The organism is Cupriavidus sp. 96C5-1 (assembly GCF_057798855.1).
The window spans coordinates 1-109,240 of sequence record NZ_JBYOJU010000035.1; the positions used below are offsets into that span (position 1 = coordinate 1).

General features: G+C 64.5%; 96 protein-coding genes, 4 tRNA genes and 1 pseudogene. 44 read left to right on the top strand and 57 right to left on the bottom strand.

Going from position 1 to position 109,240, the window contains the following annotated elements; translation table 11 throughout:
* Positions 1-49: 49 nt before the first annotated feature.
* The 3 genes from AC3FOF_RS30510 to AC3FOF_RS30520 form a co-directional block, all read right to left on the bottom strand.
* Positions 50-1,287, bottom strand: a protein-coding gene (locus AC3FOF_RS30510; protein WP_488725926.1) for an IS3 family transposase whose coding sequence is annotated in 2 segments (ribosomal slippage) — positions 50-936 and positions 936-1,287 — 1,239 coding nt in all. Because the reading frame shifts where the segments join, the coding sequence is not laid out codon by codon here.
* A gap of 106 nt (positions 1,288-1,393) precedes the next feature.
* Positions 1,394-1,469: transfer RNA gene (locus AC3FOF_RS30515), tRNA-Lys, on the bottom strand.
* Positions 1,470-1,634: 165 nt separating this feature from the next.
* A tRNA-Lys gene (locus AC3FOF_RS30520) sits at positions 1,635-1,710 on the bottom strand.
* Positions 1,711-1,903: 193 nt separating this feature from the next.
* On the opposite strand from AC3FOF_RS30520, the gene AC3FOF_RS30525 reads away from it, so the two are divergent.
* Both AC3FOF_RS30525 and AC3FOF_RS30530 read left to right on the top strand, forming a co-directional pair.
* On the top strand, positions 1,904-2,812 hold the full coding sequence (locus AC3FOF_RS30525) for a LysR substrate-binding domain-containing protein (RefSeq protein WP_017226560.1): 909 nt from the start codon (positions 1,904-1,906) through the stop codon (positions 2,810-2,812).
* A 204-nt stretch (positions 2,813-3,016) separates the two neighbouring features.
* Complete coding sequence (locus AC3FOF_RS30530) at positions 3,017-4,402, top strand: 8-oxoguanine deaminase (protein WP_488728723.1); 1,386 nt, start codon at positions 3,017-3,019, stop codon at positions 4,400-4,402.
* 231 nt (positions 4,403-4,633) lie between these two features.
* On the opposite strand, the gene AC3FOF_RS30535 is transcribed toward AC3FOF_RS30530, so the two are convergent.
* A tRNA-Lys gene (locus AC3FOF_RS30535) sits at positions 4,634-4,709 on the bottom strand.
* 283 nt (positions 4,710-4,992) lie between these two features.
* On the opposite strand from AC3FOF_RS30535, the gene AC3FOF_RS30540 reads away from it, so the two are divergent.
* Positions 4,993-5,256, top strand: coding sequence for a DUF1488 family protein (locus AC3FOF_RS30540; protein WP_006159541.1), 264 nt, complete (start codon positions 4,993-4,995; stop codon positions 5,254-5,256).
* A 187-nt stretch (positions 5,257-5,443) separates the two neighbouring features.
* Here AC3FOF_RS30540 and AC3FOF_RS30545 read toward each other — a convergent pair whose 3' ends face one another.
* From AC3FOF_RS30545 to hutC, 4 genes are all read right to left on the bottom strand, one after another.
* Positions 5,444-7,249, bottom strand: coding sequence for a SulP family inorganic anion transporter (locus AC3FOF_RS30545; protein WP_017226558.1), 1,806 nt, complete (start codon positions 7,247-7,249; stop codon positions 5,444-5,446).
* The gene (gene hpaR, locus AC3FOF_RS30550; RefSeq protein ID WP_488728724.1) at positions 7,246-7,695 is read right to left on the bottom strand and encodes a homoprotocatechuate degradation operon regulator HpaR; all 450 of its coding nucleotides are present in this window, start codon (positions 7,693-7,695) and stop codon (positions 7,246-7,248) included. Before hpaR ends, AC3FOF_RS30545 begins: the two co-directional genes overlap by 4 nt.
* 128 nt (positions 7,696-7,823) lie before the next feature.
* On the bottom strand, positions 7,824-8,624 hold the full coding sequence (gene xth / locus AC3FOF_RS30555) for an exodeoxyribonuclease III (RefSeq protein ID WP_017226556.1): 801 nt from the start codon (positions 8,622-8,624) through the stop codon (positions 7,824-7,826).
* A 480-nt stretch (positions 8,625-9,104) separates the two neighbouring features.
* The gene (gene hutC, locus AC3FOF_RS30560; protein ID WP_017226555.1) at positions 9,105-9,818 is read right to left on the bottom strand and encodes a histidine utilization transcriptional repressor HutC; all 714 of its coding nucleotides are present in this window, start codon (positions 9,816-9,818) and stop codon (positions 9,105-9,107) included.
* Positions 9,819-10,087: 269 nt separating this feature from the next.
* Between hutC and AC3FOF_RS30565 the strand changes: the two genes are divergently transcribed.
* On the top strand, positions 10,088-11,311 hold the full coding sequence (locus AC3FOF_RS30565; protein WP_488728725.1) for an MFS transporter: 1,224 nt from the start codon (positions 10,088-10,090) through the stop codon (positions 11,309-11,311).
* A gap of 109 nt (positions 11,312-11,420) precedes the next feature.
* Here the strand turns inward: AC3FOF_RS30565 and AC3FOF_RS30570 are convergent, their stop codons facing one another.
* A complete protein-coding gene (locus AC3FOF_RS30570) occupies positions 11,421-13,517 on the bottom strand; it encodes a M3 family metallopeptidase (RefSeq protein ID WP_488728726.1) in 2,097 nt (698 codons plus the stop codon).
* A gap of 130 nt (positions 13,518-13,647) precedes the next feature.
* Positions 13,648-14,499, bottom strand: a complete 852-nt coding sequence (folD, locus tag AC3FOF_RS30575; protein WP_017224950.1) for a bifunctional methylenetetrahydrofolate dehydrogenase/methenyltetrahydrofolate cyclohydrolase FolD — start codon at positions 14,497-14,499, stop codon at positions 13,648-13,650.
* A gap of 153 nt (positions 14,500-14,652) precedes the next feature.
* Here folD and AC3FOF_RS30580 point away from each other — a divergent pair, with 153 nt between their 5' ends.
* Positions 14,653-15,294 carry a hypothetical protein gene (locus AC3FOF_RS30580; protein WP_488728769.1) on the top strand — a complete coding sequence of 214 codons (642 nt, stop codon included), beginning with the start codon at positions 14,653-14,655 and terminating at the stop codon, positions 15,292-15,294.
* A gap of 65 nt (positions 15,295-15,359) precedes the next feature.
* On the opposite strand, the gene AC3FOF_RS30585 is transcribed toward AC3FOF_RS30580, so the two are convergent.
* Together AC3FOF_RS30585 and AC3FOF_RS30590 are read right to left on the bottom strand one after the other, a co-directional pair.
* Complete coding sequence (locus AC3FOF_RS30585) at positions 15,360-15,992, bottom strand: response regulator transcription factor (RefSeq protein WP_017224948.1); 633 nt, start codon at positions 15,990-15,992, stop codon at positions 15,360-15,362.
* A 179-nt stretch (positions 15,993-16,171) separates the two neighbouring features.
* Entirely contained in the window at positions 16,172-18,760 is a 2,589-nt protein-coding gene (locus tag AC3FOF_RS30590) for a PAS domain S-box protein (RefSeq protein WP_276264572.1), read from the bottom strand.
* Between the two features lie 432 nt (positions 18,761-19,192).
* Here AC3FOF_RS30590 and aceE point away from each other — a divergent pair, with 432 nt between their 5' ends.
* From aceE to lpdA, 4 genes are all read left to right on the top strand, one after another.
* On the top strand, positions 19,193-21,880 hold the full coding sequence (gene aceE / locus AC3FOF_RS30595; RefSeq protein WP_488728727.1) for a pyruvate dehydrogenase (acetyl-transferring), homodimeric type: 2,688 nt from the start codon (positions 19,193-19,195) through the stop codon (positions 21,878-21,880).
* Positions 21,881-22,044: 164 nt separating this feature from the next.
* Complete coding sequence (aceF, locus tag AC3FOF_RS30600) at positions 22,045-23,709, top strand: dihydrolipoyllysine-residue acetyltransferase (RefSeq protein WP_488728728.1); 1,665 nt, start codon at positions 22,045-22,047, stop codon at positions 23,707-23,709.
* A 106-nt stretch (positions 23,710-23,815) separates the two neighbouring features.
* Positions 23,816-24,433: an Ntn hydrolase family protein gene (locus AC3FOF_RS30605; protein WP_017231078.1), complete on the top strand. Its 618-nt coding sequence runs from the start codon at positions 23,816-23,818 to the stop codon at positions 24,431-24,433.
* Between the two features lie 28 nt (positions 24,434-24,461).
* Positions 24,462-26,240 carry a dihydrolipoyl dehydrogenase gene (gene lpdA, locus AC3FOF_RS30610; protein WP_488728729.1) on the top strand — a complete coding sequence of 593 codons (1,779 nt, stop codon included), beginning with the start codon at positions 24,462-24,464 and terminating at the stop codon, positions 26,238-26,240.
* 436 nt (positions 26,241-26,676) lie between these two features.
* Here the strand turns inward: lpdA and phaP1 are convergent, their stop codons facing one another.
* Positions 26,677-27,255 carry a TIGR01841 family phasin PhaP1 gene (gene phaP1, locus AC3FOF_RS30615; protein ID WP_017231080.1) on the bottom strand — a complete coding sequence of 193 codons (579 nt, stop codon included), beginning with the start codon at positions 27,253-27,255 and terminating at the stop codon, positions 26,677-26,679.
* Between phaP1 and AC3FOF_RS30620 the strand changes: the two genes are divergently transcribed.
* The 6 genes from AC3FOF_RS30620 to pbpG all read left to right on the top strand — a co-directional run bounded on the left by AC3FOF_RS30620 (position 27,254) and on the right by pbpG (position 32,270).
* The gene (locus AC3FOF_RS30620; RefSeq protein ID WP_488728730.1) at positions 27,254-27,517 is read left to right on the top strand and encodes a hypothetical protein; all 264 of its coding nucleotides are present in this window, start codon (positions 27,254-27,256) and stop codon (positions 27,515-27,517) included. The genes phaP1 and AC3FOF_RS30620 overlap by 2 nt on opposite strands.
* Before the next feature lie 184 nt (positions 27,518-27,701).
* Positions 27,702-28,655: a histone deacetylase family protein gene (locus tag AC3FOF_RS30625; protein WP_276264567.1), complete on the top strand. Its 954-nt coding sequence runs from the start codon at positions 27,702-27,704 to the stop codon at positions 28,653-28,655.
* A complete protein-coding gene (locus AC3FOF_RS30630) occupies positions 28,652-29,557 on the top strand; it encodes a DMT family transporter (RefSeq protein WP_488728731.1) in 906 nt (301 codons plus the stop codon). Before AC3FOF_RS30625 ends, AC3FOF_RS30630 begins: the two co-directional genes overlap by 4 nt.
* A gap of 20 nt (positions 29,558-29,577) precedes the next feature.
* The gene (locus tag AC3FOF_RS30635; protein ID WP_035818717.1) at positions 29,578-30,030 is read left to right on the top strand and encodes an acyl-CoA thioesterase; all 453 of its coding nucleotides are present in this window, start codon (positions 29,578-29,580) and stop codon (positions 30,028-30,030) included.
* Positions 30,031-30,058: 28 nt separating this feature from the next.
* Entirely contained in the window at positions 30,059-30,760 is a 702-nt protein-coding gene (locus AC3FOF_RS30640) for a nitroreductase (protein WP_017231084.1), read from the top strand.
* Positions 30,761-31,046: 286 nt separating this feature from the next.
* On the top strand, positions 31,047-32,270 hold the full coding sequence (pbpG, locus tag AC3FOF_RS30645) for a D-alanyl-D-alanine endopeptidase (RefSeq protein ID WP_488728732.1): 1,224 nt from the start codon (positions 31,047-31,049) through the stop codon (positions 32,268-32,270).
* 95 nt (positions 32,271-32,365) lie between these two features.
* Here the strand turns inward: pbpG and AC3FOF_RS30650 are convergent, their stop codons facing one another.
* From AC3FOF_RS30650 to AC3FOF_RS30660, 3 genes are all read right to left on the bottom strand, one after another.
* On the bottom strand, positions 32,366-33,778 hold the full coding sequence (locus tag AC3FOF_RS30650; RefSeq protein ID WP_017231086.1) for an FAD-binding oxidoreductase: 1,413 nt from the start codon (positions 33,776-33,778) through the stop codon (positions 32,366-32,368).
* 46 nt (positions 33,779-33,824) lie between these two features.
* Complete coding sequence (locus AC3FOF_RS30655; protein ID WP_035818751.1) at positions 33,825-34,568, bottom strand: FadR/GntR family transcriptional regulator; 744 nt, start codon at positions 34,566-34,568, stop codon at positions 33,825-33,827.
* Positions 34,569-34,743: 175 nt separating this feature from the next.
* Entirely contained in the window at positions 34,744-35,529 is a 786-nt protein-coding gene (locus AC3FOF_RS30660; RefSeq protein WP_017231088.1) for an IclR family transcriptional regulator, read from the bottom strand.
* Between the two features lie 238 nt (positions 35,530-35,767).
* Between AC3FOF_RS30660 and AC3FOF_RS30665 the strand changes: the two genes are divergently transcribed.
* Genes AC3FOF_RS30665 through AC3FOF_RS30675 form a run of 3 tightly spaced genes read left to right on the top strand, consistent with a single transcriptional unit; the run spans position 35,768 to position 38,220 of the window.
* On the top strand, positions 35,768-36,493 hold the full coding sequence (locus AC3FOF_RS30665) for a (Fe-S)-binding protein (RefSeq protein ID WP_017231089.1): 726 nt from the start codon (positions 35,768-35,770) through the stop codon (positions 36,491-36,493).
* A gap of 42 nt (positions 36,494-36,535) precedes the next feature.
* Positions 36,536-37,945: a LutB/LldF family L-lactate oxidation iron-sulfur protein gene (locus AC3FOF_RS30670; RefSeq protein WP_035818720.1), complete on the top strand. Its 1,410-nt coding sequence runs from the start codon at positions 36,536-36,538 to the stop codon at positions 37,943-37,945.
* Complete coding sequence (locus AC3FOF_RS30675; protein ID WP_276264563.1) at positions 37,945-38,220, top strand: hypothetical protein; 276 nt, start codon at positions 37,945-37,947, stop codon at positions 38,218-38,220. Before AC3FOF_RS30670 ends, AC3FOF_RS30675 begins: the two co-directional genes overlap by 1 nt.
* Positions 38,221-38,312: 92 nt before the next feature.
* On the opposite strand, the gene AC3FOF_RS30680 is transcribed toward AC3FOF_RS30675, so the two are convergent.
* The 17 genes and pseudogenes from AC3FOF_RS30680 to AC3FOF_RS30760 all read right to left on the bottom strand — a co-directional run bounded on the left by AC3FOF_RS30680 (position 38,313) and on the right by AC3FOF_RS30760 (position 53,100).
* Positions 38,313-39,107 (bottom strand): ABC transporter ATP-binding protein, encoded by a 795-nt coding sequence (locus AC3FOF_RS30680; protein WP_017231092.1) that lies wholly within the window; start codon positions 39,105-39,107, stop codon positions 38,313-38,315.
* 1 nt (position 39,108) lies between these two features.
* Positions 39,109-40,005 carry an ABC transporter permease gene (locus AC3FOF_RS30685; RefSeq protein WP_017231093.1) on the bottom strand — a complete coding sequence of 299 codons (897 nt, stop codon included), beginning with the start codon at positions 40,003-40,005 and terminating at the stop codon, positions 39,109-39,111.
* A 154-nt stretch (positions 40,006-40,159) separates the two neighbouring features.
* Complete coding sequence (locus AC3FOF_RS30690) at positions 40,160-41,131, bottom strand: ABC transporter substrate-binding protein (RefSeq protein WP_276264698.1); 972 nt, start codon at positions 41,129-41,131, stop codon at positions 40,160-40,162.
* A 311-nt stretch (positions 41,132-41,442) separates the two neighbouring features.
* Positions 41,443-42,501: an aldo/keto reductase gene (locus AC3FOF_RS30695; protein WP_488728733.1), complete on the bottom strand. Its 1,059-nt coding sequence runs from the start codon at positions 42,499-42,501 to the stop codon at positions 41,443-41,445.
* A 73-nt stretch (positions 42,502-42,574) separates the two neighbouring features.
* A complete protein-coding gene (locus tag AC3FOF_RS30700) occupies positions 42,575-43,609 on the bottom strand; it encodes a quinone-dependent dihydroorotate dehydrogenase (RefSeq protein ID WP_017231096.1) in 1,035 nt (344 codons plus the stop codon).
* Between the two features lie 100 nt (positions 43,610-43,709).
* Positions 43,710-44,537 carry an arginyltransferase gene (locus AC3FOF_RS30705; RefSeq protein ID WP_276264697.1) on the bottom strand — a complete coding sequence of 276 codons (828 nt, stop codon included), beginning with the start codon at positions 44,535-44,537 and terminating at the stop codon, positions 43,710-43,712.
* 129 nt (positions 44,538-44,666) lie between these two features.
* Complete coding sequence (aat, locus tag AC3FOF_RS30710; protein WP_017231098.1) at positions 44,667-45,434, bottom strand: leucyl/phenylalanyl-tRNA--protein transferase; 768 nt, start codon at positions 45,432-45,434, stop codon at positions 44,667-44,669.
* Between the two features lie 27 nt (positions 45,435-45,461).
* Positions 45,462-46,046, bottom strand: a complete 585-nt coding sequence (locus AC3FOF_RS30715) for an NUDIX hydrolase (RefSeq protein ID WP_017231099.1) — start codon at positions 46,044-46,046, stop codon at positions 45,462-45,464.
* 489 nt (positions 46,047-46,535) lie between these two features.
* Entirely contained in the window at positions 46,536-47,087 is a 552-nt protein-coding gene (locus AC3FOF_RS30720) for a hypothetical protein (RefSeq protein WP_488728734.1), read from the bottom strand.
* Complete coding sequence (locus AC3FOF_RS30725; protein WP_488728735.1) at positions 47,084-47,701, bottom strand: hypothetical protein; 618 nt, start codon at positions 47,699-47,701, stop codon at positions 47,084-47,086. Before AC3FOF_RS30725 ends, AC3FOF_RS30720 begins: the two co-directional genes overlap by 4 nt.
* Positions 47,698-48,081, bottom strand: a complete 384-nt coding sequence (locus AC3FOF_RS30730; protein WP_017231102.1) for a hypothetical protein — start codon at positions 48,079-48,081, stop codon at positions 47,698-47,700. Before AC3FOF_RS30730 ends, AC3FOF_RS30725 begins: the two co-directional genes overlap by 4 nt.
* 15 nt (positions 48,082-48,096) lie before the next feature.
* Positions 48,097-48,270: pseudogene (locus tag AC3FOF_RS30735) on the bottom strand (PAAR domain-containing protein); the annotation flags it as partial.
* Positions 48,271-48,755: 485 nt separating this feature from the next.
* Positions 48,756-48,831, bottom strand: a tRNA-Met gene (locus AC3FOF_RS30740).
* Positions 48,832-48,954: 123 nt separating this feature from the next.
* On the bottom strand, positions 48,955-49,707 hold the full coding sequence (locus tag AC3FOF_RS30745; protein WP_488728736.1) for an RES family NAD+ phosphorylase: 753 nt from the start codon (positions 49,705-49,707) through the stop codon (positions 48,955-48,957).
* Positions 49,667-50,056, bottom strand: coding sequence for an MbcA/ParS/Xre antitoxin family protein (locus AC3FOF_RS30750; protein WP_017231104.1), 390 nt, complete (start codon positions 50,054-50,056; stop codon positions 49,667-49,669). The genes AC3FOF_RS30745 and AC3FOF_RS30750 overlap by 41 nt, the downstream gene beginning before the upstream one ends.
* Before the next feature lie 322 nt (positions 50,057-50,378).
* Positions 50,379-52,061 carry a 2,3-epoxybenzoyl-CoA dihydrolase gene (boxC, locus tag AC3FOF_RS30755; protein WP_488728737.1) on the bottom strand — a complete coding sequence of 561 codons (1,683 nt, stop codon included), beginning with the start codon at positions 52,059-52,061 and terminating at the stop codon, positions 50,379-50,381.
* A 100-nt stretch (positions 52,062-52,161) separates the two neighbouring features.
* The gene (locus AC3FOF_RS30760) at positions 52,162-53,100 is read right to left on the bottom strand and encodes a helix-turn-helix transcriptional regulator (RefSeq protein ID WP_488728738.1); all 939 of its coding nucleotides are present in this window, start codon (positions 53,098-53,100) and stop codon (positions 52,162-52,164) included.
* A gap of 240 nt (positions 53,101-53,340) precedes the next feature.
* Here AC3FOF_RS30760 and AC3FOF_RS30765 point away from each other — a divergent pair, with 240 nt between their 5' ends.
* The 8 genes from AC3FOF_RS30765 to AC3FOF_RS30800 all read left to right on the top strand — a co-directional run bounded on the left by AC3FOF_RS30765 (position 53,341) and on the right by AC3FOF_RS30800 (position 62,964).
* Positions 53,341-55,041, top strand: a complete 1,701-nt coding sequence (locus tag AC3FOF_RS30765; protein WP_488728739.1) for a benzoate-CoA ligase family protein — start codon at positions 53,341-53,343, stop codon at positions 55,039-55,041.
* A 29-nt stretch (positions 55,042-55,070) separates the two neighbouring features.
* The gene (locus AC3FOF_RS30770) at positions 55,071-55,886 is read left to right on the top strand and encodes an alpha/beta fold hydrolase (protein WP_488728740.1); all 816 of its coding nucleotides are present in this window, start codon (positions 55,071-55,073) and stop codon (positions 55,884-55,886) included.
* Positions 55,887-56,031: 145 nt separating this feature from the next.
* Positions 56,032-57,213 carry an ABC transporter substrate-binding protein gene (locus AC3FOF_RS30775; protein ID WP_017231107.1) on the top strand — a complete coding sequence of 394 codons (1,182 nt, stop codon included), beginning with the start codon at positions 56,032-56,034 and terminating at the stop codon, positions 57,211-57,213.
* Positions 57,214-57,335: 122 nt separating this feature from the next.
* Positions 57,336-58,202, top strand: a complete 867-nt coding sequence (locus AC3FOF_RS30780; RefSeq protein WP_017231108.1) for a branched-chain amino acid ABC transporter permease — start codon at positions 57,336-57,338, stop codon at positions 58,200-58,202.
* A gap of 4 nt (positions 58,203-58,206) precedes the next feature.
* A complete protein-coding gene (locus AC3FOF_RS30785; protein ID WP_488728741.1) occupies positions 58,207-59,232 on the top strand; it encodes a branched-chain amino acid ABC transporter permease in 1,026 nt (341 codons plus the stop codon).
* The gene (locus AC3FOF_RS30790) at positions 59,229-60,050 is read left to right on the top strand and encodes an ABC transporter ATP-binding protein (RefSeq protein ID WP_017224800.1); all 822 of its coding nucleotides are present in this window, start codon (positions 59,229-59,231) and stop codon (positions 60,048-60,050) included. The genes AC3FOF_RS30785 and AC3FOF_RS30790 overlap by 4 nt, the downstream gene beginning before the upstream one ends.
* Positions 60,050-60,763 (top strand): ABC transporter ATP-binding protein, encoded by a 714-nt coding sequence (locus AC3FOF_RS30795; RefSeq protein WP_488728770.1) that lies wholly within the window; start codon positions 60,050-60,052, stop codon positions 60,761-60,763. The genes AC3FOF_RS30790 and AC3FOF_RS30795 overlap by 1 nt, the downstream gene beginning before the upstream one ends.
* A 302-nt stretch (positions 60,764-61,065) precedes the next feature.
* On the top strand, positions 61,066-62,964 hold the full coding sequence (locus tag AC3FOF_RS30800) for a potassium transporter Kup (protein WP_276264040.1): 1,899 nt from the start codon (positions 61,066-61,068) through the stop codon (positions 62,962-62,964).
* 297 nt (positions 62,965-63,261) lie between these two features.
* Here the strand turns inward: AC3FOF_RS30800 and AC3FOF_RS30805 are convergent, their stop codons facing one another.
* Complete coding sequence (locus tag AC3FOF_RS30805) at positions 63,262-65,631, bottom strand: Tex family protein (protein WP_488728742.1); 2,370 nt, start codon at positions 65,629-65,631, stop codon at positions 63,262-63,264.
* Between the two features lie 178 nt (positions 65,632-65,809).
* Between AC3FOF_RS30805 and AC3FOF_RS30810 the strand changes: the two genes are divergently transcribed.
* From AC3FOF_RS30810 to yoaA, 3 genes are all read left to right on the top strand, one after another.
* The gene (locus AC3FOF_RS30810; protein WP_017225936.1) at positions 65,810-66,640 is read left to right on the top strand and encodes a hypothetical protein; all 831 of its coding nucleotides are present in this window, start codon (positions 65,810-65,812) and stop codon (positions 66,638-66,640) included.
* Positions 66,641-66,780: 140 nt separating this feature from the next.
* Positions 66,781-66,984 (top strand): DUF465 domain-containing protein, encoded by a 204-nt coding sequence (locus AC3FOF_RS30815; protein ID WP_017225935.1) that lies wholly within the window; start codon positions 66,781-66,783, stop codon positions 66,982-66,984.
* A gap of 80 nt (positions 66,985-67,064) precedes the next feature.
* Complete coding sequence (yoaA, locus tag AC3FOF_RS30820) at positions 67,065-69,221, top strand: DNA repair helicase YoaA (RefSeq protein WP_488728771.1); 2,157 nt, start codon at positions 67,065-67,067, stop codon at positions 69,219-69,221.
* A 96-nt stretch (positions 69,222-69,317) separates the two neighbouring features.
* Here the strand turns inward: yoaA and AC3FOF_RS30825 are convergent, their stop codons facing one another.
* Positions 69,318-70,148 carry an outer membrane protein assembly factor BamD gene (locus AC3FOF_RS30825; RefSeq protein WP_035809678.1) on the bottom strand — a complete coding sequence of 277 codons (831 nt, stop codon included), beginning with the start codon at positions 70,146-70,148 and terminating at the stop codon, positions 69,318-69,320.
* Between the two features lie 16 nt (positions 70,149-70,164).
* On the opposite strand from AC3FOF_RS30825, the gene AC3FOF_RS30830 reads away from it, so the two are divergent.
* Both AC3FOF_RS30830 and pgeF read left to right on the top strand, forming a co-directional pair.
* Positions 70,165-71,382, top strand: a complete 1,218-nt coding sequence (locus tag AC3FOF_RS30830) for an RluA family pseudouridine synthase (protein WP_276264334.1) — start codon at positions 70,165-70,167, stop codon at positions 71,380-71,382.
* On the top strand, positions 71,372-72,166 hold the full coding sequence (gene pgeF, locus AC3FOF_RS30835; RefSeq protein WP_488728743.1) for a peptidoglycan editing factor PgeF: 795 nt from the start codon (positions 71,372-71,374) through the stop codon (positions 72,164-72,166). Before AC3FOF_RS30830 ends, pgeF begins: the two co-directional genes overlap by 11 nt.
* 13 nt (positions 72,167-72,179) lie before the next feature.
* Here the strand turns inward: pgeF and AC3FOF_RS30840 are convergent, their stop codons facing one another.
* Entirely contained in the window at positions 72,180-72,452 is a 273-nt protein-coding gene (locus tag AC3FOF_RS30840) for a hypothetical protein (RefSeq protein WP_051078593.1), read from the bottom strand.
* 370 nt (positions 72,453-72,822) lie between these two features.
* On the opposite strand from AC3FOF_RS30840, the gene phaC reads away from it, so the two are divergent.
* The 7 genes from phaC to AC3FOF_RS30875 all read left to right on the top strand — a co-directional run bounded on the left by phaC (position 72,823) and on the right by AC3FOF_RS30875 (position 79,922).
* A complete protein-coding gene (gene phaC, locus AC3FOF_RS30845) occupies positions 72,823-74,616 on the top strand; it encodes a class I poly(R)-hydroxyalkanoic acid synthase (RefSeq protein WP_488728744.1) in 1,794 nt (597 codons plus the stop codon).
* 79 nt (positions 74,617-74,695) lie between these two features.
* Complete coding sequence (locus AC3FOF_RS30850; RefSeq protein WP_017229829.1) at positions 74,696-75,877, top strand: acetyl-CoA C-acetyltransferase; 1,182 nt, start codon at positions 74,696-74,698, stop codon at positions 75,875-75,877.
* 120 nt (positions 75,878-75,997) lie between these two features.
* A complete protein-coding gene (locus AC3FOF_RS30855) occupies positions 75,998-76,738 on the top strand; it encodes a 3-ketoacyl-ACP reductase (RefSeq protein WP_017229830.1) in 741 nt (246 codons plus the stop codon).
* A gap of 492 nt (positions 76,739-77,230) precedes the next feature.
* Entirely contained in the window at positions 77,231-77,782 is a 552-nt protein-coding gene (gene phaR, locus AC3FOF_RS30860) for a polyhydroxyalkanoate synthesis repressor PhaR (RefSeq protein WP_017229831.1), read from the top strand.
* Between the two features lie 263 nt (positions 77,783-78,045).
* Positions 78,046-78,348, top strand: a complete 303-nt coding sequence (locus AC3FOF_RS30865; protein ID WP_017229832.1) for a type II toxin-antitoxin system HigB family toxin — start codon at positions 78,046-78,048, stop codon at positions 78,346-78,348.
* A 3-nt stretch (positions 78,349-78,351) separates the two neighbouring features.
* Positions 78,352-78,708, top strand: coding sequence for a helix-turn-helix domain-containing protein (locus AC3FOF_RS30870; protein ID WP_017229833.1), 357 nt, complete (start codon positions 78,352-78,354; stop codon positions 78,706-78,708).
* Between the two features lie 230 nt (positions 78,709-78,938).
* Positions 78,939-79,922 (top strand): tRNA-dihydrouridine synthase, encoded by a 984-nt coding sequence (locus tag AC3FOF_RS30875; RefSeq protein WP_017229834.1) that lies wholly within the window; start codon positions 78,939-78,941, stop codon positions 79,920-79,922.
* On the opposite strand, the gene AC3FOF_RS30880 is transcribed toward AC3FOF_RS30875, so the two are convergent.
* The 5 genes from AC3FOF_RS30880 to AC3FOF_RS30900 form a co-directional block, all read right to left on the bottom strand.
* Positions 79,859-80,227: a 6,7-dimethyl-8-ribityllumazine synthase gene (locus tag AC3FOF_RS30880; RefSeq protein WP_488728745.1), complete on the bottom strand. Its 369-nt coding sequence runs from the start codon at positions 80,225-80,227 to the stop codon at positions 79,859-79,861. The two genes, AC3FOF_RS30875 and AC3FOF_RS30880, sit on opposite strands and share 64 nt — an antisense overlap.
* Before the next feature lie 125 nt (positions 80,228-80,352).
* Positions 80,353-81,780 carry an amino acid permease gene (locus AC3FOF_RS30885; protein WP_488728746.1) on the bottom strand — a complete coding sequence of 476 codons (1,428 nt, stop codon included), beginning with the start codon at positions 81,778-81,780 and terminating at the stop codon, positions 80,353-80,355.
* A gap of 53 nt (positions 81,781-81,833) precedes the next feature.
* A complete protein-coding gene (locus AC3FOF_RS30890; protein WP_488728747.1) occupies positions 81,834-82,892 on the bottom strand; it encodes an aminotransferase class V-fold PLP-dependent enzyme in 1,059 nt (352 codons plus the stop codon).
* A gap of 116 nt (positions 82,893-83,008) precedes the next feature.
* Positions 83,009-84,079 carry a porin gene (locus AC3FOF_RS30895; RefSeq protein ID WP_488728748.1) on the bottom strand — a complete coding sequence of 357 codons (1,071 nt, stop codon included), beginning with the start codon at positions 84,077-84,079 and terminating at the stop codon, positions 83,009-83,011.
* Positions 84,080-84,309: 230 nt separating this feature from the next.
* Entirely contained in the window at positions 84,310-85,434 is a 1,125-nt protein-coding gene (locus AC3FOF_RS30900) for a cupin domain-containing protein (protein ID WP_488728749.1), read from the bottom strand.
* Positions 85,435-85,664: 230 nt separating this feature from the next.
* Here AC3FOF_RS30900 and AC3FOF_RS30905 point away from each other — a divergent pair, with 230 nt between their 5' ends.
* The 3 genes from AC3FOF_RS30905 (at position 85,665) to AC3FOF_RS30915 (ending at position 87,544) form a co-directional block, all read left to right on the top strand.
* Positions 85,665-86,159, top strand: coding sequence for an Lrp/AsnC family transcriptional regulator (locus AC3FOF_RS30905; protein WP_035816124.1), 495 nt, complete (start codon positions 85,665-85,667; stop codon positions 86,157-86,159).
* A 644-nt stretch (positions 86,160-86,803) separates the two neighbouring features.
* Positions 86,804-86,965 carry a hypothetical protein gene (locus AC3FOF_RS30910; protein WP_488728750.1) on the top strand — a complete coding sequence of 54 codons (162 nt, stop codon included), beginning with the start codon at positions 86,804-86,806 and terminating at the stop codon, positions 86,963-86,965.
* 135 nt (positions 86,966-87,100) lie between these two features.
* Complete coding sequence (locus AC3FOF_RS30915; protein ID WP_488728751.1) at positions 87,101-87,544, top strand: type II toxin-antitoxin system VapC family toxin; 444 nt, start codon at positions 87,101-87,103, stop codon at positions 87,542-87,544.
* 66 nt (positions 87,545-87,610) lie between these two features.
* Here the strand turns inward: AC3FOF_RS30915 and AC3FOF_RS30920 are convergent, their stop codons facing one another.
* From AC3FOF_RS30920 to AC3FOF_RS30930, 3 genes are all read right to left on the bottom strand, one after another.
* Entirely contained in the window at positions 87,611-88,096 is a 486-nt protein-coding gene (locus AC3FOF_RS30920; RefSeq protein WP_488728752.1) for a hypothetical protein, read from the bottom strand.
* Positions 88,097-88,254: 158 nt separating this feature from the next.
* Entirely contained in the window at positions 88,255-88,401 is a 147-nt protein-coding gene (locus tag AC3FOF_RS30925; RefSeq protein WP_488728753.1) for a hypothetical protein, read from the bottom strand.
* A gap of 112 nt (positions 88,402-88,513) precedes the next feature.
* Entirely contained in the window at positions 88,514-89,278 is a 765-nt protein-coding gene (locus tag AC3FOF_RS30930) for an SDR family oxidoreductase (RefSeq protein WP_488728754.1), read from the bottom strand.
* 194 nt (positions 89,279-89,472) lie between these two features.
* Here AC3FOF_RS30930 and AC3FOF_RS30935 point away from each other — a divergent pair, with 194 nt between their 5' ends.
* The gene (locus AC3FOF_RS30935; RefSeq protein WP_017229843.1) at positions 89,473-90,390 is read left to right on the top strand and encodes a LysR family transcriptional regulator; all 918 of its coding nucleotides are present in this window, start codon (positions 89,473-89,475) and stop codon (positions 90,388-90,390) included.
* A 181-nt stretch (positions 90,391-90,571) separates the two neighbouring features.
* Here the strand turns inward: AC3FOF_RS30935 and AC3FOF_RS30940 are convergent, their stop codons facing one another.
* Together AC3FOF_RS30940 and pxpB are read right to left on the bottom strand one after the other, a co-directional pair.
* Positions 90,572-92,290 (bottom strand): acetyl/propionyl/methylcrotonyl-CoA carboxylase subunit alpha, encoded by a 1,719-nt coding sequence (locus AC3FOF_RS30940; RefSeq protein WP_488728755.1) that lies wholly within the window; start codon positions 92,288-92,290, stop codon positions 90,572-90,574.
* Between the two features lie 19 nt (positions 92,291-92,309).
* Positions 92,310-93,962: a 5-oxoprolinase subunit PxpB gene (gene pxpB / locus AC3FOF_RS30945; protein WP_488728756.1), complete on the bottom strand. Its 1,653-nt coding sequence runs from the start codon at positions 93,960-93,962 to the stop codon at positions 92,310-92,312.
* 465 nt (positions 93,963-94,427) lie between these two features.
* Here pxpB and AC3FOF_RS30950 point away from each other — a divergent pair, with 465 nt between their 5' ends.
* A complete protein-coding gene (locus AC3FOF_RS30950; protein WP_488728757.1) occupies positions 94,428-95,096 on the top strand; it encodes a GntR family transcriptional regulator in 669 nt (222 codons plus the stop codon).
* 104 nt (positions 95,097-95,200) lie between these two features.
* Here the strand turns inward: AC3FOF_RS30950 and AC3FOF_RS30955 are convergent, their stop codons facing one another.
* Both AC3FOF_RS30955 and AC3FOF_RS30960 read right to left on the bottom strand, forming a co-directional pair.
* On the bottom strand, positions 95,201-96,514 hold the full coding sequence (locus AC3FOF_RS30955) for an MFS transporter (RefSeq protein WP_017224853.1): 1,314 nt from the start codon (positions 96,512-96,514) through the stop codon (positions 95,201-95,203).
* A gap of 202 nt (positions 96,515-96,716) precedes the next feature.
* Positions 96,717-97,502 carry a putative hydro-lyase gene (locus tag AC3FOF_RS30960; protein ID WP_488728758.1) on the bottom strand — a complete coding sequence of 262 codons (786 nt, stop codon included), beginning with the start codon at positions 97,500-97,502 and terminating at the stop codon, positions 96,717-96,719.
* A 226-nt stretch (positions 97,503-97,728) separates the two neighbouring features.
* Between AC3FOF_RS30960 and AC3FOF_RS30965 the strand changes: the two genes are divergently transcribed.
* Positions 97,729-98,661, top strand: a complete 933-nt coding sequence (locus AC3FOF_RS30965) for a LysR family transcriptional regulator (protein WP_488728759.1) — start codon at positions 97,729-97,731, stop codon at positions 98,659-98,661.
* A 313-nt stretch (positions 98,662-98,974) separates the two neighbouring features.
* Here the strand turns inward: AC3FOF_RS30965 and AC3FOF_RS30970 are convergent, their stop codons facing one another.
* The 9 genes from AC3FOF_RS30970 to AC3FOF_RS31010 all read right to left on the bottom strand — a co-directional run.
* Complete coding sequence (locus tag AC3FOF_RS30970) at positions 98,975-99,754, bottom strand: hypothetical protein (RefSeq protein WP_488728760.1); 780 nt, start codon at positions 99,752-99,754, stop codon at positions 98,975-98,977.
* Between the two features lie 55 nt (positions 99,755-99,809).
* On the bottom strand, positions 99,810-101,288 hold the full coding sequence (locus AC3FOF_RS30975; RefSeq protein ID WP_488728761.1) for a hypothetical protein: 1,479 nt from the start codon (positions 101,286-101,288) through the stop codon (positions 99,810-99,812).
* Between the two features lie 284 nt (positions 101,289-101,572).
* On the bottom strand, positions 101,573-102,112 hold the full coding sequence (locus AC3FOF_RS30980) for a hypothetical protein (RefSeq protein WP_488728762.1): 540 nt from the start codon (positions 102,110-102,112) through the stop codon (positions 101,573-101,575).
* Complete coding sequence (locus AC3FOF_RS30985; RefSeq protein WP_488728763.1) at positions 102,109-103,245, bottom strand: PoNe immunity protein domain-containing protein; 1,137 nt, start codon at positions 103,243-103,245, stop codon at positions 102,109-102,111. The genes AC3FOF_RS30980 and AC3FOF_RS30985 overlap by 4 nt, the downstream gene beginning before the upstream one ends.
* Before the next feature lie 5 nt (positions 103,246-103,250).
* Positions 103,251-104,243: a PoNe immunity protein domain-containing protein gene (locus AC3FOF_RS30990; protein WP_488728764.1), complete on the bottom strand. Its 993-nt coding sequence runs from the start codon at positions 104,241-104,243 to the stop codon at positions 103,251-103,253.
* Positions 104,244-104,261: 18 nt separating this feature from the next.
* On the bottom strand, positions 104,262-105,236 hold the full coding sequence (locus tag AC3FOF_RS30995; protein ID WP_488728765.1) for a PoNe immunity protein domain-containing protein: 975 nt from the start codon (positions 105,234-105,236) through the stop codon (positions 104,262-104,264).
* Positions 105,237-105,474: 238 nt separating this feature from the next.
* The gene (locus AC3FOF_RS31000) at positions 105,475-106,677 is read right to left on the bottom strand and encodes a type VI immunity family protein (RefSeq protein ID WP_488728766.1); all 1,203 of its coding nucleotides are present in this window, start codon (positions 106,675-106,677) and stop codon (positions 105,475-105,477) included.
* Positions 106,674-108,029, bottom strand: a complete 1,356-nt coding sequence (locus tag AC3FOF_RS31005; RefSeq protein ID WP_488728767.1) for a VRR-NUC domain-containing protein — start codon at positions 108,027-108,029, stop codon at positions 106,674-106,676. The genes AC3FOF_RS31000 and AC3FOF_RS31005 overlap by 4 nt, the downstream gene beginning before the upstream one ends.
* A 3-nt stretch (positions 108,030-108,032) precedes the next feature.
* On the bottom strand, positions 108,033-109,240 hold a 1,208-nt coding region (locus AC3FOF_RS31010), incomplete at its 5' end, for a DUF2345 domain-containing protein (protein ID WP_488728768.1).

A 109,240-nucleotide genomic window follows, 5' to 3' on the forward strand; every position in this document is an offset into this window, starting at 1 on the left:
TGTCAAGTCCTGACATAGGTTGACACCCCGCTGCACGCGGTTTGCTCGTTCAAGTTGTAGCAAGAGACGCCCGATGAACCTCATTGGGCGTTTTGTATTTCAGCGACTGATGCGGTCGCTCGCGGTTGTAGATACGGATGGACTGTTCGACCATGCGAGCGGCCTGCTTCAGGTCGGCAGGCCGCTGCAGCAAGAACTCGCTTTTGAGAATGCCGTTGACGCGTTCTGCCATGGCATTCTGGTAACAATCGTAGCCATCGGTCATGGAGCAAATCAGCCCATGGCGCTGATGGATCTCCTGGTAGTAGGTCAAGCAGTACTGGATCCCGCGATCCGAGTGGTGAACCAGCGGCTGGCGCGTGCTGCGGCCCCGCAGCGCCATCCTCAGCGCCTGGCTCACCTGCTCGGTCTGCAGGCTGTCATGCACGTGGTAGCCGACGATCTTGCGAGAGTAGGCGTCGGTCACCAGGCTTAGGTAGACGAAGCGCTGGGCGGTCGGCAAGTACGTGATGTCAGCCACCCAGACCTGTTCCGGACCCGTTGGAACAACCTTCTGGGGCCCATCCTTGAGCAGGTTGGGATGTCGCCGGAAGCGATGATGGCTATGCGTGGTCTTGTGATAAGCCCGCTGCGGCGCCACCAGCAAGCGAGCCGCACGCAGTATGTCGAACAAGCGGTCACGGCCGATCTGGATACCGGCCTGAGCCAAGGGTGAGCGCAAGATGTGCTGAAGCTTGCGCGTGCCCAAGCGCGGCTGGCGCAGGCGAGTGTAGGTCACCATGGCGCAAACCTTGGCGTCTCGCTCAAGCCGCAGGCGCTCACTGTGCTGGCGTTTGTAGTATGCCTGTCGGCTGATGCCGACATAGCGGCAGGCCCTGCTGACGCTCAGCCCTTGGACGAGCTTTTGCGCGAGGACCTGCCCGAGGGCTTTTTTACGATGCGAACCCCGTGCTCCTTCTGGATCACGTCGATCACGGCCTCAAACAAGCGAGCCTTCTCGTTCGCCTCCTTCAGCTGTACTTCCAATTCCTTGATCCGCTGCTCCGGCGTCAGTGGCTTGTCGGTTTCGTTTCCCATGGCGGTGCTGGCAGCTCTACGCGACGACGAGCCGCTCCAGTCCTGTAGTCCGTGCTTGCGTAACCATACCAGCACTGTCGAGCGCCCCTGGATCCCGTACCGCTGTTGGGCCTGCTTGTAGGTCAATTCGCCTTTTTCGACCTGCTCCACCACCGCTAGTTTAAAAGCCAGGCTGTAGTCCCGCTGAGTTCGCTTTTCGACCGCTTCCAATTGACTCTCCTTCCTGTCTGGGGGGAAAGTGTCAACCTTAGTCAGGACGGGTCACGCCAATGAAAAAAGCCGGGAGCATTGCTGCTCCCGGCTTTTTTGGATTCGTTGGTGGGGCGTGAGTGACTCGAACACTCGACCTACGGATTAAGAGTCCGCTGCTCTACCAACTGAGCTAACGCCCCAACGAGCCGAAAATCATAGCAAACTCATCGCGGGAATGCAACACCTATCGTGATGTTGGTTTGAATCCGGGTTTGCTGCGCGGGGAAATGGGCGGGCCATCGGCACATTCCGATGCGCCAATGAAAAAGCCGGAAGCACTGCTGCTTCCGGCTTTTTGGATTCGTTGGTGGGGCGTGAGTGACTCGAACACTCGACCTACGGATTAAGAGTCCGCTGCTCTACCAACTGAGCTAACGCCCCAACGAGCCGAGGATCATAGCAAGCCAATTGTGACAATGCAACACCTTTTGTTGCGTTGGTTTGAATTTCGCAGTGAGCTCGCTTGCGGCAAGTGGCCGGGATCGTTTTATCGCATTGGCTACAATGCGCTCGTCCTCCTCGGCAGCGGCGTCCGGTGCCGCGCCGAACCAATCCCCTCAATGCGGAGCCCGCCATGCACGCCAGAGTCCTGCGCTACCTCGACGAGGTGGTGACCCGCGGGTCGATCCGCCAGGCCGCGCAGCATCTGCACGTGGCACCGAGCGCGATCAACCGGCAGATCCTGGATCTGGAGACGGAACTCGGTGCGCCGATCTTCGAGCGCATCAACAAACGCCTTCGGCTGACGCCGCTGGGCGAGATGGTGCTGGCGCACGTGCGTCACACGCTGCGAGAGCACGCGCTGTTGCGCAGCCGTATCGAGGCCGTCAAGGGGGTGCGCCAGGGCGAGGTGACCGTCGTCACCACCGCGGGGCTGGCCGGTTCGCTGATGCCTGCGCTGGTGCATGAATTCCGCCAGCAATACCCGGGCATCCTGGTGCGGCTGGTCGACCTGCCGGTGGCGGAAATCGTCAGCGCCGTCGAGCGCGGCGATGCCGACCTTGGCCTCGGCTACGAGTTGCCCGACATGGCCGCCTTTTCCACTCTTGCCAGCAACGACTGGCATATAGGCGCAGTGGTTGCGCCCGGACATGCGCTGGCCGGGCAGCCATCGACGCTGCTAAGCGAGTGCCTGGCCTATCCGCTGATCCTGCCCGCGCCCTCGATGTCGATCCGCGCCATCCTGGACGAGGCTTTCGCCCGCGCCATGATCGACGTCTCGCCGGTGACCGAGACCACCTCGACTTCCCTGATGCGGCGCCTGGTGATGCTGGGCACCGGCATTGCTTTCCTGAATCCCCTCGACGTGCTGGAGGAGCGGGCGCGCGGTGCGCTGGTCTGGGTACCCCTGCGTGACGGCAGGCTGCCCTGTCAGACGCTGCGGCTCGTGGCACGCGCACGCAACCCGCTGAGCGCCGCGGCTGCGCTGATGGCCGACAGGATTGGCGCAGGGCTGGCGGCGCTGTTTGCCGGCGCGCGCTAGCGGCCGGCGGCGCGCGTCTCTGGTGGCTGGCCAGGCATTGTGCTTTTTTTGCGCACACCGTCGCCGGAATTCGATGCTTTGCCAGGCGCCGCCGCCGTCCTAGACTGTCGGGGCCGGTCCGCCCGAAGCGCCGGCGCGAAGACGCGCCCCGGCCACGGCGCCGCGTTTCCTTTCCGTTCACGTTCCTGACCCGAAGATCCCGCCATGACCCTCATCCTCATCAATGCAGACATCCTGGTGACCATGGATGCGCAACGCCGCGAAATTGCGGGGGGTGCGCTGGTTGCGCAGGGCCCGGCGATCGAATGGGTTGGCGCCAGCGCCGAGTTGCCGCCTCGATACCGCCGGCTGATCGAGGAAGGGGGTGCCGAGGTGCTCGACATGACGGGGCAGGTGGTGATCCCCGGCCTCGTGAATACACACCATCACATGTACCAGAGCCTGACCCGCTCCGTGCCCGCGGCGCAGGACGCCGAGCTGTTCTCCTGGCTGAGTAATCTGTATATGTTGTGGTCGCACCTGACGCCGGAGATGATCGATGTATCGACCCGGACCGCGATGGCCGAGCTGATGCTGTCTGGCTGCACCACCACGAGCGACCATCTCTATCTCTATCCCAATGGCGCGCGGCTGGATGATTCCATCGCCGCGGCGGCCGATATGGGCATGCGCTTCCACGCCGCGCGCGGCTCGATGAGCGTGGGCCGCAGCAAGGGCGGCTTGCCGCCCGATTCGGTGGTGGAGGAAGAGCAGGCCATCCTCAAGGACAGTCAGAGGCTGATCGAGCAGTACCACGATGCCTCGCGCCACGCGATGCTGCGCGTGGTGGTGGCGCCGTGCTCGCCGTTCTCGGTATCGCGCGACCTGATGCGTGAGTCGGCGTTGCTGGCGCGCAGTTACGGGGTGTCGATGCACACCCATCTCGCCGAGAACGACAACGACATTGCCTATTCGCGCGAGAAGTTCGGGCTGACGCCCGCGCAGTATGCGCAGGAGCTCGGCTGGGTGGGCCCCGACGTATGGCATGCGCATTGCGTCAAGCTCGACGACGAGGGCATCGCACTGTTCGCCCGCACCGGCACCGGGGTGGCGCATTGCCCTTGCTCCAACATGCGGCTGGCGTCGGGCATTGCGCCCGTGCGCGCGATGCGCGATGCCGGCGTGCCGGTCGGGCTCGGGGTGGATGGCAGCGCCTCGAACGATGGCGCCCATATGCTCGGGGAAATGCGCCAGGCGATGCTGTTGCAGCGGGTGGGATACGGGCCCGCTGCCATGAGTGCGCGCGAAGCGCTGGAGATCGCCACGCTGGGCGGCGCGCGGGTGCTGGGCCGCGACGATATCGGCGCGCTGGCGCCCGGCATGTCGGCCGATTTCGTATCCTTCGACATGGGGCAGGTGGGTTACGCCGGCGCTGGCCACGATCCGGTGGCGGCGCTCGTTTTCTGCACGCCGGGCAACGTGGTCACCAGCGTGATCAATGGTCGTGTGGTGGTGCGCGACGGCGAGTTGCTCACGGTGGAGCTGCCGCGGATCCTGGTGCGGCACCGCGATCTCGCGCGCGCCTTGTTCGAGCGCGCAGGCGATATCTGAATGCGGCGCGTGCGCGACCCCACTCGAGTGGGGCTGCGCCATATCTGCTATGTATTCAGACTTGTTGCCGGGACGTTCCCTGAACGCCCCTGACCCTTCTCAGGCCCGCTTGATCGCGGGCTTTTTTTTGTGGGATTTTTGTAGGCTGCGTGGGGCAGTAGCGCTGGCATGCGCGTCGCGCCAATGAAAAAAGCCGGAAGCATTGCTGCTCCCGGCTTTTTCGAAATGCGCTGGTGGGGCGTGAGTGACTCGAACACTCGACCTACGGATTAAGAGTCCGCTGCTCTACCAACTGAGCTAACGCCCCAACGAAGAACGAGATTCTATCATCGTTTTTGAATTTGTCAAAGGGCCGGTGAAGTTTTTCTTGCGCGCGCCGTGCTTGCGCATGTGGCGTGCGCTTGCCTATCGTTCTTCCGGCGATGGGTGATACCCGACGGCTTGATCGTGTTCTCCGGGCAGGCGCCGAGGGCACGGGAACTCGCGCGTGGCTTCGGCGGTCTGTGGGCGAGCGAGGTGTAGGCCTTTGCGGACGAGTCGGGCCGAGCCATGTTAGGATGAATCTTCACTTGCAATGGAGGGCTTTACCGATGGATATCAAGTTCCAAGAGCAAGAGCGTTACGATATCAACAATGAAGGCTTGCTATTTCACGCCGTTGTCGACGGCCAACCGGTTACCTGTGTGGTGACCCGCGAAGCGCTGTGGGAAGGCTTCAGTGCCGACCAGGTGCTGTCGCTTGAAGAGGCATTCCGCGCGGGACGCGAAACGATCGAGCGTGCCGCGGTGGTGCTGATCGAGCAGGGCGCAGCCCAGCCCGTGGTAGTCAAGCGCGCCCATGTGGCGCCGCTCTGAAGCCAGTCTCAGTCCGGGCCGGTCATCGGTCCGATCCCGGGCGACCGCTTCATGTTATCGCGGCTTCTCGCCGCCCCGCGCCGGTTATACGCCGGCGTTTTTCTTTGTGACCTCACCCGTTTTCAATGCATTCGCCCAGGCGTGATCGTGCTTCCGCCTGATGCAGCCCGGCGCGGTGGTGCCGCCGTCAGGCTGGCTGCGCTTGATACAGCGCTCCGCCCGGACGGCCTGCGCATTCCTCGAAGATACGAGCCTGGCATCCCGCGCACACGCCGGCATCGAGATGGGCAATGATGGTGTGCAGCGCCTGCCGCTTGGTCGAGAAGATGTGTCCCTCGCCCAGCTTCGAGGCGAAGCCGGTCTGATCCCAGCATTGCAGAACCTGCGTGCGCGGGCGGTGGAAATACAGGTCGCCGCCGGTGGCACGGCGTTCCGCGAGTTCGCTTTCCCACATCTCGGCACCCGCCAGGTCGATGAAATTCATGCTCTTGGTCATGGCCAGCAGATGGATCTGGCCGGGATGGGCACGGCGCGCCTCGTGCAGGCGGTCGGTGACGTACTGGACGGCGCCGAAGTAGATCGCGCCTTCCATGCGCAGCAGCTTGAGCTGGGGGCATTCCGGCTGTGGCCGGTGCAGTTCGTCCAGCGGTGTGAAGCGCCGGCCGGGGTCATCCGCATCCGGTACCAGGCTGCGCACGGCCGGCCGCGAGGTGCGGTAGAGATGGGCGACCAGCGACAGGATGGTACCGAGCAGGACCGCCATCTCCAGGCGGATGGCCAGCGTAGCGGCATAGGTGCTGACGGCGATGACGAATTCGGTGCGGCTCAGGCTGGCGATGCGCCGCAGGCGGGCCAGATCGAACAGGCCCCAGGCCACCAGCAGGAGCATGGCGGAGATGGCCGCGAGCGGAATCTGCGCCAGCAGCGGGGCGCTGGCCGTGACCAGCACGACCAGGAGCAAGGCGGAGAAGATGCTGGCCAGCGGCGTCTTCGCGCCGGCTTCGTAATTCGGCATCGAGCGGTTTAGCGAGCCGCAGGAGATATAGGCGGAGAACAGGCCACCCGCGATATTCGACAGGCCCTGGCCGATGAACTCGCGGTTCGCGTCGATGTGCTGGCCCGAGCGCAGCGCCACCGCCTTGGCGATCGAGATCGACTGGCCGAGCGCAACGATGGTGAGTGCCGCGGCGATACCCAGCAGGTCGGGGATGGCCTGCCAGGAGATTTCGGGAAGATGGAAGGGCGGAATGGCAGAGGGAATCGGGCCGACCACATTGACATGGCGCGCGCCTGCGCTCCAGCCTGGTGCATTGAGCAGCAGCGCGACGCCATAGCCGGCCAGCAGACCGATCAGCATGAACGGCAGGCGGCGGGAGATGCGTTTGGCGGCGACCGTCACCGCCAGCGTGACCGCGGCCACGGTGAATGCGCTCCAGTTGACGGTGGCAGCATTGCCGAGCAGGAAGCGCACTACGCCGAATGCGCTGGTGCCGGTGGGCACCGACAGGCCAAACAGGTCCTTGAGCGCATAGAGTCCGATCAGCGTGGCTGCGCCGCAGGTGAAGCCGAGCAGCACCGACGGCGAGATGAAATTGGCCAGCGAGCCGAGGCGCAGGGTGCCCACGGCGAGTTGCAGCAAGCCGACCATGATGGTGACGGCCAGCGCCAGGTTGATGTACTCGGGACTGCCGGCGAAGGCAACCGGGCTCAGCATGGCGAATAACGCCAGGGAGTTGGCGTTGGTCGGGCCGGACATCACATGCCAGCTTGAGCCAAACAAGGCAGCCACGATGCAGGGAATGACCGCCGCGTAGATGCCGTACTGCGGCGGCAAACCGGCCAGGGTGGCGAACGCCACGCCCTGCGGCAGCACCAGCACGGCGCCGAGCAGGCCGGCCACCAGATCCGCGCGCAAGCTGGCCGGACCGACGCGGTGGCGCCATGCCGGCAGCAGGCGCTCCAGCATGCTACCCGCGGCGGCGGGGATGTTCATGCGCACCGGTCTTGTTCGTTGAAGCTATCCAGCAGTTCGTCGAGCGCGCCGTAGACCTTGACCAGGCGTTCGGCGCCGATCATCTGCTCCAGTTCCTCGTAGCGGCGGTCGATCAGCGGTTCCATCTCCGCGATCATGTCGCGGCATTTGTCGGTCAGCGAGATCAGCTGGCGGCGCTGGTCGGTAGTGGAGCGGGAGCGCAGGATCAGGCCCGCCTCCGCCATGCTGGAGAGCATGCGCGTCAGGCTGGGGCTCAGGATCAGGCAGGCATCGGCCAGCTGGTTGGGCTCCATTTCGCCCTGCTCGTTGAGGGTACGCACCACGCGCCATTGCTGCTCGGTCATGCCGTGCTGGCGCAGGATGGGCCGAAAGCCCGCCATCAGCGTTTCGCGTGCTTGCAGCAGCAGGTGGGGAAGGTTGCGATGGCGGAAGGTAGCCGGTTTCATGCCCGCAAGTGTAGCCGCGCGGCTGCCCGGACGCGAGCCGGTGGCTACCCGGATAGCCTGAACGTGGTCTTCGGCTTAGCGCTTCGGCCCGCCATTCCAGGCCATCCGCACCCCTCGCGGCCTATTCGCTATGCGCCGGTGGCGAGCGTGGCCACCACCGGCGTGTGGTCCGACGGCTGCTCCCAGGTGCGCGGCACGCGATCGATCACGCAGGCGTGGCACACGTCGCGCAAGGCCGGAGACAGCAGGATGTGGTCGATGCGCAGGCCGGCGTTGCGGCGGAAGGCGAACATGCGGTAATCCCACCAGGAGAAACTCTTCTCGGGCTGTTCGAACAGGCGGAACGCATCGGCCAGGCCGAGCGCTTGCAGCGCCTTGAAAGCGTCCCGTTCCGGCGGCGACACCAGGTTCTGGCCTTCCCATTTCTTGGGGTCGTGCACATCGCGGTCTTCCGGCGCGATATTGAAATCGCCCAGCAGCGCGAGCTTCGGGTACTTCGCCATCTCCGCCTGCAGCCATGCCGTCATCGCCTGCAGCCAGCCCAGCTTATAGGTGAACTTGTCGGAATCCGGCGCCTGGCCATTGGGGAAATAGGCGCACACCAGGCGCACGTCGCCATAGGTGGCCGCCACCACGCGCTGTTGGGGGTCGTCGTAGCCGGGAATGTTGCGCACCACGTCGGCGGGCGTGGCCATGGTCGCGTTGCGCGCCAGGATGGCTACGCCGTTATAGGTCTTCTGGCCGGTGAACACGCTGTGAAAGCCCGCGCTTTCCAGTTCGGCCAGCGGGTACTTGTCGTCCGGCATCTTCAGCTCCTGCAGGCACAGGGCATCGATCGGGGTTTCGGCTTTTTCCTGCTCCAGCAGCCAGTCCAGCACCTGCGGCAGCCGGACCTTGAGCGAGTTGACGTTCCAGGTGGCGATTCTCATGGTTGGGCTATCCATCCTTATTGCTAGCATTGTTGATGATTCAGAGGAGCCCGGCTGCAAATGCCTGCAAAGCCGGCAGGCCTCCCCGGTCAATGTGCGAGTTCTTGGCGTTCAGGCTAGATTGTCGCGTGAGCCGGCCCGATTGTGGGGATGCGTGGTGCGCTTGTCCGGTTCTCGGGCGTGGGTGAGCCTGGAATGCCGTTTGCGGCATGTTTACCGCTCACGCTTCCATGGCAGCCGGACGGTATCGCCGCAGCATGCGGAAACCGGAGAAAACGGCGCCAGGCACCACGCATCCGGCGCCCAGCCGGCAATCAGCCAGGCCCGGCCCTCGGTCAGCCTGGCCGGTGGCACCAGTGGATCGTGCGGCAGGACGCCCGCGCCGTGCTGGGCGGCAGGCCTCGCAGCAGCATTGCATTGCCTCCACGAGCCGCTTGCTGGAGGCGCTGATGCGGACGGGCGTATCGACGAAGACCACGCTCAGGGTTTGAACGAGCCTTCGATGGTATAGCGCGACCCCGGATGCACCAGCCGTGCCAGCGTGATCGGTGAGCCCTGGCTCTCCGTGCGGCGGACCACGATCAGGCAGGGCTCCGACGGCTTGACGCCCAGCAACTGTGCTTCTTCCGCGGTGGGCAGCTGGGCCTCGATCGAATACTGCGCCTCCCATAGCGGCGCCACGGTCAGCAGGTAGTTGGTCGGCGTGGTCCTGGTGAAATCCACGCTGAGGTAGTCGGGCGCGCGGGCGGGGTTGACGTAGCGGTCCTCGCAGAGCAGGGGCACGCCGTTCTCGCTGTGCACGATCAAGGTGTGGAAGACCTCGCTGCCCGCCGGCAGGCCCATGCGCTGCGCGAGCGCCTCGCTGACCGCTTCCGCGCGCGCCAGGTGCACCTCGGAGCGGTGCCGGTGGCCCCGCTCCGTGATCTCGTCGTGCAAGTCGCGGATGGTCAGGGTGGACGACGCCCGGTAGGGCTGGGTGGCGAATGTGCCGACACCCTGCACGCGCTCCACCAGTCCTTCCGCCTGCAGTTCGCGCACCGCGCGGTTGGCGGTCATGCGGCTGACGCTGAACTGGGTGACCAGCTCGGATTCCGACGGCATCAGGGTGCCGGGCGGCCAGCGGCCGGCGCTGAGCCCCTCCTTCAGGTAGTTCTTGATATGCGCGTAGGCGGCGGCGGGAGGCAGATAGGTCATGGCACGCATATTACTTGACGGGGCTTGTCTAGCCAATTGGCGCAGCCGCTGGTTTGACCGGCGCAGCGGGGCCTCTCCACGCCTGGCCGGAAGCGCAATCGAACGTGGCGGCCCCTGGCTGCGATTTATTAATCCATCTTGTATAGACAAGAATAGTCATTTATAGTCATTTTGCACAATGTGGCGTGAACTGCGTGGCGAAACAACAGAGACCGGGACACCGGGAGACATGAAGCGGCACCAAAGCCGCCATTGGAGGGGATATGGCAATGACAACAACGGGAGCAAGAACGGGAATCTTCCCGGGCTGGTATGTCGTGGGCGCGGCGCACGTGCTGCTGGCGCTGATCTTCGGCGCCGCGTATTCGTTCGGTGCCTTCTTCGCAAGCATCCAGGAAGGCTTCCAGGCAGGGAGTTCGTCCACGGCGTCGGTGTTCTCGTTCACCGCGCTGATCTACTACGTGGTTGGCGTGTTCGCGGGATCCCTGGCCGATCGCAGTTCAACGCGCCTGGTAGTCGGCATGGGGGTTGTGCTGCTGGCGCTGGGCTTCGGCATTGCCAGCACCGTCACGGCGTCGCTGGCCAGCTTCCTGATGGCCTTCTGCTCACTGGTCGGCCTGGGCGTAGGCCTGGTCTACGTGCCGGCGGTGACGGCGGTCCAGCGCTGGTTCGTCAGGCATCGCAGCAGGGCGTCGGGCCTGGCGCTGGCAGGCACCGGGCTTGGCACCTTCGTCGGGCCGGTGATGGCCGGCTTGCTGATGGAGCATATGTCCTGGCAGGCGACGATGCGCTGTTTCGCGCTGGCCATCGCCGTGACCGGCCTGGCGATGGCATGGCTGGTGAGGGGTAGCCCGCAGGAGGCTGGCCAGTATCCCGATGGAGACCCGCCCGCGCCCGGCAGGGCCACGGGCAGCCAGCAGTCAGGGATGCGCCTGTCGCAGGCGGCGCGCGGCGGGCGATTCTGGTGGATGTTCGCGGCGATCCTGCTGGGCTCCGTCGGTCTGTTCGCGGCGCTGGTCCACATTCACCCTTATGCGCGGCAGCACGGCATTTCCGCCGCGGGAGGCAACCTGCTGATCGGCCTGGTGGGCGTTGGCAATATCCTGGGCCGCCTCTTGCTGGGCGGACTGGGCGACCGCCTTGGTCCCGGCCGCCTGCTGGTGTGGCTGACCCTGATGCTGGCCGCACTCAACGGCGTGTGGTTCGGCGCGGCGAGCTTTCCGGCGCTGGCGGTGTTTGCCGTGCTGTTCGGCGCGGCGAACGGTGGCTGCATTTCTCTGTATCCCGCACTCGCCGCGGCGTGGTTCGGCACGGCGAACCTTGGCGCGATCCTGGGTGCGCTGTACATCGCTGTTGGGATAGCCGCGATGGCCGGCGGCAGTTTCGCGGGCTGGCTCTTCGATGCCTATGGCAACTACTCCGCCGCGATCGCAGCCAGCGGCTTGTGCGCGCTGGTGTCGGCCGCATGCATCGCGCGCGCCAGCCGCCAATAAAGAAGAAAGGCAGCCCGATGTGAGCTGCCTTCGTTGTCCGCTTCCGTTGCCTGTTCCACCACGGCGAGGGTTGGGAAGAGGGCCTGCGTGATGCCGCCAGCCCCCCTTCTTACGCCACGGCCATGCCGCCGTGGCGCAGCAGTGCGTCGATCTGCGGCGCGCGGCCGCGGAATGCCGTGAAGGATTCCATCGCCGGGCGGCTGCCGCCGACCGAGAGGATCTCGCGGCGGTAGCGCGCCCCGGTCTCGGCGTCCAGCACCGTGCCCGAAAGCCGGGCGGCTTCCTCGAACGCCGCATACACGTCGGCGGACAGCACCTCAGCCCACTTGTAGCTGTAGTAGCCGGCGGCATAGCCGCCCGCGAACACATGGCTGAAGGTATTCGGCCAGCGCGAGAGCGGATGCTGCGGCACCACGTGCGCCCGGTCGTTGATCTCCCGGGACAGCGCCAGCACCGATTTCTCGCCGGCCGGGTCGAAGTCGGTGTGCAGGTGCATGTCGAAGGACGAGAACACGATCTGGCGCAGCGTCATCATGCCGTTCTGGAAGTTCTTGGCGGCCAGCATGCGCTCGAACAGCGTGCGCGGCAGCGGCTGGCCGCTGTCGACGTGCGAGGTCATGTCGGCCAGCACTTCGTATTCCCAGCAGAAGTTCTCCATGAATTGCGAGGGCAGTTCGACTGCATCCCACTCCACGCCGTTGATGCCCGACACGCCCAGTTCGCCCACCTGGGTCAGCATATGGTGCAGCCCGTGGCCGAACTCATGGAACAGCGTGATCACTTCATCGTGGGTGAACAGCGCAGGCTTGCCACCCACCGGCGCCGTGAAGTTGCAGGTCAGGTAGGCCACCGGGGTCTGCACGCGGCCGCCGTCGAGCAGCTTGCGGCCGCGCGCGTCGTCCATCCACGCGCCGCCGCGCTTGCCTTCGCGGGCGTACAGGTCGATGTAGAACTGCGCCAGCAGTTCTCCCTCGGGCGATACCACACGGAAGAAGCGCGCGTCCTCATGCCAGGTCTGGGCCTGGTCCGCCTCGATGCGCACCGAGAACAGCTTTTCCACTACGCCGAACAGGCCTTTGAGCACCTGGGGCTCGGGGAAGTATTGCTTGACCTCCTGCTCCGAGAAGGCATAGCGCTGCTGGCGCAGCCTTTCCGAAGCGTAGGCGATGTCCCAGGGCGCCAGTTCGGCCAGCCCAAGTTCGGCGGCCGCGAAGGCCTTGAGTTCGGTCCAGTCCTGCTCGGCGAACGGACGGGCCTTGGCGGCCAGTTCGTCCAGGAAGCGCAGCACTTCCGCCGGGGATTCCGCCATCTTGGGCACCAGCGAGACCTCGCCGAAGGAGGCGTAGCCGAGCAGCAGGGCTTCCTCCCGGCGCAGCGCCAACTGCTCGCGCATGTTTTCGGTGTTGTCCCACTCGGCCTTGCCCTGGCTGTACTGCGGGCCGAGGTCCGAGGCGCGGGTGACGCTGGCTTCGTACATGGTCTGGCGCAGCGTGCGGTCGTCCGCGTATTGCAGCACGGGGAAGTAGGACGGGAAGTGCAGGGTGAATTTCCAGCCCGGCTTGCCGTCTTTCTCGGCGGCGTGGCGCGCGGCTTCCAGTGCATCTTCAGGCACGCCGCTCAAGCGGCTTTCGTCCTCGATCAGCAGCGCATAGGCATTGGTGGCATCGAGCACGTGGTCGGAGAAGGCCTTGGACAACTGGGCCTGCTGTTCCTGGATCGCGGCGAAGCGGGGCTTCTTGTCTTCGGGCAGCTCGGCGCCGCCCAGGCGGAAGCCGCGCAGCTCGTTTTCCATCAGCTGGCGGCGGGCCGCGCTCATGGTGGCGAATGCCGGGCCGGCGGCGATGGCCTTGTATTTGTCGTAGAGCGCGAGGCTCTGGCCCAGCGAGGACCAGAATTCGGTCATGCGCGGCAGGTTGTCGGCATGCGCCTGGCGCAACGCCGGCGTATCCGCCACGGCGCTCAGGTGGCCGACCACGCCCCAGGCCCGGCCGAGCGGCTCGGTGGCGGCTTCCAGCGCTTCCACGGCATTGGCCCAGGTGGCTTCGGTGGCGGGTTCCTCGGCGCGGTCGACGGCGGCCTGCGCGGTGGCCAGCAGTGTATCCAGCGCCGGCCCGATATGTTCAGGGCGGATCTCGGAGAAACGCGGCAGGTCGGAGAAATCCAGCAGCGGGTTGGCGGCGTTGGCTTGATTGGCGGCTTGGTCCATGACGTCTCTCTTGGCAGGGCCGGTAAAGGCAATACCCCGCACATTGGGGCGGGGCGGCAGGTTTTCCAGTGCCGGGCGGCTCGTGCGCGCATGGCGCGGGCGCCGCCTGGTCCGGGCCGCGGGGGCGGCCTCAGCCGGCGGCGCGCTCGGCGGCTTCCAGCGTGTTGATCAGCAGCATCGTAATGGTCATCGGGCCCACGCCACCCGGTACCGGGGTGATGTAGCCGGCCACTTCCTTCACGCCGTTGAAATCGACGTCGCCGCACAGCTTGCCGTTGTCGTCGCGGTTCATGCCCACGTCGATCACGGCCGCACCGGGCTTCACCATGTCGGCGGTGATGATATTGCGCCGGCCCACGGCGGCCACGATGACGTCGGCATCGCGGGTGTGGGCGGCCAGGTCGCGCGTCTTGCTATTGCAGATGGTGACGGTGGCGCCGGCCTGCAGCAGCAGCATCGCCATCGGCTTGCCGACGATATTCGATGCGCCGACCACCACGGCACGGGCGCCGCGCAGCGGGAACTGGACCGATTCCAGCATCTTCATGCAGCCATATGGCGTGCACGGGCGGAACAGCGGCGCGCCGGTCATCAGGGCGCCGGCATTGGCCACGTGGAAACCGTCCACGTCCTTTTCCGGGGCGATGGCTTCGAGCACCTTGTGGCTGTCGATATGCTTGGGTAGCGGCAACTGCACCAGGATGCCGTGGATGTTCGGGTCGCGGTTCAGGGCGTCGATGCGGGCCAGCAGGTCGGCCTCGGACAGGTCGGCCGGATAGCGGTCGAGCGAGGAATGGAAGCCGTTGTCGTCGCAGGCCTTCACCTTGTTGCGCACATAGACCTGGCTAGCCTGGTCATCGCCTACCAGGACCACGGCCAGACCGGGCCGGTGGCCGCGTTCGGTGAGACGGGCGGCACGCTGGGCGGCTTCGGTGCGGAGTTGCTTGGCAAGGGCGTTGCCGTCGATGAGGTGGGCTGGCATGGAGATGGGCGCTGGAGGTGGTCAAAGCGGAATTATAAAGGTTGACGCGACCCGGGGCGAAGTGGGGCGGCGCGCTGGTAGCATGTCCGGATGCACGCCCTGACCTCTCTCCTTGCGTTGACCGCACAGCCCGGCCGTGCCGAGCAAGCGGTGATGATCGCCCTGTGCCTGGCCGGGCTGGCCTGGGCGCTGAGCCGGCGTCCCTGGCACTGGCTCCGGCGCGACGCCTTGCAGCATGGCTGGCTGGGCGGGCTGGTGCTGCTGGCGCTGCTATGGACGGTCAGGGCGACGCTGCCGGGCGGGCTGGTGATCCAGTTGTTCGGCGCCACCCTGATGGTGACCCTGTTCGGGCTGCCGCTGGCATTGCTGTCGCTGTTCGTGGTGGACCTGGTGTCCTGGCTGGGGCTCGGCTACCTGGCGGGACAGGGCTGGGCCCAGCTGGACTGGGCGTTGCTCTGGCCGCGCTATGTCTGGATGGGGCTGCTGCCGGCCTTGCTGTCGGCGGCGCTGCAGGGCGCGATGCGCCGGCTGTTGCCGCGCCATCCCTTTGTCTTCATCCTGGGGCACGGCTATTTCACCGCCGGGCTGGCCGCGCTGGGGGCCGGCGCGGCCAGGGCGCTGTGGCGCAGCTACAGTGCGGGCGGCAGCGTGTTGTCCTTGCCTGACACGCTGATCGCGGTACTGATCCTGGCTTTTGGCGAGGCCTTCCTGACGGGCATGCTGGTGGCGGTGTTCGTGGTCTACAAACCGGAATGGGTCGTGACCTTCCGGGATGAGGAGTACCTCGGGAACTGAGCCGGCAGCCGGTCCCGCCGGAGAGGGGGGTGGCTGCCTTGCGGCGCGTGTCCAGGTGGCTCGTCTCAGGTGTTCTTGGACAGGGCCAGTCGCAGCAGGTCGGCCACGGTGTTGACGTTGAGCTTTTCCATGATGTTGGCGCGATGCGCTTCCACGGTCTTGATGGAAATGCCCAGATCGTCGGCGATCTGCTTGTTCAGGCGTCCGGCCACGATGCGTTCCAGCACCTGCTGCTCGCGCGTGGTGAGCTTGCCCAGCAGGTCCTTGGCGGCGCGCTGCTCGCGGGCGGCGGAATGGTCGGTACGGGCTTTCTGCAGCATGCGCTCCACCAGCGAGCGCAGTTCGGATTCGTCGAAGGGTTTCTCGATGAAGTCGATCGCGCCCTTTTTCATGGTGGAGACCGCCATCGGCACGTCGCCGTGGCCGGTGATGAAGACGATCGGGATATTGATGTTTTCCGCGATCATGCGTTCCTGCAGCTCGGGCCCGCTCATGCCCGGCATCCGCACGTCGAGGATCAGGCAGGAGACCTGGCCTGCGTCGTAGGCGGAAAGGAACTGTTCGGCGCTGGTAAAGCTGCGAACCTGGTAGCCATTGCCCTCCAGCAGCCAGGTCAGCGAGTCGCGCATGGCTTCATCGTCGTCGACGATGAAGACGGTCTCGCCGCGGTGGGAGGTGGGGTTTGGCGTTACGGTCATGAAGTCTCCTGGACGTCAAAGTCATTTGCCGCCAAGTGTAACCGGGCCGGGCGGCAAGCAACAGGGGCCGTTTGCGGCGCCCGCGATCGTGAGGGGGCGGTGCGCCAGGCAGGCGCCCCGCCGGTGCGGGGAGCGCGGCCGGGCTCCCGTGGACTACGGTTTTGGCGCCATGGCCATGGCTACTGGTCGATCACCGCCGGATGCAGCGGCAGCATGATCTTGAAGGTGCAGCCGATGCCGTCGGCATTGTTCTCCACCCACAGCCGGCCCTGGTGGGATTCGATGATGGAGCGGCAGATATTCAGTCCCATCCCCATGCCGTCGGACTTGGTGCTGAAGAAGGGCTCGAACAGCCGTTCCTTGGTGGCTTCGTCGACGCCGGGACCCTGGTCGATCACATCGATGCGCATGTTCTGCCCGAACTCGCCCGGCTCTACCCGCGCGTGCAGGCGCACCACGCCGGTGGCGCGCATCGCCGGCAGCCCGGCCATGGCCTCGACGGCGTTCTTGAGCAGGTTGACCAGCACTTGCTCGATCAGCACCGGATCGACGAACAGCAGCACCGGCGGCGCGGGCAGGCGGGTCAGGATGGTGACGCGCCGCCGGGTGGCTTCCAGGTCCGCCAGCCCGACCGCATCGGCCACGATGTCGTGCAGCGCGGCTTCGCGCCGCTGGGGCTGGCTGCGCTTCACGAAGCCACGGATGCGGCTGATGATGGTGCCGGCGCGGACCGCCTGTGCCGAGGTCTTTTCCAGGATGGGGATCAGGTCCTCGGCGGTGCTCCGCCCGGAGTTCAGCCGCGCCACCGCGCCCATGCAATAGTTGTTGATGGCCGCCAGCGGCTGGTTCAGCTCGTGCGCCAGCGATGACGCCATTTCGCCCATGGTGGTCAGGCGGCTGGTGAACTGCAGGCGCTCCTCATGCTGGCGCGTCATTTCCTCGGCGGCCTTGCGCACCGTGATGTCGGTGGCGATCTGCATCTGTGCCAGGTGGCCGTCCACCCACTGGATATAGCGGCGGCGCACTTCGAACCATTTCTGCATATCCGGCACGAAGACTTCGCGCGCATCCGACGAGTAGGGCATCAGCTCCGAGGCCGGCAGGCCGGCATAGGCGTCGACGAAGTCGGTGGCGTCGCTGGAGACCTGCTCCTTGTCGACTTCGCCGCCCGCCAGCTTCAGGTGGCCTTCGGCTTCCCAGCCGAACAGCTGGCGGTAGTAGCGGTTGGCGAACAGCAGTTCGGGCTTGTCGGTGGCCAGCACGGACACCGCGGCGTCCAGGCTCTCCAGCACCGTGGTGAAGCGGTCGTGGGCGGCGGCGAGTTCTTCGCGGGCGCGCTTGGGCTCGGTGATATCGGTCATCGAGCTCATCCAGCCGGTGTGGCGGCCGCGGCTGTCCACCAGCGGCGACACATACATGCGGGCGTAGAAGCTGCTGCCGTCACGGCGCATCACGCGCATTTCATAGCCGCCGGCGGGCGACTTGCCCTGCAGCGTCAGGTCGATCTGCTTCTGCATTTCCTGCTGGTCGTTGGGCGGCCAGTAGGGAAAGGGCGGCACGCGGCCGACCAGGTCGGCATCCTGCCAGCCGGTCATGCGGCAGAAGGCGGGATTGACGTAAGTGATGCGGCCGTTCAGGTCGAGCGCGCGCAGCCCGATCAGCATGGAGTTTTCCATTGCCCGCCGGAACGAGGTCTCGGCCAGCAGCGCGCGCTGCGCCTCCGAGCGCCGGCTGGTATGCCGCCACATGCTCCACAGGCTCCACAGCAGGAAGCAGGACAGCCCGACCACCAGCCACAGCAGCATATTGTTGGGCAGGTTGGAGGCGGGCGGATAGGCATCGGCGCGCAGCGACAGCGAATGCCCGGGCGGGTCGAGCAGCACCTCGTAGGACAGCGCGTTGCCCGGCACCGGCCGCAGCGACGTGCTGGCGCGGATCTGGTTGTTCTTGTCGATCAGCGAAAAGCGGTAGCGCTCGGTCAGCTCCGGCGGCAGCAGGTGGGTCAGGATGCCGTTGACCGAGTAGAGCGCGCCGAGCGTGCCCAGGAACTCGTTGTCCCGCACGATCGGCACTTCCATCAGCATGAAGCTGTCGCCGCGGTCGTTGACCAGCGGGCGCGAGTACACCACGCGCTGGGTTTCGCGGGCGGCGTCGAAGGTGTCGAGCACCTCGGGCTCCAGCGGCTGGTCCTGCGTTTCGCGCAGGCGGCCGGCAAACTCGGAGGTGGAGGGCAGCGACCAGCGCCCGCGCCGGGTGGCGTCCAGCCAGTTGACGAAGACGATCTCGGGGTTTTCACGCAGGATTTCCTGCGCGGCGGTGCGGTAGGCGCCCTGGTCCAGTTGCGCCGCGGCGATATCGCGCGCCAGCGAAGCCAACTGGTCCTGGTTGCTCAGCAGCGACAGGCGTACCCGCTGCTGGGCCCAGGCGGCGTCGCGGTAGAGCGCGTCGCGTTGCTGCTGGCGCTCGGTTTCATGCAGCGACCACAGGATCACCCCCATCGCCACCGTGAACAGCACGATGGCGATCAGCGGGATGAACATGAACCAGCTGGTCGCCACCAGGTTGCGCCAGCGCAGCCACCACAGTCCGCGCGGCGGTCCGTTGACGGCAGCGGGTTCGTCCGTGTGGCCGAGCGGATCGAGGGGTGTCAGCGGGCTGGATGGGGCGACCAGCGCGGGGTCGCTACCGCTCGCCTTGGCGGTGCCGGAGGCGGTGGGGGGGACGACAGCAGCGCGGAGGTGGGAAAAGAAATCTTTGAGGGACGGCATGGCGGGATTGACGACTGACCGACCAGTGTAGCGGGATTGCAGCTGCGCGTCGCTTGGGGTAAGCGCCAATGCGGCAGTGCGGCATGGCAGCCGTAGGCGGGCGCGGCGGATCGCGTTTGGGAGCAAGGGCTGGCGCGGATTTGTGGTGCGCTGCCGCAATATTTCGTATTATGAGAAACAATATCGCAATTTGAAAATCGGACTTGTCTTGCCCGGTGCGCTTCCATAGAATCGGTCCGACCGAAAAGTGCGGACGGCACTGCTGTGTCCGGCTCTGCCAGTTCGCCTGGCAAGGCGGGCGTGGCGTTCACGGGATCATGCGAAGAGGTTCGCCGCCCGTTTGCCGTACCGCAAGTCATACCGTCAGGCCGGGGCCCTCACGACAACGATCCGGAGGGGGCGCCGAGGCAAGGAATTCACCAGGAGACAGTCATGTCAGCTGTACCAGAGCAGATCCTCGGCGCCAGCAGCGCCAACGACGCCGATCCGCAGGAAACCCACGAGTGGCTCGATGCCCTGCAGGGCGTGATCGCCGCTGAAGGCACCGATCGTGCCGCCTTCCTGATCGAAAAGCAGATCGAATACGCACGCGTGAACGGCGTCACCCAGCCGTTCCACGCCGAAACGCAGTACATCAACACCATCCCGGTGGAGGGCCAGGCCCGCATTCCCGGCGACCAGGACATCGAGCACCGCATCCGCTCGTACACCCGCTGGAACGCCATGGCGATGGTGCTGCGCGCCAACAAGCACACCAATGTTGGCGGCCATATCTCCTCGTTTGCCTCCGCCGCCACGCTGTATGACGTCGGCTACAACCACTTCTGGCATGCCCCGTCCGACCAGCACGGCGGCGACCTGGTGTTCGTGCAGGGCCACTCGGCTCCGGGCGTGTATTCGCGCGCCTTCCTGCTCGGCCGCCTGAGCACCGAGCAACTCGACAGCTTCCGCCAGGAAGTCGATGGCAAGGGCATCTCGTCCTACCCGCACCCGTGGCTGATGCCGGATTTCTGGCAGTTCCCGACGGTGTCGATGGGCCTGGGCCCGATCATGGCCATCTACCAGGCCCGTTTCATGAAGTACCTGCACAGCCGCGGCCTGGTGCAGACCGAAGGCCGCAAGGTCTGGGCATTCCTGGGCGATGGCGAAACCGATGAGCCGGAATCGCTGGGCGCCATCGGCATGGCCGGACGCGAGAAGCTCGACAACCTGGTGTTCGTGATCAACTGCAACCTGCAGCGCCTGGACGGTCCGGTGCGCGGCAACGGCAAGATCATCCAGGAACTGGAATCCGAATTCCGCGGCGCCGGCTGGAACGTGATCAAGGTGGTGTGGGGCAGCCGCTGGGACCAGCTGCTGGCACGCGACAAGAAGGGCCTGCTGATGAAGCGCATGATGGATTGCGTGGACGGCGAGTACCAGACCTTCAAGGCCAAGGACGGCGCCTATGTGCGCGAGCATTTCTTCAACACGCCCGAACTCAAGGCGATGGTGGCCGACTGGTCCGACGAGGACATCTGGCGCCTGAACCGCGGCGGCCACGATCCGCACAAGATCTACGCCGCCTATAGCGCCGCCAACGAGCACAAGGGCCAGCCCACGCTGATCCTGGCCAAGACCATCAAGGGCTATGGCATGGGCGACGCCGGCCAGGCCATGAACATCAGCCACCAGCAGAAGAAGATGCCGGTGGATGCGATCCGCAAGTTCCGCGACCAGTTCAATATCCCGGTCGCCGACGACAAGATCGAGGAAGTGCCGTACGTCACCTTCGAGGAAGGCTCGAAGGAACTGGAATACATGCGCGCCCGCCGCATGGACCTGGGCGGCTACCTGCCGGCCCGCCGCCAGAAGGCCGAGCCCCTGAAGGTGCCCGAGCTGACCGCTTTCGAGGCGCTGCTCAAGGCCACGGGCGAAGGCCGCGAGGTCTCCACCACGATGGCCTTCGTGCGGATCCTGAACACCCTGCTGAAGGACAAGCAGGTCGGCAAGCACGTGGTGCCCATCGTGCCGGACGAGTCGCGCACCTTCGGCATGGAAGGCCTGTTCCGCCAGATCGGCATCTGGAACCAGCAAGGCCAGAAGTACGTGCCGGAAGACCATGACCAGCTGATGTTCTACAAGGAATCGCAGACTGGCCAGGTACTGCAGGAAGGCATCAACGAAGCCGGCGCCATGTGCGACTGGATCGCCGCCGCCACGTCGTACTCGACGCACGGCGTGCAGATGATCCCCTTCTACATCTATTACTCGATGTTCGGCATCCAGCGTATCGGCGACCTGTGCTGGGCCGCTGCCGACATGCGCTCGCGCGGCTTCCTGCTGGGCGGCACCTCGGGCCGCACCACGCTGAACGGCGAAGGCCTGCAGCACGAGGATGGCCATTCGCACGTGTTCCACGCCGCCATCCCGAACTGCATCTCGTATGACCCGACCTTCCAGTACGAGCTGGCGGTGATCATGCAGGACGGCCTGCGCCGCATGTACGCCGAACAGGAAGACGTGTACTACTACCTGACGGTGATGAACGAGAACTACGAGCATCCGGAAATGCCGGCTGGCGTGGAAGGCGACATCGTCAAGGGCATGTACCAGTTCCGCAAGGGCGTCGAGAACAGCAATGCGCCGCGCGTGCAACTGCTGGGTTCGGGCACGATCTTCCGCGAGGTGATCGCCGCGGCCGAACTGCTCAAGAAGGACTGGGGCGTCGAATCCGACCTGTGGGGCTGCCCGAGCTTTACCGAACTGGCCCGCGAAGGCCACGACGTGGAGCGCTGGAACCTGCTGCACCCGACCGAGACGCAGCGCGAATCGCATGTGGCGAAGAGCCTGAAGTCGGTGCGCGGCCCGGTGATCGCCTCGACCGACTACGTGCGTGCGTTCGCCGACCAGATCCGTCCGTTCGTGCCGCGCCGCTTCGTGGTGCTGGGCACCGACGGTTTCGGCCGCTCGGATACCCGCGAAAAGCTGCGCCACTTCTTCGAGGTGGATCGCCACTGGGTGACGCTGGCTGCGCTGAAGGCGCTGGCCGACGAGGGCGCCATCGGCCGCGACAAGGTGGCGGAAGCCATCAAGAAGTACAACCTCGACCCCAACAAGCCGAACCCGATGTCGGTCTAAGCCGACTGACTGCACGAACCCCCGCAGGAGCAGCAACGCCGCGCCGGTGGGCGCCGGGCCGAAACCCGGCGCCTTGCGGCGCGGCGGCGTGACAGATGTGGGCGGTGAGGGTAACCTCGCCGCTTGGATTTGCCGCGTGCGCCGTCCTGCCCAGGAGACACTGAATGAGTCAAGCGATTGAAATCAAGGTGCCGGATATCGGCGATTACGACGCCGTTCCCGTCATCGAAGTGCATGTGAAACCGGGCGATACCATCAACGCGGAAGACGCGCTGGTGACCCTGGAATCGGACAAGGCCACGATGGACGTGCCTTCGCCCCAGGGCGGCACCGTCAAGGAAGTCAAGATCAAGATCGGCGACAACGTGGCCGAAGGCGCCGTGCTGATCATGCTGGAGCCTGCGGGCCAGGCTGCCGCCGCGGCACCCGCCCCGGCCGCTGCACCGGCTCCGGCTCCCGTGGCCGCAGCCCCGGCCGCTGCTCCCGCCGCAGCGCCGGCTGCCGCTGCTGCTCCCGCCGCGGCCGCAGGCCCGATCGAGGTCAAGGTGCCGGATATCGGCGACTACGACGCGGTGCCGATCATCGAGATCCACGTCAAGCCGGGCGATACCATCAACGCGGAAGACGCGCTGATCACGCTGGAGTCCGACAAGGCCACCATGGACGTGCCGTCGCCCGCCGCAGGCGTGGTGAAGGAAGTCCGGGTCAAGGTCGGTGACAATGTCGCGGAAGGTACGCTGATCCTGATTCTCGAAGGTGCCGCGGGCGCAGCCGCCCCGGTCCCCGCTGCGGCTCCTGCCGCCGCGCCGGCCGCTGCCCCGGCAGCCGCTCCCGCGCCGGCCGTTGCCAGCGCACCCGCGCCCGCAATCGCCGCTCCGGCTGCTCCGTCCGTTGGCGTGACCGGCAGCGCTGCCCATGCCAGCCCCTCGGTGCGCAAGTTCGCGCGCGAGCTCGGCGTGGACGTCTCGCGCGTGCCAGGCACCGGTCCCAAGGGCCGCATTACCCAGGACGACGTGCAGCGCTTCGTCAAGGGCGTGATGAGCGGCCAGACTGCGGCTCCGGTACAAGCCGCGGCTGCCCCGGCCGGTGGCGGCGAACTGAACCTGCTGCCGTGGCCGAAGGTGGATTTCACCCGCTTTGGCGAGGTCGAAAGCAAGGCGTTGTCGCGCATCAAGAAGATCTCCGGCGCGAACCTGCACCGCAACTGGGTGCTGATTCCCCACGTCACCAATCATGACGAGGCGGATATCACCGAGCTGGAAGCCTTCCGCGTGCAGCTCAACAAGGAATACGAGAAGCAGGGCGTCAAGGTCACCATGCTGGCCTTCATGATCAAGGCTGCCGTGGCGGCCCTGAAGAAATTCCCCAATTTCAACGCCTCGCTCGACGGCGACAACCTGGTGCTGAAGAAGTACTTCAACATCGGCTTCGCCGCCGATACGCCGAACGGCCTGGTGGTCCCCGTCATCAAGAACGCCGACAAGAAGGGCGTGATCGAGATCGGCCAGGAAATGAACGAGCTGGCCAAGCTGGCGCGCGACGGCAAGCTGAAACCCGACCAGATGCAAGGCGGCTGCTTCTCGATCTCCTCGCTGGGCGGGATCGGCGGCACGTATTTCACGCCGATCATCAACGCGCCCGAAGTGTCCATCATGGGCGTGTGCAAGTCGTACCAGAAGCCGGTCTGGGATGGTAAGCAATTCGTGCCGCGCCTGACGCTGCCGCTGTCGCTGTCGTGGGATCACCGCGTCATCGACGGTGCGGAGGCGGCCCGTTTCAATACCTACTTCGGACAGCTGCTGGCCGATTTCCGCCGCATCCTGCTGTAAGCCGGGCAGGGCGCGCATGGCTTTGCGGCCGTGCGCGCCCTTTGTCAGCAACCGCCTGCGAACAGTTTGCCGATCGCCTGCCAACAGGAAAACAGGAAGCGAGTCCATGACTACCTGCGTTGTCGTCAAGAAGGCCGGCGAGGTGGCGATTGCCGCCGATGCGCTGGTGACGTTCGGCGACACCCGGCTCACGCGTGCCTACGAGCGCAACCAGAAGGTGTTCCCGGTGGGCGACAGCTTCGTGGCGCTGGCGGGGACCACCGCGCACTTTCCGGTGATGCGCAGCCTGCTGGCCGGGCTGGGCGAGGACTGCCGCCTGGCGTCGCGCGACGATGTCTTCCGGACCTTCCTCAAGGTGCATGAAAAGCTCAAGAACGAGTATTTCATCAACACCAAGGAAGACGAGGACGATCCTTACGAGTCTTCGCAGATCGTGTGCCTGATTGCCAATCCAGCGGGTATTTTCGGCGTCTATTCGTACCGCGAAGTCTTCTCGTTCGATCGCTTCTGGGGCATTGGCTCGGGCCGCAACTACGCACTTGGCGCCATGCATGCGGTCTACGACCAGCCGGCGCTGAGTGCCGGGGAGATTGCACGGATCGGGGTGGACGCAGGCGTGGAGTTCGACAAGAGTTCGGCGGGCCCGGTCGAGGTGCAGGTGGTGCAGCTGCGCGCCGCGGCGGGCGACGGGGCAACCAATAACGATGGCGCGGCCTGCATCTGAGGCGGGACGCGTTTTTGAGGAGCAAAGCATGAGTGTGATCGAAGTCCAGGTGCCGGATATCGGCGATTTCGACGCGGTGGAAGTGATCGAAGTGCTGGTCAAGGCCGGCGATACGGTCGAGCAGGAGCAGTCGCTGATCGTGCTCGAGTCGGACAAGGCCAGCATGGATGTGCCGTCTTCGGCCGCCGGCAAGGTGGTTGACGTCCGCGTCAAGGTTGGCGACAAGGTAGCCAAGGGCGTGGTGATCTGCACGCTGGAGAGCGAGGCTGTGGCCAAGCCGGCCGCGCCTGCTTCGGCACCGGCCCCGGCTCCGGTGCCCGCTGCGGCCGTCCCGGCCGCGGCACCCGTGGCGGCTTCGCATTCGGGCAGTGCCGATATCACCTGCGACATGCTGGTGCTGGGTGCCGGCCCCGGCGGCTACTCCGCCGCCTTCCGCAGCGCCGACCTTGGCATGAACACCGTGCTGGTCGAGCGCTACGGCACGCTCGGCGGCGTCTGCCTGAACGTGGGCTGCATTCCGTCCAAGGCGCTGCTGCATAACGCTGCCGTGATCGACGAGGCCAAGGCGCTGGCTGCCCACGGCATCCTGTTCGGCGAAGCCAAGATCGACCTGGATGGCCTGCGCCACTACAAGGACACCGTGGTCGGCAAGCTGACCGGCGGCCTGTCCGGCATGGCCAGGGCACGCAAGGTGCAGGTCGTGCGCGGCGTCGGCACCTTCCTTGATCCGCATCACCTCGAGGTGCAGGAAACCGAAGGCGACGCCAAGCAGACCACCGGCAAGAAGACGGTGATCCGTTTCGAGAAGGCCGTTATCGCCGCTGGCAGCCAGGCAGTCAAGCTGCCGTTCATCCCCGAGGATCCGCGCATCGTCGACTCCACCGGCGCGCTGGAACTGCCCGAGGTGCCGAACAGGATGCTGGTGATCGGCGGCGGCATCATCGGGCTGGAAATGGCCACGGTGTACAGCACGCTGGGCGCCAATATCGACGTGGTGGAAATGCTCGATGGCCTGATGCAGGGCGCCGACCGCGACCTGGTCAAGGTCTGGGAGAAGATGAACAAGCTGCGCTTCGGCAAGGTCATGCTCAAGACCAGGACGGTAGGCGTGGAAGCGAAGCCGGACGGCATCTACGTCAAGTTCGAAGGCGAGCAGGCTCCCGCCGAGCCGCAGCGCTATGACCTGGTGCTGGTGTCGGTGGGCCGCGCGCCCAACGGCAAACGCATCGGCGCCGAGAAAGCAGGCGTGGCGGTGACGGATCGCGGCTTTATCGACGTCGACAAGCAGATGCGCACCAATGTGCCGCATATCTTCGCCATCGGCGACATCGTCGGCCAGCCCATGCTGGCGCACAAGGCGGTTCATGAGGCGCACGTGGCGGCGGAAGCCGCGCACGGCGAGAAGGCCTACTTCGATGCCAAGCAGATTCCGTCGGTGGCCTTCACCGACCCGGAAGTGGCGTGGGCCGGCCTGACCGAGGAACAGTGCAAGGCGGAGGGCATCAAGTACAGCAAGAGCGTGTTCCCGTGGGCGGCTTCCGGCCGTGCCATTGCCAACGGCCGCGACGAGGGCTTTACCAAGCTGATCTTCGACGAGGAAACCCACCGCATCATCGGCGGCGGCATTGTCGGCACCCATGCCGGCGACCTGATCAGCGAAGTTTGCCTGGCCGTCGAGATGGGCGCCGACGCGGTGGATATCGGCAAGACCATCCATCCTCACCCGACGCTGGGCGAGTCGATCGGCATGGCTGCGGAGATCTACGAAGGCGTTTGCACCGACGTGCCGCCGCCGCGCAAGCGCTAAGCGCCGGCGCCACATCGAGGCCCGCCTTTCGGCGGGCCTTTTTACTGGCAGATTCGCAATTAACCGCCAGCATTTGGTGGCAACCTGCAAGGCGGCTCTCCGCCGCTCAAACCCCGTCTTCAGGGGAGGAAACAGCCAGAGAGAGGCGCGGATCCGTGTAGCAGCGGGGCAGGGATGGGCGCCGGTCTGGCGCGAGCAACGGGGCTTGGCAGATGGCGGCATCTCCGCCCTGGCGCGCGGACAAAAAAATCCCGGCATTGGGCCGGGATCGAATCGGTACTGGAATACAAGGAGACCGGATACCGAGGAGACGCTGTCAGAGGGCAGGGCGGCTTGCTTGCCATCCTTGCTGCCTTCGTTGGCAAAATGCACCGGGTTTGCCGGATGCGCTTTGCCAACGAACCGGCCGAAGCCGGTCCGTTCACTACTGGGCCGATCAGGCGGCGGTAGTTGCCTTCTTGGTCGCGGTGCGAGCCGTGGCGCTGGCTTGCTGGGCGGCCTTGGTGGCGGCGCTGGCGGCTGCCTGGAAGTTGCTTTCGGCGATTTCAACAGCCTGCTTGGTGGCCTTTTGGACCGATTCGTAGGCGTTGTTGGCGGCGCTGATCGCGGACTTCACGATGGCAACGGTCGACTCGGAGCCGGCCGGGGCGTTCTTGGCGAGGTTCTCGACCAGGGCTTGCACCTTCTTCGAGTTGTCAGCCAGTTGGGCTTCGGCAACCTTGGTGAATTCCGACTGGGTTTCCGAGGTGATTTCGTACACGTGGCGGCTGTAAGCCAGGGCCTTTTCGGCAATCGGCTGAACCAGCGAAGCCTGGATGGCCAGCAGTTCCTGCGCATCCTTCGCCGACAGGGCCTTCTTGGCGTTGTCCACGTTTTCGGCGAACGTGGCCTTGACCACTTGCAGGTTCAGTTCGACCAGCTTTTCAACGCCTTCAAAGGCCTTGGTGGTCAGGCCGAACAGGGTTTCGAGGTTGGCTTTTTGCGCTGCGGCGAATTGTTCCGGGGTGAAGCTCATGCTGGTCTCCAATGATGAAGTTCAAGGTCAAGCAAAATTAGGCCGCCCAGATGTCAAAGCCATGACGAAGACATCATTTCTCGTCAGCCAGCCCCAGGCGTTGGGGGTTGGCGGCACATTCGTCTGCTCTGCAAAACGGATGGTGCGCCGCAACAATTCCAATTGTAGGGGAAAGAAATGCCCTGTCAAGTGGTTCTTGTGCAATGCACAAATAAGTTCGATTGAAGTCAGTTGGATATCTGCTATTCATCACCTGATCTGAGCGTTTGCAACCCTCGTCCAAGGCAGGGGCGAAGGGGGTTGCGTACCCTGGCGCCGCCACAGTGCTACCATCGCGGTCTGCCCGAAAGGGTGCCGCCCCGGGGCGGCCCGGCGGCCGATACGCTGCGCTCCCGTCGTCCGGGCCAGCCATGGGCGGCCGGCATGCCTGTTCCACGTTCGCCTTCATGCTCGCTTTCTACGCCGATCATTTTGTTCTGCCCCTGCCCGAGGGCCACCGTTTTCCGATGCGCAAGTACAGCATGCTGCGGGAGGCGGTCGCGCGCGAGGTGGAGGGCCTGATGATGGTCGAGGCGCCACGGGCAGGTGACGATGCCTTGCTGCTCGCCCACACGCCCGAGTACGTCGCCAGGGTTTCGCGAGGCGAGTTGGACCCGGCCCGTCAGAGGGAGATCGGTTTTCCCTGGTCGGCGGCCATGGTGGAGCGCTCGCGCCGCTCGGCGGGCGCCACCATCGAGGCCTGCCGTGCGGCGCTGCGGGAGGGGATCGCCGTCAATCTGGCCGGTGGCACCCATCATGCCTATGCCGACAAAGGGGGCGGCTTTTGCGTGTTCAACGATGCGGCGATCGCGGCGCGCCAGTTGCGCCGTGACGGCCACGTGGAGCGCGTGGCGGTGGTGGACCTCGATGTGCATCAGGGCAATGGCACCGCCGCCATCCTGCGCGACGATCCGTTCGTCTTTACGCTTTCCCTGCATGGAGAGAAAAACTATCCCTTCCGCAAGGAGGCCAGCGATCTCGACGTAGGGCTGCCCGATGGTTGTACCGACCAGGCCTACGCCGAAGCATTGCAAGGCGCGCTCGATGCGCTGTTCGCGCGCTTTTCTCCCGACCTGATCATCTACCTGGCTGGCGCCGATCCCCATGAGGGCGACCGGCTCGGCCGTCTTAAGCTCACGCTGGCGGGCCTGGCGCATCGCGACCATCTGGTATTCGGGGCGGCCCTGGAGCGGGGCCTGCCGATTGCAGTGGCCATGGCCGGCGGCTACGGTAACCGGATCGAGGATACCGTCGCGGTGCACGCACAAACGATCGGGCTGGCTGCGCAGTATCACCGGCGCTATGCAAGGCAGGCAGGCCTGGCCACGCATGCCGCAGAGGCAACGGTGGCGCCTCGATGAGCGCAACCAGTCAAGGCAGCGCAGTGCGCGGCACGCTGTGGATGGCCGCCATGCCCTGGCTGTTCGTGGTGATCTGGAGTACCGGCTTTATCGTCGCCAAGTATGGCATGCCGCATGCCGAGCCCATGACCTTCCTGTTCCTGCGCTTTGTCGGCGTGCTGGTGCTGATGGTGCCCTTTGTGATCCTGGCGCGGGTGCCGCTGCCGCAGCGCGCCGGCGCCATTGACTGGCGCATGGTCGGGCACATCGCGCTGGCGGGACTGTTCCTGCAGGCCGGCTATCTTGGCGGCGTTTGGGCCGCCGTCAAGCTTGGCATGCCGGCGGGGGTCTCGGCCCTGATCGTCGGGATGCAGCCGATCCTGACTGCGCTGGCGGCTGCGCGCATGGGCGAAGCCATCGGCCGGCGCCAGTGGATGGGCCTGCTGCTCGGCATCGCGGGCGTCGGGCTGGTGGTGGCCAACAAGCTGTCGGCCAGCGGGCTGTCCGCGCCGAGCCTGCTGCTGGCTGTTGGCGCTTTGTTCTCGATCACCTTCGGCACGCTCTACCAGAAGCGCCATTGCGCGGTGTTCGACCTGCGCATGGGTTCGGTCATCCAGTTTGCCGCGGCGGCGCTGGCTTGCCTGCCGTTCATGTTCCTGACTGAAGCGCGCCATGTCGCGTGGAATGCCGAGATGTTCGGCGCGCTGGCCTGGTCTGTGGTGGCGTTGTCGATCGGTGCCATCTCGCTGTTATTCCTGCTGATTCGCGAAGGCGCGGCCACCAAGGTGTCCAGCCTGATGTATCTCACCCCGCCAACCACCGCGGTCATGGCATGGCTGCTGTTTGGCGAGCGTTTTCCGCCGCTGGCTGCGCTGGGCATGGCCCTGGCAGCCAGTGGCGTGGCCCTGGTGATTCGCCGCTGATCTTCCTATCCGTCCTGCCAATGAAACCGACCGCCGATACCCGGAGCGCCTACCGTCACTTCCAGCCTATCACGACACGCTGGATGGACAACGACGTCTATGGCCACGTCAACAACGTCATCTACTACAGTTATTTCGATACGGTGGTGAACACCTACCTGATCCGGCAGGGTGTGCTCGATATCGAGGCTGGCGACACCATCGGGCTGGTGATCGAGACGCAGTGCAATTACTTCAGCGCACTGAGCTTCCCCGATACCGTGGTGGCGGGGCTGCGCGTGGCGCGCCTGGGAAACTCCAGCGTGCGCTACGAAGTTGGCCTGTTCCGCAACGACGAGGACGTTGCCGCCGCGCAGGGGCATTTCGTGCATGTCTATGTGGATCGCGCCACGCGCCGTCCGGTGCCGCTGCCGGCCGCGCTGCGCCATGCCTTGCAGGCGCTGGTGAACGAGCCCGCGGACGCCGGCGCCTGAGCCGGCCGGCGCAAAGGAGTTGAGATTCATGGATTCACAGCAGAAGCGGGATACCGCCGTGGTCGACCAGGCCATCGTCACGCGCCGCTCGGTGCGCGCTTTCCTGGATACACCGGTGCCGCGCGAGGTGGTCAACGAGATCCTGGCGGTGGCCAGCCGGGCCCCTTCCGGAACCAATGCCCAGCCGTGGCGCGTCTATGTGCTGACGGGCGAGGCCAAGCTGAAACTGTCCGCCGACGTGCTGTCCGCCTACGACGATCCCCAGCGCGACAGCAAGTATCGGGAAGAGTACCCCTACTATCCGCGCGCGTGGGTCACGCCCTATGTCGACCGCCGCCGCAAGGTTGGCTGGGACTTGTACAGCCTGCTGCAGATCAGCCGCGAGGACAAGGCGCGCATGCATGCGCAGCATTCGCGCAATTTCACTTTCTTCGATGCCCCGGTGGGCATGATCTTCACCATCGACCGCATCCTGGAGCAGGGCAGCTGGCTGGACTATGGCATGTTCCTCCAGAGCATCATGGTGGCGGCGCGTGCACGTGGGCTGGACACCTGCCCGCAGGCTGCGTTTACCCAGTTCCATGCGGTCATCAGCAACCACTTGCGGTTGCCGGGTGATGAAATGGTGGTTTGCGGCATGGCGCTGGGCTATGCCGATCCGGCCGCCATAGAGAATACCCTTAGTACCGAACGTGAACCGGTGAGCGGGTTCGCGCGTTTCTTGTCATGAGATAGCTCGCCGCTTGTGCGGGTGAGCGGACTTTTTCTTGTGGGCGCGCCGGGCAGCCGGTGCGCCCGCAGTGCTTGATGGGGCGGGGCAACGACGACGGGCTGCTGTCGGCATCGCGCTCGGTATCGGCCTTGCTGCACGTGCAATGTGATGCGTGCCCCGCATTTTTTGCAATGTGGAATTGTTTGCAAATCGAACTTTAAAGAGCCTTCGTAAGTCTTTAATCTTGCTAACAATTTCTTTTTTTCCTAAACTGGCGCAATCCAAGTTGCGCGCTGAATGAATCATGTTCCGGTCTGATTCCCCCCTATTGTTTCGATTCTTCGGCTCTACCCCTCTTACTTCGGTTGCGGCTTCCGTGCTGTTGACCGTTTCCATGCTGGCCACCCCTACGGTTGACGCCGCGACGCAGTCGCCGGATTCGACAAAAGCCAGCAAAAAGTCGGCAAAAGTCTCCAAGTCCGAGAAAAAATCGGTATCTTCATCCAAATCCGCAAAACCCAGGCAGGTTGCCGGTGCCGCCAAGGCTGAGCGCGTCACCACGCGCAAGGTAGTCGTGCTGAAAAACGGCAAGCGGCATGTGGTGGCGCAGCGCCAGGCCGTGCCGGTGCGGGCAGCCTTTACGCCGGCCAAGCCCTCGCTGGGCGAGGCGCTCGGGCTGCGCGAGACCGAGGATGCGCTCTCCCTGCGCTCCAGCGTTGCGCTGGTGATGGATCAGAACACCAATGAGGTGCTGTTCCAGAAGAACGCCGCCGCGGTGTTGCCGATCGCCTCGATCACCAAGCTGATGACCGCCCTGGTGGTGATGGACGCGCACCAGCCGATGGACGAGCTTCTCACCATCAACGAGGAGGACCGCGACAACGAGAAGCACAGCAGTTCGCGCCTGCGCTTCGGCACGCAGCTGACCCGCCAGGAGGCGCTGCTGCTGGCGCTGATGTCCTCGGAGAACCGTGCGGCATCCGTGCTGGGACGCAGTTATCCGGGCGGCTTGCCGACGTTTGTGCAGGCCATGAACCGCAAGGCGCGCGAACTCGGCATGAACGATAGCCACTTCGTCGATTCGAACGGCCTGTCGAGCAGCAATGTATCGAGTGCGATGGACCTGGTGCGCATGGTCAACGCCGCGTATCGCAACCCCACCATCCGCGAGTTTTCGACGCAGACCGAGCATGAGGTCAATGTGCTTGGACGTACCCAGCACTACGTCAGCACCAACCGCCTGGTGCGCGGCGGCAACTGGGATATCGGCCTGCAGAAGACCGGTTTCATCTCCGAGGCAGGGCAGTGCCTGGTGATGCAGGCACGTGTCAACGGCCGCAATGTGGTGATGGTCTTCCTCGACTCGGTCGGCAAGCTGTCCCGCTTTGCCGATGCGACCCGCGTCCGGGACTGGCTGGAGCACGTGCAGTCCGGTCCTGGCCGTCCGTTCCCCACGTCGCCGAACCTGACCCAGGGCCCAACTTCCCCCCAGGCAATCCTTACCGCGCAGCAGCCCCGGGGCATCTGATGGCGGCGCCGGGATGAGCCGGCACGCCGCTGTATGAAAAACGCGCCGGCAACGGCGCGTTTTTCATTTGGGCCGGGCCTAGATTTGGGCCGGGCCTAGAGCAGTTTGCCGGGATTCATGATGCCGGCCGGATCGAGCAATTGCTTGATGCCGTGCATCAGGCGCAATTCCAGCGGATCCTTCAGGCGCAGGAAGTCATCGCGCTTAAGCTGGCCGATGCCATGCTCGGCGCTGATGCTGCCGCCGTAGCGCGCCACCTCGTCCAGCACCTCGGCGGTCAGCGCCTTGCCATGCTGCGCGGTCCAGTCGCGTTCCGCACCCGCGGGGCGCGACAGGTTGTAGTGCAGGTTGCCGTCGCCGAAATGGCCGAAGATGAAAGGGCGGATGCTGGGGCTGATTGCCTTCAGGCGCGTTTCCATCGATGCCATGAACGCCGGGATCTGCTCGATCGGCAGCGATACATCGTGCTTCAGGTGGGGGCCATCGGCGCGCTGTGCCTCCGAGATTTCCTCGCGCAGCTTCCACAGGCTCTGCAACTGCGCCAGCGAGGCGGAGACCGCCGCATCCAGGCACAGCTCGCGCTCCAGCGCCTCTCCGATGACACGTTCGAGCAGGGCGTTCAGGGCGTCTTCATCGGTGGTGTCGGCCAATTCCACCAGGACATAGGCCGGATGGCGACGGTCGAAGGGTTCCTGCACGCCTTCCGCGTGCTTCAGCACCAGGCCGACGCAGTCGCCGGTGAAGAATTCGAAGGCTTGCAGGCGGGCGCCGCACTGCTCGAACAGCAGTTCGAACAACGCCAGTGCCTGCTGCGGCGAGCCGACCGCGGCCAGCACCACGGAGCGTGCATCGGTGCGCGGGAACAGGCGCAGCGCCGCAGCGGTGATGACGCCAAGCGTGCCTTCGGAGCCGATCAGCAATTGCTTGAGGTCATAGCCGGTATTGTCCTTGCGCAGCGCGCGCAGGCCGTGAAAGATCTCGCCGTTGGGCAGCACGGCTTCCACGCCCAGCACCAGTTCGCGCGTCATGCCGTAGCGCACCACATTCACGCCGCCTGCATTGGTCGCGAGATTGCCGCCGATCTGGCAAGAGTCCTCTGCTGCCAGGCTGAGCGGCAGCAGGCGATGCGCGTCCTGTGCCGCGCGCCGCAGGTTGCCGAGGATGCAGCCGGCTTCGGCCACCAGTGTATTGGCGATGGTATCGATCGAGCGGATCGCATTCATGCGGTCCATGCTCAGCACCACGTTGGCTGGACTGCCGTCGGGCGCGGCGCCGCCGCACAAGCCCGTATTGCCGCCACGCGGCACCACCGGCACCGCGGCCTGCTGGCACAGCGCCAGGCAGCGGGCTACCTCGTCGACCGAGCGCGGCCTGACCACGGCCTGCGCATTGCCGCGGTAGAGCCCGCGCCAGTCGGCGAGCCAGGGCGCGACCTGGTCGGGCTCGGTGGCAACCACATCGGGGCCCAGCGCTTCGATCAGGCGGGGCAGGAAAGCTGAATTTTGCATGGTGGTTCGGTTCGGTTTCGGTTCGATCTGGGGGGGGCGATGCGGCTCATGCCGCCGGATGGGTTGATTCCTGGCTGCCTGGGGGGATGGCGCGTGCGCTCAGTTGCAGCCCAAGGCGCGCCGCCGCGCCTTGCAGATGCGACACCGCAGCCGTGCGTGCCTGCTCGGCGTCGCCGGCACGGATCGCATGGAAGATGGCCAGGTGTTCCTGGTGGACCTGCTCCGACAGGCCGGCCTGCCGCTGCGTATTCAGCCGTGCCGCGTGCACGGCCTGGTGCAATTGCAGGTTCAGGTACTGCAGCAGCTGCAGGTAGTACGGGTTATGGGTGGCGGCGGCAATTGCGACGTGAAACGCCGTGTCGGCCTCGGTGCTGCGGTCGGGGTCGTGCAATTGGGCCCCGAGCCGATCCAGCAGCGCCTGCATCTGCGCGACTTCCTGACCGGTACGCCGTAGCGCGGCCAGCGCGGCGGCGGCACTTTCGAGATCCAGCCGCAGTTCGTAGATGCTGGCGAGTTCACCGCGATCGATACCGATTTCCTGCGGCACCCGGAAGCCCGCGTTGCCCACGCGCGAGCGCACCGTGCTGCCAAGCCCCTGGCGGCTTTCCACCAGGCCTTGCGAGCGCAGGTGCTCGGTCACCTCGCGGATCACCGCCGGGCTGACGCCATAGTGCTCGGCGAGCTGCTTGCCGGATGGAAGCCGGGCGCCGACGGGGTACTTGCCGTCCGCGATCTCGGCGCACAGTTGCTGGGTCACCTGTTCGGTGAGGGTGATGGCTTTGGTACGCATGCCAGGCATGGTACAGCTATCAGGTTATCTGAAAACTAATGGTAAACCCTGGGCTGTGGGAAGGCTGGACGTCGGGGGCATGATGGCGCCGACGCATCGGGGTGCGGGCACTTCGCCGGATCGGGCGAGGAGGGCGCCAGAGGCCCTCCCCGTCATCCTGCGATCGAACTCAGGCTCAGGCAGCCACGTCCGTCGAGTAGCCCATGCCGCGAGAGATTTGCAGCGCGGTGTCTTTCAGGTTCTGCAGCCAGCTGTCCTGCAGGCGATCGGCCGGGGCCGATAGCGACAGGCCGGCCACTAGCCGGCGCGAATCGTCGTAGATGCCGGCGGCGATGCAGCGCACGCCGAGTTCCAGTTCTTCGTTGTCGCGCGCGTAGCCGTTGGTGCGCACCCAGTTGAGTTCGCGCTCCAGCTTGATCAGATCCGTGATGGAAGTACGCGTATGGCCGGCCAGGCCGGTGCGGGTGGCATAGTTGCGCACCCGTGCGATTTCATCGGCAGCCAGGAACAGCTTGCCGACCGAGGTCAGGTGCAGCGGCGCACGTCCGCCGATGGCGCGCACCACCTGCATGCCGGAGCGTTCGCTGTAGGCGCGCTCGATGTAGACGATCTCATCGCCCTGGCGCACCGACAGGTTGACCGTCTGGCCGGTCACGCGGTGCAGCGCGCGCATCGGCGCCAGCGCGGCATCGCGTACCGAGAGGCGCGCCTTGACCAGGTTGCCCAGTTCGAGCAGCCGCATGCCCAGCCGGTAGCTGCCGGGATCGGAGCGGTCGACGAAGCGGCAAGCCACCATGTCGTTCAGGATGCGGTGCGCGGTTGAAGGATGCAGGCCGGTGGCCAGCGACAACTCCTTGAGGCTGACCGGATCAGCATGCTGGGCCAGCGCATCCAGCAGGGTCATCATGCGTTCGATGACCTGGATGGATGTCTTGCCGGGTGCTTTGTCTGCTTCTGCCATGGGGGAATGTTGCCGTGCGGCAAATTAAGCGGTTGCCTGATTCTATCTCGCATTGTGAAAATTTCAATAGATGAAATGGTATTACCGAAAGAAACTTCGGATTCAGCCGGGCACTGGCAGGATCGCCAAGGCATGTGAGAATGCGGCGGATTCATCGCTGGCGCGATCGCTTTTTGTATGCCGGCAGATGCGCAAGGGCGCATAATTGCGGGGTTTTGGGGTCTGGAAGAGGGAAACAATGCGAGTCGGTCTGTTCGCCACCTGCCTGGTGGACCTGATGCGTCCGGAAATCGGCTTTTCGGTATTGAAGCTGCTGGAGAAGGCGGGCTTTGACGTGATGGTGCCCGAGGCCCAGACCTGCTGTGGGCAACCGGCCTACAATTCCGGCGAGCGTGCCGCGGCGCGCGATCTGGCGGAAAAATTCCTGCGCGAATTCGAGATGTTCGACTACGTGGTGATTCCGTCGGGTTCCTGCGGGGGCATGGTGCTGCATCATTACGCCGACCTGCTGCGCGACGACCCCGAGCTCAACAGCCGCTACGAAACGCTGCGCGCGCGCGTGTTCGAGTTGACCGATTTCCTGGTCAATGTGGCCAGGCTGGGCGAATTCGACTCCAGGTTCGCGGGCCGCATCACCTACCATGATTCCTGTTCCGGCCTGCGCGAGCTCGGTGTCAAGAGCCAGCCGCGCGCCTTGCTGGCGCAACTGCCCGGCGTGCAACTGAACGAGATGAAGGACTGCGAGGCCTGCTGCGGATTCGGTGGCACCTTCTCCGTCAAGTACGGCAATATCTCCACGGCCATCGTCGACGAGAAGTGCGCCAACATCAAGGCCAGCGGCGCCGACGCCGTGGTGCTGGGCGACCTGGGCTGCATCCTCAATATCGAAGGCCGCCTGCGCAGGACCGGCGACACGCGCACGCAGGTGTTGCACATTGCCCAGGTGCTGGCCGGCGACGCCTGAGCTCCGGCCGGACAAAAAACAATACCTAGCGAGATCCCCGCTATGCAAGTTCGCAGCATGGAATTCAAGGCGCGCGCGGGCCAGAAGCTGGCCGACCAGCGCCTGCAGCAAAACCTCAAGAAGCTTTCCACCAAGTTCGTCACGGCGCGTGCCGACGCCATCCTCGATATCGATTTCGACGCCACCCGCGAGGCGCTGAAGGAGCGCCGCAACCGTGCACTGGAGAACCTCGACGTCTGGCTGGCCACCTTCGAGGAAAACGCTACGCGCCGCGGCGCCACCGTGCTGTTCGCGGAAACCACGGCCGACGCCGCCCGGCTGGTGGGCGAGATCGCGCAGAAGCACGGCGTGAAGAAGGTCATCAAGAGCAAGTCGATGGTGACCGAGGAAATGCGCCTGAACCAGGTGTTGGGCGAGATGGGCGTGCAGAGCATCGAGACCGATCTCGGTGAATACATCCTGCAGATCAACGATGCAGAGCCGCCATCGCACATCATTGCCCCGGTGGTGCACAAGGACAAGGAAGAGATTGCCGATCTCTTCGCCAAAGTGCACCACAAGCCGCGCCTGACGGACATCCCCGAGATGACGCGCGAGGCGCGCGAAGTGCTGCGCCCGGAGTTCCTGTCGGCCGACATGGGCGTGACCGGCGGCAACTTCATCATCGCCGAAACCGGCTCGGTGGCGGTGGTGACCAACGAGGGCAACGAAGGCATGTGCACGGTGATGCCGCGCGTGCACGTGGCCGTGACCGGCATCGAGAAGGTGCTGCCGACGCTGGAAGACCTGGCCACCGTGATGCGCCTGCTGCCGCGTTCGGCCACTGGGCAGGCCATCTCGAACTATTTCTCGCTGCTGACCGGCCCGCGCGCCGAAGGCGAGCGAGATGGTCCCGAGCATATGTATTTCGTGGTGGTCGATGGCGGACGCAGCGGTCTGATCGGCGGCGAGTTCCAGGAAATGCTGCGTTGTATCCGCTGCGGCGCCTGCATGAACCATTGCCCGGTCTACCAGAAGATCGGCGGCCATGCCTATGGCTGGGTCTATCCGGGCCCCATGGGCAGCGTGCTGACGCCGAGCTACGTCGGCCTGGCCAATACGCTGGACTTGCCGCAGGCGGCCACGCTATGCGGCGAATGCAATCGCGTGTGCCCGGCATCGATCCCGCTGTCGGACTTGTTGCGCAAGCTGCGGGAAAAGCAGATGGAGCGTGGCCTGCGTCCCTGGCAGGAGCGGCTCGGGCTGCAAGTCTGGGCCTATGTGGCGCGCCGGCCGGGGCTCTATGCCCTGGCTACGCGCATCGGCGCGCGGCTGCTGGCGCGCATGGGCGGCAGCAGCAAGCTGATCGCCAGCCTGCCGATGGCGGGCCGCGGGTGGACCGAGACCCGGGACCTGCCGGCCCCGAGCGGAAGGACTTTTCGCGAACTTTATAAGGAAAGGAGGGCCCGCTGATGACTACGACCCCTGATAACGCACCGGCGCTGGCAACCATGCGCGCAGCGCTTGAACAACATATCGGCGGCCAGCTCGCCGCCGACGGCCTGGTGCGCAGCTGGCGCGAGGCCGCACCGGGACTCGTGCTGCCGCCGATGTTCGGACAGGCGATGGAGGAATTGCTGCGCCGGCTGGAAATGTCGGCGGTGTTCGCGCAGGACAGCTGCTCGTTCTCGAGTTCGGCGGTGACCGATCAGCTCAAGCGCTGGCTGGATAAGGCGGCCACCGCCTGAGCGCCGCCGCGCCAGGAGCAAGAGGTGGCACAGAAAGCAGAAGGCCCCCGCCAGGCGGGGGCCTTCTGCTTTCTGCATGGCTAAGCCGAGGCTCAACTCAACAGCAACGCATCGTCATCCAGCTGCTCGTGCCTGGTCTGCTCGAACATGCGCAGCAGATCCGGCACATCCAGTCCGGCGCGCTGCTCGCCCGACACATCCAGCACCACCTGGCCCTGGTGCAGCATCACCGTGCGCTGGCCGTAGTCCAGCGCCTGGCGCATGCTGTGGGTGACCATCATGGTGGTGAGCTTGCTCTCCGCCACGATCTTGGCGGTCAGTTCCAGCACGAAGGCAGCGGTCTTCGGGTCGAGCGCGGCGGTGTGCTCATCCAGCAGCAGGATGCGCGACGGCTGCAGCGAGGCCATCAGCAGGCTCACGGCCTGGCGCTGGCCGCCCGAGAGCAGGCCGATGCGGTCGGTCAGGCGGTTTTCCAGGCCGAGGTTGAGCAGGCGCAGCTTGTCGCGGAACAACTCGCGCGAGGGTTTGTTCAGCGCCGAGCGGAAGCCCCGGCGGCTGCCGCGCGCCATGGCCAGCGCCATGTTTTCCTCGATCGTCAGCGCTTCGCAGGTGCCCGCCATCGGGTCCTGGAACACGCGCGCCACCAGGTGGGCACGGTCCCAGGCCGGCTTGCGCGTGACATCGGTTTCGTCGATGGTGATGCGCCCGGTATCCACCATCTGGTCGCCGCTGATGGCGTTGAGGAAGGTCGACTTGCCCGCGCCGTTGGAGCCGATCACGGCAACGAACTGGCCGCTCGGGATGTCCAGGCTGAGGCCGCGCAGCGCGCGCGTCTCGATCGGGGTGCCGGGATTGAAAGTGAGTTTCAGGTCTTGTGCGCGCAGCATCTCAAGCACCTCCGTTCTTGCGGCCGAACAGCTTCTTGCGGGTTCCCGGCAGCACCAGCGCGCCGGTGACCAGCACGGCGGTGACCAGGTTCAGGTCTTGTGCCTTCAGGCCGATGAACTCGCTGTTCAGCGCGAGCGCGATGAAGAAGCGATAGAGGATGGCGCCCAGCACCACGGCCAGCGTGGTGTACACCAGCCGGCGCGCCGGCAGGATGCTCTCGCCGATGATCACCGCGGCCAGGCCGATCACGATGGTGCCGATGCCCATCGAGATATCGGAGCCGCCCTGGGTCTGCGCGAACAGCGCGCCCGCGAGCGCTACCAGCCCGTTGGACAGGGCCATGCCGGCCAGCGTGGCGCGGCCGGTGGCGATGCCCTGGGCGCGCGCCATGCGCGGGTTGGCGCCGGTGGCGCGCATGGCCAGGCCGAGCTGCGAGGAGAAGAACCAGTCGAGGCCCAGCTTGGCCACTACCACCACGATCAGCAGCAGCGCGGGGCGCAGCATGTAGTCGGGCAGCCAGTCGGGCTGCAGGATGGTGAAGATGGTGGATTCGGTGATCAGCGGCACGTTGGGCTTGCCCATGATGCGCAGGTTGACCGAGTACAGTGCGATCATCATCAGGATACTGGCGAGCAGGTCCATGATCTTGAGGCGCACATTGAGCCAGCCGGTGATGAAGCCGGCAAAGGCGCCTGCCACGATCGCCAGCGCGGTGGCAAGGAAAGGATCCTGGCCGGAAGCGATCAGCGTGGCAGCCACGGCGCCACCCAGCGGGAAGCTGCCATCAACGGTCAGGTCGGGAAAATTGAGGATGCGGAAGGAGATCAGCACCCCCAGGGCAACGAGGCTGAAGATCAGGCCGATCTCCAGGGCGCCCAGAAGGGAAAAGAGGGACATGGGGGAATCCAGTTGCTATTTCCGGCTTGGGAGCCGGATCTGGAACGCCTGGCGGGCCACCCGGATGGGGTGGCCCGCCAGGCGTTCCGGGGGCGGGCCCGGATAGAGCCGTAGAGCCACCTGCGCGCGAACGCGCAGGGTCAGCGTGCCGTGATTACTTGATGACGGTCTTCGCTTCCTTGATCAGCTCGGGCGACAGCGTCACGCCTTGCTTCTCGGCTGCGCCGGTGTTCACGAACAGTTCCAGCTTGTCGCTGGTTTCCGAAGCGATCGTGCCGGGCTTCTCGCCCTTCAGGATACGCACCACCACCTTGCCGGTCTGATGGCCGAGATCGCCGTAGTTGATGCCCAGCGCGGCAATGGCGCCGCGCTTGACGCTGTCGGTGTCGGCCGCGATCAGCGGGATCTTCGACTCGTTGGCGACCTTGACCAGGGCCTCATACGCCGACACCACGTTGTTGTCGGTGTTGGTGTAGATCACGTCGACCTTGCCGATCAGGCTCTTGGCGGCGGCGCCGATGTCGACCGTACGCGGCGCGGCGGCTTCCTTCAGCGTCATGCCTTCCTTGGCCAGCAGCGCCTTCAGTTCCTTGACCACCACCACCGAGTTGGCTTCACCCGGGTTGAAGACCATGCCCACCGTCTTGGCCTTGGGCAGCACGCGCTTGATCAGGGCGACCTGGCGGTCCAGCGGCAGCTTGTCCGACACGCCGGTCACATTGGTGCCCGATGCGCCCCAGCTCTTGACCAGCTGGGCGGCAACCGGGTCGGTCACGCCGGAGTACACCACCGGCACCGACTTGGTGGCGGCCACCACGGCCTGGGCCGACGGCGTGGCGACAGCGACGATCACATTGGGCTGGTCGCCGACGAACTTGCGGGCGATCTGGGCGGCAGTGCCGGTATTGCCCTGCGCGCTCTGGTATTCCCACTTCAGGTTCTTGTCGGCGTCATAGCCGGCGGTCTTCAGCTCGTCGCGCACGCCATCGCGGATGGCGTCCAGCGCGGGATGGTCGACAATCGAGAGTACCTTGACGGTCTGGGCCTGAACGGCGCCGCCGTACAGCAGTGCCAGGGCCACGGCGCTGCCCAGGATGGTCTTGGTCGATGTCTTGAGACACTTCATGGTTTTGATCTCCCCCGGAGTGGGTTCTGGGTGATAAGCCGCTATTCGTTTTGACTGAGGTCTGGTCCGCCGTCCTGCCCGGCGGCGCGTGGCGCCGGCCGGACGGTCCGTTGCGCAAGCGACTCACCAGGCGGCAGGCGGGCGGTTGCCGGGGCGCAGCGGATACGACGGCGATAAGCCTGCGAGGATACCATTTCCGCCGTGCGATTTGCCCGGTTCCGGTGTGTCTGTAGGGGGAAACGCCAGTCCCGGAGCGCGCTGAGGGCGGCTCCGGGTGGCGTACGGGTATCGGAGCGGGGAGCGCCGGAAGGCTATTGCGCGGGGTTGTGGATCTCGGCGTGGATGCGCGCGATGGCCGCCGTCACGCCTTCGGGCAGGGGGGCTTGCCAGGCATCGATGTTCTCGCGCAGTTGCTCCAGCGAGGTGGCCCCGATGATGGTGCTGGCCGCGAACCAGCGCGAGTAGCTCCAGGCCAGTGCCAGCGTCGTCGGCGAGATGCCGTGCTCGCGCGCCAGCGCCACATAGCGGGCGGCGGCTGCCAGGCTTTCCGGACGCAGGTAGCGCGGGCTCCAGTCGGGCGGAAAGCGTGTCAGGCGGCCCTTGGCCTGCGTGTCGAACATGGGCTGCGCGAGGTCGCCGCCCAGGTACTTCCCGGTGAGCTGGCCAAAGGCCAGCGGGCTGTAGACCAGCAGGCTGACGTCGGTGCGGAAGCAGGCCTCGTCCAGTCCCTGTTCGAAGCTGCGATTCAGCAGGTTGTACGGGTTCTGGATGGTGGCGATGCGCGGCAGGCCGTGCAGCTCCGCCTGCTTGACGAACTCGGCCACGCCCCACGGCGTTTCGTTCGATACGCCGACGTAGCGGATCTTGCCCGCGCGCACCAGCTCGCCCATGGCTTCGAGCTGGGCCTGGATCGAAGCGCATTCGCGCTCCTTGGCGGGGTCGAACTGCTTCTGCCCGAAGATGGGCGCGTTGCGGGCCGGCCAGTGGATCTGGTACAGGTCGATATAGTCGGTCTGCAGGCGCGCCAGCGAGGCATCCACAGCGGTGCGGATGCTGTCGGGGGTCAGGTCGCCGCCATTGCGGATCCATGGCATGCGTGCCGGGCCGGCCACTTTGGTGGCCAGCACGATGCGGTCGCGCCGCTGGCGCTTGAGCCAGCTGCCGACGATGCGCTCGGTGCTGCCATAGGTCTCGGCGCGCGGCTTGACCGGGTACATCTCGGCCGTGTCGATAAAGTTGATGCCGCGCGACACGGCGTAGTCGAGCTGGCTGTGGCCCTCGGCTTCGGTGTTCTGCTCGCCGAAGGTCATGGTGCCGAGGCAGATGCGCGAGACCTGCAGGTCGCTGCGGCCCAGACGGGTGGTTTCCATTGGCTTTCTTCCTTGTCGGGCGCCGCAGGCTTGCGGGCTTCCAGGGTTCGGGGAGGTTGGGTCCGGCTGGCTGTCAGGCGCGCAGGGCGGCGGCGCATTCCTTGACCAGCGCCGGCCCGCGATAGATCAGTCCGCTGTACACCTGCACCAGCTGCGCGCCGGCGGCGATCTTGGCTTTGGCATCGGCACCGTTGAAGATGCCGCCTACCCCCACGATGGGAACCGTATCCCCGACCACGGCACGCAGGCCCTTGACCACGCGCGTGGACGACGCGAACACCGGCCGGCCGGACAATCCGCCGGCTTCCTCGCCATGCGGCAGGCCCTTGACCGCGTCGCGGGCGATGGTGGTGTTGGTGGCGATCACGCCGTCGATGCGGTGGCGCACCAGCGCATCGCCGATATTGCCGATCTGGTCGGCATCGAGATCGGGCGCGATCTTGAGCGCCAGCGGCACATAGCGCTTGTGCTGGTCAGCCAGGCGCTGCTGCGCGTCCTTGAGCGTGGAGAGCAGGCTGTCGAGCTCGCTTGCGCCCTGCAGCTGGCGCAGGTTCTTGGTGTTGGGCGACGAGATATTGACGGTGACGTAGCTGGCGTGCGGATAGACCCGTTCCAGGCAATAGAGGTAATCGTCCACCGCGCGCTCGATCGGCGTATCGGCGTTCTTGCCGATGTTCAGGCCCAGCACGCCGCCCTCGGCCTTCCAGCGCGAAGCCCTGACGTTGGAGATGAAGGCGTCGACGCCGCCGTTGTTGAAGCCCATGCGGTTGATCAGTGCGTCCGCCTGCGGCAGGCGGAACATGCGCGGGCGCGGATTGCCCGGCTGCGCGCGCGGCGTCACCGTCCCCACTTCGATAAAACCGAAGCCGAAAGTGGCCAGGCCGTCAATGTAGGCGCCGTCCTTGTCGAGCCCCGCGGCCAGGCCGACCGGATTGGGGAAGCGCACGCCCATCACCGTGCGCGGGTCGTCGGCGATGGTATTGCCGATGCAGCCGGCCAGTCCCAGGCGTTTGGCGCGCAGCAGGTTGTTTAGGGTGAAATGGTGGGCGTCCTCCGCATCCATCGAGAACAGGGCGGGGCGAAACAGGGGGTAGAGCGCGTTCAGCACAGGGGAATCAGCCTGGAAGTCGGGACCAAGGCGGCATTGTAACGGTTGGGCCGGAGCGTGGCCGGCCGGCGTACGCGCACAGTGGCATGCGGCGGCTGCCCTATGGCGCGTCGTCGGCCGCTTGCGGCGGGATCACTGGCGCAGCGGTGGGGGATGCCGGCGGCGCGGGAGGCGCGGAGACCGCCAGCGCCTCGAACGATCGCCACTGGTTTGCGGTCAGCACCTGCAGCGGCTGGTAGCGTGCCTTATAGGCCATCTTGCGGCTGTCGGCGATCCAGTAGCCGAGGTACAGGTGGGGCAGGCCAAGTTCGCGGGCCTGCCGGATCTGCCACAGGATGTTGTAGGTGCCATAGCTGGCATGCAGTTCCAGCGGGTCGTAGAAGGTGTAGACCGAGGACAGCCCGTCGTCGAGCACGTCGATCATGCTGACCATGCGCAGTCGGCCGGCCTGCGGCGAGCCCGGCGGCTCGCGGAACTCCACCAGGCGCGAGTTGACCCGGCTCTGCAGCAGGAATTGCTCGTACTGGTCGCGGCTGTCCTGGTCCATGCCGCCGCCTGCATGGCGCATCGACTGGTACAGCAGGTATAGCGAATAGTGCTCTTCGACGTAGGTCAGCGGCGCCACCAGCGCCTGCAGGTCTGCGTGCTGGCGCCACGCGCGGCGCTGGCTGCGGTCGGGATGGAACTGCTCCACCACCACGCGGCATGGCGTGCAGGCGTGGCATTCATCGCAATAGGGGCGGTAGGTGAAGATGCCGCTGCGCCGGAAGCCGGCGCGCACCAGCCGGGAATAAACGTCGGCATTGATCAGGTGGGCGGGCGTGGCCACCTGCGAGCGCGCCATCCGGCCGTCCAGGTAGCTGCAAGCGTAGGGGGCCGTTGCATAGAACTGCAGCGCGGAAAGGGGTAGTTCCTTAAGCTTGCTCATTTGTCTGAAACGGCCAGGAATGAAACAGCAACGCGAGGTAGCCGGCGGCGCGGCGAGGTGGCGCGCTGGCCTCAAGGCAAGCCTGCAAGCCCATATTGTCCGGCAGCGGCGCGTCCGGCGGGGCGTGCCTTATGCCTTTTCCATCTGTGCCTGTGCCGGATCCTGAGCCTGCGTCCATCGCTGCAGCACCGTCTTGTCAAAGCGCCACGGAACGATATCGGGCTGGCGCGTGGCGACGCGCACATGCGCCGCGAAATCCGCACGCGGAATCGGACTCGCGCCAAGCGAAGCCAGATGATCGGTTTCCTGCTGGCAGTCTATCATCGCCACATCGTGATTGCCGAGGAACGCGCACAGCGCGGCCAGCGCGATCTTGGACGCGTCGCTGCGGCGCGCGAACATCGATTCACCGTAGAACATCCGCCCGAGCGCCACGCCATACAAGCCGCCCGCGGGTTCGCCGCGGTACCAGCTCTCCACGCAGTGGGCGAGGCCGTTGCGGTGCAGCGCACCATAGGCGGCAATGATGTCCTCGGTGATCCAGGTGCCGTGCTGGCCTTCGCGCGGGGTGAGGGCGCAGGCCTGCATCACCGCGACAAAGTCGTGGTCGACGCGGATTTCCCAGTCGGGGTCGCGCAGCACGCGCTTGAGGGTCTTGCGGAAGGTGGCGGAAACCCGCAGTGCCTGCGGCGCCAGCACCATGCGCGGGTCGGTGCTCCACCACAGCACCGGCTGGCCTTCCGCATACCAGGGAAAGATGCCTTGCCGGTACGCCAGCAGCAGACGCTGGGCCGAGAGTTCGCGGCTGGCCGCGAGCAGGCCGGGCGCGTCGGTGCCCGGGCCGAGCGCACGCTCGACCGGCGGGAACGGATCATGCGGATCCAGCCAGGTGATCATGCAGGGTTACAGGGCGTGCGCCCGCGTTCAGGGTTCGACCGTGGCCCGGCTGGTCAGCGGGCGCATCGGCTTGTCGATATCCAGGCTGTGCAGGCGGAAGGTGCCGTCGGCCAGCCGCCCCGCCGCGCGATCGGCGAAGAAGCAGCGCAGCGAATGGATCACGGTGGGGAAGGCCAGTTCGTCCCAGGGGACGTCGGCTTCATCGACCAGCTTGACCTCGAGGCTTTCCTCGCCCGCCGAGATATCCAGATCGTCCAGCGTCGCCAGGTAGAACATATGTACCTGATGCACATGCGGCACATTCAGGATGGAGAACAGTTCGCCAACCTGCACGCGGGCACCGGCTTCTTCCAGCGTTTCGCGGGCGGCCCCCTGCGCGGTGGTCTCGCCGATCTCCATGAAGCCGGCCGGCAGCGTCCAGAACCCGTAGCGCGGCTCGATGGCGCGCTTGCACAGCAGGATCTTGTCCTCCCATACCGGGATGGTGCCGACCACATTGCGCGGGTTGACATAGTGGATGGTGCCGCAGTTGTCGCACACATGGCGTGGGCGGCTATCCCCATCAGGGATGCGCAGCACGACCGCATGGCCGCAGTTCGAGCAGAATTTCATGGGAGGCGTCCGGGAGGAATGGCGAAAGTGTATCACCGCCGATGAGGGCTGCCGGGGGTGGGATGCGAGTTTGGGGGGAGGGCTGTGGGGGCGGGTAGCGAGTGCGGCGCACAAAACTGAAAATGCCATCAGGGCTGCCGTAGCCGTCAGGGTTTCCGGGAGGGCGTGAGTTGCCCGACTGCAACGGTGGCATGGCACGCAGCAAAAATAGTCGATGGCTCGTGCGCATTAAGGGCTGTCCGTCGAAACCGCTTAGCCGTGCACGCTATAGTCCTCGCGCAGGATCTGCATAGCGATGCCCTATAAGGCGAGTCTGGCGACAGCGCGAAGCGCTGCAATCGCCCCCAGATATCGCCGCGCCGCCGGATTGGCAATCTGCATGTGGCGGCAAGCCCGACAGTCCCAGCAAGCCCGTCGAATAGCAATACTGCGACAGGGCCATTGAAGACGTCATTCTTGGTTGGAGCCGCGATCAAGTAGTAGAGCACCCTATTTTTGAGAGATGTTTTCGTCAGTTTCTTGCTTAATCTGCCGAATATCACGGACGGAGAAGGAATAGTTGAGCGCTGCCGATCTTCGCGAGCTGGAAGGGATTCGGGAGATGTAGGCCATTCTGATATTCTGGAATGTTCCGCTGCGGCCGATGCCATCAAAGTTTGACGATATGCAATAATAATCGTTGTTGTTGTGATGTATGATCCCGAAATCTGCTTTGCTCGCATTAATTTTTTCAGGACTGGCCCCTTCGATTCCTTTTGCTTTTGATAAGGGGGTGGCATGTTTTCCGAAAATTATCAGATCGCTTTTGCCTGCGCGCGTTGCATAGCCGACACGCAGCCCCCTATAGTCATAAGTATATGTGGAGTAACCGCGTTGGGGATCATCGTTAATCGTTGCTACGCCATCGATTTTATCAATGCGCAACGATGGGTGAATGGCGTCAAACATCAAGCAACTCTCAACAACGGGGGCGGGAGGGGCTTGTGCATATGTGGTGGCAGGTAATGCGAAGAAGAGTAAAAAATAAAATCGCTGTTTCACTTGTACTCCTTCGCGCCGGTGGTGCGCATGTAATCAGTGTTGTGTTTCCAGAAAATTGTTCCTCCATGTGCCGCCGTGGAGTCATAGATGTGATCGTGTCGATCGACCTCTTCCGTTTTTGTGATTAGCTTTCCGTTTATTTTTTTCTTCGTTGTTTTTGTTTTTATTACTAGCTTAATGGATTCATCAATGCCATAAATATTATGGTCTGAGTTGGTGAATTTTATTCCGTGTCTAACTTTGAAATGATTTTTGTAGTTCGATCGTATATCGGCGCCATCCCAGAAATATGCGCCGTTGGAGTAGTCAATTCCTCCTGACAGCGCATTTTTTGCCGCTTTTACGGCATTCGCCATGGCGGCGTTCTTCTCAATGTGAGCTTCGCTAGATTTCATCAGCTTCGCATAGCGCTCGTTACCGTCGCTGACAACGAAAGAAAATGTCCTTTCCTTGGTCGTAAAACTGGCTAGGGTGCTGTAACCGCGAGCTTTCATTTGCCGAAGCATCACGCTTGCAAGTGCCGCCATTTCCTCGTAGACATCCTCGGTTGAAGACTCTCCGTAGGCGATTGCTGCGAGCAAGCGTGTTTCTGGATTCAAGGTTTCCTTCGTCACGGACGGACCTCCCCGCTCTTATCCAGCCACATAACAAGGCTGACGCGACTGTCGTGATTAAAGGCAATAGTCCGACCTTCAGAAAATATTGCCTTTCTTGCAATCTGCTGGCCATTGGAAAACAGGTCGTACAAGTAGCCGGCAACCGGTGCTCCCGTCTCGCCATCCACAAGCTCAAAGAATTGCTCGATGATTTCCCCATCCTCTGCGATATCGCCATCATCCCCTGAGAATCCGCTTGAGCTATACGGGTGGCCCATACTGCTACCGCTCCCAGCCATATCGTCGCACCATGTATTGCCGGCGAGCAGAGCTATGATCCTTGGGGGCGTAGAGCACTTGCAGAGCACAATATCGCCGTCAGCTGCTGTCTCGCCCATGAAGTTCAATCGGCGTGGTCCCCCGGACTTCGCAATGGTGCCGGTACTTTTGCAGGCCGCGCAGTAAGCTTGGCCGCCGATCAGTGCGGCCTGGTGACCATTGCCAATTGTGAACGGCTGCCCGGAGTACGGTAGGATGTTTCCCCCGCGTTCGAGCTCGTCTCCTACGCATGCCACTCTGCGCATCATGGCCGGTCACCCAGTGCTAGGGTTGGCGTCTTGTATTTCATACGTTCTCCCAGGAATTGATTGATGTGCGCGATGGCGCATCTACTTTTTAGCGGGAGAAGGTGCGGGGTGGTAGCAGGTAATTCTGGATCTTCAGAAGAAATTTCCCAATGAGGGCCCGATGGAAATATGGACGACGTGTCGAGCGTCCTCAATGGCCATAGAAGGGGAAAAGCCGACGCGAGGGGTCCGGGATTGACGTGACGAGCGTGCTATGACAAAGGCAGAACTACGCCGTCTATGTGGCGTGGTGGAGGGGCGGGCGAGGTGCGCGGGATGCTCGCGCAAGAAGCGGGAGGAATCGATACGTCCTGGAGTCGCACCTGTAAGTGCACCGAACCCTTCGCGACCGCCAAATGCAAAAAGCCCGCGTGTAGCGGGCTTTTTGCATTTTCCAACCGTCTTTCGGCGTGCCAACGATTGGATTTAATAGCGTCTTCGGCGTTTGGTTGCGGGGGCAGGACTTGAACCTGCGACCTTCGGGTTATGAGCCCGACGAGCTGCCAACTGCTCCACCCCGCGTCCGTCGAAGAAAAAGATTATAGGACAAATCCTTTTGCATTGCAACACCCGATTGCGCCGGGCGTTCAGGGAGCGCAAGAACTTGCCCCGATAAAGAATTCGACAGCAATCGCAAGCCGGCGTTCAGCCTTTGCTGGCGGCTTCCATGGTGCGTTGCCACAGGCCGGCCGCGAACTGGAAGCTGTCGCGCTGCAGCAGGTCGTCGCGCTGCCAGATGACGCGGTCAGGGCGCACCGTCAGCATCCAGGTGGTGGTGACGAGCGGCTTGGGTTCGGCGAAGGCGTGGGGTGCCAGCAGCGCGGCGCAAGGACCATGCTGCGGATCGCGCACCGAGGTGTAGCGGATCATGCCAAGGCCGGCCTCGCGTGCCACGCGCGCCAGCGCCTGGCAGGCATCGTAGCGGTCGGGATCGGTCCACTGCGCTGCGTCTTCCACGAAAGGAGGGGCGTCGAGTGCGATGCCTTCGGTGCGCACGCTGACCTGGAACAGCGTATGGGGCCGGGCGTCGATACGCGGTAACGCCGGGCTGTCGCGCAGGAAGCGCCAGCGCCAGTAGCCCAGTTCGGCACAGGCGGTACGGATGTCGTCCGCGCCATAGAACACCCCCGGATCCTGCTCGCCGCGAAAGCGCGAACCCCATGGCGAGGGCGGATAGCGGAACGGCGTGAACAGCAGATAGTGGAGATGGCGCGCCTCTGCGGGCACGGCGGGCTTGCCGGCGTCGAGCACGGCTTCCAGCACGGCCTGTTCTTCCAGGCTGTCGACCAGCGGCATGGTCGAGACAACGTGCTGCGCCTCGACCGCGCGCCAGAGCGTGAGCGCGAACGGCCTGCGCTCAGACGCGACCGCGGGTGGCATCCAGATAGTGAACGACACGTACCAGGCCCTCTGTTGTGCGGATCAGGTCGAGCGGCTTGCCGCCCAACGCCAGGTTTTCATTGGCCAGCCAGAGGCGGGCCTGGTCGCTGTGCCCGAGGATGGCGTCGAGCGAGCGGAAGAGCCGCACGAACAGCACGCCGAATTCCCATTCCTTGCGATGGGCGTCGAGCACATAGCCCCCCGATGCCATGCGGGAGACGGAGGCAGTGCTGATACCCAGCACGCTGGCGACGCCTGCCTGGCTGATGCCAAGGAAGCCAGCGGCACGCATCACCGCCTTGGTGAGAGTGGTGCCGGGGTCTGGGCTGCCGGCAGGAAGATGCTCGGGGACTTGCCTGGTTTGCATCGCCTTGCTCCTGTTTCTTGAGAAACATTATAGGCGGTTCGTTTCGTAAGGGAAGCACTAAACAACACCGTCTCCATATTGTTTGGTGGCTTCGCCCGCGGCAAGTTCTCCGGCGTGGGGGAGGGCGTATTTCTTTTCCTTTCTCGCGCCTGGGGCGCGCCTGCCTGGTCCAGGCGCGTTCAGCGGCTCTCGATATGCAGCCGGCCTTCCGCCTTCATGGCGGCTTGCAGCGCGTTCCACGACAGTCCGGCATCCTGACGTGATCGAAGTGCGTCCGGCCAGAGGGATCGACCGATACCGCGGTGCGCAGGTAGACCTCGTCTCAGACGCGGTCCCAGTCGAAGCGGGCCTTGTTGCCCGAGCCGAATACCTTGAGCGCCCCTTGTTCCCCGGCCGCGTTCGGCCGGTTGAAGATCCAGTTCTGCCACGCCGTGAGGCGGCCGAAGATGCGGGTCTCCATGGTCTCCACCGGCCCGAAGCGCAGGTTGGCTTCGAGCCCGGTGAGGGCGTCCGGCGACAGGCTGGCGCGCTCTTCGGTGGCGATGCGGATCTCGTCGTCCCAGTCGATATCGTCCGGCGTTGCGGTGACCAGGCCCAGCGAGGCGGCACTGAGGGCATCGAGCGGCGCGCCGGCGTGGCTCTGCACGGCATCGATCGCGGCTTGGTCCTGGTAGAAGCGCGCAGCCAGCCGCGTCAGCCCATTGACCATGGGGTAGCGGCCGAAGTTGGCCACGCTGGCGAACAGGCGCGGGGCGTCGTCCGGCGCATCGGGCAGGTGCAGCATATAGCTGCGGTCGGCGGCCAGCGCCAGTTCCAGCAGGGTGCCGGCAAAGCAGGAGTCCGGCTCGATCAGGGCAAACAACGAGCGCGAGGAAACCTCCAGGCGTGCCAGCGTGCGGCGCAGCATGCCGATGGTCTCGCGCACGAACCAGTGGCTGGCGTGCGCTTCGAGCAGGGCGTCACAGGCCAGCACGTGCTGCGGATTGCCCTCGGTCTTCAGAATCCAGATGCCGGTGTCGAGATGATTCGCGCGCAGTGTAAGGATGGCGTCGTCGAGTTCGCGCGCCATCTTCAGCGGCCACCATTCGGCGCCGGCGGCGAGCATCGCGGGCAGTGCCTGCGGCTGCTGCTTGCCCGGGCCGAACACCGTCAGCGTGGCCTTGCGGGCATTCTGGTCCAGGTGGACCTGCACGGTGTCATAGCGGTAGCCGTGCGCATCCTGGCTACGCGACAGTGGCGTGAGCTTGACGCCTGGCTGGTCCGCGGGGCGGTCGCTGCCTGCCGCCAGCGCAAGGGCGCGTTCCTGCACGTGCTCGGCGAAGCGGGCCGGCTTGACCACCTCGTCGACCAGTTTCCAGTCGCGCGCCCGCTGGCCGCGCACGCCCTCGGTGGTGGTGCAGAAGATGTCGGCATGGTCGCGCCGCACCCGGCGCTTGTCGGTGATGCGGGTCAGGCCGCCCGTGCCTGGCAGTACGCCGAGCAGCGGCACTTCGGGCAGGCTGACGGCAGAGGAGCGGTCGTCGACCAGCACGATCTCGTCGCAAGCCAGCGCCAGCTCGTAGCCGCCGCCGGCGGTGGTGCCGTTGCAGGCCGCGATGAACTTGAGGCCGGAGTGGCGGCTGGCGTCCTCGATGCCATTGCGGGTTTCGTTGGTGAATTTGCAAAAATTCACCTTCCACGCATGGGACGACTGGCCGAGCATGAAGATGTTGGCACCGGAGCAGAAGATGCGTTCCTTCGCGCTGGTGAGGATGACGCTACGCACCTCGGGGTGCTCGAAACGGATGCGCTGCAGCGCATCGTGCAGCTCGATGTCCACGCCGAGGTCGTAGGAGTTCAGCTTGAGCGCGTAGCCGGGGTGCAGCCCACCGGCCTCGTCGACATCCATCGACAGCGTGGCGACGGGGCCGTCGACTGTCAGCTTCCAGTGGCGGTACTGCGCGGGGTCGCGCTCAAAGGTGACGGGGGCCTGCGGGGTACCGGCGGGGACGGCCGTGTCGGACATCGTTGTCTCCTTTGTGCACTATATTTTTAGTCATTTCGCGTGATGAAATATAGTGCGCAAAGCTGGGCGGTGCAATCCTTGCGCGGACCGGCGCCGCCGCTCAGGCGCCGATCACCCGGAGATGGGCGCGCAGGGCCTGCAGGGAGGTGGCGCAATCCTGGCCGCTGGTGTCGATGGTGACGTCGGCGCGCGAATAGAGCGGCGTGCGCGCCAGCAGGATGCGCCGCAAATCGTCCATGGCTTCGCGGTTGCCTTCCATCGGGCGCATGTCGCCCTGCGCCACCACGCGCGCCATATGCTCTTCGGGCGAGGTTTTCACCCATACCGTGTAGCAACGCGCCAGCAGCAGGTTGAAGGTGGCGGGTTCCGACACCAGGCTGCCCGGCGTGGCGAGCACCATGCGCTCGTGCTCGCGCAGTACGCGTTCCAGCGCGCGCATTTCGTAGCGGCGGTAGGCGGCCTGGCCATACAGCGAGTGAATCTCGGCCAGGCTGGCGCCAGCTTCCTGCTCGATGGCACCGTTGAGTTCGACGAAAGGCACCTCCAGCGCCGCGGCCAGCGCGCGTCCGAGCGTGGATTTGCCCGCGCCGCGCAAGCCGATCAGGGTGATGCGGCGGTGGCGCGCATCGTGGGATTCGGACGGCGCCAGGGCATGGCGGCAGGCCTCGCGCACGCGTGCCAGGTCGCTGGCGGGCAGTTGTGCCAGCCACTGCACCAGTTGCGCGAATTCGGACGCTGGCTGGTTGCCCGGGGCATGCTGGTTCTCCATCTCCGCCAGCACCACCGGCAGGGGCACGTCGAGTGCACGCGCTACCTGCCGCAGCAGTAGCACGGAGGCGTTGCCGGTACCCGTTTCCAGGTTGGCGAGATAGCGTTCCGAGACCTCGGCGCCACGCGCCAGGTCCTTGCGCGACATGCCGCGCGCGGCGCGCAGCGAGCGGATGCGCTCGCCCAGTCGCGTCAGGTAGGGGTCGCGCTCGCCGGCGGGGCGGGTGTCGGACGAGTCGGGGGCCAGCAGGGAATCGGGATCGCGGCGCATGGCGGACGGCTTGGGCGGAGAGAAGGACCGGCACGGCCGGATCGGGGTTGCGATTATAAGGGACACAGCGCTTGTGCTATATAGTGCAGCTCTCCGCTTGCATAATATTGAGTATGCAATAAAATGCATCTCCAATATGGATAAGCAAAGCCAATCATAAGAAACCTGACTCCGTTTTCCCCGTGCGACAGCGCGCGAGCGCAGCAGTGCGACCGGGAGGCGGCATCGAGGAGTGGAGACATGACGCCCCCAACAGCGTCGCCGCCTTGGGCGGCGGCCGATGCAAGTTCCACCGTGGACCTGGTCGTGGCGCTGCCGGCAAGGTATAACGCCGCCGCCGACCTGCTGTCGCGCAATCTCGCCGCGGGCCGAGGCGGCAAGGCCGCCTATCTGGACGATGCCGGCACGCTGAGCTTCGCGGAACTGGACCTGCGTTGCCGGCGCTTTGCCGCCGCGCTGCTGGCGGCCGGGCTGCGGCCCGAGGAGCGCCTGCTGCTATGTGCGCTCGATACCATCGACTTTCCAACGGTCTTCCTCGGCTGCCTGCTGGCGGGCGTGGTGCCGGTCGCGGTCAATACGCTGCTGACCGTTGACGACTACGCCTATATGCTGGAGCACAGCGGCGCGCGCGCGGTGGTGGTCTCCGCCTCGCTCGCAGCGGCGATGGGAGACGCTATCGGCAAAGCGGGGACGGGCCCCGTGCTGATCCTGGCCGCGCCTTATGGCGTGTCCGGCGGCGCGGTCCCGAATGTGGCCGGGATGGCCGGGGAGGGGGCCCCGCTGGCAGGCGCTGCCGCCACCAGCCCGGACGACATCGCGTTCTGGCTCTACTCGTCCGGCTCCACGGGGCGGCCCAAGGGCACCGTGCATACGCATGGCAACCTGTTCCATACAGCCGATCTCTATGCTCGGCAGGTACTGGGCCTGCGCGAAGACGATGTGGTCTTTTCCGCGGCGAAGCTGTTCTTTGCCTATGGACTCGGCAATGCGCTGACCTTTCCGCTCGCGGTTGGCGCCACTACCGTGCTGATGGCCGAGCGTCCCACGCCGCAGGCGGTATTCCAGCGCCTGCGCGAGCGGCGGCCGACCGTCTTCTGCGGCGTGCCCACGCTCTACGCCGGCATGCTGGCCGCGCGCGACCTGCCGGCGCGGCCCGAGGTTGCGCTGCGGATCTGCACCTCGGCGGGAGAGGCGCTGCCCAAGGATATCGGCGACCGGTTCCAGGCGCATTTCGGCTGCGACATCCTCGATGGCATCGGCTCCACTGAGATGCTGCATATCTTCCTCTCCAACCGTCCCGGCGATGTGCGCTACGGCACTACCGGCAAGCCGGTTCCGGGCTATGAGCTGAAGCTGCTGGATGAAGCGGGCCAGCCCTGCGCGCCGGGCGAGATCGGCGATCTCTTTATCAAGGGCCCCAGTGCCGCGCTGATGTACTGGGGCAGCCGCGACAAGAGCCGCGACACCTTCGTCGGAGCATGGACCCGCAGCGGCGACAAGTACCTGCAGGATGCGGATGGCTATTTCATCTACGCGGGACGCAGCGACGACATGCTCAAGGTGGGCGGCATCTATGTCTCGCCCTTCGAGGTCGAAGCCGTGCTGGCGCAGCACCCGGCCGTGCTGGAAGCTGCCGTGATCGGCGCTGCCGATGCCGACGGGCTGGTCAAGCCCAAGGCCTTCGTTGTGCCGCGCCCCGGCCACGCCTGGCACGCAGGCATGGCGGCCGAGCTGCAGGCCTTCGTCAAGTCGCGGCTGGCGCCGTACAAGTATCCGCGCCAGATCGAGTGCCTGGCTGAATTGCCGAAGACGGCCACCGGCAAGATACAGCGTTACCGCCTGCGGCAGCGCGAGGAGGCGGCACGTGCGGCGCCGGACCCGGCCGCGGACGACGCCGGGATGGCGCCAGGGGCGGCTGCGGCGCCTGCGACATCGGGCTGACGATCATTTACACAGTGGAAGGCAGAAGCATGCATAGCGAGTTGGTTGACATTCCTTTCGACGGCCGCGGTATCCAGGTGGAGGTCCAGTGGCTCAGGCCCGAGCGGGCGGAACGCCCGCTGGTGGTCTTCCTGCATGAAGGGCTCGGCTCGATCAGCCTGTGGCGGGACTATCCCGCGGCGCTCTGCGAGGCCGGCGATTTTCGCGGGCTGGTGCTGTCGCGCTACGGCTATGGCCGCTCCACGCCGCGTCCTGCCGAGGAGAAATGGGGTGTCGACTTCATGCACCGGCAGGCGCGCGAAGCCTTGCCGGCGCTGTTCGACGCGCTCGGGATCGGGCCCGGCCGCAGCCGCGGCATGCCCTGGCTGTTCGGGCACAGCGACGGCGGTTCGATCGCGCTGCTCTACGCGGCCAGCTTCCCGCAGGCGGTCGACGGGATCACCGTACTGGCGCCGCACATCATGGTGGAGGACGTGTCGGTGACCAGCATCCAGGCCACCCGCGAAACCTATCTGCGGACCGATCTGCGCGACAAGCTGGCGCGCCATCACGATGACGTGGATTCCGCCTTCTGGGGCTGGAACGACATCTGGCTCGACCCGGCCTTCCGCGCCTTCGACCTGCGTCCCCTGCTGCCGCAATTGCGCTGCCCGGTGCTGGCGGTGCAAGGCGAGGACGACGAGTACGGCACCATGGCGCAGATCGAGGGTATCCATCGATATGCGCCACAAACCGTCCTGCTTAAACTCGCGCGGTGCGGCCACTCGCCACACCGCGACCAGCCGGGCCCGTTGACGGAGGCAGCGGTCCGGTTTATAACGGCACATACTTCATACCTAAAATAATTTCGCGCCCCCTGCGCGCCAGCCGGAAATTCCGGCGATTCCGGTCATGCGCGATGCCTGCGGTGTCCGGGAACGAGCGGAAATCCCGCGGGCCGGCGACGCAAGCCCAGGCGACGGAAGTCGGCTTGACCACCAGGAGACATCCATGCATCGCTTCACATCGCGCGGGCTCGCCCCCGCTTGCCTTGCCATAGCTGCGTCTTTTGCTGTCGCTGCGGGCGCCAGTGCCCAGGGCTCCGGCAAGATCAAGGTCGGCTTCATGCTGCCCTATACGGGCACCTACGCTTCGCTCGGCAACGCCATCGAGAACGGCTTCAGGATGTATGTGCAGGAGCAGGGCGGCAAGCTGGGCGGGCGGGAGATCGAATACTTCAAGGTGGATGACGAGTCCGATCCGGCCAAGGCGCCGGAGAACGCCACCAAGCTGATCAAGCGCGACCAGGTCGATGTGGTGGTGGGCACGGTGCACTCGGGCGTGCAGATGGGCATCGTCAAGGTGGCCAAGGAAAACAATACGCTGCTGATCATTCCCAACGCCGGCGTCGACGAAGCCACGGGTCCGCTGTGCGGCCCCAACATCTTCCGCTCTTCGTTCTCGAACTGGCAGCCCGGCTACGCCATGGGCCACGTACTGGCTGAGCGCGGCATGAAGAAGGTGGTCACGCTGACCTGGAAATACGCGGCGGGCGAACAGTCGGTCAAGGGTTTCAAGGAAGCCTTCGAAGCCAGGGGTGGCAAGGTCGTGAAGGAGCTCAGCCTGCCGTTCCCCAATGTCGAGTTCCAGGCGTTGATCACCGAGGTGGCATCGATCAAGCCCGACGCGGTGTTCGTGTTCTTCGCCGGCGGCGGCGCCGTCAAGTTCGTCAAGGACTGGGCCGCCGCGGGCCTGAAGGACAAGATCCCGCTCTACGCCTCGGGCTTCCTCACCGACGGCACGCTGGAAGCGCAGGGGGCCGCGGCGCAGGGGCTGGAAACCACCTTGCACTATGCCGACGGCCTGGCCAACGCGCGCGACAAGCGCTTCCGCCTCGACTACGCCAAGACCTACAAGCTGCAGCCGGACGTGTATGCGGTGCAGGGCTACGACGCAGCCCAGCTGCTGGCGGCGGGCGCGGGCGCGGTCAAGGGCGACATGAGCCGGAAGGCCGAGGTCATCAAGGCCATGGAAGTGGCCAGGGTGGACAGCCCGCGCGGCGCTTTCACGCTGTCGAAGGCGCACAATCCCGTGCAGGATTTCTACCTGCGCAAGGTCGATGGCCGCGAGAACAAGCTGGGCGGCGTCGCGGTGAAGGCGCTGGCCGACCCGGCGCGCGGTTGCCGTCTCTGACCGGTTGAACGCAGTGGCCCGCCGCCGAGGCGCCGGGCCGGAGCCCGGCCCGCCGTGCCGCGCCCATCCGGGCCGGCAGCGGCAGGGCCGCATACCGCAACCGCGTTGCCGCATGGATATCCATGGATATCGTTTCCTTCTTCATCCAATGCCTTAACAGCATCCAGTATGGCTTGCTGCTCTTCCTCGTGGCGAGCGGACTGACGCTGATCTTCGGCATCATGGGCGTGATCAATCTCGCCCATGGCAGCTTCTATATGCTGGGGGCGTACCTGGCCTTCACGCTGGCCGGGCTGACCGGCAGCCTGCTGATCGCCATTCCGCTTGGCATCGTGCTGGCGGTGGCGTTCGGCTATGTGCTGGAGTGGGTCTTCTTCAGCTATCTCTACCAGCGCGAGCACCTGCAGCAAGTGCTGATGACCTACGGCCTGATCCTGGTGTTCGAGGAGATGCGCAGCATCCTGGTCGACGACGATGTGCACGGCGTGACCGTGCCGGCCATGCTCGACTGGGCGCTGCCGATCGGCAACGACATGACCTATCCGGTCTATCGCCTGTTCATCTCCGCGATCTGCCTGCTGGTAGCGGCGGCGATGTACGTGGTGATACGCCGCACGCGGCTTGGCATGATGATTCGCGCCGGCGCCACCAATCGCGAGATGGTGCAGTCGCTGGGCATCAACGTCACGGTGCTGTATCGCTTCGTGTTTGCGCTGGGCGTGGCCCTGGCGGTGCTTGCCGGCATGATCGCCGCGCCGGTGTCCTCGGTCTATCCCGGCATGGGCAGCCAGGTACTGATCGTGTGCTTCGTGGTGGTGGTGATCGGCGGCATCGGTTCGGTCAAGGGCGCCATGGTGGCGTCCTTGCTGCTGGGCTTTGTCGACACCTTCGGCAAGGTATTCTGGCAGGAGGCCTCCGGCGTGCTGGTCTACCTGCTGATGGCGCTCATCCTGCTCTGGAAACCCCAGGGCTTGTTCAAGGCGGGGTAGGGATATGCCGGGCAATATCAATGCATTGGGCGGCACGCTGCACGCACGCGGCGCTGCCCGGCCCTGGCTGGGCGGCCTGGGCTGGCTGGCGGCCTTCGCGGTGCTGGCGGTGCTGCCGCTGCTGCTGCACGCGGACGGGCACCGATTCTATATAGAGCTGCTCAGCAAGGTCATGATCATGGCCATCTTCGCGCTCTCGCTGCAGCTGCTGATCGGCTATACGGGGCTGGTGAGCCTGGGCCACGCGGCTTACTTCGCCATGGCGGCCTACGCCACCGCGATGATGGCGCCGCAGGCCGGGCCCGGCAACGGCTGGCTGTTGCTGCTCGGCGCGCTCGGCGCGGCGGGGCTGCTGGCCCTGGTGGTGGGTGCGCTGGTACTGCGCACGCGCGGCATCTACTTCATCATGGTGACGCTGGCCTTCGCGCAGATGGTGTATTTCATGTTCCACGACACCAAGATCGCGGGCGGCAGCGACGGCACCTATATCTATTTCCGGCCGGAGTTCGCCTTGCTCGGCGCGCGCCCCTTCGACGTCAACGATGTCGCCCATTTCTACTGGCTGGTGCTTGGCGCGCTGGTGCTGACGGTGGCAGGGCTGGCGCTGGTGCTGCGCTCGCGCTTCGGGCATGCGCTGGTGGGCATCCGGCATAACGAGCAGCGCATGCGGGCGGCTGGCTACGCCACCTACCGCTACCAGCTCGGCGCCTTCGTGGTGGCGGGTATTTTTGCCGGCCTCGCGGGCTACCTTTATGCCGTCCAGTATGGTTTCGTCAATCCGGAAATCGCATCCTGGCACCAGTCCGGCAACGCCATGCTGATGGTGATCCTGGGCGGGGCCGGCAGCCTGGCCGGAGCGGTGCTGGGTGCCTTTTCCTTCGTGCTGCTCGCGGAGTGGTTCAGCTCGCTGACCAAGCACTGGCAGCTCTTGATGGGCGGCTTCGTGATCGTCGCGGTGGCCCTGTTGCCGCATGGGCTGGTCAGCCTGGCGGGCATGGTTTCGCGCCGGCGCCAAGGGGAATCCCGATGAACGCACCTGTCCTGTCGGCCCGCCAGCTGACGCGCCGCTTCGGCGGCCTCACCGCGGTGGGCGAGGTGGACCTCGACCTGGCCTTGCACGAGATCCACGCGGTGATCGGCACCAACGGCGCGGGCAAGTCCACGCTGATCAATATGCTGTCCGGCGAGTTGCCGCCGTCGTCGGGCAAGCTACAACTGCAGGGCCGCGACGTCACCGGCTGGTCCCAGCCGCGCCTGGCGCGCGAGGGCATTGGCCGCAGCTACCAGCGCAACAATATCTTCCTGCCGCTGACCGTACGCGAAAACTGCCGCCTGGCGGCACAGTCGCGCGCGCAGCTGGCCTGGCGCCTGTGGGAAGGCGCGCAGCGCTGCCGCACCAGCCGCGCGCTGGGCGACGAGGCGCTGGAGTGCGCCGGCCTGGCCGCGTGTGCCGATACCGTGGCCACCGCCTTGTCGCACGGGCAGAAGCGCCAGCTCGAGGTGGCCATGTGCCTGGCCACGCAGCCTACCGTATTGCTGCTGGATGAGCCGCTGGCGGGCATGGGAGCGGAGGAGTCTGCGCGGATGCTTGCCTTGTTGCGCTCGCTGCGGGATGGCCATGCGGTACTGCTGGTCGAGCACGATATGGAGGCTGTCTTCTCGGTCGCCGACCGTATCACGGTGATGGTCAACGGCAGCGTGATTGCGTCCGGCGAACCCGAGGCGATCCGCGTCAACCGGGCGGTCCAGCAAGCCTACCTCGGCGAAGAAGATGGGGAAGCGCACGCGGATGGCGCGGGCGAGCGCCCCCAGGTGGCGCTGCAGGCGCGCAAGGAGCAAGCGGCATGATGGCGGAGGCGATGATTGCGGCAACCGGCGTGCATGCCTGGTATGGCAGCAGCCACATTCTGCGCGGAATCGATTTCAGCGTCGGCGCGGGCGAAACCGTTGGCCTGCTGGGCCGCAACGGCATGGGCAAGAGCACGCTGCTGCGCACCCTGCTGGGTCACGTGCGGCAGCGTCAGGGCCGCATCGAGGCGTGCGGGCGGGACGTATCGCGTGCGCAGCCTTATGAAGTGGCGCGTCTGGGGGTGGCCTACGTGCCGGAGGGCCGCGGGATATTTCCCAACCTTTCCGTGCGCGAGAACCTTGTCATGGCTGCGCGCAAGGGCCCGTCCGGCCGCCTGGACTGGGACGAGGCAAGAGTGCTGGATCTCTTCCCGCGCCTCAAGGAGCGCCTTGGCCACGGCGGACAGCAGCTGTCCGGCGGCGAGCAGCAGATGCTGTCGATTGGCCGCGCCCTGATGACGAATCCCGATTGCCTGATCCTGGATGAGGCGACCGAGGGCCTGGCGCCGCGCATCGTCGCCGAGATCTGGCGGGTGGTTGCCACGGTCCGCGCCACCGGCATTGCATCGGTGGTGGTGGATCGCAACTACCGCACGGTGCTGGCCAATGCGGATCGCGTGGTGGTGCTGGAGAAGGGCGTCGTGGTCATGAACGGGCCGGCGGCCGAACTGGTGTCGCAACCGGGTGTGCTGGATCGTTACCTTGGTGTTTGATTGTGATTTAAAAGTCGCAATTCGTGGCCGTGCAGCAACGCTGGACGGGCTGGCGCCATTTTCGATTTGGTGGCTTACCATGCGCAAGCGCTTGACCGGGCGGGACTTCGCTCGCATGCTTGGCGCGTCACCAGCATGAGGCAGGACAGCAGGCAGGATGCTCCCTAGTGGTCGTCACCCGGCACTTCATCTAGAATGGCGCGCGTTTGTGCAATGCAATAGCGGCGCGGTGCCGCTGCGCCATCTCGAGCGCACACGCATGCCGAGGGCGTTGCCCGAGCCCTTCAACCACACCTTTATCCATGACCCAGACCGCAACCAGCCATTATTTCGTCAAGAGTCCCAGCAAACGTGCGTTGGTGATCGGCGCGATCGGCGTCGTCTTTGGCGATATCGGTACCAGCCCGCTGTATGCGCTGAAAGAGTGCTTTAGTACCGAGCATGGCATTCCCTTTAGCGACGCTGCGGTGATGGGCATCATTTCCATGCTGTTCTGGGCGATGATCATCGTGGTGTCGCTCAAGTACGTGATGTTCGTCATGCGTGCCGACAACGACGGCGAGGGCGGTATCCTGGCCCTGATGGCCCTGGCATTGCGCACCGCCGCGCCACGCTCGCGCATGGCCAAGCTACTGATGATGTTCGGTATTTTCGGCGCCTGCATGTTCTACGGCGACGCGGTGATCACGCCGGCGATATCCGTGCTGTCCGCGGTGGAGGGCCTGGAAATCGCTGCGCCGGGGCTGTCGCACTTCGTCATACCGATCACGCTGGTGATCCTGGTGGCCCTCTTCGTGATCCAGCGCAGCGGCACGGCTGCCGTAGGCAAGCTCTTCGGCCCCATCATGATGCTGTGGTTCGTGGCACTGGGCGTGCTCGGCGTGTATCACATGCTGCATGTGCCTTCGATCCTGATGGCGGTCAGCCCGCACTATGCGATCACGTTCCTGATGGAGCACTCGCTGCAGGCTTTCGTGGTGCTCGGCTCGGTATTCCTGGTCCTGACCGGCGCGGAAGCGCTCTACGCCGACATGGGCCACTTCGGCATCCGTCCGATCCGCATGGGCTGGTTCGCGGTGGTGATGCCGTGCCTGATGCTCAATTATTTCGGCCAGGGAGCCATGCTGCTGCAGAATCCCACCGCGATCAGCAACCCGTTCTATCTGATGGTGCCGGAACCGGTGCTGATACCGATGGTGCTGCTGGCCACCTGCGCGACGGTGATCGCTTCGCAGGCGGTCATCTCGGGCGCTTTCTCGCTGACCAGCCAGGCCATCCAGCTCGGCTTCGTGCCGCGCATGCGCATTCGCTATACCTCCGACGCTGAAATCGGCCAGATCTACCTGCCGGTCATCAACTGGCTCCTGCTGGTGCTGGTGGTCATCGTGGTGGTGGCCTTCAAGAAGTCCGACAACCTGGCGGCTGCCTACGGCATCGCGGTGACCACCACCATGGTGATCACCACCTTCCTGGCCGTGGTGGTCATGCGCAAGGTGTGGAAATGGAACCCGGTGCTGGTGACGCTGATCGGGCTGACGTTCCTGCTGGTCGACCTGGCGTTCTTCTCCGCCAACCTGCTCAAGATCGCCGAGGGCGGCTGGTTCCCGCTGCTCATGGGCGGCACCGCCTTCTTCCTGCTGATGACCTGGCACAGCGGCCGCAAGCTGCTGCGTGCGCGCAGCCTGGAAGACGGTATCCCGCTCGAGCCGTTTATCGCCGGCCTGCTGGCGCATCCCCCGCACCGGGTCGAAGGCACGGCCGTGTTCCTGACCGGCAATACCGAATCGGTGCCGGTCTCGCTGCTGCACAACCTGAAGCACAACCGCGTGCTGCACGAGCGGGTGGTGTTCCTCAGCTTCGTTACCCGCGACGTGCCCTATGTGGACGACGATCATCGCCTCACCTGCAAGGATCTCGGCGGCGGCGTGATCATCCTCAAGTCCGAGTACGGCTTCAAGGAAACGCCGGATGTGCAGCGGGTGCTGGATCTGGCCCAGCGCAAGCTCAATATGCAATTCGAGCTGATGGAGACATCGTTCTTCATCGCGCGCGAGTCCGTGATTCCTTCGAAGCTGCCGGGCATGTCCATGTGGCGGGAAAGCCTGTTCGCCTGGATGCATCAGAATGGCGCCAAGCCTTCCGATTTTTTCCAGATTCCCGCCAACCGGGTCGTGGAACTTGGGACGAAGGTAGAGATTTGAGGGCGATTTGAGGGCAGCTTCGGGCTCTCCGGCTTGAGCCCTGCCTCTTCAGGCTATTCTTGACTTGGCGCCCCTGGGCTACAGAATCGGAAATTCCGTTGATCTTGTAGCCCAGGGGCGTCATTTTTTGATCCGTGGTTTGACGCCCTTGGGCAAAGGCCGGCGGCCGTAGCATGGCGCGCAGCCGCCATAAGGGAAAAAGCCCCCTGCGCGCGAGGCGCAGGGGGCTTTACTTCGATCAGGCCGGCGTGTGCCCATTTGCCGGGCGTGGCGGCCCGGCAAATGGATGCGGAGCGCTTAGCGCTTGAGCTTGGCGAACGCCGCCGCCATGGCGCCGGAGGGCTCCGCCTCGCGGCGGCCGCCGCCAAAGCCCTTGCCCTGGCCGGGGCGCTGGCCCTGGCCAGGTCGCGGCGCATTGCCACGGTCCGATTGCCCGGCGCGCGCCGGGCCCTGGCCGGGCTCGTCGTCCAGCCGCATGGTCAGGCCGATGCGGTTGCGCTTCACATCCACTTCCATCACCTTGACCTTGACGATCTGGCCGGCCTTGACCGCTTCGTGCGCATCCTTGATGAACTTGGTGGAGAGCGCGGAGATATGGACCAGGCCGTCCTGGTGCACGCCGATATCGACGAAGGCGCCAAAGGCGGCTACGTTCGTGACCACGCCTTCGAGCACCATGCCCGGTTGCAGGTCCTTGATATCTTCCACGCCGTCCTGGAAGGTGGCGGTCTTGAACTCGGGGCGCGGGTCGCGGCCCGGCTTCTCCAGTTCGGAGAGGATGTCGCGCACCGTCGGCAGGCCGAAGGTCTCATCGGTGAAGGTGGCCGGCGACAGGCCGCGCAGGGCGTCGCGGTTGCCCATCACGTCGGGAAGGCCCTTCTTGATGTGGTCGAGGATGCGTTTGACCACCGGATAGGCTTCCGGGTGCACCGAGGAGCGGTCCAGCGGATTGTCGCCATCGTTGATGCGCAGGAAGCCGGCCGCCTGCTCGAAGGTCTTCTCGCCCAGGCGCGGCACCTTCTTCAGCGTGTCGCGGTTGGGGAAGGCGCCGTTGGCATCGCGGTATTCGACGATGTTGCGGGCGAGCACGGTGTTCAGGCCGGAGACGCGTGCCAGCAGCGGGGCGGAAGCGGTGTTCACGTCCACGCCCACGGCATTCACGCAATCCTCCACCACGGCATCCAGCGCGCGCGCCAGTTCACGCTGGTTGACGTCATGCTGGTACTGCCCCACGCCGATCGACTTCGGATCGATCTTCACCAGTTCGGCCAGCGGATCCTGCAGGCGGCGCGCGATCGAGACCGCGCCACGGATCGATACGTCGAGGTCCGGGAATTCCTTGGCGGCCAGCTCCGAGGCGGAGTAGACCGAGGCGCCCGCTTCGCTGACCACGATCTTGGTCAGTTTGGCTTCGGGCAATGCCTTCATCAGGTCCTGCACCAGCTTGTCGGTTTCGCGGCTGGCGGTACCGTTGCCGATCGAAACCAGCATCACGTTGTGCTGCTTGGCCATGCGGGCCAGCGTGGCGAGCGAGCCGTTCCAGTCGCGGCGCGGCTCGTGCGGATAAATGGTGGCGGTGTCGAGCAGCTTGCCGGTGGTATCGACCACGGCCACCTTGCAGCCGGTGCGGATGCCCGGGTCGATGCCCATGACCGACTTGGGACCGGCCGGCGCGGCCAGCAGCAGTTCATGCAGGTTACGGCCGAACACCTTGATGGCTTCGCTCTCGGCGGTTTCGCGCAGCTGCGTCAGCAGTTCGGTTTCCAGGTGCGGCTGCACCTTGACGCGCCAGCACCAGCGGCACACGTCGGCCAGCCACTTGTCGGCCGGGCGGTTCTGGTTCTGGATGCCGACATGGCGGGCAATCATGCCTTCGCACGGGTGCGGCACCATCGCATCCTGTTCTTCGCCCAGGCCGAGCTTGACCATCAGCACGCCCGCGTTGCGGCCGCGGAACAGCGCCAGCGCGCGGTGCGAGGGGATGGTGCGGATGGTCTCGCTGTATTCGTAGTAGTCGCGGAATTTTTCTTCCTCCGCGCCTTCCTTGCCTTCCATGACCGACGAGCTCACCAGGCCGTTGCTCCACAGGTGCTCGCGCAGCTTGCCGAGCAGCTCGGCGGTCTCGCCAAACTGTTCCGACAGGATGTCCCGCGCACCGTCCAGCGCGGCCTTGACGTCGGGCACGCCGCCTTCCGCGGTGGGATTGCCGTTGACATACCTGGCGGCTTCGGCCTGCGGGTCCAGGGTGGGGTCGGCCAGCAGGGCCAGGGCCAGCGGCTCGAGCCCGCATTCGCGCGCGATCTGGGCACGGGTGCGGCGCTTGGGCTTGTAGGGCAGGTAGAGATCTTCCAGCGTCTGCTTGGTCTCGGCGCCTTCGACAGCCGCGCGCAGTTCGGGCGTCAGCTTGCCCTGTTCCTCGATGGAGGCGAGGATGGTCGCCCGGCGCTCTTCCATCTCGCGCAGGTAGAGCAGGCGCTCTTCCAGGTTACGCAGATGCGTATCGTCCAGGTTGCCGGTCACTTCCTTGCGGTAGCGCGCAATGAACGGCACGGTCGCACCTTCGTCGAGCAGTTCTACGGCCGCAGCCACCTGGCGGGGTTGGACGGAGAGTTCGGCCGCGATGAGCGACACGATCTTTTGCATGACGGAAGCTGGCAGATTGGACATCAGGAAAACAGTCGGTCGAAAGCGGGGCATTTTGCCACAAGCTCGACGCCGCGCGTCGGGCCGGGGCGCGCTTGACTTCCGGCGGCGGTTGGCCGGGGCCGCCGCCAGGCGTTCGTGCCGGCATCATTATGCAGCCGTGCTCCACGGCAAGCGGCAGGGCGGATGTTAGAATCCAATCATGATCGCCAAGCCACATCCGGCCGCCCTTGCGGCCGCGTTATCCGACCGCTTCGCCACCCTGACCAAGGTCCGGGCGGCCCGCCATTTGCCTGCGCAGGCGCGCCATGCGCTGCTGGCTGCCGGCATGGCGGCGTTGCTCATGCCCATGTACGGCCACGCGCAGGCGGCCCCGGGTGCCTCGCAGGTCTCTGCCCAGGCAACTGCGGCGCCGGCGACGCAAGCGCCGCCGCGGGATTTTGCCGCGGAGCGCAAGGCCATCGGCGATTCCCGGGCCTGGACCAACTATCGCTACGGCATGGCGGAGCACGATTGCTATAACAAGTTCTTTGTCACGCACTGCATAGACAAGGCCAAGGACGTGCAACGCGAGGAACTGCAGGTGCTGCGCAAGCGGGAGCTGGAGATCGGTGACGCGGAGCGCGCATTCAAGGCGGCCGAGCGCGACAAGGCACAGGCCATCAAGCGCGCCGAGTACGAATCCGGCCAGCCGGGCCGCGAAGCCAATGAACGGGCCAATCGCGAGAGCTTCGAGCGCAAGCAGCAGGATCAGCAACTGCGCGATGCGCAGCATCAGGCCGACGCGCCGCAGCGGGCCGCCAATGCCGAGGCCTATAACAAGAAACAGGCTGACTTCGACGCCCGCGTCAAGGCGGCGCAGGCACAGGGTGCGCAGCAGGCCGTGCAGCGCCAGGAGAATGTCAAGGCGTTCGAGGCCAAGCAGCGCGATGCCGCGCAGCGGCAAAAAGACCTCGACGAGCGTCGCGCCAAGGCCAAGGAACAGCAGGAGAAGCAGGGGCAGGGGGCGGCGCCGCGCCCCTTCGGTTTCTGAGCGGTGGGAGCCGCGCCCACAGCCGGGGGCAATACCGGCGACAATAGCCGGAACCAGAGCACGCAATGCGCCAGCCAGCGCCAATGTCAAACGCCATACCGGCCCGCCGGCGCCCGCGCCGGCATTGAGCGGGGGAGCCCATGGACTGCAACCTGAACACCTTAGCGCGACAGATCATGGAGTTGCAGATCGAACACCGCGATCTCGATTACCTGATCGACCGCATGGCGGCCGACGCCACGCATGACGAGCTGCAGCTGCGCCGCCTGAAAAAACGCCGCCTCAAGCTCAAGGATGCGATTACCCTGCTCCAGCTTCAGCTCGAGCCGGACGTGCCCGCCTGATTCCCCTTGTCCCGGGCCGCTGCTGAAGCGGCGGCCCGTCATAAAGCCTCGCCTTGTCCGCTTCCGAAGACCTGCCCGCCATGCTCGCGGACCCCGTCATCCCCGATACGCCCGACGTTCCGGCCGCCAGCGGCGCCGGGGCTGCCGGCGCAGCGGCGGCAGCCCATGCCGCCGAGCTGGCTACCATCTTCGCCGAGACCGGCACCCTGGCCCAGGCCATCGAGGGCTACCGCCCGCGGGGGGCGCAGGAACGCATGGCCGAAGCGGTGGCCGGGGCGATCGAGCGCAGCGACACAGTCATTGTCGAGGCCGGTACGGGTACCGGCAAGACGTTTGCCTATCTGGTGCCAGCCATGCTGTGGGGTGGCAAGGTCATCCTGTCCACCGGCACCAAGAACCTGCAGGACCAGCTTTTCCTGCGCGATATCCCCACGGTGCGGCGCGCGCTCAATGTGCCGGTATCGGTATCGCTGCTCAAGGGGCGCGCCAACTATCTGTGCCACTACCATCTGGAGCGGGCCGAAGCCCAGGGCCGCCTGGCGTCCCGCCAGGACGCCGCATGGCTGCGCGAGATCGCTCGCTTTGCCAAGGTGACCGCCTCGGGCGACAAGGCCGAACTGGCCTCGGTGCCGGAGAACGCACCGGTATGGCAGCTTGTCACCTCGACCCGCGACAACTGCCTGGGTACCGAATGCCCAAGCTACAAAGAGTGCTTCGTCATGCGCGCGCGCAAGGAGGCGCAGCAGGCCGACATCGTCGTAGTCAACCACCACCTGTTCTTTGCCGATGTGGTGCTGCGCGATACCGGCATGGCCGAGCTGCTGCCGGCGGCGAACACGGTCATCTTCGACGAAGCGCACCAGTTGCCCGAGACGGCAACGCTGTTCTTCGGCGACAGCCTGTCGACCAGCCAGTTGCTGGAGATCGCGCGGGATACCGTGGCCGAAGGCCTGTCCCATGCACGCGACGCCGCCGACTGGGTGCGCATCGCCGCACCGCTGGAGCGCGCCGCGAGGGATTTGCGCCTGGCCTTCACCAAGGACAATGCACGCCTGGCGCTGAGCCAGATCGAGGCGGACCCCCGTATCGGCAAGCCGTTCTTCGAGACGCTCGACGCGCTCGAAAGCGCGCTGTCGGAGTTCGTGGCCTTGCTCGAGAGCCAGGCCGAGCGCGCCGAATCGCTCGAGCAGTGCCATCGCCGCGCAGTGGAACTGGAGCAGCGCCTGGCCGCCTGGCGCAGCGAAGCCAAGGCCACGCCGCAGCCCGCGGCGCCGGATGGCAAGCAGGAGGACGCGCAGGCGCCAGCCGCGGCGCTCGGGCCGGATACGGTGCGCTGGGTCGAAGTGTTCTCCCATACGGTGCAGCTGCATCGCACGCCGTTGTCGATCGCGCCGATTTTCACCCGGCAGCGCGAAGGCCATCCGCGGGCCTGGGTCTTCACCTCGGCCACGCTGTCGGTCAAGGGCAACTTCACCCACTATGCCGCCCAGCTTGGCCTGGACAAGGACAAGTCGCTGACGTTGCCCAGCCCGTTCGACTATGCCACCCAGGGCCTGCTCTATGTGCCGCGCGACTTGCCCGCGCCGCAGTCGCCGCAATTCACCGACGCGGTGGTGCAGACCGCGCTGCCGCTGATCGCGGCGGCCGGTGGCCGGGCCTTCCTGCTCTGTACCACCTTGCGCGCGGTGCAACGCGCATCCGACCTGCTCTATGAAGCCTTTGCCGAGCGCGGCCTGGAACTGCCGCTGCTGGTCCAGGGCCAGGCCAGCCGCACCGAGCTGCTCGATCGCTTCCGCGAGCTCGGCAACGCCGTGCTGGTCGGCAGCCAGAGCTTCTGGGAGGGTGTGGATGTGCGTGGCGAGGCGCTGTCGCTGGTGATCATCGACAAACTGCCGTTTGCTCCGCCCGACGATCCGGTGCTGGCAGCCCGCATGGAAGTCCTGCAGAAGAAGGGGCTGAGCCCGTTTGCCGTGCACCAGCTGCCGCACGCGGTGATCACGCTGAAGCAGGGCGCGGGGCGCCTGATCCGCTCAGAGACGGACCGCGGCGTGCTGGTGATCTGCGATACCCGGCTGGTGGAAAAGCCCTACGGCCGCCAGATCTGGCAAAGCCTGCCGCCTTTCAAACGTACCCGCGAGGCCGGGACCGTGATTCATTTCCTGGAATCGCTGCGCGATGGCGAGGATCCTGTCACGCCGGCGGCGGACGAGGCGGGGGACGGCTCGCAACCCGGTTGAGTGCGGTAACTGCCACAAAAAAGCCCGATCAAGATCGGGCTTTTTTGTGGCCGGGCCGCTTGCGCGGCCGGCACGTTCAGCAACGCAGCCTGCGGTTCAGAACACTTCCCACCAGGATTTGTCCTTGCGGCGTTGCCCATACTTGATGAAATCGCTGTTGGGGAAGTTCTTTTCCATCACGCGGGCGGTGTCGTCGCGCAAGTCCTTCAGGCCCAGCGAATCATACGAGCGGATCATGATGTACAGCGCTTCCTCGTTGGCCGGCGCGCCGTCATAGTCCTTGAGCGACTGCTGGGCGCGGTTGGCGGCGGCCAGGTACGCGCCGCGGCGGTAGTAGTAGCGTGCCGCGTGGACTTCGTGCTGTGCCAGCGAGTTCACGATGTACTGCATGCGCGCTGCGGAATCCGGCGTGTACTTGCTATCCGGGAAGCGCGTGACCAGCGTATTGAACGCGTCATACGCCGCGCGCGCGGCCTTGGGGTCGCGCTCGCTCAGGTCCTGGCCGGAAAAGCGGCCAAGCCAGCCCAGGTTGTCATTGAAGTTGATCAGACCCTTCAGGTAGAAGGCATAATCCACGTTCGGGTGATTCGGATGCAACTGGATGAAACGGTCGACCGAAGCCAGCGCGGCGGCGGTTTCGCCGTCCTTGTAGCTGGCGTAGGCGCTATCGATCTGCGCCTGCTGCGCGTAACGGCCAAAGGGATAGCGGCCTTCAAGCTTGTCATAGAGCTTCACCGCACGGGTAAAGTCACCGGAATCGAGAGCGTCCTTGGCTTCCGAATATAATTTGTTAGCCGACCAGCCGGCAGTTTCGTCTGGTTGATCCGACAGCAGGCCGCATGCCGACAGCATGACGCAGCCGCCTGCGAGCAGAATCGCTCCAATTCTTGCGCGCCAGCTGGCGCGCTTCATGCTCATCAATTGCATGGGCAACGTATCCCGGATGAAAAATAGCGTCAAGCATTATAGCCCAAGCCCCTTGCCGGAAACCGCCGCCAAGGGCATCGAGCAGCAAGCTGCCGATTCAGCCGACATCTTGAACGAGGTGGAGGACCTAGAAGACCTGATCGATGTGGCCGCGCCAGGCGGCCTGGAGGCAGGCGCGGAGGCATCCGCGATCGAGTTGGAAATGCAGCCCGTGGAGTTCGAAGTCGACAGCGCAGCACATGGCGAGCGGCTCGACAAGTTGCTCGCACGCCACCTCAATGGCTTCTCGCGCAGCCGCCTGCAGCAATGGATCGAGAGCGGCGCGGTGCTGGTGGACGGCGCGGTGCGCCGCTCGCGCGATTCCGTGCAAATGGGCGAGCGCGTTGCGGTCAGGCCGCAGGCGCCACCCGAGTCGCGCGCCTTTGTGCCTGAAGACGTGGCCCTGGAGGTGGTGCACGAAGACGCGGCGCTGCTGGTCATCGACAAGCCCGCCGGGCTGGTGGTGCATCCCGCCGCCGGCAATTGGGGCGGGACTGTGCTGAACGGCCTGCTGCACCGCTATCCCGAAGCCTCGGGCCTGCCGCGCGCGGGCATCGTCCACCGGCTCGACAAGGAGACTTCCGGGCTGATGGTGGTGGCGCGCACGCTCACCGCCCAGACCGATCTCGTGCGCCAGTTGCAGGCGCGCACCGTCAAGCGCAGCTACCTGGCGCTGGTGTGGGGCGTCACGCCCGAGTCGGGCACCATCGATGCGCCGATCGGCCGCGATCCGCGCGAACGGATCCGCATGGCGATCGTGCTCACCAACAGCGGCAAGCCTTCGCGGACCCATTTCCGCACCCTGGGCACGGTGCCGCTCGGGCGTGGCCATGTTTCTATGGTGATGTGCCAGCTGGAGACCGGCCGCACTCATCAGATCCGCGTGCATTTCGAGTCGATCGGCCATCCGCTGGTGGGCGATCCGGTCTACCATCGCGCCGCTACCCAGCGCGGGCAGCGCCCTGCGATCAAGGCGCCGCTGCCGGTGCCGCTGGGCCGCCAGGCGCTGCACGCGTTCCGGCTCGGGCTGGTGCATCCGGTCACCGGCAAGCATGTGCACTGGGAAGCGCCGCCGCCGGCCGACCTGCAGGCCCTGATCGACGCACTCGATTTCGACCGTGTCGGCGACGAGGACGAGGATGACGGCTGGGAGGAGGGCGAGGACGGCGTATGGGAGTACGGCGATGACGACTGAGGCGCCGTGGCTGGTCCCCGACTGGCCTGCGCCGGTCCGGGTGCACGCGCTCTCCACGACCCGCCAGGGCGGCCTCAGCCAGGGCCCTTACGGCCTGGCGGACGGCAGCCCTGGCGGGCTGAACCTCGGCACCCATGTGGGCGACGACACCTCGGTGGTCGCCGCCAACCGGGCCCGCCTGGCCACGCGGCTGCCTGCCATGCCGGCCTGGCTGGAGCAGGTGCATGGCTGTGCCGTCGCCACCGAGGACCAGTTCGCCGCTGACGAGGGCGTGGCGCCGCGGGCGGACGCAAGCATTGCCACGGTCCCCGGCCGGGTCTGTGCGGTGATGACCGCGGATTGCCTGCCGGTGCTGCTCTGCGACCGCGCCGGCACGGTGGTGGGCGCCGCGCATGCCGGCTGGCGCGGTCTGTGCAGCGGCGTCATCGAGGCTACCCTCACGCGCATGGCCGCGCAGGCGGGCCCGCAAGCCGAATGGCTGGCCTGGCTGGGGCCGGCTATCGGGCCGGGCGCCTTCGAGGTCGGGGCGGAGGTGCGGCAGGCCTTTCTTGCCGGGGCGCGTCCCGAGGAGATGGCCCGGGTCGATGGCGCCTTCCGCGCGGGCGTGCCGGGCAAGTATCTTGCCGATATCTATGCGCTTGCCCGCATTCGCCTTGCCCGCGCCGGCTGCGTCGAGGTTTATGGCGGGGACAGTTGCACCGTCAGTGACGCGCAGCGCTTCTATTCGTATCGGCGCGATGGCGTCACCGGCCGCATGGCGAGCCTGGTCTGGCTGGCCTCCTGATGCAGCGGCGTCGTTAGTCCCGGGCAGCCGGCGGGGGCTCTCCCGTGCCCGGCGCCCGCGGCTCCCCGCTGACGGAGGGATCGGATGTCGCCTGTCCGGGCTGAGCCAGTCTGGCTTCCTCAGCCTTGCGCCGGCGCCTGCGTCCGGGGGTGCCCATGATGTACACGACAAGGGCCACCGGCGCCAGCCCGTAGAAGACGAAGGTCGCCACGCCGGCGACCGCGGTATGCTCGGTGATGGCCATCATCAGGACCACATAGAGCCAACCGATTGCAACGATGTACATCAGAAAGTCATCCTTCTCGTGCAAGCTCGCCGCCGCGGCCAGTTGGGCCGTCAACGGGGGCCGGCGGGTTCATGCCTGGCGATTTTGCCGCTGGCCCTGGTCAGCGCAATTTTCCGCATTGACAGGCAGAACATTGCAAGGCAACAATGGCTTCGAATGTCTTGTGAGGCGGTGGTCTCACTGGCATTCAAAGGCTCAGCCGGGATCATCGGATCCGCGGTGCGGCGTATCCGGCAAGCATACCGCATGACATCACCAGCCGAGGGTGTCAGCGCGGGCCGGTCCCGAGGCTGGTGGCGGGGATGCTCCGCGGCGGCGGCAAGCCGTCCAGCCAGTCTTCATATAAGTGACGGCAGAGAGACGAAAAATCATGGCAACCGGCAAAGGTGCGGCAGCTTCCGTGAAGGAAGACAAGTCCCAACCGTTTTCATTTGCTTCGGGGCCATTCGATCCAGCGACATGGCTGGAATGGTCCCGTCAGGCACAGGCCAACGGTGCGAAGACCCAGCAGGGCATGCCTGGCATGCCCGGCATCCCAGGCTTTGAGGCATTGACTGGTTCCGCCATGGCGGGCGTGAAGATCGCGCCCGATCAGCTGGCCGATATCCAGCAACGCTACATGAAGGATTTCACCGAGTTGTGGCGCGGCATGGCCGAGGGTGGCGCCAATCCGGCGACGACACTGGCCGACCGCCGTTTTTCCGGCGATGCCTGGCGCAATAGCGCTGCTTTCCACTACGCGGCTGCCTTCTACCTGATCAATGCCCGTGCCATGAACGAGTTGGCGGATGCGGTCGAGGCCGATGCCAAGACGCGCCAGCGCATCCGCTTCGCGGTTTCGCAGTGGGTCGACGCCATGTCGCCGGCCAACTTCCTCGTCACCAATCCGGAGGCGCAGAAGCAGTTGTTCGAGTCGGGCGGCGAATCGCTGCGGGCCGGCGTGCGCAACATGCTGGAAGACCTCGGCCGCGGCAAGATCTCGCAGACCGACGAATCCGCCTTCGAGGTGGGCCGCAACGTGGCCGTGACCGAAGGCGCGGTGGTCTACGAGAACAGCTACTTCCAGCTGCTGCAGTACAAGCCGGCCACCGACAAGGTGTTCGCGCGCCCGCTGCTGCTGGTGCCGCCATGCATCAACAAATACTACATTCTCGACCTGCAGCCGCAGAGCTCGCTGGTGCGCTACATGGTGGAGCAGGGCCATACCGTCTACATGGTGTCCTGGCGCAATCCGGATGCTTCCATGGCTGAGCTCGGCTGGGATGACTACATCGAGCACGCCGCCATCCGCGCCATCGAAGTCACGCGCGAAATCAGTGGGCAGGACCAGATCAACGTACTCGGCTTCTGCGTGGGCGGCACCATCGTGGCCACCGCGCTGGCCGTGCTGGCCAAGCGCGGCCAGCGTCCGGCGGCGAGCCTGACCCTGCTGACGACGCTGCTGGATTTTGCCGATACCGGCGTGCTGGATGTGTTCGTCGACGAGGCGCACGTCAAGCTGCGCGAAGCCACCCTCGGCGGTGCCGCGGGCGCGCCGTGCGCGCTGCTGCGCGGTGTGGAGCTGGCCAATACATTCTCCTTCCTGCGTCCCAACGACCTGGTCTGGAACTACGTCGTCGACAACTACCTGAAGGGCAAGACGCCGGTACCGTTCGACCTGCTGTTCTGGAACGGCGACGCCACCAACCTGCCGGGTCCCTGGTATTGCTGGTATCTGCGCCATACCTATCTGCAGAATGAACTCAAGGTGCCGGGCAAGCTGACCGTGTGCAATGCACCGGTCGACCTGGGCAGCATCGATATCCCGACCTACGTCTACGGCTCGCGTGAAGACCACATCGTGCCGTGGACCTCGGCCTACGCCTCGACCGCGCTGCTCGAGAACAAGCTGCGCTTCGTGCTGGGCGCCTCCGGCCATATCGCCGGGGTGATCAACCCGCCGGCCAAGAACAAGCGCAGCCACTGGACCAACGACAAGCTTCCGGCGTCGGCCCAGGACTGGCTGAGCGGCGCCACCGAACATACCGGCAGCTGGTGGCCGGACTGGGCGTCCTGGCTGGCCAAGCACGCCGGCGCGCGCAAGGCAGCGCCCGCCGACTACGGCAACAAGGATTACCGCGCCATCGAGCCGGCGCCGGGCCGCTACGTCAAGGCCAAGGCATGACATTTGTCCAGGCCGGCGCCCCGAGGGGCCGCCGGCCTCTTTTACCCCTTATCCGCATCCAACTCGAGAGGTCCTCCCAATGACTGATATTGTCATCGTATCCGCTGCCCGTACCGCGGTTGGCAAGTTCGGCGGCTCGCTCGCCAAGATCCCCGCTCCCGAACTGGGCGCCATCGTCATCAAGGCCGCGCTCGAGCGCGCCGGCATCAAGCCCGAACAGGTCAGCGAAGTGATCATGGGCCAGGTGCTGACCGCCGGCTCCGGCCAGAATCCGGCGCGCCAGGCTGCCCTGAAGGCCGGCCTGCCCGTCATGGTGCCGGCCATGACCATCAACAAGGTGTGCGGCTCCGGCCTGAAGGCCGTGATGCTGGCCGCCAATGCGATTGCCGCGGGCGACGCCGAGATCGTGGTGGCCGGCGGCCAGGAAAACATGAGCGCAGCACCGCACGTGCTGCCGGGCTCGCGCGACGGCTTCCGCATGGGCGACGCCAAGCTGGTCGACAGCATGATCGTGGACGGCCTGTGGGACGTCTACAACCAGTACCACATGGGCGTCACCGCCGAGAACGTTGCCAAGGAATACGGCATCACGCGCGAAGCCCAGGACGCGTTCGCGGCCGCTTCGCAGAACAAGGCCGAAGCCGCCCAGAAGGCTGGCAAGTTCGACGAAGAAATCGTGCCGGTGCCGATTCCCCAGCGCAAGGGCGACCCGGTGCAGTTCGCCACCGACGAGTTCGTGCGTCATGGCGTCACGCAGGATGCCCTGGCCGGCCTCAAGCCCGCCTTCGACAAGGCCGGCACGGTGACCGCCGCCAACGCCTCGGGCCTGAACGACGGTGCCGCCGCGGTGGTGGTGATGTCGGCAGCCAAGGCCAAGGAACTCGGGCTGACCCCGCTTGCCACTATCCGTGCGTACGGCACGGCCGGCGTCGATCCCAAGGTGATGGGCATGGGCCCGGTGCCTGCCTCCCAGCGCTGCCTGTCGCGTGCCGGCTGGAGCGTGGAAGAGCTGGACCTGATGGAAATCAACGAAGCCTTCGCCGCCCAGGCCCTGGCCGTGCACAAGCAGATGGGCTGGGACACGTCCAAGGTCAACGTCAATGGCGGCGCCATTGCCATCGGCCATCCGATCGGTGCGTCGGGCTGCCGCGTGCTGGTCACCCTGTTGCACGAGATGAAGCGCCGCGGTTCCCGCAAGGGCCTGGCCTCGCTGTGCATCGGCGGCGGCATGGGCGTGGCGCTGGCGGTGGAACGCGAGTGAGCTTAGGTTTTTGCATGACTTGCCGCGCCTGAGAGCGCGCAAGCCGATCTGAGGGGTGTGCCGGCGGGGGGTGACGTCCCGCCGCCGGCGTCAATAACAACGAGCCATCAAGGAGTGGATATGACTCAGCGCATTGCATATGTAACCGGTGGCATGGGTGGCATTGGAACGGCCATCTGCCAGCGCCTGGCCAAGGATGGCTTCAAGGTGGTAGCCGGCTGCGGCCCCAACTCGCCGCGCCGCGAAAAGTGGCTCGAGCAGCAGAAGGCCCTGGGCTTCGATTTCGTCGCCTCGGAAGGCAATGTCGCCGACTGGGATTCGACCAAGACCGCGTTCGACAAGGTCAAGGCCGAAGTCGGCGAAGTCGACGTGCTCATCAACAATGCCGGCATCACGCGCGACGTGGTGTTCCGCAAGATGACGCGCGCCGACTGGGACGCCGTGATCGACACCAACCTGACCTCCCTGTTCAACGTGACCAAGCAGGTCATCGACGGCATGGCGGACCGTGGTTTTGGCCGCATCGTCAATATCTCGTCGGTCAACGGGCAGAAGGGCCAGTTCGGGCAAACCAACTACTCCACCGCCAAGGCCGGCCTGCACGGCTTCACCATGGCGCTGGCGCAGGAAGTGGCGACCAAGGGCGTGACCGTGAACACGGTATCGCCGGGCTATATCGCCACCGATATGGTCAAGTCGATCCGCCAGGACGTGCTGGACAAGATCGTCGGCACGATTCCGGTCAAGCGTCTTGGCGCGCCGGAGGAGATTGCCTCGATCTGCGCATGGCTGGCGTCCGAAGAGTCGGGGTTCTCGACTGGTGCGGATTTCTCGCTGAATGGCGGCCTGCATATGGGCTGATGGAGGGGAGCCGCCCGCTGGGCGGCTTTGTCTCCGTCGAGGCCCTCTGCGGAGGGCCTTTCGCTTTTTCAGGGGAGGGGTGTGCCTCAAAATCCGCATAGAAGCCTGTTGCTCTGCAGCAGGCTTTGCGTCCCGGCAGCGGATTTTGAATCCATGCCCCCAGTCGTCGATAGAGAGTCCTGGCTCGCGGAGGCCATCTGCGGCCAGCAATATTGCACTGCACTCCCTGCATCGCAGCAAGCCTGCCGGATTCCGGCAAAAGATCCCCCGATTCCCCGCTATCCATTGCCCGGTGCGGGTTTTCCTTAACGGCACCAGCTTTCAATAGTGCCTTGTTGGGCATAGAATCAGGGCAGCGGCATGCCCGCACCAAAAAAGATCATGCGTTGCAGGTCAACACATAGCATCCCCCGCTGGCGGCCCTTTGTTTGCGCACCGCACAGCATGCGGTGCAGCAGCATGCAACAGCGACGATAAAAGGATAGAGCACCGATGGCTACCACCAAGAAAGGCGCAGAGCGACTGATCAAGAAGTATCCAAATCGCCGGCTCTACGATACGCAGACCAGCACCTACATCACGCTTGCCGATGTGAAGCAGCTCGTGATGGATACCGAAGACTTCAAAGTGATCGACGCCAAGTCGGGCGACGAACTCACGCGCAGTATCCTGCTGCAGATCATCCTGGAAGAAGAAACCGGCGGCGTGCCCATGTTCTCCAGCGCGATGCTGTCGCAGATCATCCGCTTCTACGGCCATGCCATGCAGGGCATGATGGGCACCTACCTGGAAAAGAACATCCAGGCCTTCATCGACATCCAGAGCAAGCTGGCCGAGAACTCCAAGGGCCTGTACTCCGGCGAGCCTTTCAGCCCCGACATGTGGTCCCAGTTCATGAATATGCAGGGGCCGATGATGCAGGGGATGATGAGCAACTACATCGAGCAGAGCAAGAACCTGTTCGTGCAGATGCAGGAGCAGATGCAGAGCCAGGCCAAGAACATGTTCGGCACGTTCCCGTTCAACCAGCCGGAAAAGAAGTAAGCCGGCGCACGCCGCGCCGGCGACCCGGCGCGGTATCGCTTGGCAAGGCAACATCGCGATTTTTCGGTTGCCCGGGCCTGCCCTGGATGGGCCGGCCGGCGGAATCTCCCTTCCCATGCGCAAAGTCACCAGCACCCGCCGACGTTGCGTATTACACCAACAGAATTGCAGGTTCTCCGCTTGCTCAGAGCGGGCTTCGTGTCGCCTGACATGTGGACTCGAATCGGTTTGGTGTAGTCCCATTTTGGGACTATAATGGGCGCATGCGAATTATTGCGAAGCGCAATCTGCTGACGTTCTGCGAGCAGCACCCGGCTGCAAGGCAGCCGCTTCTGGCATGGCATGAAGAAGCCATTCAGGCGCGATGGTCGACCCCGCAAGACATCAAGGACCGATACGCGTCCGCCAGCTTTGTTGGCAGTAATCGTGTGGTGTTTAACATCGGTGGCAACAAGTACCGCTTGATCGTTGCAGTCGCATACCGCGTGGGCGTTGTCTACGTGAAGTTCATCGGGACACACGCCGAGTATGACCGGGCCGATGCGGCCACCGTGGAACTGGAGTAACGCATGGACATTCGACCTCTGCACACTGAAGAAGACTATCAGGCGGCGCTGGCCGACGTGTCGGCGCTAGTCGATATCGATCCCGCGCCCGGCACCCCCGAAGGGGATCGCCTGGAGATCATGGCGACCCTCATCGAGCGTTATGAGGCAGACCATTTCCCGCTGGAACACCCGGACGCCATCGAGGCAATTCGCTTCAGGATGGAGCAGGGCGGCCTGACCGCACGCGATATGCAGCCGTATTTCGGCAACCTGAATAGGGTGTATGAGGTGCTCAATCGCAAGCGCGGCCTCAGCCTCGCGATGATCCGGCGCCTCAATCAGGAATTGAAGATACCGGCAGACGTCTTGATCGGCTGACCTGCCTCGCCCGGCCGATCGGTTAAAATCCCCGCATCCGGGTAGCGCGCAGCACCATCGTGCTGTCTACCCCTCTTAAATGTGGCGATTCATACAGCGGACTCGCCTAGTACAGCGCGAATCCCAATGCCATCCGCAATCCAAGACACAAAGCCCGTCCCGGCGACCGGTTTCGGGTTCTTTCCCGCCTGTCGCCAGGAAAGGCGCTCGCCAGCAGCGCCCGCTTCCGAATGAGCCGGCTGTTCCTTGCTCCCATGGAGGGGCTTGCCGACTACGTGTTGCGCGACGTGCTGACCGCCACGGGCGCATACGACGGGTGCGTGTCCGAGTTCGTCAGGGTGACGGGCTCCCTGCTGCCCGAGCGCGTCTACGAGAGAGACACACCCGAGATTCTCCACGGAGGCCATACCCCCAGCGGTACACCGATGGTGATCCAGTTGCTGGGGAGCGATCCTGAATGGCTTGCGGTGAATGCCGCGCAGGCAGCCCGGCTGTCGCCGCATGGCGTGGACCTGAATTTCGGCTGCCCGGCCAAAGTCGTCAACCGGCACGGCGGCGGGGCGATGCTGCTGGCGGATCCCGAGTTGCTGAACCGGATCGTCGCGTCCGTTCGGGCCGCGGTGCCTGCCAGCATCGCCGTGACCGCAAAGATGCGGCTTGGCGTGTCCGATACGGCGCTGGCGATCGACTGCGCCACGGCCCTGGCCGAAGGGGGCGCGGCGTCCCTGGTCGTGCATGCCAGGACGCGCGATCATGGCTACCGGCCGCCGGCCCACTGGGAATGGATTGCGCGTATCGATGCTGCGGTGGACGTGCCGGTCACTGCCAACGGCGAAGTCTGGACGGTGGCCGACTGGGAGCGCTGCCGGGCGGTCAGCGGCTGCGCCGACGTGATGATCGGGCGGGGTGCCGTGTCGGATCCATTCCTGGCCTTGCGGATACGGGGACTGATGGACAGTACGCCCTGCGCCGAGGAATGGCCGTCGGTGCTCCGCCATATCGCCGGCTACCTGAAGAAGCTGCAGGCCAATGACGAATGCGCTCACGAGCACGGACGCGTCAAGCTGTGGCTCAGCTACCTGAAACGGACCTGGCCGCAAGCTGCCGAGCTGCATGCAGCCATCCGGCGCCTGCAAGGGGCGCTGGAGGTTCAGGCGGTGATCGAGAGCGCCCTGGAGGGCATGCCGCCAGGGACGTCACTCTCGTTCCAATAGGCTGGCGAGGGAAGGTCTACATGCGTTTGCACAGTGACGGCGGTCTTGCCAGCATTGAACGGATGCACGGGCGCCGGTAGGGCTTCCAGGGCAAACAGAGGAATCTCGAAAGCGCCGGGCACGTCGAAGCAGTCGATCTGGCCGCTCAGCATGCCGGTGGCCAACATGCGTGAGAGGAACGCCTCCCGTGCCGGATCGAGGATGTCCTTGTGCCAACCGGCCTGGATAAAGGCAATGCACTCGCCGTGCGCCTTGCCTGCGGTAGTTTGGGAAGTCTTGGAGTCAGCGGAATCAGCGATTTGCACGTTCTCCAATCCGGGGGAGCAGGCCTGCGTCTACGTGATTGCATTGGTGCGCCGATAGCGGTGCTATCGGGCGGGTTCAGGCGGAGCATCGGTTGCCGATGACTCGCTCCTTGCGCAGGTTTCGGTCACCGGTCGCCTGCACCGGCGTCGCAAGGCGCGTTGGCCTCCCGCACCGTTGTCGGCATCAATCGCTTGCGGTAGAAGAAATACACGGCCGACAAGCCAATCAGCCAGGGCGCGCCGACGATCCAAGAGATGTTCCAGAATTCGGTATCGAGTCCCATCGTCACCAGAATGGCTCCCAGCAGGGCTATGCCCGTCATCTGCGCGACCGGAAACATAGGCATGCGCACCGGCAGGTCGCGTCCCTTCCATGCGCGCCGGAAGCGCAGGTGCGTCACCAGGATCACCATCCACACGAAAAGGCCGCCGAACAGCGCAATGCCGAACAGGTAGTTGTAAGCCAGCGGACTGAAGAAAGACGTCGCCCCCGCCACCAGCACGCCCGCGCCGGAGATCAGCGTGGCTTTGAGCGGCGAGCCACTGGCCGACAGCTTGCCGATCGAGCGCGGCGCATAGCCGCCCCGAGCCAGTGAAAACAACGTACGCGATGCCAGGTAGATATTCGTGTTCATGCTGGAGAGCGCTGCCGTGATCACCACGAAGTTCATGATGCCGGCCGCATGGCGGATGCCAGCGTGCTCGAACAGCTTGACGAAGGGGCTTTGCTGAACCACCTTGGCACCGGCTTCGGTCCACGGCAGGTAGGCCACCATGAGGCCTAGCGCCAGGATATAGAACAGCGTGAGACGCAAGACCATCGAATGCAGGGCCTGCGGGATCGCGCGCGACGGATCCTGGGCCTCGCCCGAGGTGACGGCCACCACCTCCACGCCGTAGAAGGAGAAGATCGCCATCAGCACTCCCATCCACACCCCGCCGAAGCCGTGCGGCATGAAGCCGCCCGGCAGGCCGCTCAGGTTGTGCAGGCCCACGCCCGGCGTGCCGGTGCCAAGGCCGAACACGTAAGCGATGCCGACCACGATGAACGCGACGATCGCCACGACCTTGATCAGCGCGAACCAGTATTCGAATGACCCGAAGTTGGTCACCGAGCGGCAGTTGACGTAGATCAGCCCAACGCCAAAGGCCATCGACCATAGCCAGACCGGAATGCCCGGAAACCAGAAACCCATGTAGATGCCGGCCGCAATGGCTTCGCCTCCGATTGCCACCACCTCGATCATCCAGTAGGTGTAGCGCACCACGAACCCGACCCCGCGGCTCACATACATCTCCGCGTAAGTGCCGAACGAGCCGGCAGTGGGATGCGCCACCGCCATTTCCGACAGGCTGAATACCATGATCACGGCAATCAGCGCGGCAATGGCGTAGCTGATCAGGACCGCCGGGCCGGCGTAGCCAATGGCAATGCCGCTACCCATGAAAAGACCGGTGCCGATGGCGCCACCAATCCCGATCATGGCAATCTGCCGTTGCGTCAGGGCTTTGTGCAAACCGCCTTCCCTTGAAGTGATGCTTGTCTCTTCCATGTCGCACGTCCTTGTCGTTGTTGTGCCGGGTCAGCGAGTCAATGGGTCAGGTTTCAGGTTTCAGGCAGCAATGCAGACAGCACGTCCAGCACCGCGGGGGTAGTCAGCACCCCCGGCGACATGCGCAAGGTGCTGCCCCGCGTGTCGACCAGGACGCCGTGTTCGGCAAGCGCAGCCTCCAGGTCGCGCGGTTCGATCCGGGATGGCAATTCGACCATCACACTGCCACCGCGCTGCGCGTCATCGCGTGGCGAGCGCAGGCGATAGCCTTTGGCGTCGCCCAAGGCGATCAATTGATGCGACAGCCTGAGGTTGTGCGCGCGCAAGCCGGCGGCGGCAGGCGACAGCCGCCATGCCAGGCCGGGACCGGAAGCCACAAAGGGCAGGAACGACGGCGTGCCATTGTCGAAACGGCGCGCGTCTGCAGCAAGTGCGAAACGTTGCAGATCCCAGTTGAATGGATCGGGCTGGCTGAACCAGCCTTGCACCAGCGGCGCAAGTTCGCCATTGAGCAGGACCGGATTGATAAAGGCGAGGCCTGTACCCGGCGCTCCACACAGCCACTTGAGGGTCGTGCTGGCGGCGAAATCGACGGCCGGTTGCATGACATCGAAATCAAGGATGCCGACACCTTGCGTCGTATCCACCGCGATCAGGCTGCCCTGTGCACGTCCGTGAGCTACCAGCCGCGTCAGGTCCGCGCGTTTCGAGGCGGTCGAGGTCACCCATGTGATGACGGCAAGCGCCACATCGTCTTGCCAGCGCGCCATGAAGGCGTCATCGGTCACGTAAGGCGCATTCGCCGCGAGCGGCACGGTGTCGAGCGTGAAACCCAGCAGGGGCGCGAGCCCACGCAACATGAAGTGCAGACTGGGAAAGCAGTCCGCGGCAATCAGCACGCGCCGGCCGGCGAGGCGCCGGCGGCCAAGAGCGCCGACGAACCTGGCGAACGCCTCGGTCACGTTTTCGGCGGCGAACACCGCGTGCGCCGGTGCGCCGATCAGCGCCGCCCAATGGTCGAGCACCTGCCGGCGCGCTGCCAGTCCGTCATCCCAGCGCCGAAGATGGGGCCGGCACCAGCTCGAAGCGAAGGCGCCGAGCGCGTCGCGCATGGCCTCTTGCTGTCCGGGGAACTGGCCGACCGAGTGATACAGAAGCCAGCCTGGCTGATTGGACTCAGGGGAATCGTTCATCATTTCGCTCCATGCAAAAAAGTCGGAGGCTTGCGTCAGAAGCTGTGGCGGATGCCCAAGGCAATGCCAGTCTGGTGTTGTGCGCCCGGCAGTTCCGTTCCGGCCCCGCCGGTGACGCGGTTGTGGTCGACCGTGGCATACAGCTGGGTGCGCTTTGACAGCGCATGCTCGGCCAGCCACACGCCCGTGTAGCGTTTGCCGTTGGTGCCGGCAAGACCGTTGAGGTTCTTCATGGCGCCGAAGTAGAGTGCGCCAGTGATCGCAAGCGATGGCGCAGCCTGCCAGGTCACGCCGGCAAAGAGCGTCATGTCCTTGCGCGGATTGGCGCTGAACGAGCCGGTGGCGATCGTGCGGTTGGGATCGTTAAGCGCGCTGTCGACGAATCCTGTGGTATCGCGGCCGCCCATATATCCCAGGGAGAGCGTGGCCGAGCCTGCCGCGTAGCGCGCGCCAAGCCCCCACATGCGCTGCACGCCATTGCCGAGATCGCGCATCTCCTGATAGGTGCCGCCCAAGCGAAGCTGGCCCGCGGCATAGGAAGCGCGCACGCCCCAGTAGTTGTTTCTCCCCAGACGCCCTGGTTGCTGGCCGAACCCGTAGGTGGCACCCGCCGTGAGGCCGCCAAAGCGCCCGGTGTAAGCGACGGTATGGTCAATGCGGCCGACCGTCATGAAGAAGGGCCACGCATTGGCCGTGTAGTTGCCGACCGTGAGCGGGTCGAAGTCTCCGAACAGGTTGAACGCCTCCGTACCCCGACGGCCAAGGGTAACCGTGCCCCGGCTGCCCGACAGGCCGGCATATGCATATCGTCCGAATAGGCGGCCGCCCTGATTGAGCTGGCCGGTTTGCGGATCGAAGCCGCCTTCCATTAGAAACAACGCCTTCAGGCCGCCCCCCAGGTCCTCGTCGCCTTTGAGACCCCACCGACTGTTGGTGATAGCACCATTCGTCAATGCTAGGTTGCCATCTCTGGCCGAATCGGTACTGGTCGTATAGCGCACGCTTTGGTCAACGATGCCGTACAGCGTGACCGCACTCTGTGCCAGCGCGCTGCCGGTCAGCCCTAGCCCGACGGTAGATACGACGATCCGAAGCTTGGGTTGCATAGCGTCTCCTCTCTTTTTTGCGCGACTTGCCTGGCGACGGGCACCGGGATTCCATTGCCAAACGCGGCGCTCGACTCTCGGAACGAGACTCGGACATGTCGATGTGCCAGGGCAAGGTGCGTGTCGGCATCAGCCGGCCCCATGCAGGCACCGGCAGTTCGTTTCTTGATTGAGGTCCGAATCTCAAGGGGTTCGCGTCATTTGTGGGGAGGGCCGGCCGCGAAAGCCGGCTACGAAGCAATAGCGAAGTCGGCCGGCAGCGTCACTTCCAGCAAATGCAGGTCAGGTGAACAGGATTCGAAGGCGTAGCCCACATTGGCCGGAAGCGTGATGCTGTCATCGGCTGCAAGGGAATAGCGCTGAATGCCTTGCACCACATCGAACGTACCCGCCAACACAAAGTAGAAACAAAACTCCGTGTTATGGGCTTGGGTACGTTGACCGGTCGCGCCACTATGCCGAACGACTCTCACGCCGGCGAGACCCCGCGTGGCTGCACCGATGCCGGTATCGGACACCTCGAAGCCCGCGATGCGCCACGGCCGCCATATCGCCTCTGCCGCAATATGACGAACGAACTGTTGGCCCTCGAAATCACGAACCGGATGCTGGGCAGGGGTCGGCAGCGACATCTCGTGGTCAACCATCGTGATGTGCTCGGCGGGACTGCTGACCTCGACCACTTCGGCGCCAGCCGAACTGGCCAGCACGCGATGCCGGATCGTGGGCGGCTGCAGGACACAGTCACCTGCGTGTAACTCGAACGGTTCGCCCTGTCCTTCATACACCACACGTACCCAACCTCTACGGCAAAAGATCGACTGAAAACGCACTTTGTGAAAATGCACATAGTCCGGGACCGGTCCTCCGTCGAGGATGCGGATGTGGGACGCGATGAACGCGCCGCCATGGCGCTCGGGGATCAGGTCGCGATAGCGCAGCCCGGCTCGGCCGACGTGCCATTGCGCCTGATCGCCAACGCGCGTCAGGACTAGCGATTGTCGCGTGGCAGGCAGCCGCATCGGAGGATCTGCCGCGATGAGCCGGATACGCACGCCGTTTGGCGCCACGCATTCGCGTGCGCCATCCGCGAATTGACAAGGATCGCCGCAAAGAATGTGCAATTCCTGTACGCCGACCTTGGTGCTTACCCCCAAACGAATCGAGAGGCCTCGGCTCGAGATGATTGCAGTTGACGGATTGTCCGCGGGAAAGATGGCATCAATGCGGAATCCCAGCACATCATGAAAGAAATCCAGCGTTGGACCCAGGACATCGCAAGACATCGAGATCTGATAGCCATGCGCATTGGCTACCGGATGCGCGGGGAGAAATGCATCGTCAGTGAATTTCAAAATGGTGCTCCACCTAAACCGGATATGAGATATCCGCGTGCCTGTGAAATCCAGCCATCAGTGTTTGCTGAGGCAATCCAGAAAACCGGGAGCGGCGGCTGGGGCCGGGTACCGCATTGCTTGCATTCTATAGAGGACGAAATAGAATGAGCTTTGAATATCAACGGCAATATTGGGCGATCTGAGTAGGGTCTTCGAAGATTGACCATCCAAACAGCGAATTATTCGAAATGAACCTCGATCGAACGGACATGCGCATCCTGCGCCAGCTTGAGCGTGACGGACGTATCAGCAATCAGGACCTGGCGAATGCGGTGTCGCTCTCCCCGGCGGCGTGCCACAGGCGAGTCAAGTTGCTGGAAGAGAACGGGATCATCGAGAGTTATCGCTGCGTCATCGCGCCGAAGAAGATCGGCGTTGCGTTCGAGGCGCTCGTGCATGTGTCGATGCGTCCCGACGTCGACGAATGGCATCAGAAATTTCTGATGGCGATCCAGGATTGGCCGGAGGTAGTCTCGGCAAAGATCGTCACGGGAACCTCAAACTACGTGATGACGGTACGGGCACGCAATCTCGACCACTATTCCGATTTCGTCGTCAATCACCTGCACCGCGCCGCAGGCGTGATGTCGATCAATTCGAACGTCGTGCTGGCCACGATCAAATGCGATGGATCGATCCTGGATCTCGTGAAAAATGAGGCTTCTTCTTCGTGCGACGGATAGCGATGGATAGCCGGAGAGCGTGGATAGAATGCGCAGGTATGCGGAATCATTTAGGATAAAATCAATAATCTGTCTTGTGAAATTCTGAAAATTACAAGCTTTCCCATCGGCATCCCTGGCATCCTTGTCGGTCAAGACCGCAATATTGGACCTTAACTACCATCCTCTTTTTGGCAGGACATGATCATGAAGCCCAGACATGTAGCGTTCGCCCCGGCAATTCCGCCAGCCGCGCTCAGCGCCCTGGGTATTTCCGTCTGCGGGTATCAGGGGATATCGACGACGGCAGTGGCGCGCCTTGAGCCTTCCAGTGCCTATGCAAAAACTATTTTGATCCCGGACGGCAATGACGCTTGGTGGACAAGGCTCGGATCACCCATTGCAGAAACATCAGGTCGGCTTGTGGGTGCCTGCGGGCCGCGCCCCTGTTTGCGCCGGCCATGGCGGCACAATGACCTGCGTGGAGTTGCTGTTGCCGCCTTGGGTAAGTCGAATGATTCGGCGCGAACTTGCCGGCGATAGCATGGGCGGTTCACACTGGAGGTACTTGGAGGCAAGCGGAATGCGCAGCGGCTACCAGCCCATCCGATCAGCCAGGTTCACGAATTGCTGCCGTTGGCGCGCTAACCGGTAAACTGCGCATCGTGGACATCCTTGACGCCCTGCGCCTGGCCCCGAGTGCCGACCTGTACCGCCTGTATCTGACTATTGGGCGGATGATCAATGATCCCAAGCGTATCCTCGAGGTCCACAGGCATCTGCATATTGGCATGACTGTCGGCTACATCGCCGACGACCTCACTTAGCCGCTGCGCCAGGGGCGCATCCTCGAGTCGCGTCAGACGCAGGCTGTGGTCCAGGACATCGCCAGTGGCCGACACTGGGGCTTGCCCTACCCGCCGTACTCGCCGAGCCCACTACCGCCGCGCAGCAACCGCCGCATGCTTCACCGCCACCGCCACCGCCACCGGCACCGCAGGGATGAATTCCAGCGGCGCACCGTCTGGGCCGCAGGCATGCCCGAGCGTCTGTCGGAGCAAGCCCTGACCCTGATCGAGGCTCCTGAGTCAGGGTTGATCTTCAGCGCGGCGAGCCTATGGGAGATCGCCATCAAGCGCGGGCTCGGGCGAGCAGACTTCCGGGTGGACGCGCGGCTGCTGCGCCGAGGGTTGCTCGACAACGGCTACAGCGAACTACCCATCGGCAGCGAGCACGCGGTGGCCATCGACAGTTTGCCCCCGATTCATAGGGATCCATTCGACCGCCTACTCGTAGCCCAGGCCACAGTCGAGGGCTTTACGCTGCTGACGTCCGACGCGCTTGTGGCCCAGTACCCCGGGGTCGGTCCGGCTCATCTAGCGCGCCATCCGTATCCTGATTTTTGAGGCACACAAGGGAAACCTATAAGCCAGGTCTGGAAATGGTCCAACTGTCAATGGTCGGCCGTGTTTTTATCGTTCGCGTCGTTGCATACGATTTTGCAATAGAGCGCTTTCCTTCGGAAGGGGCACACATTCGCCTTCAAGCCTGACAAGCCTGTCGTTCTCGATTTTTGCGGAAAAGTAGCCATTGCTGGCCTTGCCACAGCGCCAGAAATAGGTTTGCCCACCGTCAATGCCATCAGAATTGCCCAGCCAGAAAACGATCTTGGAGATGGGGTCTCCTGTTTTGAGATGATGAACTTGCGATGACGGACTAGCCGGGTATCCGCAATTGTCAAACCAATAGCAAAGGCGAGTCACGCAACGGGATTGGGCAGATGCGTATTGTCCCCCGAAGAGTTCGCACGGGGTCCGCGCGGCGCCTAAAACGTAGCCATAGCGCATTTCTTCCAGGATGAGAAGGATTAGTGCGCCCGCAACAAGCCCTATCGTGGACAAGATCTTATTCGCTTTTTTATTTCTCATATTTTCTATTTTAGCGTAGGCATCAAACAATGCCTTGTGGCAGCCAGACTGACAGAAAAGTCCGCCGCTCCATACAGGCGCGAAGGCGTGGTACGAGTGCCGGAGGCATCAAGATCGGAAGTTGGCGGCACCCTGACACGAATGGTCGGGAGCAAAGCCGTGGAGGGGGGGCGAGATTGACCGCGCGCTCATTGATCGCTTAACGGTTCATCTCTTTGATATCCGGGGTGCCGGGGCAGAAGGCGCTGCTTGGCGAGCTTGGAACTGGTCTCTTCCAATGTTGTCATCGCCAGCAGGAATGCCGGTAGCCAATGGCGGAAGATGGGGATGCGCATGGTCCCCCCTGCGCTCGGCACTCACCCGGGGGACACCGCGTCCAGTTGACGGTCATATTTCTTGATGGTCGTGACGGCGGCGGGCGCGACCGGCGAGCCCGCGTGGCTTTGTTCAGGTGCGGGTAATCGACGCACCACCGTCAACCAGCGAGGCGGTGCCGGTCACGAAAGCCGAATCGTCCGAGGCCAGATACAGCACCGAACGGGCCAGTTCCTCGGCCTTGGCTACGCGCTTGAGCGCATGGAGGTTGGTGATAAAGCTTTGCGATTCCGCCGTGTTGTTCATGCTGCGGTACATCTCCGTGTCCACCGCGCCCGGCAGGATCGCGTTGACGCGCACGCCCTGCGGCCCGAACTCGGCGGCCAGGGCCTGCGTGAGGCCGATCAGGCCCGACTTGCTGGCCGCGTAAGCCGCGACCCCCGGGAAGGCAAAGGTGTAGCCAACGAAGGTGGACGTGAAAACGACCGAACCGCCGCCGTGCTTGAGCATCTGCGCGATCTGGTGCTTGGCGCCCAGGAAGGCACCGGTCAGGTTGATGGCGATGGTGTCGTTCCAGCCCGCTTCCGATACCTCGGTGCTGGGGCCGTTCTCGCCCAGCGTGCCGGCGTTGTTGAAGGCGATATCCAGGCGCCCGTAGCGCTCGACGGCCAGCGCGACGAGGGCCTCGGCATAGCGCTCGGCGCGCACGTCGCCCGCCAGCGCCGCCGCGTCGCCGCCATCGGCACGGATTTCCGCGACAAGTGCTTCCAGTTCGTCCGCGCGACGCGCGCCAACGATGACCTTGGCCCCTTCGGCAGCAAACAATCTAGCCGTGGCGCGGCCGATGCCGGAACTGGCACCGGTGACGATGGCGACTTTTCCAGACAAGCGTCCCATAGCAATCTCCTGTTTGGCGCCCGGCGACGGTATTCGCTTTGCGCGCTTTGATTCACATGGATTGGCCGGCGAGGCGATAACGAGGCTTGCTCCCGCATGCCAGGGCGCCTTCGCCGCTTTTGAGGAGTATCGTTTCCGGTGGCTGTTCGCGGTAGAGTGCGGATCACGGAACTGCTTTTCGGGAGCGCCGAACGATGATCAAGCTAGACGGCATTGCCAGCTTTGTGGCCATCGCGGAATCCGGTTCGATCAGCGAGGCGGCGCGCCGCCTGCATTTGTCGAAATCCGTGGTCAGTGAGCGCCTGGCCGACGTCGAGCGCATGCTAGGTGCAACCTTGGTGCACCGCACTACACGCAAACTCAGCCTTACCGAAGACGGGGCCGCGTTCCTGGAGCGGGCCGGCCGCATCATGCGCGAGGTCGACGAGGCGACGGCCGACATGGCCGAGCGCCGCGGTAGTCTTTCCGGGCCGTTGCGCATCTCGGCACCGGTGACGTTTGGCCGCATGCACCTGGGGCCGGCCGTGTATCCGTTTCTTGCCAGGCACCCCAAGCTGGAACTGACGCTGGATCTGGACGACCGTCGCGTGGACGTGGCCGCCGACGGCTATGACGCCGTGGTCAGGCACGGAGCGCTGGAGGACTCCCGGCTGGTAGCCTGGCAGCTTGCCCCGAGCCGGCGCCTGCTGGTGGCTTCGCCCGCCTATCTGGCGCGGCAGGGCACGCCACGCTCCCCAGGCGACTTGCGAGATCACCGCGGCATCTTCTATGTCAACCGGGGCCTGGCGGACTGGCGGTTCGCGGAGCGGGGCGACGCCCTGGTCGTTCGCGCCACCGTCGCACTGCGCGTCAATAACGGCGACATGATGCGGGATGCCGCCGTGGCGGGCCTGGGCATCGCGCTGCTGCCAACCTTTATCGCTGGTGCTGCGATACAGTCCGGCGCACTGCGGGTGATCGACGTGGGCGTGCAGACAGCGACCGAATCCATCTATGTGGCGCACGCCGAGGGCAGGCGCGCGTCGGCCAAGCTGCGGGCCTTTGCCGAATGCGTTCGGGAGGCCATCGGCGATCCGCCGTACTGGGATGCGTGGTGCAGTCCGCAACCTTGACAGGTTGCGGGCGGTGGGGCTTCTTCATTTGCGACTCAAGCCGACCATCCCGTGCGGGGCAATCTGTCAGCCGGGATGCGTGCGCTTGCTGCAGGCCGGATGCGCCGCGCAGTGGCCCTGAGCAGGGCCGGGGACTCTCGCCCCCGGTCTGCCAGCGACCGGCGCAAGGCAAGACCGGCGCTCAGCCGATCGTGGCGATCGGCGCGCCCGCCGCCACTGCGCTGCCTGCGGCGGCATGCAGGGTGATGCGGCCGGCGCGGTGCGCGTGGACCTGCATTTCCATCTTCATGGCCTCCATGACGGCGACCAGTTCTCCTTCCTCGACCATGGCGCCTGCCTCCACCTTCCAGGCGTGCACAGTGCCGGCGATGGGAGCCAGCAGGTCGGCTTCGGAGGTGGTGGCGGCTTCCGTTGCTGCGGCGGCCGGCGCGTCGGCCAGGCCGCGTATCAGTTGCGCCGGCAGGCCCAGGCGCACGCGGCGGCCGTCGATCTCGATGACCGTGCGCAGCAGGCTGTTGTCGGGCTGGGGTACGGCGCGCACGGCGGCGGCCAGCGGCTCGGCGAAGTCGGACTCGATCCAGCGGGTGTGGACCTGGAAACCATCTGCGCCGACGAAGTCCGGATGGTCGATCACGGCGCGGTGGAAGGGCAGCACCGAGGCCACGCCCTCGATATGGAACTCGCGCAGCGCGCGGCGGGCGCGCGCCAGGGCCTGCTCCCGCGTGGCGCCGCTGACGATGAGCTTGGCCATCAGCGAGTCGAAGGTACCCGGCACCACCGAGCCCGACTGCACGCCCGCATCCACGCGCACGCCAGGTCCGGACGGAGCCTCGAAGCGCTGCACCGGGCCGGGCGTGGGCAGGAAGCCGCGGCCCACGTCCTCGGCGTTGATGCGGAACTCGATGGAATGGCCCAGCGGCGTGGGCGTTTCCGTGATGGAGAGCGGCAGGCCGTCGGCCACGCGCAACTGCTCCACCACCAGGTCCACGCCCGTGGTCTGCTCGGTCACGGGGTGCTCCACCTGCAGGCGGGTGTTGACCTCCAGGAAGGAAATGGCGCCGCTGGCGCTCAGCAGGAATTCCACCGTGCCCGCGCTGGTGTAGCCGGCGGCGGCGCAGATGTCGCGCGCGGCGGTGTGGATGCGCTCGCGCTGCGCGTCGCTGAGGAAGGGCGCGGGCGCTTCTTCCACCAGCTTCTGGTTGCGCCGCTGCAGCGAGCAGTCGCGCGTGCCCAGCACCACCACGTTGCCGTGGGTGTCAGCCAGCACCTGTGCCTCGATGTGGCGGGGCTTGTCGAGGAACTGTTCGACGAAGCATTCGCCCCGGCCGAATGCCGTCACGGCCTCGCGCACGGCGGAGTGGTAGAGCTCCTCCACCTCGTCCATGCGCCAGGCGATCTTCATGCCGCGGCCGCCGCCGCCGAAGGCCGCCTTGATGATGATGGGCAGGCCGTGCTGCTCGGCGAAGGCCAGCACCTCGCCGGCATCCTTGACGGGGTCGGGCGTGCCGGCTACCAGCGGGGCGCCCACCTGCAGCGCGATCTTGCGCGCCTCGACCTTGTTGCCCAGCTTGGCGATGGTGGTGGGCGAGGGGCCGATCCAGCGCAGGCCCGCGTCGATCACGGCCTGGGCAAAGGCCTCGCTCTCCGACAGGAAGCCGTAGCCGGGGTGTACCGCATCGGCGCCGCTCTTGCGTGCGATCTCCAGCAGCTTGGCAATGTTCAGGTAGGTGTCGGCCGGGCGGTCGCCGTCCAGGCCACAGGCCTCGTCGGCCATGCGGGCGTGCAGGGCGTCGATGTCGGCATTGGCATAGACGGCCACGGACTGTACGCCGTAGTCGGCGCAGGCGCGGATGATGCGGACGGCGATCTCGCCGCGGTTGGCAACCAGGACTTTCTTCATGGCAGGTCTTAGAGGGGACTCAAAGGGTGCCAGCCTCGCCCGAGGCGGCGGCTGGGGAGAGGTCTTCAAAAGCGCGGATCGGGCGGAAGCGCAGCCAGGCGCCCACCGGAATCTGGCCGGCGCGGTCGAGGTGGTGCGGCGCCACGGTGGCGATCACGGGGTAGCCGCCGGTGAGCGGGTGGTCGGCCAGGAATAGCACGGGCTGGCCGCTGGGCGGCACTTGCAGCGCGCCCAGGGCGGTGCCCTCGCTGGGCAGTTCGCCGCCGACGGCGCGCTCCAGCGGCATCTCGCCCGCCAGGCGCAGGCCCACGCGGTTGGACTGGGGCGTGACCTGCCAGCGCTGCGCGGCCAGGCGTGCCACCGCCGCGGGCGTGAACCAATCGGTGCGCGGGCCCATGACCACGTCCAGCACCACGTCCTGCTCCAGCGCGGGCAGGTCGGCCGCGGGCAGCACGGGCTCGCCCACCACGGCGCCGGCAGGGGCCGGGCGCAGGCCCAGCACATCGCCCACCGCCAGCGGTGCGGGGCCCACGTTGGCAAGGGTGTCGGTGGCGCAGCTGCCCAGCACCGGCGCCACGGCAAAGCCGCCGCGCGCGGCCACATAGCTGCGCGCACCGGCCACGGGCCGGCCGATGCCCAGCACGTCGCCATCGGCCAGGGCCACGGCCTGGTGGCCGGGCACGGTCCAGCGCCGGCCGTCGGCGGCTTTCACCGCCAGGGGCGCGTCGGCGCCGGTCACGGCTACCACGGTCTCGCCGAGGCTTTGCAGCTGCAAGCCGCCGCCCACGGTCTCGAGCGCCGCGACGCCGCTGGCGTTGCCCACCAGGCGGTTGGCCGCCTTGAGCGCGGCCTGGTCCATGGCCCCCGAGGCCGACACGCCTTGGCCGGCCTGGCCGTGGCGTCCCAGGTCCTGGAACACGGTCAGCAGGCCGGTGGCCTTGACCTGCAGCGCTGTCTGCCCTGGGGCCAGCGCGTCACGGCTGCGCTCGCTGGCAGCCGGCACTGCCGTGGCGGTGACGGTTTGCGCCCAGGCGCCAGCGCTGCCGGCCGCGGCGCCCAGCGTGGCGATATCGACAAAGCGCACGCGGTAGCCCGGCTGCAGCAGCGCGGGCTGCGCGCGGCCCAGGTCCCACATGGCCACCGGCGTCACGCCGATGATCTGCCAGCCGCCGGGACTGGCCTGCGGATACACGCCGCTGAAGGCGCCGGCCAGGCCCACGGCGCCGGCCGGGATACGCGTGCGCGGCGTGGCGCGGCGCGGCACGTTGAAGCTGGGGTGGCCGCCCGCAAGATAGGCAAAGCCGGGCGCAAAGCCGGTGAAGGCCACGGTGTACTCGCTGCCCGTGTGGCGGCGCACCACCTCCTCGGGCGTGATGCCCAGCAGCAGCGCCACCTCGGCCAGGTCCTCGCCGTGGTAATGCACGGGGATCTCCACCAGGCTGGCGGTGCGCTCGGCGCGCCGGGACAGGTCGCGCGCGGCGATGGCCTGCACCAGTTGCGCCAGGCCGCAGGCCGCCGGGCGGAAGCGCACGAGGATGGTGCGCGCCGCGGGCACCAGCTCCTCCACGCCGGGCAGGGGATCGCGCTGCAGCGAGGCCAGCAGGGCCAGGGTCTGGTCCAGGTCGGCCAGCTCCACCAGCAGCGCATTCAAAGAGACAGGTAGGAAACGCAAGACGAACTCCGCAAGCGATCAGATTCGGGGAGGGGAGCGGCTGCGGCACATCCGCGCTGCACGGCTGGCTGCCACGCCTCGTCTGACGGGCCAGGGGGCTCATCGTGGGAGACAGGGGCTGTCAGCGGCAAGGCCTGCACCGGGAAAAAAGCGGCCGTTCCCATCGGCGCGTTCTGCATCCATGTACCCTGCATTGGCAAGAGTGCATGCAAGGTTGATGCAAAACTACATATGGCTCAACTTAATGCTATATATTGTTCAACAATATGGATAGATTAGTGATCATGGTATACACCTAGCACGGCAAAGCGGCTTGCATTTGCGCCAAACTGGCGCCTTTGCCTGATCAACGTGCGCTAACATGCAGGCCCGCAGCCGAACTGCCGCAGCGCTCCGGCCGAAGCGGGCGCGCGGAACCGACAAGGAGCGGGGGCGCCGACCCGTCCAAGCAAGTGCCAACACCACATGACATCCAGCCCTGACACCAAGAACCTGGCCGAACGGGTCACCGAACAGATACGCCAACGGATCGTGCAAGGCGACTTCGCGCCCGGACAGCGCCTGTCGGAGGCCGCGCTGAGCGAAAGCCTGCAGATCTCGCGCAACACCTTGCGCGAGATCTTCCGCGTGCTGACCATGGAAGGCCTGCTCAGGCACGAGCCCAATCGCGGGGTCTCCGTGGCCGTCCCCGGCATCGCGGACATCGTCGACATCTACCGCGTGCGCCGGCTGATCGAGTGCCAGGCCGTGGCCCACGCCTACCCCAGCCACCCGGCGGTGAAGCATCTGCGCGAGGCCGTCGACATGGGGCTGCGCTGCCGCGAGAGCGGCGACTGGCAGGGCGTGGGCACGGCCAATATGGCGTTCCACATGGCCATCGTGGAGCTGGCCGACAGCGAGCGGCTGAAGAGGATGTTCTCCCACCTGCTGGCCGAGCAGCGCCTGGCCTTCGGCATCCTGCAGAACCCCGAGTTCCTGCACGGCCCCTACGTCGACATGAACCAGCGCATCCTGCAATTGTTCGAGTCGGGCAAGCTGGCCGAGAGCGCGGCGGTGCTCAATGACTATCTGATGCAGTCGGAGCGCATCGTGCTGTCGGCCTGTGCCCGCCATCCGATGTTCAGCGCGCGCTGATGCGGAAGGGGCGGCCGGCTTCGGGACGCCAGAGCCGAATGCCTCGAATGCCCCGAATGCCCCGAATGCCCCGAATGGCTCCCGGCCCGCTGGCCGCCGAAATCCTACATGCCGGCGGCCTCGAGCTCGCGGCCCCGGGTTTCCGGCAGCGTCAGCGCGGCGATGATGAGCACGCCATAGGCCGCCGCGGCGAAGATGCCGATGCTGGCGCCGAGACCGTATTGCTTGGACAGCGCGCCGATCAGGAAGGGGAAGAGGGCGCCGACGGCCCGGCCGAAGTTGTAGCAGAAGCCCTGGCCGGAGCCACGCACCCGGGTCGGGAACAGTTCCGTGAGGAAGGCGCCCATACCGCTGAAGATGCCTGAAGCGAAGAAGCCGAGCGGAAAACCGAGCCAGAACATGGCGCCGTTGGTCAAGGGCAGCATCGTGTAGCTGATGGCGACCGTCATCGAGCCCACCGCGAAGAGAATGAAGTTCGGCTTGCGGCCAAGCCTGTCGGTCAGGTAGGAACTGACGAGATAGCCGATCCATGAGCCGAAGATGATCATGGCCAGGTAGCCGCCCGTTCCCATCACGGTCAGGTGGCGTTCGGTCTTCAGGTAGGTCGGCAGCCAGGTCGTGATCGCGTAGTACCCGCCTTGTGCGCCGGTCGCCAGCAGTGCCGCGCGCACCGTCGTCGACAGCAGCTTCGGGCTGAAGATCTCCGTCAGGCTGGGGCGGTCGCTCGCCTTGCCTTGCGCCGCCTTTTCCTTTTCGTAGACGTCCGGCTCCTTCACGTAGCGGCGGATGACGACCACCAACAGCGCCGGCAGCAGGCCGACGAGGAACAGCGCGCGCCACGCCAGCTCGGCGGGCATGAGCGAGAACAGCACGGAATACAGGATGGCCGTCAGCCCCCAGCCAAGGGCCCAGCCCGATTGCACCAGGCCCACGGCCTTGCCGCGATCCTTGGCGCGGATCACCTCTCCGATCAGCACGGCACCGGCGGTCCATTCTCCGCCGAAGCCGAAGCCCATCAGCGCGCGCGCGGCCAGCAACTGCTCGTAGCTCTGCGCCAGGCCGCACAGGCCGGTGAAGATGGCGAACCACAACACCGTCAACTGCAGCGTGCGCACCCGGCCGATGCGGTCCGACAGGATGCCGGCGACCCAGCCGCCCAGTGCCGACGCCAGCAAGGTGAGCGTGCCGATGAAGCCCGCGTCGGCCAGGCTGATGCCCCAGGTGGCGACCAGCGTCGGAATGACGAAGGAGAGCATCTGCGTGTCCATGCCGTCGAGCATGTAGCCGACCTTGCAGCTCCAGAAGGCGCGTTTCTCGCGGGGCGACGTCTCGCCGTACCAGGAGAAAAGGTTGCCGCCGGCGTCGGCAGAGGCCTGTGGCGGCAGCGGAGAGGCCATCGCGGGGGTCTTGTGGTCCATGAAACGCTCCTGGGTGCGTGAGGTGAACGGTCTTGCACGCGGCTGCCGCGGCCGGCTCACCCCCTGTCGATGGATGAGCGCGGCGCGCTGCCCCGCGCGGACTTTCTTTGGCCGCCAGCAGTCGCCGGCGACCTGGCTTCTACGGATTCGAGGAAAGCGAAAAAGCAACGAAGCAGGAAACGGGCTGCGTGTCGTGGCCGGGCTAGAACACGGCGAGCGAGGCGTTCTTGATATCGGTCACCAGCATGTGGCCGGGCTTGTGCGCGATCGCCAGCGGCAGCTTCGCCGCCATGATCGCGGTCTGGGGCGTGACACCGCAGGCCCAGAAGACCGGCAGCTCGCCCGGCCTGATCGTGACGGGGTCGCCGAACTCGGGCTTGTCCAGGTCTTCGATGCCCAGCTCGGCCGGGTCGCCGATGTGGACGGGCGCGCCATGGATGGCGGGGAAACGGCTGGTGATCTGCACGGCGCGGATCGCCTCGGCGCCGCGCATGGGCCGCATCGAAACCACCAGTTGGCCACCGAACACCCCTGCGCGCCGGTTCGCGATCCGGGTGCGGTACATCGGCACGTTGCGGCCTTCCTCGGCATGGCGCAGGGGAATGCCCTCCTGCGCCAGCATCTGCTCGAAGGAGAACGAGCAGCCGATGGCGAACACCACGAAATCGTTCTGCCACAGATCGGCCAGCGAATCGGCTTCTTCGGCCAGCCGTCCGTCGCGATAGACGTTGTAGGCCGGCACATCGTTGCGGATATCCACCTCGCGCCCGAGCACCGGCACATGCCATTGCCCGGGCTCGCCGACGCCCAGCAAGGGGCAAGGTTTCGGGTTGGCCTGGCAGAAGCGCAGGAAATCGCCGGCGTGCGCCGAGGGCAGGATGGCCAGGTTGGCCTGGGCGTAGTCGCCGCATTGGCCGGCCGTGGGGCCACGGAACCGGCCGTCGCGAACGGACTGGCGGAAGTCGTAGGGTGTCGGGTTTTCAGGCATCTGCAGGCGCATGTCGTGATGACGTTGTCGTGTCTGTCCTGAACGATAGAGAGTAAAATTTTTTATCGCCAACGACTTTTTATTGGCAATGATGTTAAGTATTTCTTAACAACTTTACGGGTTTTCCCTTAGACGCACCGAACTGGTGCCATGCCGGGGTCGATGCCAACTGCGGGGATCTTGCTGGCAATCCTGGGCTTTCTGCTCTCATCTTCGCTGCTGCCCAATGAATACGCGCTTCCTCGAAACCTTCGTCACGCTGGCCAAACTGCACAGCTTTCGTGCGACCGCCGCCGCGCTGCATGCAACGCCGGCGGCCATTTCCCAACGCATCAAGGCACTGGAAGATGAGCTGCAAACGGCGCTGGTCGACCGGGAGAGCCGCGAATTCCGCCTGACGCCCAACGGAGAGTACCTGCTCGGCTACGCCAAGAGCGTGGTGGAGGCCGCACGGCGGCTGCAGGCCGCTGCCTCGGGCGACAGCAAGATCCGCGGGCGCCTGCGCCTGGGCGTCATCGAAACCGTGGTGCACAGCTGGTTGCCGAACTACATGCGGCGCCTCGCGGCCGACTACCCGCAACTGGAGGTAGAGCTGACCGCCGACGTGAGCGTGGTGCTCCAGCGCAGGCTGATCGCCGACGAGCTCGATCTCATCATCCGCGTCGAAGGCAGCGACGAAAGCAACGTCGTGTGCAATGCGCTCGCCAACTATCCTGTGCACTGGGTGGCGCGCGCGGGCTTGCTGTCGCACACGCGCGGCTCGCTTGCCAGGCAGGTGCTGCAGCATCCCATCCTGACCTTCGGCCGCGGCACCGCGCCGCACCGTGCGCTGGAAGACATCGTGGCCAAGCTCGCCGGCGTGCACGGCGTGCCCCTGTCGGAAACCCGCATCACCGGATCGCCGTCGATCGCCGTGATCGTCCAGCTCGTGCGCGACGGTTTCGGCGTGGCCGCCATCCCGCGCCTCTTTGTCGACAAGCTGATCGAGAGTGGGGAAGTGGTAGAGCTGCCGCTGCAGCCTGCGCCGCCCTCCATCGTGGTGTCGATGTCGCGGCGTGCGGATGCGCCGCTGTTCGTGCACGGCGCGGCCAACTCGGCACGGGCGGCGTGCGCGGAGTATTGCCACAACAGTGATAGGCGGTTGGTCGAGGCACTGTGACCGGGCGGGGCTGCGGGCGGTCGAGCGGCAAGGACATCTTTGTCCTTCGCTTCCCTTGGCTGCTCCGCCTTTTCCCTTGATGCACTTTTTCCTTTGGGGCGGCGTATTTCGCATGGGCATAAGCGTTGTCCTGTGAAAGCCTGTTCCGCGGAGTGCACGCCGTGCGGGACGAGGCCGCAAACGTGCATGGGGTCATCGCTTCAGTCGCATTGGAGGGCTGGCTCGCTTGGCTGCCTCGCGATCGATGCTCGACGATGCGCCCTACGACAAAGAGCCTTGTCTCATCCTCCGCTGTCGTCGGCACGCGCGAGCGTTAGCCACCCCGCGGCGAGCGGCCATCGCAATACAACCGGCACGTCTCTCCGGCTGACGGAAACGGCGCGATGGGATCGTCGAAATACTGGATAGTCCAGTAAAAGTACGGCTCCTTGATGCCTTTGAATGCAGGATAGGTCCAGTATTTGATACCGGCAATCGTGACACTGATTGCCCTTTCGCAATCGCCATCAAGAGTAAAACGGTCCAGCCCGTGCGCTTTTCGGTGCTTTGTCTCGCGCAAGGGGCACCACTGCCCATTTTTCCCTTGAACCAAGCCGGCCGGGAAGGTGGCATCGCTAGGGTCGCGGCGTTGGATGGCGGATTCGTTGACTCTACTGAAGACCGTCGCCCCGATCCAAAGTGGTCTACCACCGAGGAAAACCTGCTCCATGCGAATGGGGAGATCCTGAGGGGCGTTGAGGTCTGCTGGTCCATCGCTGTCGTAGATAACGCGACCCTGCCTATCGAACTCGAACAACTCTCCGCTTACCCCAATGTAGATGGCTCGAACACGCCAAGCTTCGGGGGACTTGAACGTTGCCTTGGGTGGCGTTCCTTTGGCGAGGGCGCTGTAGATATCTTGGGTCTCGATCGTGCGCGCGGGTGGGGGTGGGTAGGTGAACCACGTGCCGTGCTCTTCACTGTAGAAGCTAGCCTGTCCTGCATATGAAGCGGGACAAAGAAAAACCGCAGCCAGCATGGTTGAGAGGAGTTGCTTGGCGCGGAGCGATTTCACTCGCATCAATCGCATGGCGCCGACGAAAAATCCCTGCATTGATTTGGTTTCGTCATCAGTTTTCGTTCTTGGCGACTCAGATCTTCCGCCATGGTTAGCCGCCCTGTTGCGAGCGGCCGTCGCAATAAAGCCAGCACTGGCCTTCGGCATCGACGATGGGGGTGATCGGGTCGTTGAAGTACTGGACGACCCAGTAATGCGGGTAGGCGCTGGTTTCGTCTTCGGGGTAAACCCAGAACTCCCGCGCGCCGATCGTGCGTTTGACTGCCTTCGGGCAGTTTCCATTGAGAAATGCCCTGCCATCTTCGTGCAAGATGCCATATGCCTCGGTAGTCAGTTGCATGGGACAGGCATGTCCATCGGCGATAACGATGCCTGTCTGCGAATCGCTCGCGGCATCGCCACTACTTGGACGGTCCGGGTTGCGGAGCCAGTAAACCTGCTGGCCACCTTGCCAGAGAGGTTTCCCTGTTCGGGCAAAGCGCGTCTCGACTGCACGGATTGGTGTGGCAGCGCCGCGGATGTCGACAACGTTGCCAAGGCGATCGAACTGGAAGATGCCAGAACGGGAATTGAACAGTGCCCTCACCGGCCAATTTACAGGGCGCTTGTCTTTCAAATCATCTTTCTCATGCTGCCGCTCCTCCAGCGTCATTTCTCTGAGTGCATTTTTCGGAGGTGGGCGCAGATCTAGCGGGTTCCGTTCCGCTATCGCATGTACTTGGTGTGATACGGGAGACTCCGTTGCGTGGTGGCCAGCATCGCAATACAGCACGCAGGTTCCCGAGGCATCGAGAAGCGGAGTCACCGGGTCGGAGAAATATTGGGCTGCCCAGTAGAGAGGGTGTTGATTGGGCGATTCGTTCCTGACACCAACATCTTCCGGATAAACCCAGAAGCTGCCGCCACCTATGCGTTGCAGGACGGCCATCTCGCAGTTCCCATTGCGGTAATCACTAACATCCTTCAGTCGACGATAGTAGTCGTACGCGGTGTCGACATTCCGAGTGGGGCACACGCGACCGTTCGCTATTACCAGGGAGTCTTCCGGTGAAAAACTGTCAACGGGGAGCGGGCCTTTGGCAGGTGCCGCGACGTAGACGTGCTGTCCCCCACCCAACCAGATCGGGGCAGCTTGGAGACGGCTATCCAGCAAGGTATTCCATACTGGGGTGCTTTGGCGTCGGTACTCCAGCAGCGTGCGGCCGGCCGGAGTGAAATTGCTCTGAAGGATGTTGCCCTGTGCATCGAACTCCGCCCATCGCGCGCCATTGAGCACGGGGTCCTTCCACAGGATGGCACGCACCGGCCACGCTACTGGGTTGACCACGACCAATTGCGGCCGTACCTCTTCGTCGAGTGCCAAGCGCAACGCCGAGCGCGGTGGCGGAGTAATAGTCGTCTCGTAGAAATCCTCAGCACTGCAGGCTATCAGTTGGCTGTCGACGATACTGATTTTCTCGGGGTTACATGGGTTGGGGGGCGCCTTCGCTTGTGCAGTGGCGATCAGAAGTAGCAGGGATAGCAGTCCAGCCGAAGTGATGCCGTACGTCCACATTCGTCGAATACTCATGGTTGACCCCTTCCGACACTGATGTGTATATGGTGGCGATGGATGGAATCGGTATGGATGAACAGACCGGTGCCCGTGACATCGACTTGGGCATAGGTCAGTGCCCATGGGGCCCACCCAGCCAGCCGAGTTCTTTGGCCTTGCGGTCGATCTTGTCGTCCCTGCCGCGGATGGCGAAGGTGAAGCGCAGGTCGGATTGGGTGGGCATAAGCGTTGTCCGGTGAAAGCCTGTTCTGCAGGGTGCGCGCTGCGTGGGACGAGGCAGCAAACGCGCACGGGGTTCATCACTTCAGTCGCGTTTGGGCCTGGCTCGCTTGGCCGCCCCGCGGTCGATGCTCGACGATGCGCCCGACGACAACGAGTCTTGTCTCATCCTCGCGATTGAACGTCGGCGAAAGCACGGGCGATCCGCACACCTTGATCTCAGCACCGGCGGTGACATCGGCAACGGCCGTGGCTTCCCAATCGAACGCATCGGGTCTGGTAGCCCATACGCTGACCGCTTCACCCTCTGCCGTCTGTATATCGAGAGTGCCTGAGACGTCTTCGAGGAGGGGGGAGAGCGGATCCTCCAAGCTTGGCGCGGGAAAGGGGGCGACATTCTTCGCTGTTCCCGGAAAACAGACGATGCGATCGCGATAGGGGTCATAGTGTTCGCGTACGGTTGCCGGAGCCACGGACTCGTCCCGAATATCGAGCATGTAGCGCGCGAACAGGGATAGATTCGGGACGTGCTGTAGCGCTGCGATACCCAGCGACACCGCCGACAGGGTGACAACGCCAACGATGATCCAAAACAGGGCGGGTTTCCCGAATCTGTTCATAAGGATGTCGCTTGGGTCGCAGCGCGCGGCGCCAACTCGCCGCTGTCGGCCACGCGGGCAGGATCGCTGGCCGGCGCGGTCTCGACCGGTTGCTGGTTCGGGTCCCAATCCCACTGGGTCTGGCCGACGATGGTCTCGCTGGGGATGGCGGGGAAGATCTCGCCTTGCGCGAAGTAACGGCGCTCGCCGCGCTTGGCGGAGGTGATCCAGTAGCCGGCCTGCTGGCAGGGGGTGCCTGCGTACTGCGGTGGCGGCGGCGATGGCGGCTGGGCGGTGTTGGGCCGGCTGCGGGCGAAGTCGACCAGGTCGCGGGGATAGAAGGCCATGTCGCGATAGCTGCTGTCGTCGATGTCCAGCAGCCAGGTGACGGCGGCAGCCTCCCAGGACCAGTAGCCGTAGAAGGCGATGTCGCCTTCGCCATGCTGATTGACATAGGGCTCGCGGCGGCTGGCGTGATACCAATCGTCCAGGTACTTGGCCATCAGTACGGGGCGCTTGTCGGGTGCGGCGTCGAAGACCTTGAATAGCTTGCGGTATGGCAGGTGGCGCGCGGCTTCGTCTGGTGGCGTGCCGCGGCCGGGTACGAAGGGCGCCACGAGGCGTTCGAGCAGGCCGTCGCGTACTCCCATATCTTCGTTGCCGTAGTCGAGAAACGATATTACGCGCGGCATCTGTGCTGCGTTCCCTGTCAACAAGCCAAGGCAAGTCATGCGCAAGGCCACGGTCCAGTAATCCTCGGTCCTGAGTGCTGCATGGGGAGTTACACGCCCCTCGGCTTCCGGTGAGTTGTGAAATGTCTTGTGAAACTGTCCATATTCCTCAGCCCATTCCAATGCATAGGGCCACACTTCAATAAATAGAGCTAGATTGGCTCCTGCTGAATATTGCAAGTCCAACCAGTCGAAGAAATCCCATAGACGTTGTCGAGTAGATGTCATTAACCCGCCAGGCCTGGCCTTGGTTACGTATTTGGGAAGATCCCTTGTGATCATCGCGATGCGAGATAGCTTATCTCCGGATCTCTCTTCGTAACGGAAATAGCGCAAGTAAGGCTCGCGCCGCTGCTCGAAACGTTCGGCGGGAACATGCCAATTAGCCCAGCGCTTCCAGTCAATAGGAAGAAGGTTCTGCATATGACTCACGCCATGAGTATGTTATTTGGAAGAACAAATTCTTTCGATATCCTGTGCATGCCACGCGGCCGGCCACATGGCGCGGTCTGCGGAACCTTCGATCGATCATGACGTGCATGGTTGCGAGAAATCACAGTGATGGAGTTGGGCCGCCTGCGGGCGAAGTCGACCAGATCGCGGGGATAGAAGGCCTTGTCGCGGTAGCTGCTGTCGTCGATGTCCAGCAGCCAGGTGACGGCGGCGGCTTCCCAGGACCAGTAGCCGTAGAAGGCGATGTCGCCTTCGCCATGCTGATCGATATAGGGCTCGCGGCGGCTGGCGTGGTACCAGTCGTCGAGGTACTTGGCCATCAGCGCGGGGCGCTTGTCAGGTGTGGCGTCGAAGACCTTGAACAGCTTGCGATACGGCAGGTGGCGGGTGGCTTGGTCGGGTGGCGTGCCGCGGCCGGGTACGAAGGGGGCGACCAGGCGTTCGAGCAGGCCGTCGCGCACGCCCATATCTTCGTTGCAGTAATCAAGGAATGCAATCACCCGGGGCATTTCAGTGGCATTACCCGTCAATAAACCAAAACACATTAGCCGAAGCGCGAAATCCCAATAGTCTTCTGTGCGCAACGCTGCATATGGCGTGACGTAGTTGTCTGCTTCAGGTGATTCTTGGTACCTACCATAGATATCTGCGTATTCTTCCGCCCATTTCATTACGTAGGGCCACACATATGAAATGAGATCGACTGACGCACCTGCCGAATACTGAAGGCTAATCCAGTTCAGCGCGGCTGAGACTCTCCACCTCGAGCTTGGCCACTGAGAAGACTCAGGCACTAACAACAAGTTGGTATCTCCAGAGACTTGATTAATGCCGTCCAATAGATCATCAAATCGAGAGTTGTACGTTGCTAATCTCAAATACGGTTCTCGGCGGATTTTGAAATCTGAGGTGCCGATTTTTGAACCGGAAAGAATGATCCATTCAATTTGTTTTATAGAATTCAACATATTTAACTGATAAGGAAATTAATTCGATATCCTGTGCATACCACGCGGCGGGCCACATGGCGCGGTCTGCGGAACCTTCGATCGATCATGAAATGCATGGTTGCGAGAAATCACAGCGATGGTGTTGGGCCGGCTGCGGGCGAAGTCGATCAGGTCGCGGGGATAGAAGGCCTTGTCGCGATAGCTGCTGTCGTCGATGTCCAGCAGCCAGGTGACGGCGGCGGCTTCCCAGGACCAGTAGCCGTAGAAGCTGAAGTCCGAACGCGTCTCTCCGTCCCCGTGTTGCTCATGGTATGGCTCGCGACGGCTGGCGTGGTACCACTCGTCCAGGTATTTCCCCATCAGGGCGGGGCGTTTGTCGGCTGTGGCGTCAAAGACCTTGAACAGCTTACGGTACGGCAGGTGACGGGTAGCCTTGTCCGGCGGCGTGCCGCGACCCGGTACGAAGGGAGCGACCAGGCGTTCGAGCAGGCCGTCACGCACCTCCAGTGTGGCGTTGGCGTAGTCCAGCACGGCCATCACGCGAGGCATGTCTTCAGCATGGCCGGTCAGCAGACCGAAGCAGGTCAAACGCAACGCGACGATCCAGTACTCGTTGTCGATCAGTGCCACGTGTGGGGTAACATAACCGTCGGCCTCAGGTGAGCGATGGTAGGCCTCGTGGAACTCGCCGTACTCCTCGGCCCATGCCAAGGCGTAAGGCCAGACCTCGCCGAACAGTTCGACTTGGGCACCTGCGGAGTATTGGAGGCTGAGCCAGTTGAGCACATCCCAAAGGCGTTGTCGGGTGGACGTCATCAACCCACCCGGCTTGGCCTTGGCGGCGTGCTTAGGCAGGTCGGTGGAAATCATAGCAATACGACTCAAGTTGCCATTGGATTTGTGCTTGTACGTTTCATAGCGCAAGTAGGGTTCGCGGCGTTGTTCGAAGCGTGCGGCCGGCACGTGCCAGCCGGCCCAGCGTGTCCAGTCGATGGGAGGTAGTGTTTGCATGGGATTCATTCACTGAGCAAATGCTCAAGGCCGTAATCAAGTGCTCGTCAGGCCCGCGCTGATACTCCAATCTCTTGTGAAGTACGGGTTTTCTTCGTCGAGTAGGAGTTGATAAAGACTGCGAAGGATGTCGTAGACGTCGACGGCGTTCCCGACGAAGGGGATGCAGCCGATGACCACGCTCACAACACATCTGCCAGATGGATTCGCTATGATTTTCAGCTGGTCATCGTGGCGCCTATCGGGGTTTGACGAGCCGCCAGGTCACGCGCTTATCACCGACGTCGGGCATGACGTCACCGGCCTGGAAGAACCGCGTCCCGAGATGACTTGCCTGTTCGCATCTCCATTCGCCGGGCCACGGACATGGCGTGCCAGAGTAGATCCGCACTACGTACCTCTCACTTTCTTGCGAAGACTTGGACTTGCCCTGGGCTGGCGTCGTCTTGAGTACCGCTTGCACGTCTTCTGGGCGATCGAAGCGCCGTAACCAGAGATTGCTGGTGCGCGGATTGAACCGAATCTCGCCCGCGATCGAGCCGTAGTGCAACGACCCAATATCGTTCACGCGCAGGGGCTTGATGACGTCGTTGACCTTCGCGTACAGCTCGGGACGTGGGTCGGTCCCTGCCTTGCCCAAGGCTGGCCAGTCACCGGCGCGAATGATGCTGCCCCATTGATACGGCAAGATGCAGATGCGTTCGTCGTTGAAATTTGCTCGCAATTGTTCTTCCGTGCCTAGCTTGGCCAGCCAGTGGTGAGCAAGGAATGTGTACCAGTTTAGATGGATGTAGCCATCACGCCACGATGGGCTGCTGATCGGCACACATACATCCAATCCTCGATAGGACCACGCCACTTCATATTCAACGTACTGAAAGTCTTCCCATTCGTGACATTCTTGAATGGCGAGCCCTGCTGCGCCATGCAGCGGACGCAGAATATGGCACATATCTAACAGGAGTTTCTCTACGCGTTGGCGTCCCTCGCCGCGAAGTTCCTCCGCCGGCAAGTAGAAGCGCAACGTCGTCGTCACCTTATGGATCTTTTCCATCCAACCAGCGGGCGAGTAGACGCCAAACATATAGTCGCTGACATGCCCAAAGGATGGTCGAGACATCCATTTGAATTCAACGGCATTCATCGGGTTTTCCGCCGTGATGTGCTCGAAGCAGTCGGTGAAGGTCTTGCGTGAGTAGTGTTGGATTTTCATACCCATTTCACCGCGATATCCGCCTTTCAGCTTGCTGCCAAAGTGCTGGTCATACAATGAAAATGCTTCAGCAATATGCTTTCGGCGTATGGGCAACCAGGCGTCAACCAAATGGAAGATCGCCACCAAGCCAACCTGCTGAGTGGGTTGGGCAGCATCGTCTTCATCCACGAACGTAAAGTTCCAACGTTCGGAATCGAACGTGTTGAAAAATTCGGCTTCAGTCATTCTTGTCCTCGGGGGGAATCCATCCAGAATAGGTAGTACTGCTCTGTTTTCATGTCATATCGATGCTTGGCTTCCCAATCGCGGTACTCTTGCATCCTCTGTCGATCTTCTGGCGACAGTGCGGGCGTAGCCGACGGCACGTCTGCTGGTTGTGCTGCAGCCCTTTGTGAGGCCGCTGCTCCGGCGCCAGTAGCTCCTGCCGCGCGGGCTGCGCGCAGGTATGGCGCAAAGTCAATGATTTTTGCCCCCGCACGCGCGGCAAGCGTTGTTTCGGTCGCCGCGGCGCCACCACCTACGATGGTCGCGCCACCGACAGCAGTTAGACCGGCCGCGGCCACGAAAGGAGCCACTAGCGCCATTTCGATACCAGCCCGCGCTCGACGATTTTGCTCCTCGATCTGGCGAGGATCTGGGGTGGCCGTCATCACCGGCGTACCTGGTGGTGGCGGCCGAACCTCCAGTTTTCGCCGCGCCGCCTCATGTTCCTGGTCGATCATGCCAACCAGTAATGCGTACGGATTCGCCGAGGCACGCGTGGGGAAATTGACCTGTTTTCCGGCCGGCACATAGACCGGCTCCATTTTAGTTGAGCGTACCCAACCACGGCGCAAACGACGCTTTGCTTTTCCGCAATGCTCTGTAAGAAGCAATCTAAATTTATCATGCCGCCCAGCTATCAATAGGTAAGCGGTCTGTTGGTCTTCGGTCAACTTGTCCCCTGGAAACTTCATTTCAATCACAAAGGCCAGATTTGGATGACTGTATTGCGCCTTTCCCGGGTTGGTGTGCTTGTGCAAGCGTACGACGTCGGGAATGCGCAGCAATCCGCGCACACCGCCTTGTACATCGGTCCAGATAGCTCGGCCCTGGTATTCTTCCTTAATGTTGAGATTAGGAAGCGGGTAGGCGATCAACTGCTCTAAATCATCTTTGCCCAGTAGATCGGTCACAACCTCTACATCGGCATATATGTTCCCCAACGCGTTACTGGAAATCTTTTTGTAGTACGACAGAGGGAAGCGACTCGGTCGAAAATCCTCCGACGCGCTTATCACTGGTTCGGGTGGTTTTTCAACCATGTTGAAACCCACCTCGCCACAGTATGGAAACTTATAACCGAATGCTTCGTTATCCAGGCGCACAAACGTAGAGACCGTTCGTTGGTACATGGCCCGATTGTCGCGCTTACGCCGATAGGGGTTTTTCTTGGCATATTCCGCTTTTTCACAGAGATACCAGAGGTCAAAAGGATTCGTGACCGGCAGGGGAGCTCCCGCGGCTTGTGGTTTGGTGGTGGCTTGTGCGCTGCCGTCCGTGGAGCGCGGCCTAGATTGGTGTGGTTTGTTCGCCATCAGTCAATCGTCCTTGTTGCCAGGGTTTCGTACGAAGTCGATCTGCAGTGGCTTCGGATCGTTCCAGTACTGGGCGTCCAACTTGAACAGGTCACTGTCATCCACCAGGGCCTCCGCCTGAAGTGGTTCCATAGCGGATGCGGAAACTGTTTCCGTTCTGCCTTGCGCATCGGTGCGGCCGCGCAGAATGTCTCCACTACCACGGACGATTTCATAGGGATGGTTGGCAAGTACTTCATCTGTCTCTGCGTTGCGCAGTACGAAGTACTCCTCAAATGGCCCTGGCAGGCCGGAGAACTGTCCAAGCGTAGGGACCATGGTGCCGGGGCCGATGAAGTTATAGCTCCCGGCCTTGACGGTGAAGGTGCCCGGCATGCCCATTTCGACGTTGCCGTTCGCGATTTTTACGTAGGCGCCGCCGCACAAGAGGGTGATGTGCTCCTTCGCCGCGACGATGACGTGGCTCTCGCTGCTGGTCACGTCGACGCTTTGTTCGGCTTCGAGTCGCATGCGATTGTGCTGGGCCTGCAGCAACATCTCGCCCTGATGGGCGATGTGGCGCACGTCGCCGTTCTGCACGAAGGTGCTGATGCCGTTGAGGGCGTGGATCAGCGCGCGCTCGCCGGCGCTGAGCTGCAGGTTGCCTTGCGCGGCAGCGTCGATGTGTTCGCCTGCGCCGAGCGCGATCGTGCGCGGCGTACCGGCCGCGATGCCGTCAGGAGCGGACAGCGCGAGCAAGGGCTTGGTACCGTTACCGCTGCCGTTGGCCTGGTCGTTGGCGCCATGGCCCATATCGCGCACGGCGTCGGTCAGGCCTTCGCGCGGCTTGGCGTCGTGCGCGAGCCCCTGATGCTGACCTGCGTAATCGCCCAGCGCCTTGGCGAGCTGGAGCGCGGCGTCGAGCGTGGCGACGATGGCCTCGCGGTCGAGCTGGCCGCCGGCCGCATCGCGCTGCGCCTCGGCGGAGAGCAGCAGGCCCTGGGCGGCGCGCAGCGCGCCATGCAGGTCGGTGCGCAGCTCGAAGCCTTCGCCGCGTGGGCCGCCGCCGTCGGGTCGCGGATGGGTGAGGTAGCCGAGATGCAAAGCGCTGGCGCCATGGTCGTTCATCAGCGCGGCGCTGATCTCGCCGGTGGTGTCGTCCAGGCGTAGCTCGCTGGCGCGCTGGCCCTTGTGCTCCTTGCTCTTGATGGTGCTGAGCACTTGATGCTTGG

What these genes read in the sequence shown, in the direction of transcription:
- AC3FOF_RS30525 (WP_017226560.1), top strand. Translation starts at nt 1,904, where the DNA reads ATGCACGCCAGAGTCCTGCGCTACCTCGACGAGGTGGTGACCCGCGGG.
- AC3FOF_RS30530 (WP_488728723.1), top strand. Translation starts at nt 3,017, where the DNA reads ATGACCCTCATCCTCATCAATGCAGACATCCTGGTGACCATGGATGCG.
- AC3FOF_RS30540 (WP_006159541.1), top strand. Translation starts at nt 4,993, where the DNA reads ATGGATATCAAGTTCCAAGAGCAAGAGCGTTACGATATCAACAATGAA.
- AC3FOF_RS30545 (WP_017226558.1), bottom strand. Translation starts at nt 7,249, where the DNA reads ATGAACATCCCCGCCGCCGCGGGTAGCATGCTGGAGCGCCTGCTGCCG.
- hpaR (WP_488728724.1), bottom strand. Translation starts at nt 7,695, where the DNA reads ATGAAACCGGCTACCTTCCGCCATCGCAACCTTCCCCACCTGCTGCTG.
- xth (WP_017226556.1), bottom strand. Translation starts at nt 8,624, where the DNA reads ATGAGAATCGCCACCTGGAACGTCAACTCGCTCAAGGTCCGGCTGCCG.
- hutC (WP_017226555.1), bottom strand. Translation starts at nt 9,818, where the DNA reads ATGACCTATCTGCCTCCCGCCGCCGCCTACGCGCATATCAAGAACTAC.
- AC3FOF_RS30565 (WP_488728725.1), top strand. Translation starts at nt 10,088, where the DNA reads ATGACAACAACGGGAGCAAGAACGGGAATCTTCCCGGGCTGGTATGTC.
- AC3FOF_RS30570 (WP_488728726.1), bottom strand. Translation starts at nt 13,517, where the DNA reads ATGGACCAAGCCGCCAATCAAGCCAACGCCGCCAACCCGCTGCTGGAT.
- folD (WP_017224950.1), bottom strand. Translation starts at nt 14,499, where the DNA reads ATGCCAGCCCACCTCATCGACGGCAACGCCCTTGCCAAGCAACTCCGC.
- AC3FOF_RS30580 (WP_488728769.1), top strand. Translation starts at nt 14,653, where the DNA reads ATGATCGCCCTGTGCCTGGCCGGGCTGGCCTGGGCGCTGAGCCGGCGT.
- AC3FOF_RS30585 (WP_017224948.1), bottom strand. Translation starts at nt 15,992, where the DNA reads ATGACCGTAACGCCAAACCCCACCTCCCACCGCGGCGAGACCGTCTTC.
- AC3FOF_RS30590 (WP_276264572.1), bottom strand. Translation starts at nt 18,760, where the DNA reads ATGCCGTCCCTCAAAGATTTCTTTTCCCACCTCCGCGCTGCTGTCGTC.
- aceE (WP_488728727.1), top strand. Translation starts at nt 19,193, where the DNA reads ATGTCAGCTGTACCAGAGCAGATCCTCGGCGCCAGCAGCGCCAACGAC.
- aceF (WP_488728728.1), top strand. Translation starts at nt 22,045, where the DNA reads ATGAGTCAAGCGATTGAAATCAAGGTGCCGGATATCGGCGATTACGAC.
- AC3FOF_RS30605 (WP_017231078.1), top strand. Translation starts at nt 23,816, where the DNA reads ATGACTACCTGCGTTGTCGTCAAGAAGGCCGGCGAGGTGGCGATTGCC.
- lpdA (WP_488728729.1), top strand. Translation starts at nt 24,462, where the DNA reads ATGAGTGTGATCGAAGTCCAGGTGCCGGATATCGGCGATTTCGACGCG.
- AC3FOF_RS30620 (WP_488728730.1), top strand. Translation starts at nt 27,254, where the DNA reads ATGCTGGTCTCCAATGATGAAGTTCAAGGTCAAGCAAAATTAGGCCGC.
- phaP1 (WP_017231080.1), bottom strand. Translation starts at nt 27,255, where the DNA reads ATGAGCTTCACCCCGGAACAATTCGCCGCAGCGCAAAAAGCCAACCTC.
- AC3FOF_RS30625 (WP_276264567.1), top strand. Translation starts at nt 27,702, where the DNA reads ATGCTCGCTTTCTACGCCGATCATTTTGTTCTGCCCCTGCCCGAGGGC.
- AC3FOF_RS30630 (WP_488728731.1), top strand. Translation starts at nt 28,652, where the DNA reads ATGAGCGCAACCAGTCAAGGCAGCGCAGTGCGCGGCACGCTGTGGATG.
- AC3FOF_RS30635 (WP_035818717.1), top strand. Translation starts at nt 29,578, where the DNA reads ATGAAACCGACCGCCGATACCCGGAGCGCCTACCGTCACTTCCAGCCT.
- AC3FOF_RS30640 (WP_017231084.1), top strand. Translation starts at nt 30,059, where the DNA reads ATGGATTCACAGCAGAAGCGGGATACCGCCGTGGTCGACCAGGCCATC.
- pbpG (WP_488728732.1), top strand. Translation starts at nt 31,047, where the DNA reads ATGTTCCGGTCTGATTCCCCCCTATTGTTTCGATTCTTCGGCTCTACC.
- AC3FOF_RS30650 (WP_017231086.1), bottom strand. Translation starts at nt 33,778, where the DNA reads ATGCAAAATTCAGCTTTCCTGCCCCGCCTGATCGAAGCGCTGGGCCCC.
- AC3FOF_RS30655 (WP_035818751.1), bottom strand. Translation starts at nt 34,568, where the DNA reads ATGCGTACCAAAGCCATCACCCTCACCGAACAGGTGACCCAGCAACTG.
- AC3FOF_RS30660 (WP_017231088.1), bottom strand. Translation starts at nt 35,529, where the DNA reads ATGGCAGAAGCAGACAAAGCACCCGGCAAGACATCCATCCAGGTCATC.
- AC3FOF_RS30665 (WP_017231089.1), top strand. Translation starts at nt 35,768, where the DNA reads ATGCGAGTCGGTCTGTTCGCCACCTGCCTGGTGGACCTGATGCGTCCG.
- AC3FOF_RS30670 (WP_035818720.1), top strand. Translation starts at nt 36,536, where the DNA reads ATGCAAGTTCGCAGCATGGAATTCAAGGCGCGCGCGGGCCAGAAGCTG.
- AC3FOF_RS30675 (WP_276264563.1), top strand. Translation starts at nt 37,945, where the DNA reads ATGACTACGACCCCTGATAACGCACCGGCGCTGGCAACCATGCGCGCA.
- AC3FOF_RS30680 (WP_017231092.1), bottom strand. Translation starts at nt 39,107, where the DNA reads ATGCTGCGCGCACAAGACCTGAAACTCACTTTCAATCCCGGCACCCCG.
- AC3FOF_RS30685 (WP_017231093.1), bottom strand. Translation starts at nt 40,005, where the DNA reads ATGTCCCTCTTTTCCCTTCTGGGCGCCCTGGAGATCGGCCTGATCTTC.
- AC3FOF_RS30690 (WP_276264698.1), bottom strand. Translation starts at nt 41,131, where the DNA reads ATGAAGTGTCTCAAGACATCGACCAAGACCATCCTGGGCAGCGCCGTG.
- AC3FOF_RS30695 (WP_488728733.1), bottom strand. Translation starts at nt 42,501, where the DNA reads ATGGAAACCACCCGTCTGGGCCGCAGCGACCTGCAGGTCTCGCGCATC.
- AC3FOF_RS30705 (WP_276264697.1), bottom strand. Translation starts at nt 44,537, where the DNA reads ATGAGCAAGCTTAAGGAACTACCCCTTTCCGCGCTGCAGTTCTATGCA.
- aat (WP_017231098.1), bottom strand. Translation starts at nt 45,434, where the DNA reads ATGATCACCTGGCTGGATCCGCATGATCCGTTCCCGCCGGTCGAGCGT.
- AC3FOF_RS30715 (WP_017231099.1), bottom strand. Translation starts at nt 46,046, where the DNA reads ATGAAATTCTGCTCGAACTGCGGCCATGCGGTCGTGCTGCGCATCCCT.
- AC3FOF_RS30730 (WP_017231102.1), bottom strand. Translation starts at nt 48,081, where the DNA reads ATGGGCGAGACAGCAGCTGACGGCGATATTGTGCTCTGCAAGTGCTCT.
- AC3FOF_RS30750 (WP_017231104.1), bottom strand. Translation starts at nt 50,056, where the DNA reads ATGCAAACCAGGCAAGTCCCCGAGCATCTTCCTGCCGGCAGCCCAGAC.
- boxC (WP_488728737.1), bottom strand. Translation starts at nt 52,061, where the DNA reads ATGTCCGACACGGCCGTCCCCGCCGGTACCCCGCAGGCCCCCGTCACC.
- AC3FOF_RS30760 (WP_488728738.1), bottom strand. Translation starts at nt 53,100, where the DNA reads ATGCGCCGCGATCCCGATTCCCTGCTGGCCCCCGACTCGTCCGACACC.
- AC3FOF_RS30765 (WP_488728739.1), top strand. Translation starts at nt 53,341, where the DNA reads ATGACGCCCCCAACAGCGTCGCCGCCTTGGGCGGCGGCCGATGCAAGT.
- AC3FOF_RS30770 (WP_488728740.1), top strand. Translation starts at nt 55,071, where the DNA reads ATGCATAGCGAGTTGGTTGACATTCCTTTCGACGGCCGCGGTATCCAG.
- AC3FOF_RS30775 (WP_017231107.1), top strand. Translation starts at nt 56,032, where the DNA reads ATGCATCGCTTCACATCGCGCGGGCTCGCCCCCGCTTGCCTTGCCATA.
- AC3FOF_RS30780 (WP_017231108.1), top strand. Translation starts at nt 57,336, where the DNA reads ATGGATATCGTTTCCTTCTTCATCCAATGCCTTAACAGCATCCAGTAT.
- AC3FOF_RS30785 (WP_488728741.1), top strand. Translation starts at nt 58,207, where the DNA reads ATGCCGGGCAATATCAATGCATTGGGCGGCACGCTGCACGCACGCGGC.
- AC3FOF_RS30790 (WP_017224800.1), top strand. Translation starts at nt 59,229, where the DNA reads ATGAACGCACCTGTCCTGTCGGCCCGCCAGCTGACGCGCCGCTTCGGC.
- AC3FOF_RS30795 (WP_488728770.1), top strand. Translation starts at nt 60,050, where the DNA reads ATGGCGGAGGCGATGATTGCGGCAACCGGCGTGCATGCCTGGTATGGC.
- AC3FOF_RS30800 (WP_276264040.1), top strand. Translation starts at nt 61,066, where the DNA reads ATGACCCAGACCGCAACCAGCCATTATTTCGTCAAGAGTCCCAGCAAA.
- AC3FOF_RS30805 (WP_488728742.1), bottom strand. Translation starts at nt 65,631, where the DNA reads ATGTCCAATCTGCCAGCTTCCGTCATGCAAAAGATCGTGTCGCTCATC.
- AC3FOF_RS30810 (WP_017225936.1), top strand. Translation starts at nt 65,810, where the DNA reads ATGATCGCCAAGCCACATCCGGCCGCCCTTGCGGCCGCGTTATCCGAC.
- AC3FOF_RS30815 (WP_017225935.1), top strand. Translation starts at nt 66,781, where the DNA reads ATGGACTGCAACCTGAACACCTTAGCGCGACAGATCATGGAGTTGCAG.
- yoaA (WP_488728771.1), top strand. Translation starts at nt 67,065, where the DNA reads ATGCTCGCGGACCCCGTCATCCCCGATACGCCCGACGTTCCGGCCGCC.
- AC3FOF_RS30825 (WP_035809678.1), bottom strand. Translation starts at nt 70,148, where the DNA reads ATGCAATTGATGAGCATGAAGCGCGCCAGCTGGCGCGCAAGAATTGGA.
- AC3FOF_RS30830 (WP_276264334.1), top strand. Translation starts at nt 70,165, where the DNA reads ATGAAAAATAGCGTCAAGCATTATAGCCCAAGCCCCTTGCCGGAAACC.
- pgeF (WP_488728743.1), top strand. Translation starts at nt 71,372, where the DNA reads ATGACGACTGAGGCGCCGTGGCTGGTCCCCGACTGGCCTGCGCCGGTC.
- AC3FOF_RS30840 (WP_051078593.1), bottom strand. Translation starts at nt 72,452, where the DNA reads ATGTACATCGTTGCAATCGGTTGGCTCTATGTGGTCCTGATGATGGCC.
- phaC (WP_488728744.1), top strand. Translation starts at nt 72,823, where the DNA reads ATGGCAACCGGCAAAGGTGCGGCAGCTTCCGTGAAGGAAGACAAGTCC.
- AC3FOF_RS30850 (WP_017229829.1), top strand. Translation starts at nt 74,696, where the DNA reads ATGACTGATATTGTCATCGTATCCGCTGCCCGTACCGCGGTTGGCAAG.
- AC3FOF_RS30855 (WP_017229830.1), top strand. Translation starts at nt 75,998, where the DNA reads ATGACTCAGCGCATTGCATATGTAACCGGTGGCATGGGTGGCATTGGA.
- phaR (WP_017229831.1), top strand. Translation starts at nt 77,231, where the DNA reads ATGGCTACCACCAAGAAAGGCGCAGAGCGACTGATCAAGAAGTATCCA.
- AC3FOF_RS30865 (WP_017229832.1), top strand. Translation starts at nt 78,046, where the DNA reads ATGCGAATTATTGCGAAGCGCAATCTGCTGACGTTCTGCGAGCAGCAC.
- AC3FOF_RS30870 (WP_017229833.1), top strand. Translation starts at nt 78,352, where the DNA reads ATGGACATTCGACCTCTGCACACTGAAGAAGACTATCAGGCGGCGCTG.
- AC3FOF_RS30875 (WP_017229834.1), top strand. Translation starts at nt 78,939, where the DNA reads ATGAGCCGGCTGTTCCTTGCTCCCATGGAGGGGCTTGCCGACTACGTG.
- AC3FOF_RS30885 (WP_488728746.1), bottom strand. Translation starts at nt 81,780, where the DNA reads ATGGAAGAGACAAGCATCACTTCAAGGGAAGGCGGTTTGCACAAAGCC.
- AC3FOF_RS30890 (WP_488728747.1), bottom strand. Translation starts at nt 82,892, where the DNA reads ATGCGCGACGCGCTCGGCGCCTTCGCTTCGAGCTGGTGCCGGCCCCAT.
- AC3FOF_RS30895 (WP_488728748.1), bottom strand. Translation starts at nt 84,079, where the DNA reads ATGCAACCCAAGCTTCGGATCGTCGTATCTACCGTCGGGCTAGGGCTG.
- AC3FOF_RS30905 (WP_035816124.1), top strand. Translation starts at nt 85,665, where the DNA reads ATGAACCTCGATCGAACGGACATGCGCATCCTGCGCCAGCTTGAGCGT.
- AC3FOF_RS30915 (WP_488728751.1), top strand. Translation starts at nt 87,101, where the DNA reads ATGCTTCACCGCCACCGCCACCGCCACCGGCACCGCAGGGATGAATTC.
- AC3FOF_RS30925 (WP_488728753.1), bottom strand. Translation starts at nt 88,401, where the DNA reads ATGCGCATCCCCATCTTCCGCCATTGGCTACCGGCATTCCTGCTGGCG.
- AC3FOF_RS30930 (WP_488728754.1), bottom strand. Translation starts at nt 89,278, where the DNA reads ATGGGACGCTTGTCTGGAAAAGTCGCCATCGTCACCGGTGCCAGTTCC.
- AC3FOF_RS30935 (WP_017229843.1), top strand. Translation starts at nt 89,473, where the DNA reads ATGATCAAGCTAGACGGCATTGCCAGCTTTGTGGCCATCGCGGAATCC.
- AC3FOF_RS30940 (WP_488728755.1), bottom strand. Translation starts at nt 92,290, where the DNA reads ATGAAGAAAGTCCTGGTTGCCAACCGCGGCGAGATCGCCGTCCGCATC.
- AC3FOF_RS30950 (WP_488728757.1), top strand. Translation starts at nt 94,428, where the DNA reads ATGACATCCAGCCCTGACACCAAGAACCTGGCCGAACGGGTCACCGAA.
- AC3FOF_RS30955 (WP_017224853.1), bottom strand. Translation starts at nt 96,514, where the DNA reads ATGGACCACAAGACCCCCGCGATGGCCTCTCCGCTGCCGCCACAGGCC.
- AC3FOF_RS30960 (WP_488728758.1), bottom strand. Translation starts at nt 97,502, where the DNA reads ATGCCTGAAAACCCGACACCCTACGACTTCCGCCAGTCCGTTCGCGAC.
- AC3FOF_RS30965 (WP_488728759.1), top strand. Translation starts at nt 97,729, where the DNA reads ATGAATACGCGCTTCCTCGAAACCTTCGTCACGCTGGCCAAACTGCAC.
- AC3FOF_RS30970 (WP_488728760.1), bottom strand. Translation starts at nt 99,754, where the DNA reads ATGCAGGGATTTTTCGTCGGCGCCATGCGATTGATGCGAGTGAAATCG.
- AC3FOF_RS30975 (WP_488728761.1), bottom strand. Translation starts at nt 101,288, where the DNA reads ATGAGTATTCGACGAATGTGGACGTACGGCATCACTTCGGCTGGACTG.
- AC3FOF_RS30980 (WP_488728762.1), bottom strand. Translation starts at nt 102,112, where the DNA reads ATGAACAGATTCGGGAAACCCGCCCTGTTTTGGATCATCGTTGGCGTT.
- AC3FOF_RS30985 (WP_488728763.1), bottom strand. Translation starts at nt 103,245, where the DNA reads ATGCAGAACCTTCTTCCTATTGACTGGAAGCGCTGGGCTAATTGGCAT.
- AC3FOF_RS30990 (WP_488728764.1), bottom strand. Translation starts at nt 104,243, where the DNA reads ATGTTGAATTCTATAAAACAAATTGAATGGATCATTCTTTCCGGTTCA.
- AC3FOF_RS30995 (WP_488728765.1), bottom strand. Translation starts at nt 105,236, where the DNA reads ATGCAAACACTACCTCCCATCGACTGGACACGCTGGGCCGGCTGGCAC.
- AC3FOF_RS31000 (WP_488728766.1), bottom strand. Translation starts at nt 106,677, where the DNA reads ATGACTGAAGCCGAATTTTTCAACACGTTCGATTCCGAACGTTGGAAC.
- AC3FOF_RS31005 (WP_488728767.1), bottom strand. Translation starts at nt 108,029, where the DNA reads ATGGCGAACAAACCACACCAATCTAGGCCGCGCTCCACGGACGGCAGC.